This window comes from Vibrio sp. 2132-1, assembly GCF_033344315.1.
In genome coordinates this window covers 1-115,343 of the sequence record NZ_JAWPON010000010.1, presented here as the reverse complement: position 1 = coordinate 115,343, position 115,343 = coordinate 1, and the positions used below count along the sequence as shown (strand labels likewise).

At 43.5% G+C, this 115,343-nt stretch carries 99 protein-coding genes and 6 tRNA genes (1 of these 105 running past the window's edge); 40 read left to right on the top strand and 65 right to left on the bottom strand.

Going from position 1 to position 115,343, the window contains the following annotated elements:
• The 4 genes from pntB to R8N47_RS13110 all read right to left on the bottom strand — a co-directional run.
• On the bottom strand, positions 1 to 618 hold the 5' portion of the coding sequence (gene pntB, locus R8N47_RS13125) for a Re/Si-specific NAD(P)(+) transhydrogenase subunit beta (RefSeq protein ID WP_005376248.1). Its footprint begins 759 nt before the window's first position; the window shows 618 of its 1,377 coding nt (coding positions 1-618); the start codon lies at positions 616 to 618; its stop codon lies beyond the left edge, outside the window.
• An 8-nt stretch (positions 619 to 626) separates the two neighbouring features.
• The gene (locus R8N47_RS13120; protein WP_064354790.1) at positions 627 to 2,183 is read right to left on the bottom strand and encodes a Re/Si-specific NAD(P)(+) transhydrogenase subunit alpha; all 1,557 of its coding nucleotides are present in this window, start codon (positions 2,181 to 2,183) and stop codon (positions 627 to 629) included.
• Between the two features lie 434 nt (positions 2,184 to 2,617).
• Positions 2,618 to 2,899 carry an HlyU family transcriptional regulator gene (locus R8N47_RS13115; protein ID WP_005376244.1) on the bottom strand — a complete coding sequence of 94 codons (282 nt, stop codon included), beginning with the start codon at positions 2,897 to 2,899 and terminating at the stop codon, positions 2,618 to 2,620.
• A 41-nt stretch (positions 2,900 to 2,940) separates the two neighbouring features.
• Positions 2,941 to 3,309, bottom strand: a complete 369-nt coding sequence (locus R8N47_RS13110; protein WP_053303639.1) for a late competence development ComFB family protein — start codon at positions 3,307 to 3,309, stop codon at positions 2,941 to 2,943.
• Positions 3,310 to 3,562: 253 nt separating this feature from the next.
• Here R8N47_RS13110 and R8N47_RS13105 point away from each other — a divergent pair, with 253 nt between their 5' ends.
• Positions 3,563 to 4,801: a sensor domain-containing diguanylate cyclase gene (locus R8N47_RS13105; RefSeq protein WP_064354791.1), complete on the top strand. Its 1,239-nt coding sequence runs from the start codon at positions 3,563 to 3,565 to the stop codon at positions 4,799 to 4,801.
• Positions 4,802 to 5,048: 247 nt separating this feature from the next.
• Here the strand turns inward: R8N47_RS13105 and R8N47_RS13100 are convergent, their stop codons facing one another.
• On the bottom strand, positions 5,049 to 6,008 hold the full coding sequence (locus R8N47_RS13100) for a diguanylate cyclase (protein WP_017634619.1): 960 nt from the start codon (positions 6,006 to 6,008) through the stop codon (positions 5,049 to 5,051).
• A gap of 273 nt (positions 6,009 to 6,281) precedes the next feature.
• Between R8N47_RS13100 and R8N47_RS13095 the strand changes: the two genes are divergently transcribed.
• The gene (locus R8N47_RS13095) at positions 6,282 to 6,719 is read left to right on the top strand and encodes a DUF3069 domain-containing protein (RefSeq protein WP_005376232.1); all 438 of its coding nucleotides are present in this window, start codon (positions 6,282 to 6,284) and stop codon (positions 6,717 to 6,719) included.
• Positions 6,720 to 6,795: 76 nt separating this feature from the next.
• Here the strand turns inward: R8N47_RS13095 and modC are convergent, their stop codons facing one another.
• The 4 genes from modC to R8N47_RS13075 form a co-directional block, all read right to left on the bottom strand.
• Positions 6,796 to 7,902: a molybdenum ABC transporter ATP-binding protein ModC gene (gene modC, locus R8N47_RS13090; RefSeq protein ID WP_005376229.1), complete on the bottom strand. Its 1,107-nt coding sequence runs from the start codon at positions 7,900 to 7,902 to the stop codon at positions 6,796 to 6,798.
• Positions 7,899 to 8,588, bottom strand: coding sequence for a molybdate ABC transporter permease subunit (gene modB, locus R8N47_RS13085; protein ID WP_054575444.1), 690 nt, complete (start codon positions 8,586 to 8,588; stop codon positions 7,899 to 7,901). The genes modC and modB overlap by 4 nt, the downstream gene beginning before the upstream one ends.
• Before the next feature lie 27 nt (positions 8,589 to 8,615).
• Positions 8,616 to 9,371, bottom strand: a complete 756-nt coding sequence (modA, locus tag R8N47_RS13080; protein WP_017634622.1) for a molybdate ABC transporter substrate-binding protein — start codon at positions 9,369 to 9,371, stop codon at positions 8,616 to 8,618.
• 69 nt (positions 9,372 to 9,440) lie between these two features.
• Positions 9,441 to 10,892: a cobyric acid synthase gene (locus R8N47_RS13075; RefSeq protein WP_064354792.1), complete on the bottom strand. Its 1,452-nt coding sequence runs from the start codon at positions 10,890 to 10,892 to the stop codon at positions 9,441 to 9,443.
• A 155-nt stretch (positions 10,893 to 11,047) separates the two neighbouring features.
• Here R8N47_RS13075 and R8N47_RS13070 point away from each other — a divergent pair, with 155 nt between their 5' ends.
• Together R8N47_RS13070 and R8N47_RS13065 are read left to right on the top strand one after the other, a co-directional pair.
• Positions 11,048 to 11,422: a YgiW/YdeI family stress tolerance OB fold protein gene (locus R8N47_RS13070; RefSeq protein WP_005376220.1), complete on the top strand. Its 375-nt coding sequence runs from the start codon at positions 11,048 to 11,050 to the stop codon at positions 11,420 to 11,422.
• A 154-nt stretch (positions 11,423 to 11,576) separates the two neighbouring features.
• Positions 11,577 to 12,113 carry a hypothetical protein gene (locus R8N47_RS13065; RefSeq protein ID WP_017634623.1) on the top strand — a complete coding sequence of 179 codons (537 nt, stop codon included), beginning with the start codon at positions 11,577 to 11,579 and terminating at the stop codon, positions 12,111 to 12,113.
• Between the two features lie 122 nt (positions 12,114 to 12,235).
• Here the strand turns inward: R8N47_RS13065 and R8N47_RS13060 are convergent, their stop codons facing one another.
• The 3 genes from R8N47_RS13060 to R8N47_RS13050 form a co-directional block, all read right to left on the bottom strand.
• On the bottom strand, positions 12,236 to 12,919 hold the full coding sequence (locus tag R8N47_RS13060; RefSeq protein WP_064354793.1) for an ATP-dependent zinc protease: 684 nt from the start codon (positions 12,917 to 12,919) through the stop codon (positions 12,236 to 12,238).
• An 11-nt stretch (positions 12,920 to 12,930) separates the two neighbouring features.
• Positions 12,931 to 14,118, bottom strand: a complete 1,188-nt coding sequence (locus R8N47_RS13055; protein ID WP_064354794.1) for an aromatic amino acid transaminase — start codon at positions 14,116 to 14,118, stop codon at positions 12,931 to 12,933.
• A gap of 155 nt (positions 14,119 to 14,273) precedes the next feature.
• A complete protein-coding gene (locus tag R8N47_RS13050; protein WP_005388028.1) occupies positions 14,274 to 15,131 on the bottom strand; it encodes an AraC family transcriptional regulator in 858 nt (285 codons plus the stop codon).
• Between the two features lie 120 nt (positions 15,132 to 15,251).
• Between R8N47_RS13050 and R8N47_RS13045 the strand changes: the two genes are divergently transcribed.
• On the top strand, positions 15,252 to 16,637 hold the full coding sequence (locus R8N47_RS13045; protein ID WP_054575442.1) for an MATE family efflux transporter: 1,386 nt from the start codon (positions 15,252 to 15,254) through the stop codon (positions 16,635 to 16,637).
• Positions 16,638 to 16,721: 84 nt separating this feature from the next.
• Here R8N47_RS13045 and nrdG read toward each other — a convergent pair whose 3' ends face one another.
• Entirely contained in the window at positions 16,722 to 17,192 is a 471-nt protein-coding gene (gene nrdG / locus R8N47_RS13040) for an anaerobic ribonucleoside-triphosphate reductase-activating protein (RefSeq protein ID WP_005376213.1), read from the bottom strand.
• Between the two features lie 84 nt (positions 17,193 to 17,276).
• Entirely contained in the window at positions 17,277 to 19,397 is a 2,121-nt protein-coding gene (gene nrdD, locus R8N47_RS13035) for an anaerobic ribonucleoside-triphosphate reductase (RefSeq protein WP_064354795.1), read from the bottom strand.
• Positions 19,398 to 19,706: 309 nt separating this feature from the next.
• Here nrdD and R8N47_RS13030 point away from each other — a divergent pair, with 309 nt between their 5' ends.
• Positions 19,707 to 20,570 (top strand): endonuclease/exonuclease/phosphatase family protein, encoded by an 864-nt coding sequence (locus tag R8N47_RS13030; protein WP_005388025.1) that lies wholly within the window; start codon positions 19,707 to 19,709, stop codon positions 20,568 to 20,570.
• A 36-nt stretch (positions 20,571 to 20,606) separates the two neighbouring features.
• Here R8N47_RS13030 and R8N47_RS13025 read toward each other — a convergent pair whose 3' ends face one another.
• Genes R8N47_RS13025 through R8N47_RS13015 form a run of 3 tightly spaced genes read right to left on the bottom strand, consistent with a single transcriptional unit; the run spans position 20,607 to position 21,771 of the window.
• The gene (locus R8N47_RS13025) at positions 20,607 to 21,047 is read right to left on the bottom strand and encodes a YeeE/YedE family protein (protein WP_031781165.1); all 441 of its coding nucleotides are present in this window, start codon (positions 21,045 to 21,047) and stop codon (positions 20,607 to 20,609) included.
• A gap of 14 nt (positions 21,048 to 21,061) precedes the next feature.
• Positions 21,062 to 21,475 carry a YeeE/YedE family protein gene (locus R8N47_RS13020; protein WP_372058356.1) on the bottom strand — a complete coding sequence of 138 codons (414 nt, stop codon included), beginning with the start codon at positions 21,473 to 21,475 and terminating at the stop codon, positions 21,062 to 21,064.
• A 5-nt stretch (positions 21,476 to 21,480) separates the two neighbouring features.
• The gene (locus R8N47_RS13015) at positions 21,481 to 21,771 is read right to left on the bottom strand and encodes an ArsR/SmtB family transcription factor (protein ID WP_005376206.1); all 291 of its coding nucleotides are present in this window, start codon (positions 21,769 to 21,771) and stop codon (positions 21,481 to 21,483) included.
• Positions 21,772 to 21,922: 151 nt separating this feature from the next.
• On the opposite strand from R8N47_RS13015, the gene R8N47_RS13010 reads away from it, so the two are divergent.
• A complete protein-coding gene (locus R8N47_RS13010) occupies positions 21,923 to 23,626 on the top strand; it encodes an FAD-dependent oxidoreductase (protein WP_137282615.1) in 1,704 nt (567 codons plus the stop codon).
• A gap of 67 nt (positions 23,627 to 23,693) precedes the next feature.
• Here R8N47_RS13010 and R8N47_RS13005 read toward each other — a convergent pair whose 3' ends face one another.
• Both R8N47_RS13005 and R8N47_RS13000 read right to left on the bottom strand, forming a co-directional pair.
• Entirely contained in the window at positions 23,694 to 24,392 is a 699-nt protein-coding gene (locus tag R8N47_RS13005; protein ID WP_017820174.1) for an aspartate/glutamate racemase family protein, read from the bottom strand.
• Between the two features lie 136 nt (positions 24,393 to 24,528).
• Entirely contained in the window at positions 24,529 to 25,329 is an 801-nt protein-coding gene (locus R8N47_RS13000) for a PhzF family phenazine biosynthesis protein (protein WP_064354807.1), read from the bottom strand.
• A 147-nt stretch (positions 25,330 to 25,476) separates the two neighbouring features.
• Between R8N47_RS13000 and R8N47_RS12995 the strand changes: the two genes are divergently transcribed.
• Positions 25,477 to 25,926: a YkgB family protein gene (locus tag R8N47_RS12995; RefSeq protein ID WP_053303648.1), complete on the top strand. Its 450-nt coding sequence runs from the start codon at positions 25,477 to 25,479 to the stop codon at positions 25,924 to 25,926.
• A gap of 198 nt (positions 25,927 to 26,124) precedes the next feature.
• Here the strand turns inward: R8N47_RS12995 and R8N47_RS12990 are convergent, their stop codons facing one another.
• Both R8N47_RS12990 and R8N47_RS12985 read right to left on the bottom strand, forming a co-directional pair.
• Entirely contained in the window at positions 26,125 to 26,601 is a 477-nt protein-coding gene (locus R8N47_RS12990; protein ID WP_005376099.1) for a DM13 domain-containing protein, read from the bottom strand.
• Positions 26,602 to 26,796: 195 nt separating this feature from the next.
• Positions 26,797 to 29,121, bottom strand: a complete 2,325-nt coding sequence (locus R8N47_RS12985) for an FdhF/YdeP family oxidoreductase (protein WP_064354808.1) — start codon at positions 29,119 to 29,121, stop codon at positions 26,797 to 26,799.
• A gap of 667 nt (positions 29,122 to 29,788) precedes the next feature.
• Here R8N47_RS12985 and R8N47_RS12980 point away from each other — a divergent pair.
• The 10 genes from R8N47_RS12980 to R8N47_RS12935 all read left to right on the top strand — a co-directional run bounded on the left by R8N47_RS12980 (position 29,789) and on the right by R8N47_RS12935 (position 43,222).
• Positions 29,789 to 30,673: a LysR family transcriptional regulator gene (locus R8N47_RS12980; protein ID WP_005376096.1), complete on the top strand. Its 885-nt coding sequence runs from the start codon at positions 29,789 to 29,791 to the stop codon at positions 30,671 to 30,673.
• Positions 30,674 to 30,726: 53 nt separating this feature from the next.
• Complete coding sequence (gene fdhD / locus R8N47_RS12975) at positions 30,727 to 31,557, top strand: formate dehydrogenase accessory sulfurtransferase FdhD (protein WP_017634640.1); 831 nt, start codon at positions 30,727 to 30,729, stop codon at positions 31,555 to 31,557.
• 406 nt (positions 31,558 to 31,963) lie between these two features.
• Positions 31,964 to 33,358, top strand: coding sequence for a hexose-6-phosphate:phosphate antiporter (gene uhpT / locus R8N47_RS12970; RefSeq protein WP_005479317.1), 1,395 nt, complete (start codon positions 31,964 to 31,966; stop codon positions 33,356 to 33,358).
• A 138-nt stretch (positions 33,359 to 33,496) separates the two neighbouring features.
• A complete protein-coding gene (gene uhpA / locus R8N47_RS12965; protein ID WP_005376090.1) occupies positions 33,497 to 34,105 on the top strand; it encodes a transcriptional regulator UhpA in 609 nt (202 codons plus the stop codon).
• A complete protein-coding gene (uhpB, locus tag R8N47_RS12960; protein ID WP_064354809.1) occupies positions 34,105 to 35,607 on the top strand; it encodes a signal transduction histidine-protein kinase/phosphatase UhpB in 1,503 nt (500 codons plus the stop codon). Before uhpA ends, uhpB begins: the two co-directional genes overlap by 1 nt.
• Positions 35,608 to 35,613: 6 nt before the next feature.
• Positions 35,614 to 36,954 carry an MFS transporter gene (locus R8N47_RS12955; protein ID WP_005480243.1) on the top strand — a complete coding sequence of 447 codons (1,341 nt, stop codon included), beginning with the start codon at positions 35,614 to 35,616 and terminating at the stop codon, positions 36,952 to 36,954.
• 124 nt (positions 36,955 to 37,078) lie between these two features.
• On the top strand, positions 37,079 to 38,296 hold the full coding sequence (manA, locus tag R8N47_RS12950) for a mannose-6-phosphate isomerase, class I (RefSeq protein ID WP_005376084.1): 1,218 nt from the start codon (positions 37,079 to 37,081) through the stop codon (positions 38,294 to 38,296).
• A gap of 352 nt (positions 38,297 to 38,648) precedes the next feature.
• Positions 38,649 to 39,911 carry a hydroxymethylglutaryl-CoA reductase gene (locus R8N47_RS12945; RefSeq protein ID WP_005376082.1) on the top strand — a complete coding sequence of 421 codons (1,263 nt, stop codon included), beginning with the start codon at positions 38,649 to 38,651 and terminating at the stop codon, positions 39,909 to 39,911.
• Positions 39,912 to 40,318: 407 nt separating this feature from the next.
• Positions 40,319 to 41,887: a DUF1800 domain-containing protein gene (locus R8N47_RS12940; protein ID WP_137282613.1), complete on the top strand. Its 1,569-nt coding sequence runs from the start codon at positions 40,319 to 40,321 to the stop codon at positions 41,885 to 41,887.
• Positions 41,888 to 41,896: 9 nt separating this feature from the next.
• Entirely contained in the window at positions 41,897 to 43,222 is a 1,326-nt protein-coding gene (locus R8N47_RS12935; protein WP_064354811.1) for a DUF1501 domain-containing protein, read from the top strand.
• An 86-nt stretch (positions 43,223 to 43,308) separates the two neighbouring features.
• Here the strand turns inward: R8N47_RS12935 and R8N47_RS12930 are convergent, their stop codons facing one another.
• Complete coding sequence (locus R8N47_RS12930; protein ID WP_053349917.1) at positions 43,309 to 44,403, bottom strand: ketoacyl-ACP synthase III; 1,095 nt, start codon at positions 44,401 to 44,403, stop codon at positions 43,309 to 43,311.
• Positions 44,404 to 44,565: 162 nt separating this feature from the next.
• Between R8N47_RS12930 and trxC the strand changes: the two genes are divergently transcribed.
• Both trxC and R8N47_RS12920 read left to right on the top strand, forming a co-directional pair.
• On the top strand, positions 44,566 to 45,000 hold the full coding sequence (gene trxC, locus R8N47_RS12925; RefSeq protein WP_005376074.1) for a thioredoxin TrxC: 435 nt from the start codon (positions 44,566 to 44,568) through the stop codon (positions 44,998 to 45,000).
• Positions 45,001 to 45,176: 176 nt separating this feature from the next.
• On the top strand, positions 45,177 to 46,337 hold the full coding sequence (locus R8N47_RS12920; RefSeq protein ID WP_017634647.1) for an MFS transporter: 1,161 nt from the start codon (positions 45,177 to 45,179) through the stop codon (positions 46,335 to 46,337).
• Positions 46,338 to 46,386: 49 nt separating this feature from the next.
• On the opposite strand, the gene R8N47_RS12915 is transcribed toward R8N47_RS12920, so the two are convergent.
• On the bottom strand, positions 46,387 to 46,776 hold the full coding sequence (locus tag R8N47_RS12915; RefSeq protein ID WP_025767744.1) for a nitrous oxide-stimulated promoter family protein: 390 nt from the start codon (positions 46,774 to 46,776) through the stop codon (positions 46,387 to 46,389).
• A gap of 14 nt (positions 46,777 to 46,790) precedes the next feature.
• Entirely contained in the window at positions 46,791 to 47,300 is a 510-nt protein-coding gene (locus R8N47_RS12910) for a GNAT family N-acetyltransferase (RefSeq protein ID WP_047101056.1), read from the bottom strand.
• Positions 47,301 to 47,436: 136 nt separating this feature from the next.
• Between R8N47_RS12910 and R8N47_RS12905 the strand changes: the two genes are divergently transcribed.
• Complete coding sequence (locus R8N47_RS12905) at positions 47,437 to 47,628, top strand: DUF2986 domain-containing protein (protein WP_005376066.1); 192 nt, start codon at positions 47,437 to 47,439, stop codon at positions 47,626 to 47,628.
• A gap of 49 nt (positions 47,629 to 47,677) precedes the next feature.
• Here the strand turns inward: R8N47_RS12905 and R8N47_RS12900 are convergent, their stop codons facing one another.
• A complete protein-coding gene (locus R8N47_RS12900; RefSeq protein WP_318070247.1) occupies positions 47,678 to 49,849 on the bottom strand; it encodes a TonB-dependent receptor in 2,172 nt (723 codons plus the stop codon).
• Between the two features lie 89 nt (positions 49,850 to 49,938).
• Positions 49,939 to 50,676 carry a siderophore ferric iron reductase gene (locus R8N47_RS12895; protein WP_042520969.1) on the bottom strand — a complete coding sequence of 246 codons (738 nt, stop codon included), beginning with the start codon at positions 50,674 to 50,676 and terminating at the stop codon, positions 49,939 to 49,941.
• A 419-nt stretch (positions 50,677 to 51,095) separates the two neighbouring features.
• Between R8N47_RS12895 and R8N47_RS12890 the strand changes: the two genes are divergently transcribed.
• Complete coding sequence (locus R8N47_RS12890; RefSeq protein ID WP_005376060.1) at positions 51,096 to 52,427, top strand: anaerobic C4-dicarboxylate transporter; 1,332 nt, start codon at positions 51,096 to 51,098, stop codon at positions 52,425 to 52,427.
• A gap of 86 nt (positions 52,428 to 52,513) precedes the next feature.
• On the opposite strand, the gene R8N47_RS12885 is transcribed toward R8N47_RS12890, so the two are convergent.
• Entirely contained in the window at positions 52,514 to 53,002 is a 489-nt protein-coding gene (locus R8N47_RS12885; RefSeq protein ID WP_054575428.1) for an NYN domain-containing protein, read from the bottom strand.
• Between the two features lie 119 nt (positions 53,003 to 53,121).
• Here R8N47_RS12885 and R8N47_RS12880 point away from each other — a divergent pair, with 119 nt between their 5' ends.
• A complete protein-coding gene (locus R8N47_RS12880; protein WP_005440978.1) occupies positions 53,122 to 53,562 on the top strand; it encodes a DUF4174 domain-containing protein in 441 nt (146 codons plus the stop codon).
• A 21-nt stretch (positions 53,563 to 53,583) separates the two neighbouring features.
• Here R8N47_RS12880 and cobA read toward each other — a convergent pair whose 3' ends face one another.
• The 4 genes from cobA to nirB form a co-directional block, all read right to left on the bottom strand.
• Positions 53,584 to 54,342, bottom strand: coding sequence for a uroporphyrinogen-III C-methyltransferase (gene cobA, locus R8N47_RS12875; RefSeq protein ID WP_054575427.1), 759 nt, complete (start codon positions 54,340 to 54,342; stop codon positions 53,584 to 53,586).
• Between the two features lie 206 nt (positions 54,343 to 54,548).
• Positions 54,549 to 55,397, bottom strand: coding sequence for a formate/nitrite transporter family protein (locus R8N47_RS12870; protein ID WP_005387971.1), 849 nt, complete (start codon positions 55,395 to 55,397; stop codon positions 54,549 to 54,551).
• Positions 55,398 to 55,584: 187 nt separating this feature from the next.
• The gene (gene nirD / locus R8N47_RS12865; RefSeq protein ID WP_054575426.1) at positions 55,585 to 55,908 is read right to left on the bottom strand and encodes a nitrite reductase small subunit NirD; all 324 of its coding nucleotides are present in this window, start codon (positions 55,906 to 55,908) and stop codon (positions 55,585 to 55,587) included.
• A 13-nt stretch (positions 55,909 to 55,921) separates the two neighbouring features.
• Positions 55,922 to 58,486: a nitrite reductase large subunit NirB gene (gene nirB, locus R8N47_RS12860; RefSeq protein ID WP_064354813.1), complete on the bottom strand. Its 2,565-nt coding sequence runs from the start codon at positions 58,484 to 58,486 to the stop codon at positions 55,922 to 55,924.
• A gap of 527 nt (positions 58,487 to 59,013) precedes the next feature.
• Here nirB and rnk point away from each other — a divergent pair.
• The 5 genes from rnk to R8N47_RS12835 all read left to right on the top strand — a co-directional run bounded on the left by rnk (position 59,014) and on the right by R8N47_RS12835 (position 64,400).
• Positions 59,014 to 59,421: a nucleoside diphosphate kinase regulator gene (gene rnk, locus R8N47_RS12855; RefSeq protein WP_005376048.1), complete on the top strand. Its 408-nt coding sequence runs from the start codon at positions 59,014 to 59,016 to the stop codon at positions 59,419 to 59,421.
• Between the two features lie 238 nt (positions 59,422 to 59,659).
• On the top strand, positions 59,660 to 60,619 hold the full coding sequence (locus R8N47_RS12850) for a GGDEF domain-containing protein (protein WP_025767735.1): 960 nt from the start codon (positions 59,660 to 59,662) through the stop codon (positions 60,617 to 60,619).
• A gap of 227 nt (positions 60,620 to 60,846) precedes the next feature.
• Positions 60,847 to 61,833, top strand: coding sequence for an ABC transporter substrate-binding protein (locus tag R8N47_RS12845; RefSeq protein ID WP_064354814.1), 987 nt, complete (start codon positions 60,847 to 60,849; stop codon positions 61,831 to 61,833).
• A gap of 133 nt (positions 61,834 to 61,966) precedes the next feature.
• A complete protein-coding gene (locus tag R8N47_RS12840) occupies positions 61,967 to 63,172 on the top strand; it encodes a GGDEF domain-containing protein (RefSeq protein WP_226977227.1) in 1,206 nt (401 codons plus the stop codon).
• Positions 63,173 to 63,407: 235 nt separating this feature from the next.
• Positions 63,408 to 64,400, top strand: a complete 993-nt coding sequence (locus tag R8N47_RS12835; protein ID WP_064354816.1) for an LLM class flavin-dependent oxidoreductase — start codon at positions 63,408 to 63,410, stop codon at positions 64,398 to 64,400.
• A gap of 5 nt (positions 64,401 to 64,405) precedes the next feature.
• Here R8N47_RS12835 and R8N47_RS12830 read toward each other — a convergent pair.
• Together R8N47_RS12830 and R8N47_RS12825 are read right to left on the bottom strand one after the other, a co-directional pair.
• Positions 64,406 to 64,479, bottom strand: a tRNA-Cys gene (locus R8N47_RS12830).
• Between the two features lie 36 nt (positions 64,480 to 64,515).
• A tRNA-Leu gene (locus tag R8N47_RS12825) sits at positions 64,516 to 64,602 on the bottom strand.
• Positions 64,603 to 64,903: 301 nt separating this feature from the next.
• Between R8N47_RS12825 and R8N47_RS12820 the strand changes: the two genes are divergently transcribed.
• The gene (locus tag R8N47_RS12820) at positions 64,904 to 65,833 is read left to right on the top strand and encodes a CHAD domain-containing protein (RefSeq protein ID WP_064354817.1); all 930 of its coding nucleotides are present in this window, start codon (positions 64,904 to 64,906) and stop codon (positions 65,831 to 65,833) included.
• A 69-nt stretch (positions 65,834 to 65,902) separates the two neighbouring features.
• Positions 65,903 to 66,691 carry a lipase family protein gene (locus tag R8N47_RS12815; RefSeq protein WP_005375991.1) on the top strand — a complete coding sequence of 263 codons (789 nt, stop codon included), beginning with the start codon at positions 65,903 to 65,905 and terminating at the stop codon, positions 66,689 to 66,691.
• A 74-nt stretch (positions 66,692 to 66,765) separates the two neighbouring features.
• Here R8N47_RS12815 and R8N47_RS12810 read toward each other — a convergent pair whose 3' ends face one another.
• From R8N47_RS12810 to R8N47_RS12795, 4 genes are all read right to left on the bottom strand, one after another.
• Positions 66,766 to 67,020, bottom strand: coding sequence for a hypothetical protein (locus tag R8N47_RS12810; protein ID WP_005375990.1), 255 nt, complete (start codon positions 67,018 to 67,020; stop codon positions 66,766 to 66,768).
• A 130-nt stretch (positions 67,021 to 67,150) separates the two neighbouring features.
• On the bottom strand, positions 67,151 to 68,674 hold the full coding sequence (amyS, locus tag R8N47_RS12805; protein WP_064354818.1) for an alpha-amylase: 1,524 nt from the start codon (positions 68,672 to 68,674) through the stop codon (positions 67,151 to 67,153).
• Between the two features lie 307 nt (positions 68,675 to 68,981).
• A tRNA-Cys gene (locus R8N47_RS12800) sits at positions 68,982 to 69,055 on the bottom strand.
• Positions 69,056 to 69,091: 36 nt separating this feature from the next.
• A tRNA-Leu gene (locus R8N47_RS12795) sits at positions 69,092 to 69,178 on the bottom strand.
• 550 nt (positions 69,179 to 69,728) lie between these two features.
• Here R8N47_RS12795 and R8N47_RS12790 point away from each other — a divergent pair.
• The 4 genes from R8N47_RS12790 (at position 69,729) to R8N47_RS12775 (ending at position 74,139) form a co-directional block, all read left to right on the top strand.
• Positions 69,729 to 71,360: a methyl-accepting chemotaxis protein gene (locus R8N47_RS12790; RefSeq protein ID WP_017820195.1), complete on the top strand. Its 1,632-nt coding sequence runs from the start codon at positions 69,729 to 69,731 to the stop codon at positions 71,358 to 71,360.
• 201 nt (positions 71,361 to 71,561) lie between these two features.
• Positions 71,562 to 72,791, top strand: a complete 1,230-nt coding sequence (alr, locus tag R8N47_RS12785; protein WP_064354819.1) for an alanine racemase — start codon at positions 71,562 to 71,564, stop codon at positions 72,789 to 72,791.
• 311 nt (positions 72,792 to 73,102) lie between these two features.
• Complete coding sequence (locus R8N47_RS12780) at positions 73,103 to 73,834, top strand: AzlC family ABC transporter permease (RefSeq protein ID WP_017820197.1); 732 nt, start codon at positions 73,103 to 73,105, stop codon at positions 73,832 to 73,834.
• Positions 73,831 to 74,139 carry an AzlD family protein gene (locus R8N47_RS12775; RefSeq protein WP_005375985.1) on the top strand — a complete coding sequence of 103 codons (309 nt, stop codon included), beginning with the start codon at positions 73,831 to 73,833 and terminating at the stop codon, positions 74,137 to 74,139. Before R8N47_RS12780 ends, R8N47_RS12775 begins: the two co-directional genes overlap by 4 nt.
• A 140-nt stretch (positions 74,140 to 74,279) precedes the next feature.
• On the opposite strand, the gene dld is transcribed toward R8N47_RS12775, so the two are convergent.
• The 6 genes from dld to R8N47_RS12745 all read right to left on the bottom strand — a co-directional run bounded on the left by dld (position 74,280) and on the right by R8N47_RS12745 (position 81,026).
• The gene (dld, locus tag R8N47_RS12770; protein ID WP_064354820.1) at positions 74,280 to 75,986 is read right to left on the bottom strand and encodes a D-lactate dehydrogenase; all 1,707 of its coding nucleotides are present in this window, start codon (positions 75,984 to 75,986) and stop codon (positions 74,280 to 74,282) included.
• 382 nt (positions 75,987 to 76,368) lie between these two features.
• A complete protein-coding gene (locus R8N47_RS12765; protein ID WP_017633645.1) occupies positions 76,369 to 77,271 on the bottom strand; it encodes a LysR family transcriptional regulator in 903 nt (300 codons plus the stop codon).
• 239 nt (positions 77,272 to 77,510) lie between these two features.
• Positions 77,511 to 77,586, bottom strand: a tRNA-Gly gene (locus R8N47_RS12760).
• A 37-nt stretch (positions 77,587 to 77,623) separates the two neighbouring features.
• A tRNA-Cys gene (locus R8N47_RS12755) sits at positions 77,624 to 77,697 on the bottom strand.
• A gap of 203 nt (positions 77,698 to 77,900) precedes the next feature.
• Positions 77,901 to 79,355, bottom strand: a complete 1,455-nt coding sequence (viaA, locus tag R8N47_RS12750) for an ATPase RavA stimulator ViaA (protein ID WP_064354821.1) — start codon at positions 79,353 to 79,355, stop codon at positions 77,901 to 77,903.
• 9 nt (positions 79,356 to 79,364) lie between these two features.
• Positions 79,365 to 81,026 carry an ATPase RavA domain-containing protein gene (locus tag R8N47_RS12745; RefSeq protein WP_053349930.1) on the bottom strand — a complete coding sequence of 554 codons (1,662 nt, stop codon included), beginning with the start codon at positions 81,024 to 81,026 and terminating at the stop codon, positions 79,365 to 79,367.
• 269 nt (positions 81,027 to 81,295) lie between these two features.
• Here R8N47_RS12745 and R8N47_RS12740 point away from each other — a divergent pair, with 269 nt between their 5' ends.
• The 5 genes from R8N47_RS12740 to R8N47_RS12720 all read left to right on the top strand — a co-directional run bounded on the left by R8N47_RS12740 (position 81,296) and on the right by R8N47_RS12720 (position 86,088).
• A complete protein-coding gene (locus R8N47_RS12740) occupies positions 81,296 to 81,811 on the top strand; it encodes an NUDIX hydrolase (RefSeq protein ID WP_017820203.1) in 516 nt (171 codons plus the stop codon).
• A 22-nt stretch (positions 81,812 to 81,833) separates the two neighbouring features.
• Positions 81,834 to 82,838 carry a low-specificity L-threonine aldolase gene (gene ltaE / locus R8N47_RS12735; RefSeq protein WP_054578964.1) on the top strand — a complete coding sequence of 335 codons (1,005 nt, stop codon included), beginning with the start codon at positions 81,834 to 81,836 and terminating at the stop codon, positions 82,836 to 82,838.
• 78 nt (positions 82,839 to 82,916) lie between these two features.
• Positions 82,917 to 83,237 carry a c-type cytochrome gene (locus R8N47_RS12730; RefSeq protein ID WP_033907021.1) on the top strand — a complete coding sequence of 107 codons (321 nt, stop codon included), beginning with the start codon at positions 82,917 to 82,919 and terminating at the stop codon, positions 83,235 to 83,237.
• A gap of 212 nt (positions 83,238 to 83,449) precedes the next feature.
• The gene (gene yfcC, locus R8N47_RS12725) at positions 83,450 to 84,982 is read left to right on the top strand and encodes a putative basic amino acid antiporter YfcC (protein ID WP_081107488.1); all 1,533 of its coding nucleotides are present in this window, start codon (positions 83,450 to 83,452) and stop codon (positions 84,980 to 84,982) included.
• A 110-nt stretch (positions 84,983 to 85,092) separates the two neighbouring features.
• Positions 85,093 to 86,088 carry a succinylglutamate desuccinylase/aspartoacylase family protein gene (locus R8N47_RS12720; RefSeq protein WP_033907020.1) on the top strand — a complete coding sequence of 332 codons (996 nt, stop codon included), beginning with the start codon at positions 85,093 to 85,095 and terminating at the stop codon, positions 86,086 to 86,088.
• Between the two features lie 207 nt (positions 86,089 to 86,295).
• Here the strand turns inward: R8N47_RS12720 and R8N47_RS12715 are convergent, their stop codons facing one another.
• Positions 86,296 to 86,829 (bottom strand): lipocalin family protein, encoded by a 534-nt coding sequence (locus tag R8N47_RS12715; RefSeq protein ID WP_017820207.1) that lies wholly within the window; start codon positions 86,827 to 86,829, stop codon positions 86,296 to 86,298.
• Positions 86,830 to 87,136: 307 nt separating this feature from the next.
• Here R8N47_RS12715 and R8N47_RS12710 point away from each other — a divergent pair, with 307 nt between their 5' ends.
• Positions 87,137 to 87,517, top strand: coding sequence for a cystatin domain-containing protein (locus tag R8N47_RS12710; protein ID WP_005387498.1), 381 nt, complete (start codon positions 87,137 to 87,139; stop codon positions 87,515 to 87,517).
• Between the two features lie 58 nt (positions 87,518 to 87,575).
• Here the strand turns inward: R8N47_RS12710 and R8N47_RS12705 are convergent, their stop codons facing one another.
• The 21 genes from R8N47_RS12705 to tssJ form a co-directional block, all read right to left on the bottom strand.
• Positions 87,576 to 90,632: an AAA family ATPase gene (locus R8N47_RS12705; protein WP_047101029.1), complete on the bottom strand. Its 3,057-nt coding sequence runs from the start codon at positions 90,630 to 90,632 to the stop codon at positions 87,576 to 87,578.
• A 9-nt stretch (positions 90,633 to 90,641) separates the two neighbouring features.
• Positions 90,642 to 91,775 carry an exonuclease SbcCD subunit D gene (locus R8N47_RS12700; RefSeq protein ID WP_005375971.1) on the bottom strand — a complete coding sequence of 378 codons (1,134 nt, stop codon included), beginning with the start codon at positions 91,773 to 91,775 and terminating at the stop codon, positions 90,642 to 90,644.
• Positions 91,776 to 92,136: 361 nt separating this feature from the next.
• Complete coding sequence (locus R8N47_RS12695; protein ID WP_064354823.1) at positions 92,137 to 92,976, bottom strand: hypothetical protein; 840 nt, start codon at positions 92,974 to 92,976, stop codon at positions 92,137 to 92,139.
• Entirely contained in the window at positions 92,977 to 93,267 is a 291-nt protein-coding gene (locus tag R8N47_RS12690; protein ID WP_005375969.1) for a PAAR domain-containing protein, read from the bottom strand.
• A gap of 11 nt (positions 93,268 to 93,278) precedes the next feature.
• Positions 93,279 to 95,114, bottom strand: a complete 1,836-nt coding sequence (tssI, locus tag R8N47_RS12685; RefSeq protein ID WP_047101024.1) for a type VI secretion system tip protein TssI/VgrG — start codon at positions 95,112 to 95,114, stop codon at positions 93,279 to 93,281.
• Positions 95,115 to 95,163: 49 nt separating this feature from the next.
• Entirely contained in the window at positions 95,164 to 95,643 is a 480-nt protein-coding gene (locus R8N47_RS12680; protein ID WP_005375967.1) for an Hcp family type VI secretion system effector, read from the bottom strand.
• Between the two features lie 208 nt (positions 95,644 to 95,851).
• The gene (gene tssH / locus R8N47_RS12675) at positions 95,852 to 98,419 is read right to left on the bottom strand and encodes a type VI secretion system ATPase TssH (RefSeq protein ID WP_318070243.1); all 2,568 of its coding nucleotides are present in this window, start codon (positions 98,417 to 98,419) and stop codon (positions 95,852 to 95,854) included.
• A gap of 10 nt (positions 98,420 to 98,429) precedes the next feature.
• On the bottom strand, positions 98,430 to 99,395 hold the full coding sequence (tssG, locus tag R8N47_RS12670) for a type VI secretion system baseplate subunit TssG (protein WP_047100996.1): 966 nt from the start codon (positions 99,393 to 99,395) through the stop codon (positions 98,430 to 98,432).
• Positions 99,392 to 101,215, bottom strand: coding sequence for a type VI secretion system baseplate subunit TssF (gene tssF, locus R8N47_RS12665; protein WP_064354824.1), 1,824 nt, complete (start codon positions 101,213 to 101,215; stop codon positions 99,392 to 99,394). The genes tssG and tssF overlap by 4 nt, the downstream gene beginning before the upstream one ends.
• The gene (gene tssE / locus R8N47_RS12660) at positions 101,212 to 101,676 is read right to left on the bottom strand and encodes a type VI secretion system baseplate subunit TssE (RefSeq protein ID WP_017635621.1); all 465 of its coding nucleotides are present in this window, start codon (positions 101,674 to 101,676) and stop codon (positions 101,212 to 101,214) included. The genes tssF and tssE overlap by 4 nt, the downstream gene beginning before the upstream one ends.
• A gap of 7 nt (positions 101,677 to 101,683) precedes the next feature.
• Entirely contained in the window at positions 101,684 to 102,478 is a 795-nt protein-coding gene (locus R8N47_RS12655; RefSeq protein WP_064354825.1) for a type VI secretion system accessory protein TagJ, read from the bottom strand.
• Positions 102,479 to 102,488: 10 nt separating this feature from the next.
• On the bottom strand, positions 102,489 to 104,000 hold the full coding sequence (tssC, locus tag R8N47_RS12650; protein WP_025767712.1) for a type VI secretion system contractile sheath large subunit: 1,512 nt from the start codon (positions 103,998 to 104,000) through the stop codon (positions 102,489 to 102,491).
• A gap of 52 nt (positions 104,001 to 104,052) precedes the next feature.
• Positions 104,053 to 105,546: a type VI secretion system contractile sheath large subunit gene (tssC, locus tag R8N47_RS12645; RefSeq protein ID WP_005375950.1), complete on the bottom strand. Its 1,494-nt coding sequence runs from the start codon at positions 105,544 to 105,546 to the stop codon at positions 104,053 to 104,055.
• Entirely contained in the window at positions 105,546 to 106,076 is a 531-nt protein-coding gene (tssB, locus tag R8N47_RS12640) for a type VI secretion system contractile sheath small subunit (RefSeq protein WP_005375949.1), read from the bottom strand. Before tssB ends, tssC (R8N47_RS12645) begins: the two co-directional genes overlap by 1 nt.
• A gap of 15 nt (positions 106,077 to 106,091) precedes the next feature.
• The gene (tssA, locus tag R8N47_RS12635) at positions 106,092 to 107,207 is read right to left on the bottom strand and encodes a type VI secretion system protein TssA (RefSeq protein WP_054578969.1); all 1,116 of its coding nucleotides are present in this window, start codon (positions 107,205 to 107,207) and stop codon (positions 106,092 to 106,094) included.
• Positions 107,200 to 107,994: a PP2C family protein-serine/threonine phosphatase gene (locus tag R8N47_RS12630; protein WP_005375947.1), complete on the bottom strand. Its 795-nt coding sequence runs from the start codon at positions 107,992 to 107,994 to the stop codon at positions 107,200 to 107,202. The genes tssA and R8N47_RS12630 overlap by 8 nt, the downstream gene beginning before the upstream one ends.
• 9 nt (positions 107,995 to 108,003) lie before the next feature.
• The gene (gene tagF / locus R8N47_RS12625; protein WP_005375944.1) at positions 108,004 to 108,699 is read right to left on the bottom strand and encodes a type VI secretion system-associated protein TagF; all 696 of its coding nucleotides are present in this window, start codon (positions 108,697 to 108,699) and stop codon (positions 108,004 to 108,006) included.
• On the bottom strand, positions 108,681 to 112,199 hold the full coding sequence (tssM, locus tag R8N47_RS12620) for a type VI secretion system membrane subunit TssM (protein ID WP_064354826.1): 3,519 nt from the start codon (positions 112,197 to 112,199) through the stop codon (positions 108,681 to 108,683). The genes tagF and tssM overlap by 19 nt, the downstream gene beginning before the upstream one ends.
• 16 nt (positions 112,200 to 112,215) lie before the next feature.
• Positions 112,216 to 113,508, bottom strand: coding sequence for a type VI secretion system protein TssL, long form (tssL, locus tag R8N47_RS12615; protein ID WP_064354827.1), 1,293 nt, complete (start codon positions 113,506 to 113,508; stop codon positions 112,216 to 112,218).
• An 11-nt stretch (positions 113,509 to 113,519) separates the two neighbouring features.
• Complete coding sequence (gene tssK / locus R8N47_RS12610) at positions 113,520 to 114,845, bottom strand: type VI secretion system baseplate subunit TssK (protein WP_213895877.1); 1,326 nt, start codon at positions 114,843 to 114,845, stop codon at positions 113,520 to 113,522.
• A gap of 21 nt (positions 114,846 to 114,866) precedes the next feature.
• Positions 114,867 to 115,277, bottom strand: coding sequence for a type VI secretion system lipoprotein TssJ (tssJ, locus tag R8N47_RS12605; protein WP_318124385.1), 411 nt, complete (start codon positions 115,275 to 115,277; stop codon positions 114,867 to 114,869).
• Between the last annotated feature and the right edge of the window lie 66 nt (positions 115,278 to 115,343).

The following is a 115,343-nucleotide window of genomic DNA, read 5'->3' as shown; positions in this document are numbered from 1 at the left end:
GATTGAAGCGACTAAATGGTAGCCGAATGCGAACGCGATCAAAGTCATCACAATAAGAGCGAACATGCTGCCATCTGCTTTTACGAAGTAGATCATAAGAAGCGTAGAAATAACAACCGCTGCGAGGTTCATTTTGTGCTTATGAGGCAGGTTAAGTGGCGACGAAGAAATCACACCACGCAGCTTACCAAATGCGACAATTGAACCGGTGAAAGTTACGGCACCGATGAACACACCCAAGAATACTTCTACAAGGTGGATAACATGCTCAGCATGTGTTGCTGCTTCTGGCGCATCTAGGTAACTGTTGTAGCCAACTAAAACCGCAGCTAAACCTACAAAGCTGTGTAGAATCGCAACCAGTTCTGGCATCTCGGTCATTTCTACTTTCTTCGCATAGAAAATACCGATCGCACCACCTATCGCCATCGCGATAATGATCCAACCAAAACCTTGCGCATCTGGGCTAAAGATCGTCGCTATTAGCGCGATCGTCATACCAGCGATACCGTAGTAGTTACCATTACGAGCAGACTCTTGCTTTGAAAGCCCCGCCAAACTCATGATGAAAAATAATGCAGCAACAATGTAAGCTGCTTGTACTAATCCTGCAGACATTGTGACTCCTATTTATCTTTGCGGAACATTTCAAGCATACGCTTGGTGACGGTGAAACCACCGAAGATATTGATACTCGCGATCAATACGGCAATAAAAGATAGGAATGAAACGACGCCATTACCTTGTCCAATTTGCAGTAATGCACCAACGACAATAATGCCAGAGATAGCATTCGTTACTGACATTAGTGGAGTATGAAGTGCATGGGTAACATTCCATACTACGTAGTATCCGACAACACACGCTAGAACAAATACAGTAAAGTGAGAAAGAAACGCTGCTGGAGCAACCGATGCAACCCATGCAAAGGCTCCAACAGCCGCTGCCATACCAATAATTTTCTTCGTTGGAGACGTAGGTTCTTCTACTTTAGGCTCTGGCTTCACAGGCTGTTCTTGTTTCACTTGCGGCTGAGCTGAAACCTGAATTGGTGGCGCTGGCCAAGTAACTTCACCTTCTTTCACCACGGTAACGCCACGGATAACAACATCTTCAAAATCAATATTGATGTTGCCATCTTTCTCTTTACACAGCAGTTTTAGAAGATTGACAAGGTTTGTCGCGTAAAGCTGAGAAGATTGTGTTGGCAAACGACCAACCATGTCAGTGTAACCAACAATTTTTACGCCGTTATCCGTCATGATAACTTGGTCTTTCACTGTATATTCACAGTTACCACCATTAGCAGCTGCCAAGTCGACAATTACACTGCCCGCTTTCATGCTGTCGACCATTTCTTTGGTGATCAACTTCGGCGCAGGTTTACCAGGGATGAGCGCGGTCGTAATAATGATATCAACATCTTTAGCTTGCTCTGCGTATAACTCTGCCGCTTTTTTGTTGAAGTCATCAGACATTTCTTTTGCGTAGCCATCCCCAGAGCCTGACTCTTCTTGAAAGTCAACGGTCAGGAACTCAGCGCCCATCGATTCAACTTGCTCTTTTACTTCTGGGCGGACGTCAAACGCACGGACAATGGCACCTAAGCTACCTGCAGCACCGATAGCCGCCAAGCCAGCGACGCCAGCACCCGCAACCAATACTTTCGCTGGAGGTACTTTACCGGCAGCCGTAATTTGACCTGTAAAGAAACGACCAAACTCATGAGCTGCCTCAACCACTGCACGATAACCAGCGATATTAGCCATCGAAGATAGCGCGTCTAAGGCTTGTGCACGTGAGATACGAGGAACGGAATCCATGGCAAGAACGTTAATGTTCTTACTTGAAAGTTGTTCCATCAACTCAGCATTTTGAGCCGGCCAAATAAAGCTAACCAGTGTTGCTCCATCTTGCAGTAACGCAATTTCGTCAATGCCTTGCTCATCATCCACAATTGGCGCATTAACTTTTAAAATAAGGCCAGATGCCCAAACTTCTTCACTAGAAAGGATTTTCGCACCAGCTGCTTCATAAGCGGCATCATCGAAACTCGCTAGCACCCCCGCTTGGGATTCAATCGCGACATCGAATCCCAATTTTATTAACTGCTCAACCGACTTCGGCGATGCAGCCACTCGCGATTCACCCGCGAGTATCTCTTTAGGTACACCGATTTGCAAAACGCATACTCCTTGTATACATATCAATAAATTAGTCCCAAAACAGAGCGTCGCTCTACTCTAATTCTTTTTTATTTCTATCTGTTTACCACGCAAGACAATTGCAAACGAAAGATGATGTTTGGGGACACCCATTTGCACAATAACACCTTGACTAACAGCCCTGTTATTATTCTGTTTGTATCGAACGCGTCTCATTACTTCAAGTGTTTTGTAATTTAAATACTAAATTTCATTACATATAACGCTAAGTAATGAATGATTGTCGCTCTGTGCACGAAAAATAACAACGCAACACCGTACTAGACTGAGGTCTAATCAGGTAACGATTAAATACTGACTTAACAGAGATTTAAGCGTTAAAAAGAAAGAGCCACTAGCATATACACTAATGGCTCTTTTTAAGATGACTGGAATCAAATTGCAGTAAATTGCTAGTCGAAGATTTTATCGCCCATTTGATCAATAAACATTTGAGATTTCTTCAACATAAGGTCATTGGCATCTTGCTCTGAGCCAAGCAAATCGGAGCGAATAAACCGATGTGTTTTCACTTCATCATTGTCATGCTTTTCTATTCGACCAGCGATGCGATATTGTCCGCCCTCTGAAAGGCTCTCTGGGTAAATAAGGAAACCTTTATATTCAACTGGTTCGATATTTTTGGCTTCAACCGTTTTCTCACTACCACCAAACAAACGCGAAAAAAATCCCACGATTCCTCCTTGGGTCAGCTCACTAGTCAACTGAGCGACTCTTACTTAATATTAACGTTAAGGATCGGTTTTTCATACCAATCCAACTCTTTATCATCATCATAACTAGTATGGGAAAAAATTACAGGCACATCATACTCTCGGTTCTTACGCCTGTCTTCTTTCACCATTTCTGCGGCGTTTTTCACCGCTATATCCGCGCTTTGCTTAAACTGGCCTAATTTTTGTTCAGGAAGTGAAGACAAAAAATCAATATCATGACGGATATAGACAGGCTTGAGCTGGATAAGCGCAAGGCAAGCAATATCGGCTAACTGTTCGTTGTCATACTGTTCTAAAAATTCGGGCAAACTGAGAACCTGGCCTACTAAGGTTTCCATGTAATTGTGCACATCTGAGCTTATCTGCATCTGTAAATCTCCTTTTTCCTATGAAATGAGTATAGCAACGACTTGTTTATAACAACTTATTGATTGCTCTTAATTTAATCAATCTCTCTCTTTTTGCCGTAATGTCTTCCAAAATACTTGGGAAAAGGAACAAATAGACGTATTCTTGCTAGTTCTCAAAGTTCGAAATTCAATAACGGATAAATATCCATATTGATAAAACGATTTACCTAACCAATTATATAGTCAACTATTTTCAGGCAGTTTGTAATAGATGTCCTCATCGTCAATGACTTCATCAGGCTTCAGATTCTTATTCCCTTTTTTGCTACTGGGCATAGTGAGTTCGGGCATGGACAGCATTATTCAGATGACTCAGGCAAACTGGGGCATTGCCGCAAACTTGCCGTATATACTATTAGGTTGTGCGCTACTCCTTTGTTATTCATTTAAGCAAGGCAGAGAGTCCATGGTGTGCTTGGCAATGTTGCTAGCCTATTTCGTGATACAGCACCGCCTACAAGTCCCGCTTCAAAGTGGTACCGCTTTACTTGAGCTAACCATTTTAGCCACGTTACTTCCTGTCTCGTTTCTTACGGTATTTTTGTTTAGTAAAGAAGGTTTTGACTCCAGAGCCATGTTGACTTACATCTTGATGTTAGCAATGTTCGTTCTTTGGTCTTATCTAACGCTAGCATATTACGTTGAAGGAGGGTTTGAACAATGGACAAGCGGTATTTTATTTATTGTACCGACGGTCTCTAAACTGCCTTTAATTCTTGTTTTATATTGCGTGGGTATTGTCTGTTTTCTTGGAATTCTTGTTTTAAAGAAGAATGAAATTATCCATGCGATGACCTACTCTGCCATGGTATTGGCGTCTGCGACGTTCATTTTCTTTGATGTGCAGTACATATCAAGCACCATGTTTACGCTAACAGGGCTGCTTATCATTATTTATGCCGCTTCCGCTAGCCATCAACTGGCTTTCACCGATAGCCTAACGCTGATTCCGAGCAGACGTGCACTTGATCTCGATCTAAAACACATGGGTAAGAAGTTCACGATCGCAATGCTTGATGTTGACCATTTTAAAAAGTTTAACGACACCTACGGTCACGATACTGGTGATGACGTTCTAAAAATGGTCGCTTCGCGCCTCACTAAAACCCCAGGCGGCGCAAAAGTTTATCGATTTGGCGGAGAAGAATTTACCATCGTTTTCAAAGGCAAATACGCTGACGAATGTAAGAACTTTTTGGAAGAAGCTCGTAAATCGATTGCAGAATACGAGATGATATTACGCGATGAAGAATCTCGCCCTGAGAACCATAAACAAGGACAAAAACGTCGTGGTAGCAACAGTTCGAAAAGAAAGTCGGTTTTTGTTACCGCAAGTTTCGGAGTTGCTGATAGCCGGAATGGGCAAGCTCCTCTGGACGTCATTAAATTAGCGGACGAAGCACTTTACAAAGCGAAAAAGGCCGGACGTAACTGCATAAAGCTTCGTTAGACCCTCACCAATAGTGAAAGTTAACAAGCTTGTCCGGGTTTAAAACAAAACCGAACTTCCCCATCAGCATAACAACTGCACTCATCGTTGCCACTATCCCGATGTTATCTATCTAATCAAAGGTATAAGGTATACGCCCGATTGCGACATCCGTTCGTACTGTTTGCTTATCTTACTTGAGTTAACTTTAAAAGAATTACCAAAACGTGACAACGCAACAAAAAAGTGGTATTCATAAGACTTTGTTTTAAAAAGAATTAACTACAGTATGTGTGTTTCTTCCCAAAGATTTTGATGTATATAGTGCTTTATCAACGGTTGCATACAAGTCTGATTGCACTTCTTTCCCTGTTGGTTGAAAAACAAAAACACCCTGTGACACTGTCACTCTATTTGACACACTAGAATACTCATGTGGGTAATCGAGAAAATACATAGCCTCTTGTATACGCTCGGCTTCTCTTTCTGCTGTTTGAGTGTCGGTACACCCTAGCAACACAACAAACTCTTCTCCACCATATCGACCTACATATTCCCCAGAGCGACAAAACGTCGCCTTTAGTTGATTCGCAATCGCTTGCAAGCAACGGTCGCCTTCAATATGACCGTAATTATCATTAAACGGTTTAAAAAAATCGACGTCCAATAGAATCAAAGCCATTGGCATATTGTGACGGCCATGCCATGCAACCATCGATTCCAACTTATGGTCGATATAACGGCGGTTATAGAGTTTGGTTAGGCCATCTTCATTCGCTTGTTGAGTCAAAAGTTGATTAACTTGCTCTAATTGAGCTGTCGCTTGCTTAAGCTCTCGTCTCATATGAGCAATACGCTGCATTGCGATAAGTTTAGAGTTCAGTACCAGTTTATCTACCGGCTTAATTAAATAGTCATCACCGCCCGCGTCTATGGCTTTAGCAATCATTTCTGGCTCTTCGTGACTACTCAAGAAAATAATTGGGATCCAATCCGGAAACGTTTCTCTTATATGAAGAGAGACTTCAAAACCGTTCATATCTGGCATTGATATATCGAGTAACACCAGTTCCGGATCAAAACTCTCGTAGGTATTTAACGCCTCTAGTCCACTACCTACGGCTTTTACAATATGTCCAAGTTGCTTTAGACGAATAGCCAACTGCATCCTGTCTAGCTGAACATCGTCAACCAGAAGGATTCGCATCGATGTCCCTGTCGGTTGCATAACGCGTTCCATTTTTAATTATGTCTTTATTAAACATATACCATACTCATAGAGTTGTTGCATTCGACTCATAATTAAGTGCTATATTTTTGTTTGAATATCACGGAATCCATTGCATAAAGCAGTTAGACTGGACGTTACCCTATCTAATCATAGCCTGTGAGCAGAAGTTCAACAAACTCATTCACTTTGGTCATCTTGCGGACTAATGGGTATAGCTATTTGATGCATTTGGTATTAATATTCCCGCCTTTTTGTAATGAGAGACACACCATGTCAGAAGCAACTAACAGCGAAAGCAAAAAAATCGATCTAGCCAGCATTTCTCCAGAGCTACGTAAAGTTATCGAATTTGACGAAGTTCCAGAGCAAATGTTCGAAATGGTTACCTCTATCCATGAAGTGTCTGAAGAAGCGGTACGTGAATCATGGGACGAAATGCCAGCAAGTGCACAGAACATTCTAGACAACTTTGAACAGTTTCATGCTCTAGTTTCTGTAGGCCAAGCATTCGCTGGTATTAATGTGATGGAAGAGTTTCCGACTCTTAATCTGCCAGAAAACATGACAGATGAAGATAAAGAAGAATACCGTGCTCAACTACTTGATAATGTGCTTCACAACTGTGTGAAAGACATGGTTAAGCAACTTAAGAAAGCACGTCGTGACCCACTTCTTAAGCGTGAATTCAAAGAAGTATTCGCGAAGTAATTCCGACATTCTTCTAGTAACAAAGGCCGCACTTTGCGGCCTTTTTTGATCATGAAGCGTAAATCAGTCTAAACGGTTAATGAGGCGCTAGTGCCATATCTTTTTGTGTCACACTGACACCTTTAATTTGTGCAAAAACACGGCTACCAATTTTTAGGTTGAGATCGTCAAGGGCCCACGGTGTGATCGTTGCCCACAAATAACATTTCTCGTCTAGCTTGAGTGATACATTAATACTCTGTTTGTCATCGGCTGCGTTAAACACTTCGATGGAATCGACAATAGCAGGCAGAATATTTCGAATCGACGTCGCCTTGGGCTGCTCGAGCGTGATAGAAACGTCGTTGGCACGCACTTGCAAGCGTATTGGCGTGTCTGGTGTTCCGTCAATCTTTTGCACCCACAGGAATACATTAGGTGCAAGGCTGATACAAGTCAGTGCATAACGTTCATGATGTTCAGCAATCCGGCCTTCAAATAAGCTGCTTTGATCTGAGAAAGATTGCCATGGACGCATAGCATGAGAAGCCCACACTTCTTCAAGCTTACCTGAACTCGAAATTTTACCTTGGTCAATAATTGCAAGGTGCTGAGCAAGCCTTAAAATTTCCTGGAGACTGTGTGTGACATAGATAATAGGGATATTTACCTTCTCCGACAACTCCTCAAGAAAAGGCATTACCTCACGCTTTCTTGGCATATCGAGTGAGGCAAGTGGCTCATCCATCAAAAGCAAATTGGGTTTAGATAGCAATGCGCGCGCAATCGCAACACGTTGCTTTTCACCACCAGAAAGTGATACCGGAAAGCGCTTTAGTAACGGTTTGATAGACAAGAGTTCGGTGACTGCATCAAAATACTCGTCATCTTTTTCTTTAACGCCATATAACAAATTGCCTTGAACCGAATAGTGAGGAAACAGACGTGAATCCTGAAACACATAACCAATACCACGCTTGTGCGTTGGTAGGTTGATTCCCTGTTCACTGTCAAACAAAACATGCTCACCAACCGCAACATACCCTTGCCTTGGAGTGACCAATCCGCTGATGATGTTAATCAACGTCGTTTTACCTGCACCAGATCGTCCAAACAAGGCACTAATTCCATTACAGGGTAACTTAAGTTTGATGTCGAAGTCAGTCTCACCAAGCATTTGTTTAAATTGGACTTTAATCGTCATTGCTTCGCACCCAATCTGCTTGCCGCTTTACGATTTAGCCATTCAGAGATCATTAATGTAGACAAGGCTAACGCGATAGAAATGATACACAGACGAGCCGCCTGCATTTCTGCACCTGGCGTTTCAATAAAGTTGTACATTGCCAGCGGAATCGTTTGGGTCTCACCCGGAATGTTAGAGACGAAACTGATCGTCGCCCCGAATTCGCCAAGACTACGAGCAAATGACAGCATCGTGCCCGTAATAATTCCGGGAATGGTCAGTGGTAACGTGATGGTGAGAAACACTTTTAAAGGAGAAGCGCCTAACGTAGAGGCTGCGTGCTCCAATTTAGGGTCGACGCTATCTAAGCTTAAGCGTACTGAACGAACCATCAAAGGCAAAGCCACGACAATACAAGCGACTACTGCCCCTTTCCAATTAAAGCTAAATACTACCCCTAAGTTTTCATAGAGCCACTTTCCAAGGACCCCTTGTCGTCCTAAAGAAATCAACAATAAATAGCCGATTACCACTGGCGGCAATACCAGTGGTAAATGAATTAAGCTATCGAGAATCGATTTACCAAAGAACGTTTTTCGAGAAAGTAGCCAAGCAAGAAAAACGCCGAGAGGAATCAGCCAAAGTACTGCGTACGCGCCTACTTTGAGGCTTAACATTAAGGCTTGGTATTCCAGTTCTGTCACGCTTCGTTCCTATAATTGAAGGCCGGTTTATTGCTGAAAGCCATATTGAGCAAAAACGCGTGCGGCTTCGTCCGATTTTAGGTATTGGAAGAACTGCTCCGACTCAGTAGAATCATTCACAATTGCAGCCGGGTACACAATAGCCGCATGCGTATCACTCGCAAATTCGCCGACAATTTTGACTTTATCAGTTAACTGAGCATCGGTTTTGTAGACCACACCTAAAGGCGCTTCTCCACGTTCAACCAACGCCAAAGCTAAGCGCACATTCTTTGCTGGTGCGACGTGAGTTTGAACCGCTTTCCATACACCCAGTGTAGTCAATGACTCTTTCGCGTACATACCAGCAGGTACTGACGTCGGATTGCCTAAAGCAAGACGATTTCCATGCAATGCCTTCTCCCATGCCTTTGCATCAGAAAAGTTAAATGAGGTTAATTCTGAAGACTGGGGAGCAATCAACACTAAGCTATTGCGCACTAGATTTGTGACATTGTCACGAAAAATGACGTCTTTATCGACCAAATAATCCATCCATTTCGTGTTCGCAGAAATGAATACATCCGCTGGTGCGCCATTGATAATTTGTCGAGCGATAGAAGAAGAACCACCATAAACGGGAGTGATAGAAACGTCATACTTTTCTTCAAAGTTTTGCGCGATCTCGTTAATCGCATTCGTCATAGAAGAGGCTGCATACACTTTTAGGTTCGTTGCTGCGTTTGCTGAAAATGAAATGCTTAATACTGCCGCAAGGCAAGCATGCTGTTTCCATGCTTTCATAGAGATACTCCAATACAAGGCAAGCGAAAGAACAGGTTATTTGAATATAAAGTTCAATCAGTTAATGTGCTATTTAAACAAAAAATCAAGGCGCATATGTTGTTCTATCGCATCTGCGATGCGATTCATGCCTTGTTCCTTTAACTCTTCAAAGTCTTGTTGTTTGATTTGGGTGCCGTTTACCCATTCTGATACCAGGCTTAAGACATCTGCCTCGTCAAAGAACCCGTGAAGGTAGGTTCCCATGATTTGGCCACACTCGCTGATCGCCCCCTCCGCTTCACCGGAACTGAATGTAAGAGGTTGCAGGCCCCGTACTTCACTTCGCCCTACGTGGATTTCATAACCCTTTACATTGGCTGTTTTGCCGTTAAGAGAAAGCTGTGCTTGTGTGTTTGTAAGCTGTTTGCTGTTAGTTAGCGTCGTAGTGATATCAAGCAACCCAAGTCCTTCGCTTTGACCTGGTTGGCCTTCGACGCCGTTTGGATCATCAATCAAGTTTCCAAGCATCTGGTAGCCTCCACAGATACCAATCACTTTTCCACCAAGACGAATATGACGCAAGATATCGTTATCCCACCCTTGGCTTCTTAGATACTCCAGATCGTCTCTCACTGATTTGGTCCCAGGCAAAATAACCAGGTCGGCTTTATCTATTTTTTCGCCTTTACCTACATAACGTAGATTGATGTCTGGATTCAATCGCAGCACATCAAAATCAGTATGATTACTAATCCGGGTTAAAACAGGCACAACAACATTCAGTTTTACCTCAGAGTGCAACTCTTGCTGCGCAGTGATCGCGTCTTCTGCTTCTAAAGTCAAACCATGGAGAAAAGGAAGTACACCAAGTACAGGTTTACCTGTTTTTTCTTCTAGCCAATCGAGGCCCGATTGCAATAAACGAATATCACCTCGAAAACGGTTGATAACAAATCCTTTTACTCGCGCTTGTTCAGATTCAGAAAGTAGCGCAAGTGTTCCGTACAAATGTGCAAACACTCCACCACGATCAATATCAGCAACAATGATCACTGGTACATCAGCGGCCTCAGCAAAACCCATGTTTGCAATATCGCCTTCTCGTAAATTGATTTCAGCAGGACTCCCCGCGCCCTCGATAATGATCGAATCAAATTCTTGAGTCAGACGAGAGAAGGAATCTAACACCGTGTCCATCGCCACTTTCTTGTAATCATGAAAACCAGCCGCATCCATATTGGAAATCGCCTTACCCTGCAAAATGATCTGAGCACCTGTATCACTGTTAGGTTTAATCAAAACCGGATTCATATGTACGGTTGGCTCAATATTACACGCCTGTGCCTGAACGGCCTGTGCTCGACCTATTTCACCGCCATCTTTGGTTACCGCACTATTTAGTGCCATGTTTTGTGGCTTAAATGGGGCAACATTTATCCCTTTTCTTGCTAATACACGGCATAAACCTGCCACAAGGACACTTTTTCCGGCATCCGAAGTGGTGCCTTGAACCATTAAAGATGGGATCGCTGATTTCATGAACATTCGTAAGGAATAGAGGAAGATGAACAATCATAACGTCATCGTCCCCACTTACTCAAGCAAATGAATAGAATATGAATGTTGAAATCATCATTGGTTCAAACAAGCCCTGTTTTAATGACCCCATCAAAACAAACCGATGAGGATGTAACATGAAAAAGAATACAATTATCGCAACAATCGCCGCCTTAGCTATTGCTCCTTCTATCGCGTTCGCGAAAGATAACGCTCAAAACCAATCAAACTTGCAGTTTAACGGTCCTGTCACTGTGGAAAAATTGGATGCCTTGCTAAACGACTCCAATATGTTTACTGAAAAAGATGTGGTCGTTGAAGGTAACTTATTGCGTCAAGTTCGCGCGGATAAGTTTGTCTTTAGCGATGGTTCCGGTGAAGTGATGGTCGAACTCGATGACGATATTCAGCTAAATACTCCGATTGATCACACGACTAAAGTCCGTCTGTTTGGCGAATTTGAAGGCGGGAACAAACCAGAGATTGAAGTCGAACAACTCGTAGTCATGTAAAACAAACCCCGATTGCTGTGCATATCAACATGATGTAGTGACGATTACAGCTAAATAGTGACGGCAAGCACTTAAAATGATAGCTTTATCAATCTTGGTCTGCTTTTTGCAGACCATTTTTTTGTTCATTTTAATCATCTTGCCCGGAGACACCATGCTAGGTAAAGCTCTAAAGGTTGCAGCCTTTGGTTTGTGTGCTATTTTGCCACTTTCCGCACATGCAAATAATTTCAACTACAACACGATGGAATTTCGCATGGGCACTAGCCCTGGTACATTTGGTGGCGAGTTCAATACCTACTTTACAGAGAATACCCATTTCATTGCTCGCGCAGACAGTGAGTTTAGCGGAGACTGGGACATTGCTGGTGGTATAGGCTTTAATGGGCCAGCAGGCCAATTTGCAGATATTTATGGCCAAATGTTGGTACACAACATTAAAGAGAACGGCAGTGATAAAGTGGGTGACGAGTGGCGCACGGAAGTGAATATTGGCACTCGTATTTGGTTTATGCAAAATGTTGAGCTACATGGCCGTATCGGCCAAATCATAGATAATGACGATTCGAACACCATTTACAATCTGGGCGCACGATTCCACTCAACTCAACAACTATCGCTTGGTGCAGATTTCAAAAATAATGGTGTCTATGGCCAGCAAATTGTAATGTCTGCTCGTTTTGCATTTTAGTGGATATGACTACCAGGCATCACAAGCAAGCATATGATTCAATAAAAATAGCCTCCGATTTTGGAGGCCATTTTTTGCTAATCAAGAATTATTAGCTTGTAGCAGAAACTAGCTTTAATACATCAGTTTTTAGCGGTTTTTTTAGGTTTATCTTGCACATATTTTTTCGATACATCCACAACGGCAATATCTCTAAAAAAGCTTCGACCAAGCAAAATTGGAAACGTCATATGTCCGCGATCCGCTAACGTAAACTCTGTCTTTTCTTTGTGATCCCCAACGGTAATGTAGGCTTTTACCACCGCTCGTTTATCCACCTCTTCTGACGAAGACTGCTTAACTTTAGCCCAGCGCTCAACGGGTACTTTAAATTCTTTGGTGTCTTTGTCACCTAAATCTATCTTAAATTTAACCCAGTCTTTACCATCACGCTCAAACGGAACAATGTCAGTCGCACTAATTGATGATGTTGTCGCACCTGTATCGACTCTAGCCTTGAAAGTCTGGTCAATTTCAGGAACATAAACCCATTCTTCAGAACCAAGAATTAACATGCCATCGGGTGTTTTTGTGACCTTGACTGGCTTCTTAGGCTTTGGTTCCGGCTTTTTCTCAGGTTTCGCTTCTGGTTTGGGCTCCACCTCTGGCTTTGGATCTACATCAGGTTTCACTTCTGGCTCGACTTTAACGGGCGCTTCGACCTTTGGCGACTCTGGCTCAACAGGTTCCTGCGTCGTTTGAGTTGACGTACAAGCAATTAAACTGCCGCTCATCATAAGCGGCAGAATCAGTTTCCAGTTTTTCATCCACACTCCAATTAAGCTTGAGATACTTTCTTAATTGCGTCCGCTACGTATGGAATATGAGTTTCGGTAAGTCCGGCAATGTTAATTCGACCATCGCCAACACCATAAATGCCATAATCTTCACGCAGTTGCGCCATTTGGTTTCCACTAAAGCCTAGCACAGTAAACATGCCTTTGTGACCCTCAATGAAATCAAATTGATCTGTATTATGGTTGTTTCTCAACTCGTTACACAAACTTTGACGAAGGCTAACCAAACGATGTTGCATTTCAGTCAATTCTTGCTTCCAAACGGAAGTGAGATTGTCATCTTGCAGAATGGTCTTGACTAAAGCTGCACCATGGTCGGGTGGCATCGTGTAAGTCGAGCGAGCTAGAGTGAGGAGTTTACCTTTTGCATTGGTTACATCATGCATGTTCTTACCAACCACAATCGCAGCACCAGTTCGTTCACGGTACAGACCAAAGTTCTTCGAACATGAAGTAGTAATCAACATCTCTTCAACGTTATCTGCCATAAAACGAAGACCTTTTGCGTCTTCTTCTAGGCCATCACCGAAGCCTTGGTAAGCAATGTCCACAAATGGGATGAAACCGTTCTTCTGCGACAATTCTGTAATGGCTTGCCAAGCAGAGAAGTCAATATCTGCACCAGTTGGGTTGTGGCAACAACCATGAAGAAGTACCACATCTGAAGGCCCAGCTTTCGCAAGATCATCCATCATTTTTGCGGTGTCTACTTGTTTCGTTTCCGAAGAGAAATAGTGGTAGAACTTAACTTTAAGGCCTGCTGCTTCCATCACTGGCTTGTGGTTTACGTAGCTTGGGTTGGAAATCCAAACCGTCGTATCTGGCTGTGCGATCTTCATTAGATCACCGAGCATACGCAGCGCACCACTTGCACCTGGCGTTTGAATAGCTGCAACACGATCCATTGCAGACGTTCCCGTCAGCAGCAAATCGATCATGCTTTTATTAAATTCTTCGCAACCCGCAAGACCAACATAAGACTTGGTTTTTTGAGTTTCAACAACGACATCCTGCGCCATTTGAATGGCTTTCATAATCGGCGTTTCGCCTGCGCTGTTTTTGTATACGCCAATGCCAAGGTCAACCTTGTTTGGACGTTCATCGTTACGGTATGCAACGGATAGAGATAAAATAGGATCTAATACGGGAGTTGGGAGATTAGAAAACATGAAAGTCATAACCCTTTGAAATTCAAGTACCGAACCTCACGTTAACACCATCGCAAAAAATGACGAAATGATTTTTCACTTATTTCATCAATTAGAGAACAAAATTCTGGATTGCGGTGAGTTTTGTGCGCTCTATCGTTCAGAAAAAGAACGATTCACTCCTCGTCGTACCAATCCACTCTACCGTTTTTTCTAAACTCTCTTGGTGTCATGGTCGACCACGCTTTAAAACGTGTACTAAAGTTAGCGCTGGTCGGATATCCGACTATTTCTCCAATATGCTGAATTGGCCATTCTGTTGAACGAAGTAACCTAGCAGCATATTCCATGCGCATACGCGTTAAATGTGCCATTGGGCTTCGACCAAACTGCTTTTGAGTCAGTCGATGCAAATGAGGCTCCGAACATGGATATAGAGCCGCCACCTGCTCAACGCTCCAATCCTTATGGAGCTGACGTTGGACAAGGTCAAATACACGCCGAAGCCTCAATTGGCTGCGTGATATCGACTCTGAGGGCGGCATGTTTAACATCAGCTCTAACTGAGCCACACTATGCTCACCTACCGCACCACCATAATCGATTGGAAGGTGAATGCTGCGTAGTAGTGTTTGGATACATGCATACATCACTTCAGGTGTAGATGAAAGCTGATAGCGAACATCACATTCTAATATCGGCCACTCTCTATCAGGAGCAAGAAAAAGCCACGCGATCTGCCAAGGTTCTTCTTCTATACCAAAACCGTTTTCAACACCTGCGGGTACTGTAATCAACGAGCCCGGTTCCAAATCGTATCGATAAGTCCCACTCTCTAGCCACCCTTTACCACGCACCGTATAGAGCAGCATGTGTTTCTTTTGGTTTTTACGATAAACAGAGAAGAAGTCACGACAAGTGGCAATGCCGCACTGCACAATGCCTCTCTCCTCAAGTGCTAATACTCGACTGTGATCAATAAACTCTTGATAAGTTTTTTCTGAAATCGCGTAGCGTTCTTGTTTATCTTCCATGATTTATTGGCTCACATGTGCGTTAGTAGAGAGTTTTACAAAGGTTTTGGATTCCTTTGAAAAATACACTGCCAAATCATGAGGATAAACTACTCGCATTAATCTTTAAGGAGAAATGCGATGCTCTTAACACGCGAATACATCGATAAAGCATTTTGGCAAAAGCTGATTACGATTGGCCTACCTGTTTCACTTCAGTCCATGCTTTTTGCTTTGCTCGGCGTCGTGGATATTTTCATGGTAAGCCTACTCGGAGAATCTGCAACGGCAGCAGTTGGAGTTGGAAATCGTATCTTTTTCTTCAACCTAGCGGTTGTCTTTGGCCTGTGCGGTGCAGTTACCGTACTTGCTTCTCAATACTACGGCTCAGGAAACCTAGCCGGAATTCGCAGAACGTTGGCGCAATCTTGGTTTATTTCCATTTTGGTGACGCTGCCGTTTATCGTTCTTTATGCGATTTTTGATGAAGAGATCGTCTCTTTTATGTCAGACGATCCTGAATACGTCACTTATGCACGTGATTATCTTGTGGTTACGGGCTTTAGCCTCATTGCTACGGCGATAGTAGTACCGATTGAAGCGGTATTGCGCTCCGTGGGCCAAACCAAACTGGCAACCAACGTTAGTATCTCCGCCATTGTCGTTAACGTCGCGCTTAATTATGTTTTGATTTTTGGTTTATTTGGTTTCCCTCAATGGGGCGTGTTTGGTGCAGCCGTAGGTAGTTTTGTTTCTCGATTTTTCCAAACCGCCGTCTTGATTTATTTTTTCTACAAACGATATGCTTACCTAATTCCGACTAAGTTCGATTGGGTACAAGGCCGCTTAAAACAGTATCGAAAAAAGTACTTTAAGGTTTCTTTACCCATGTTGGTCCACGATGCGCTTTGGACTGGTGGATTGATCGTTTACAGCATCATCTATGGTCAATTGGGCGTTTCAGAACTGGCGATCATCTCATTCTTATCACCGATTGAAGGGGTACTGATTTCAACCTTTATGGGATTTGCGGTCGCTGCATCCGTTCTTCTTGGGAATGATATTGGTGCAACACATTATGACCGAGTCGAGAAAACGGCGTGGTGGTATGTGTTAACCAGCGCAATCTTAGCCACCTTGCTGTTTTTCCTAGTGTGGTTGAGCTCGCCCATGATTCATCACCTATTGGTACTGAGCCCGCTAACCGATGCAGATATGGCACTTAACGTATGTTTAGTCATGGCGTTAGGTATGATTTTGAGGGTGTTTAACATGGTTGGGATTGGCGGCGTACTAAAGAGTGGCGCTGATATTCGCTATAGCATTTTCATCGACACGTTCGGTCAGTGGGCTATTGGCATCCCCCTTACTTATTACACAGGCATGGTGTTAGGGCTGCCTTTGCATTTTGTCTTGATGTCTCTGCTCGCGGAAGAGTTAGTGAAAGGCGTGCTGACGACTTACCGTATTCAATCTAAACGTTGGATAAATAATATGGTTGAAGATGACCAATCGGTGACAGCGTAACCAAAAAGACATTAACGAACTCACACCAAAAGGGCTCACCCGTTATGTACGCGTGAGCCCTTTTTATGTGCGGAGAATGCTTGATTAGATGTCCGTAAAGCGATGAATGATTTGGTTTGAACTGCCACGCCATTCGAGATTGAGGTCTTTCTTATCTTGTTCAAACTTACCATCAATCAAAACATCAATGTATTGCACCACTTCCCTTTGCGCGTCATTCAGTTCCGTCAGCGTGTAGCCTGTCCAAACCCAAATGTCTTTACCTGGGCACTCCTCTCTCACCCTTTTCACTATCTTCAAAATATGAGGCACATTAGCAGGGTGAAGCGGATCTCCACCCGACAACGACAAGCCACGGCGTTTGATACGCGTGTCGTTTAAGTCAGCGATGATTTTGTCTTCCGCTTCTTGCGTGAAAAGTACACCAGAATCCAAACGTTGCGTCGACTGGTTATAACAGCCACGGCACTGATGCACACAACCCGACACAAACAGCGTGCAGCGCGTACCCGGTCCGTTAACAACGTCAATTGGATAGTATTGGTGGTAATTCATAATGCGTCTCTGTGTTATCGCGAAAGAGAAAATCAACCTGTTTAAAGTTGATTTTCAAAGTGTTAAAACGAGTGGTAGTAAACCTTACAGGTGTTTAACTCGGCGCTTCACTTCTTCTTGCTTACCGAAGTTAAACGGGCGTGCATCTGGGCTGCCTAGATAGCCACAAACTCGACGTGTTACTGATACTTTAGTTGAGTCATGGTTACCACAGCTTGGGCAAGTGAAGCCTTTACTTGTACAGTCAAACTCGCCGTTGTAGCCACACTCGTAGCACTCATCAATTGGCGTGTTTGTACCGTAGTAAGGCACTCGGGTGTAACTGTAGTCCCATACGTTTTCTAGTGCTTCAACGTTGCGTTGCATGTTCGGGAACTCGCCGTAACAGATAAAGCCGCCACTTGAGATTTCTGGGTAAGGCATCTCAAAGTCGATCTTGTCGTACGGGTTCACCTTCTTCTCAACATCTAGGTGGAAGCTGTTGGTGTAGTAACCTTTGTCTGTTACGCCTTCAATTACACCGAACTCTTTCGCATCGATTCGGCAGAAACGGCTACATAGGTTTTCACTTGGCGTTGCATATAAGCTGAAGCCATAACCTGTTTCGTCAGCCCATTGATTCACAGCATCTTTTAGATGCTTGATGATCGCGACCGCTTTTTCACGCAAAACAGCGTCATCATAAACGTGCGCTTCTGTACCGAATAGCGCGTTAATTGTCTCGTGTACACCGATGTAACCAAGAGAAATAGACGCACGACCGTTCTTGAAGATATCTGCGATTGAGTCGTCAGCTTTCAGGCGAACACCACACGCACCTTCCATGTAAAGGATTGGTGCAACGCGTGCTTTCACGTTTTCTAGACGCGTGATACGTGTTTCTAGCGCTTTACGAGCAAGACGTAGGCGATCGTTTAGAAGCTCGTAGAACTTCTCTTCGCTGCCGTTTGCACGGATTGCGATGCGAGGAAGGTTCAAGCTCACTACGCCTAGGTTGTTACGACCTTCGTGAATCAACTCGCCGTTTTCTTCGTAAGTACCAAGGAAACTACGACAGCCCATAGGTGTTTTGAATGAACCCGTTACTTCTACTACTTTGTCGTAGTTAAGAATGTCTGGGTACATACGCTTAGACGCACACTCAAGCGCAAGTTGCTTGATGTCGTAGTTTGGATCTTCTGATTTGTGGTTCAAACCATCTTTGATGCCGAATACAAGTTTAGGGAATACCGCTGTTTTACGGTTCTTGCCTAGACCTGCAATACGATTCTTCAGAATCGATTTCTGGATAAGGCGTGATGCCCAGCTTGTACCAAGACCAAAACCGAACGTAACGAATGGGGTTTGACCGTTCGCTGTGTGCAGCGTGTTTACTTCGTACTCTAGAGATTGGAATGCGTCGTAACACTCTTTCTCAGTGCGCGCTTTTGCGAACTCTTCTGGCTCAGCAATGTTCCACTCTTTTGCAATCTCTAGGTGTTTCTCGTAGCTTGTGATTACGTACGGTTCTAGAACCTCATCAATACGGTTGATGGTTGTACCGCCGTAAATGTGGCTCGCGACTTGAGCAATGATTTGCGCTGTTACCGCTGTTGCAGTCGAAATTGATTTTGGCGTATCAATCTCAGCGTTACCCATTTTAAAACCATGCGTCAGCATGCCTTTAAGATCGATAAGCATACAGTTAAACATTGGGAAGAACGGTGCGTAGTCTAAATCGTGGTAGTGAATGTCACCCACTTCGTGCGCTTGAACCACATCGCGAGGAAGAATGTGCGTCTTCGCGTAGTGTTTCGCTACGATACCAGCCAACAAGTCACGTTGAGTCGGAATTACTTTGCCGTCTTTGTTCGCGTTCTCGTTGATTAGATCCAGATTACTTTCTTCAATCAAACCTTCGATTTCGCGAGTTAGTGCACTTTGCTTCTCACGAGCGATGTCGCGATCGTGGCGATATTCAATGTAAGAACGCGCTAGGGCTTTGTAAGGACCTTGCATGAGTTCATTTTCGACTAAGTATTGAATCTCATGGATGTGAACTTCATCGTGTTCTCTTAACTGTAACTCGACAGCAAGAGCCACATTAAGAGCATAAATAGCGACATCTTTATCTTTGTTTTCCGCTGCTGCTTCAACTGCTGCTTGGATACGATCCCTGTTGAACGGAGCTCTTGATCCGTCGCGTTTGATTACGATTGGTTTCACCTTGTTCTCCTTACCCGAGCATACTCACAGAGTTATCCACAAACACACTATATGGGGTTATTTTTTATTCTAGCAACACAATATATTGTGGCGTATTTAACGAGAAGCACCACTCGAAAACATTGATTTTGATCAATAAAGATTGGCTAGCGAGCAAGAAGAAATCGATCTTATTGGCGTTGATCTCAGTTGCGAAGAAAACCATGAAAATTGCAAAATTGGTACTAAATCTACTTGCTATTTTTGGAGGTCTTGTAGGATAAAGGATGGAAAGGAATACGCTAAAAGATAGGAGTGCAACAGGCCAAAATGCGATCACTTTTTGTTACGTTAATATTACTTTTTAGTTCTCTTTCATTTGCTCAAAACTCCATCAATCTAACCAGTTGGAACATAGAATGGTTATCTATAGATGGTGGAAAAGTGTCGAGAACACCACAAGATTTTGAAAAACTGACCCACTATGTGGATAAAACACAAGCCGACATTCTTGCTTTTCAAGAAGTCGAAAGCGTCGCTGCAATGCAAAAAGCTGTTGGCAATGACTTCACTATCTATCTTTCCGATCGTTCAAACGCCTCCAACCGACACCTTCAGTTTAACGACACCAACCAATACACAGGCTTTGCCGTGCGCAATGGCGTAAGCGTATTAGACACGCCAGACTTCTCTATCACACGAGGCAACAGCAAGCTGCGCTTCGCGAGCTACCTTGTTTTAAATCCAAACCAAGAAAACGAGACTCACCTACTCTCTGTACATCTGAAAGCGGGTTGCAGTGGCGCGTATCGTAATAACCGCGATTGTAAGATAGTGAAACAACAAGGACAGGCACTAGCTAAGTGGATAAAGGCGCGCGAGGACAACAAACAACATTATGTCGTGCTTGGCGACTTTAACCACAACTTGGGTTATCAAGGAGATTGGTTGTGGGACGTGATATCGGACAATACTAGTGCAAAGCTAGTGACTAAAGACACTAAAGCGGAATGTAAAGTGCGTTCTAATCGTAATCCGAATAAAACCCACCAATTCCGCTCGGTGATAGACCACATTATTGTGAGTGGTGATTTAAAGGCGTCGTCTGGTGTTCAAACCGTTTTCAAAACACAAGATGTACTCGACTATAAACTGAGTGACCATTGCCCGGTTTCTACGACACTCACTTTTTAGCGTTTAAGTACTATTTTTAACGTTGAAGTACTTTCTTTATTGACGAACCACTCTTTTAGCGGTGAATGACCCAGCCAACATTGCCACTATAAAGAGCAGAACTTGTGTGTTGCCAGTGAAAAGGCTGGCAACCGCAGGACCAGGACACACACCCAGTAACCCCCAACCAATACCAAACAGTACAGCACCACCGACTAACTTTTTGTCTATCGCTTTAGAAGTTGGGCATACAATCTCATCACCAAACACAGATTCGCTTCTTGGCTTTATTAATAAAAGATAAGCTGGAACGAACACCGCAAGTGCTCCGCCCATTACAAAGGCTAAGCTTGGATCCCATGCTCCAGTAATATCGAGAAAGCCAATCACTTTTGCCGGTTCAGCCATACCAGAGACCACCATACCAATACCAAAGAGCACACCAGAAAATGCAACAACGGACATTTGCTTAATACTTTTCATTACATGAGTTTTCATAACGGCACTATTCCTCACGATACTAGCAAGACGGTTAACATGGCTGTGGCCATAAAAGTACACGTCGCGACCACAGAACGGATTGAGAAACGCCCTATCCCACAAATGCCATGACCACTAGTACAACCATTGCCGATACGCGTACCGACACCGACTAACAAGCCAGCAACGATAACTAAAACAACAGAACCGCTGTACTGTTCTGGTACATGCCCGCCAAGAACATAAACAGCAAACACGCCACCTAATACCATCGCAATTAAAAAAACAATGCGCCATACGCGATCTGCGTTCTCAACGGCACCGTTTAAGATCCCACTGATCCCAGCAGTCTTGCCAGTAAATAGCATCAGTGTTATCGCTGATACGCCAACTATTATGCCGCCCAACAGCGACATCCAAGGAACTTCAAACATAGCAACCGCCAAACTAATTACTTACAGAAAACTTGCTTAAACGCTTCAACCAGCGGACCAACTCTTTCATCAGAAATTGAATAAAATACCTGCTGAGAAACCTTCCTAGCTTTAATGATGTCGTGCTTTCTCAATACGGTGAGATGTTGTGAAAAAGCTGATTGGCTTAATGATGAACCTTCAAACAGTTCACCGACCCCTTTCTCGCCTTCAATCAGCTTACACATCACGATTAGGCGCTCTGGATGAGCCATAATTTTAAGCAGCTCACTCGCTTCGGTCGCACTTTGTAGCATACTGTCGCCCATTCTTATGCCTCTTCATTACTACATTACATTTTATTAGATATTACTAATTAATATTATTAAGTCAATGCTAATGTAGATTAAATAACATTAGACTCAGCTAATTTATTTAAGTAAGGTGTAGGCGTTTTCGATCATTCAGCAGGAGAAATCCATGAGCAAAATCGTGATTATTGGTGGGGTTGCTGGCGGTGCATCTGCAGCAGCTCGCGCTCGTCGTCTTAGTGAAGACGCAGAAATCATTATGTTTGAACGCGGTCCATTTGTGTCATTTGCAAACTGTGGCTTACCCTATCACATTGGTGGCGATATCCAAGAGCGCAGCAAACTGCTTCTTCAAACGCCTGAGAGCTTTCTAGCGCGTTTCAATGTTGATGTCCGTGTGATGAACGAAGTGGTTTCTATTAACCGTCAAGACAAAACGGTTACGGTTAACAATTTGCTTGATGGCTCGGAATACCAAGAGAGCTACGACTTTCTTCTACTCAGCCCTGGCGCAGGTCCAGTTGTGCCGCCTATTCCGGGTATTGATAACCCGTTAACGCACTCGCTGCGCAATATTCCAGATATGGATCGCATCATTAAAACGATCGAAACCAACAAAGTTGAACACGCTACGGTCGTTGGTGGTGGTTTTATCGGTTTGGAAATGATGGAAGCCTTCCACCAGCTAGGCATAAAAACCACATTAGTTGAAATGGCGGATCAAGTGATGACGCCCGTTGACCGTGAAATGGCTGGCTTCGCACATGCTGAAATTCGTGAGAAAGGCATCGACCTTAAACTTGGCGTCGCACTTGAGTCGGTGAAATTCGTACCTAACGAGCACGTGGCAAGTTTCGACTCTGGTGAGAGCGAAAAACACCAACATCTAGAAGGTGAATTGGAATTAACACTAAACAATGGTGAAAGACTCACCACCGATATTTTGATTATGGCAATTGGTGTTCGCCCCGAGACCAAATTAGCAAAAGAAGCTGGCTTAGAAATCGGCGCTCTTGGTGGTATTTATATCAATGAATACATGCAAACCAGCGATCCTTCGATCTACGCTGTCGGCGACGCGGTAGAAGAGAAAGACTTTGTGACTGGCGAGCAAACTCTAGTGCCACTTGCGGGCCCGGCAAACCGTCAAGGCCGAATGGCAGCAGACAACATGCTTGGCCGCCAAGAAACTTACCAAGGTACGCAAGGCACGGCGATCTGTAAGATCTTTGATTTAGCCGTCGCTTCTACTGGTAAAAACGAGAAACAGCTGAAACGTGAAAACATCGCTTATGAAAAAGTGTATGTGCATACAGCAAGTCACGCGAGTTACTACCCAGGTGCAGAAACCGTGTCATTCAAAATGCTGTTTGATCCAGTAACAGGTAAAATATTAGGTGCGCAAGCAGTAGGTAAAGACGGTGTTGATAAACGTATCGACGTAATGGCAGTTGCTCAGCGTGCTGGTATGACGGTAGAACAACTGCAACACCTTGAGCTAACTTACGCGCCACCTTATGGCTCTGCTAAAGATGTAATTAACCAAGCGGCGTTTGTGGCAAATAACATCATCAAAGGCGATGCGACCGCGATTCATTATGATGAAATGGATTCACTGACAGAAGACCAACTGTTACTTGATGTTCGTAATCCTGGTGAATTGGAGTCCGTTGGTTATCTTGAAGGTGCAATTAATATTCCTGTCGATCAACTACGTCGTCGCATGCACGAACTTCCTAAAGACAAAGAGATCGTGATTTACTGTCAAGTTGGGTTACGCGGTAACGTAGCATACCGTCAGTTGGTCAACAATGGTTACAAAGCCCGCAACTTGATTGGTGGATACAGAACTCTCAAATTTGCTCGCTTATAACTTGATAATAAAAAAGAGAAAACCACGTGCTTGGTTTTCTCTTTTTTTGCAGGAAAGAAAGCGTAGATCATTCACCTTCAATTGCCAAACGGACTGCTGCTTGAGCATGGATAGAAGTTGTATCAAGTAGTGTAACCTCGGTGTGACTTTGGTTTACAAGTAAGGCAATTTCAGTGCACCCGAGAATCACAGCTTCAGCTCCGTGCTCTTTTAGTTTTTCAATAATTTGCAAGTATATCGTCCTTGACTCCTCTTTGATTTCACCTTGGCATAACTCTTTATAAATAATGTTATGTACTTTAGAGCGGTCGTCTTGATCGGGAATGACGACATCAAGCCCATAACGGTCGGAAAGCCTTCCTTTATAAAAGTCTTGCTCCATTGTGAATTGAGTACCAAGGAGTCCGACCTTTTGAACCCCTTTCTCACGAAGTAACTCAGCAGTCGCGTCTGCGATATGTAGTATGGGGATATTAATACTGGCTTCAATTTGAGGCGCAACTTTGTGCATTGTGTTAGTACAAATAAGAATGAAGTCAGCGCCCCCTTTTTCTATTGAAGATGCAGCATCAGATAGAATGCTTGCCGTTTCTTCCCATTTACCTTGATGTTGAAGTTTCTCTATCTCCGAAAAATTCACGCTATACATACAAATTTTTGCGGAATTTAGGCCGCCTAACGCCTCTTTGACTCCTTCGTTGATCAATTTGTAATAACTAAGCGTCGACTCCCAGCTCATACCACCTAGAAGGCCGATAGTTTTCATATAACTCTCCAATCGTTATACACCACCGTGTCAGGGGGGTTACAAACAAAATTAACCACTTAAATAAGAAGCATTCAAGCTTATTCACTATTGAGCATTGGGTAACACGAAAATAAAATCATTCCCACAGGGACCGCTACGCGATTCTCATATATCCTCGCAATATAGTTACCGCACTTCCAGAAAGTTTAACGTGCTCAATGCTTAACAACTCTGTATGAACGACCCCACTTCTCTTAGAGGCTTGGAAGCCTTTCAGTTGCTTTTTGTTGAGCTTTTTAGCCCAGTAAACACATAAAGCGCAATGTGCAGAGCCTGTAACTGGGTCCTCGTTAACACCCACCCAAGGCGCGAAGTATCGAGAGACAAAATCGGCGTCAGTGCTTGATTGAGCAGTGATGACGACGCCACGGCCTTTTTGTTTAAGCAGCGCACCAAAATCAGGGTCGAGCTGTTCAAGTACAAATTCATCATTAATGACGACCAACTGCTTATTATCAAACTGACCGTAGGCGACTACATTGGCGGCATCTAACCCCAAACCATGAAGTAAGTCTTTGTTAATACTAGCTCGCATATCTAAAGTTGGAGCAGGAAACACCAAATGAATTTCTTCATGATCGAGTTGTGCAGTTAAAACCCCAGATAGCGTAACGAACTCAATCGTATCTCCAGTATTATATAACCCCTGCTCTTTCAGAACGTGCGCCGTTGCAAGTGTGCCGTGTCCACACAAAGCAACTTCCGTCCTCGGTGTAAACCAACGAAGTTGCATTGTACTGAGTGACAGAAATGCCGTTTCAGATAACGACATCTCGGCCGCGATGGCCAACATCGTTTCCTCATCAAGGCTTGACTCTGTGATACAAACACCCGCGGGATTACCTTTGAAAACCTCTGATGTAAACGAGTCAACCTGAAAAATTTTAACTTCCACGAAATATCCTTAAGTTCTATCAAACACGTAATTCTGTATCACGTGATTTTTAATATCTGTTGTTTGAGCAAAAAAAACCTATGAAATTTTCTACCAACCTTATAGGTCTTGTTGGAAGCGCTAACAAACAGGAGAATGTAGTTAATTATGCAAAACGTAAAAAGCCATCATCAATGTGACTCAATTGGATATCTTATCGGAGTTTTCGGCGTTTCTTTAGTTCTAATATGGATTGGTATTTATAAATTCACACCTACAGAGGCCAAGCTTATACAACCGCTCGTTGAAAATCATTTTCTGATGAGTTGGTTGTATGATGTGATGTCAGTTCAAACCGTATCAAACATCATTGGCGCAACAGAAATCATTGTCGCTATTGGATTAATCGTTGGCCTTAAAAACACACGAGTCGCTTATTTTTCTGGCATAGCCGCCGCAATTATTTTTCTTGCGACACTCAGCTTTCTAATTACAACACCGAATACATGGAAAGTGTCTGATGGGGTTTTGGTGACAAACTTCTTTTTAGTAAAAGATATTCTATTTTTAGCCATTGCGATTAGCGTCATCGAACGAAACAAGCCAAACAGAGAATAACTCTAAATAGTTCGAAATCTTGTTTTTCCAGAACGTAGCCTGAAAGGTGCAAACGACTTACAAGTCGAATGGTTCTGTCAATAACTCTAAACAAAGACTCTTAAATTTAGAATGTTTAAGAGTCTTTGCCTTCTAATGATGCGAAACAACATCCTAGCGTAAAGTGAAAAGAAAAGCCTTTTACTCTACTGCTAAGGTTTATTGATACTTTGCCGAAGTAATGAACTCACCGAATGTCTCGCACCATACAACAACCGTATTGTATTCAGAAATTGAAGTGCTTTGAGGAACCTCAACAACGAAGTTATCGAACGTTTTGACATCACCAATTAAGCTCATCTCAGATTTAAGGTCATTAAACTCTTGTTCCGTTTCGACAAACTTAGGAGATAGATAGAGTTTATAGTCTGGTCCGGGAGCGAGTTTTCCTACCAACGTAATGACTTCAGAACTCAAATGAATTTCTCCCTCTCCCCAATGAAAAGCGTCGCTACCTTTGAGTTCCCTCTTAAACACTGCGCTGTATTCTGCACCTTGCTTGCTCTTAGCAACTTGTTCATCGGTCGGCGCAGGTGGTGCAATAAGGATCGGTAAAGTATAGATACCTATCGCAATGCCAATAGAAACTGCCACTAAGTGACTGATTGTTAATTTAATTATATTTTTCAAGGTCATAAGCATCTTCTTATTAGTTTTACTACTTGAAATTAGATTCAAATCGGCCTTATCTGTCTATTATCGAGCAGCATAATGTCATTAACATTATACACAAGCTATGCGCACTAAATGCAGACTGAGCGCAATTAAAAACGGCTGATAATTAATATCAGCCGTTTGCTTATCGGAAATGTCGTTGTGCCGGTTTGGTCACTATTCCGCTTCCACCAAAGCGATCTTATCGGATGTCGATTTTTCCAATTTTATCGCAATAAACTTAGAGGTTGGCGTAAACGTTCTATCCCCATAACTGTCCAAAGGAACTAATGGGTTTGTTTCTGGATAGTAAGCCGCCGCCTGACCTGCTGGTACATCATAGGCAACAAGCGTAAATCCGCTCACACGGCGCTCAACGCCATCTTCCCACAATGACACCATGTCCACTTTGTCGCCCGGTTCAAAACCGAGTTTACGAATATCCGCTTCATTGATAAACAGCACTTCGCGCATACCAAATACTCCACGATAACGGTCATTCAAGCCGTAAAGTGTCGTATTGTATTGGTCGTGTGAGCGCATGGTTTGCAAGATCAAATCTGGCTTTTGGCCTTTTTCGAGTATCGCTTCGCTGATCAACTGCTTCGGCAACTCGCTAGAGCTGAACTGTGCTTTGCCGCTTGGTGTATTCCATCGACGCTCAGCAGCTGGGTTTACCAAGTGGAATCCACCCGGGTGTTTAAGCTTATGGTTAAAGTCGGTAAAGCCCGGAATCGTGTCGGCAATCAAATCGCGAATACGGTCGTAATCTTCAATCGCCCACAACCAATCAATTGGTTTTGCCCCGAGTGTAGCATTGGCAATACCGGCAATAATCGCTGGTTCTGAACGCAAATGCTCCGAACGCGGTTTTAGCTGACCAAATGAGATATGCACCATGCTGAAAGTATCTTCAACCGTCACGCCTTGTGGGCCAGTTGCTTGCTGATCAATCTCGGTACGGCCTAAGCACGGAAGAATAAGCGCATCTTTACCTGTGACAAGGTGAGAACGATTTAACTTCGTCGAAATGTGTACGGTTAAATTACAGTTTCGCATCGCGTTGTGCGTACGTTCTGTGTCTGGCGTTGCTTGTGCAAAGTTACCGCCCAAACCGATAAATACTTTCGCTTGCCCTTCTTCCATCGCTTTAATGGCTTGCACAGTGTTGTGGCCTTCACCGCGCGGGACGGCAAAGTTAAATCGACTTTCAATGCGATCCAACAACAGATCTGAAGGTTTTTCATCAATGCCCATCGTACGGTCGCCCTGAACGTTACTGTGACCACGTACTGGTGAAAGACCCGCGCCCGGCTTACCAACGTTACCTCGTAACATTTGCACGTTTGCGACTTCTTTAATGGTTGGTACAGAGTGACGATGCTGAGTCAACCCCATCGCCCAACACATGATCACACGTTCTGCACGTCGATACATGCTCGCCACCATCTCGATTTCACTTAAATCAAGACCCGATTGTTCCGCGATGTGTTCCCAAGAGGTTGCGTCCACTTCAGCCAAATACTCATCAATACCTGTTGTGTGTTGCTTGATGAATTCACGATCAAATACCGCTTTTCCACCGTTTTGCAATGCCTCGCGTTCCCATTGCAACAAGAATTTCGCGATGCCACGAAATACTGCCATGTCTCCGCCCAAAGCAGGACGCAGGTACGCCGTGTTTGTAGGCTCTGAGCCATTACTCAACATCTCAATCGGCATTTGTGGGTTTTGGAAACGCTCTAATCCGCGCTCTTTCAGCGGGTTTAGACAGATAACCTGTGCACCACGTTTCACCGCTTCGCGCAGAGGTTCAAGCATTCGTGGGTGGTTCGTGCCCGGGTTTTGACCAATCACGAAAATCGCATCAGCTTCTTCAAAATCATCAAAGATCACTGTGCCTTTACCAACGCCAATGGTGTCTTTCATCCCGATAGCACTGGCTTCGTGGCACATGTTGGAACAATCTGGAAAGTTATTGGTACCGAATGCGCGCACAAATAGCTGATACAAAAACGCCGCTTCGTTGCTTGCACGACCAGAGGTATAAAACTCAGCTTGGTGTGGTGAATCCAATTGATTGAGATGTTTCGCGACAAGTGCAAAAGCCTCATCCCAAGAGACTGGCACATAGTGATCGGATTCAGCATCGTATCGCATTGGGTGCGTGATACGGCCTTGGTATTCCAACCAGTAATCGGTTTGCGTTGAGAGAGAAGAAACGCTGTGATTGGCAAAAAACTCAGGATCAACCAGACGATTGGTCGCTTCCCAGTTTACTGCTTTCGCGCCATTCTCACAAAAATTGACTTTACCACTATCTGGCGACTCACCCCATGCACATCCCGGGCAGTCGAAACCGCCATTTTGGTTGGTTTTGAGCATGGTGCGAATGTTTTTAACTGCATTTTCACTGCCCCACCAACTTCTGGTTACGGCTTTCAGTGCACCCCAACCACCAGCTGGACCTTTGTATGTTTTTATTTGTTCTTTTTGGCTCACGACTTTACTCCTCGCAGATATACCAGCAAGCAGGGTGCCCGTGAAAACAAGCGCGTTATTTATTGAGATAATGCGGAAGTATTGAAGGGCTTAGTTTCTAATCCATGTATTTTTTAATCCAAATAAGTAACCACTCAACATGCTCTCGCTTGTCCGAGCGTTTACTTATCTAGATTCTTGATATCGGATACCCGCCTACTGTTTCTAAGACTGTTAGATTCAATTCGCATTGTTGCGCCTTGATCTAAATCAAAGATTAAGTCGTTATTCAATATGCGTCCAATTGATAATCCTGACCGAGTGATAAACAAAATCTATGACGAATTTTTCCACTGACGGTCGTCACATTTTTAATCAATACAATTTATGAGGTTAATCGTTTTCCCATCAGATTCCACCTAGTTCGCTTAACGAACTCAATAAAATCGGCCCTCTTGATAATAGATAATATCTATCACACTATAGATACTTTAAATTTGACCCTAATTAATATCAGGAATAGCCTTGATTCAGATCAATTTTGAGTGTGGTTTTATTCTTGACTTGGTTTTGGTTTTCCATTCCCCAGTTAAAACGCTCCAGCGCTTAAAAAGTACGGTAGTGCTGTGCCCTTTTTAGGGAGTTCCCCCCGTACATGTGACTCACAACGCAAGGTTAACAAGCCATTATGGATATCAAACAACTTAAATATCTCATCGCACTTGAACAGACCAAACACTTTGGTCAAGCCGCCGCATTGTGCCACATTACGCAGCCTACCTTGTCCATGAGAATCCGAAGCTTAGAGGAAGAACTCGATCTCGAATTAATCCAAAGAAGTCAACGATTTGAAGGGTTTACTGAAGCAGGAGAACGCATTTTAGCTTGGGCAAAAACCGTCTTAGCCGCTCATGATGGATTGCAAGCTGAAGCCGCCAACTGCCGTGGTCAGTTGGTCGGCTCTCTTCGGCTTGGAATGGTGCCACTCGCCAGCCAAAACCCGATGCAATTGCTCAAACCATTAGCTCACCAGTTCCCTGAGTTACGCTTTCAAATACTCTCCATGACGACCGAACAGATCATAGACCAACTCAATCGCAATCAACTAGATTTGGGGATGTGTTATGTCGATCAAGTTAACACCGCTTACTTCGATGTTATCGAGCTCGACTCGACCAAACTTGGCGTTTTATTCGATGAGCGTCATTTTGATTTTGCCGAATCTGAAGTGTTGTGGGAGTCACTCAATAACATTCCGCTAGGGCTGCTTTCGAAGGGTATGCACTATCGCCACTCAATTGATCTTAGCTTTGTGAGTAAAGGGCTAGTTCCGCAAACCGTCATTGAAAGTAACTCCACCTTTCACTTGATCCAAGCAGTAACCAGTGGCCTTTGTTGCGCCATTATGCCGCTGAACTGTGGATTAGAAGAGTTGAACGATACGCTTCGCATTATCCCTATCGAAGAAGCCGCCGTTCACGCCCCACTAGGTTTGTTAAAGCGAAAACAAGAACCCTTCTCCGCGCTAACCGATCAGTGCTTCGCAGAAGCAAAAAACATATTCAATCGATAACAACAACCCACACGTCAATGTTTGGCATACATAACGGCTTATGAGGTGATTTCATGAGATGTACTACTCAATCTTATTTTGAACTGTCCGATTTCAATCAAGCACCACCTCAACCAAGTGCGTTCAATTACCGAGAATTGATTGATGGCCGCCCAGTGCAACAAATGTCGCTGGCGAGTGAATCCGCCTTAGCTATCAGCTATAACGGCATTAGCCAAGCGGTCATGATGGTGACGCCAGGCCATCTGGAAGACTTCGTGAAAGGATTTAGCCTAAGCACAGGCATCGTCCACGATTTCAAAGAGATTAAAGACATTGAAATTGGTGGCGATCACGAATCTCACTATGCGGAAGTGGAAATCAGCAACCGCGCTTTCTGGGCGCTAAAAACACAGCGCCGAAATCTTGCCGGCACAACCGGATGCGGCATTTGTGGTGTAGAGGCTCTGGAACAAGCTTTGCCTGATTTGGCACCGCTAACACCGTCTCTTCCTCCGCGCTCCGATGTATTCGAAGGGCTGCGAGACAAAGTCGCACTGCATCAAGAAGCCGCACGTGAATCTGGCGCGTTACACGCCGCTTTATTTGCAGATTTACAAGGCAACATCAAGTTGTGCCGAGAGGACATCGGCCGTCACAACGCGCTAGATAAGTTGATTGGCGCATTGACCAACAATCACATCGAGCCTCAAAGTGGCTTCGCAATCATGACAAGCCGTTGCAGCTTGGAGTTGATCCACAAAGCCGTTCGCGCGCGTATCCCCACTCTGGTTTGCTTATCTGCGCCTACAGCGTTAACTGTCGAATGGGCAAGAAGAAACCATTTGAACCTAATTCACTTGCCAAAACACGGCTCGCCGCGTCTATACAGCCCCGCGCCTTAACACGTCAACCTAATCGAATTCCTAATATTTCTAACGGAGACCTCTGGGTCTCTGTTGTTTGCTTCTCGTTCCCAATTGATACTTAGCGACAAGACACTATTCTCTCCAACCAAACGTGCTCACCCCTTGTCAGCACTAAGCTTGCGTATATTAACCTGCTTGCATTTGAACGCTTTCCAACCCGATAAGAACCCTGTCAAAAACCCATAAATTAGTAAGGATTTTGTGTGACTCTTTTCACGCTTTTCCGCCTTCCTAGGCATTTCTAGGAATTTTTCCTAGCCGATCTAGGCAACCATCTCATGTGCCTTACAAAACCACTCTCTAGAATTCCGCTCAGTCAAAGGTAACAAGAGCGCATAACGGCCGCCGTTGTGTTTCTAAAACAATTACAAGAGAGTTCATCATGTTAAAATTCCTCGAACAGGTGCGGAAGCCGACCCTCGATCTTCCTGTCGAAGTTAGAAGAAAGATGTGGTTTAAACCGTTCATCCAATCTTACTTGGTCGTATTTATCGGCTACCTAACCATGTACTTGATTCGTAAGAACTTCAATGTCGCGCAAAACGACATGATCTCAACTTACGGTTTGAGCATGACAGACCTAGGTCTTATTGGCCTTGGCTTCTCCATCACATACGGCATCGGTAAAACCGTTGTGTCTTACTACGCTGACGGTAAGAACACCAAGCAATTCCTCCCTTTTATGCTGATCCTTTCTGGTCTTGCAATGCTTGGTTTCAGCTTCAGCATGGGCGGCGGTAGTGCAAGCCTGTTCTTGATGGTGGCTTTCTACGCTCTGAGTGGTTTCTTCCAAAGTACTGGTGGCCCTTCTAGTTACTCAACCATTACAAAATGGACACCTCGTAACAAACGCGGCTCTTACCTAGGCTTGTGGAACATGTCACACAACGTTGGTGGTGCGGGCGCAGCGGGTGTTGCTCTTTTCGGTGCCAACTACCTATTCGACGGACACGTAATCGGCATGTTCGTGTTCCCTTCTATCATCGCGATCATCGTTGGTTTTATCGGTATGCGCTTTGGTAGCGACTCACCAGAAGCTTACGGTCTAGGTAAAGTAGAAGAACTTTTCGATGAAGCAGTGAGTGAAGAAGACACCGCCGCTGAAGAAAACCAGATGACCAAAAAAGAAATCTTTGTTGAATACGTTCTTAAAAACAAAGTTATCTGGCTACTTTGCTTTGCCAACATCTTCCTTTACATCGTGCGTATTGGTATCGACCAATGGTCAACGGTATACGCGTACCAAGAGCTTGGTCTGTCAAAAGAAACGGCAATCTCTGGCTTTACTCTGTTCGAAGTCGGTGCGCTTGTGGGTACTTTGATGTGGGGTTACTTATCTGACCTAGCAAACGGTCGCCGCGCATTGGTTGCTTGTGTGTCTCTTGGTTTGATCATCGTATCGCTTGAGTTCTACCAACACGCAACAAATGAATTCATGTACTTGTCATCTCTATTCGTACTTGGTTTCTTGGTGTTTGGTCCGCAACTTCTTATCGGTGTTGCCGCGGTTGGTTTTGTTCCTAAAAAAGCAATCAGTGTGGCTGACGGTGTGAAAGGTACATTCGCTTACCTAATCGGTGACAGCTTCGCGAAACTTGGTCTCGGTATGATTGCAGACGGTACACCAATCTTCGGTTTAACAGGCTGGAAAGGTACCTTCGCAGCCCTAGATACCTCCGCCATGATTTGTATTGTTTTGCTTGCTTTCGTCGCTATCGCGGAAGAGAAGAAGATTCGACACGCGAAGAAGCTTCAACTTGCACAAAACCAAGCCTAACTTCTCTGCGCGCTTTACTTCGGTAAAGCGCGCAAGATCATTAAAAAGCATGGCTCAATTCAGTATCATTAAAGATTTTTCTATTAGCTCCTGTTGGAGCTTATTGTTGTTAGTCGTCTGCTCTATTTGGTTGTAATAATGATTCATGTTGCTCTAGTTGATGATCACGTCATCGTGCGTTCAGGTTTCGCACAATTATTAAATTTAGAAAGTGATATTACCGTTGTTGGTGAATTCGGCTCTGTCGCCGAAGCGCGAAAAGGGTTGCCTGCGGTACACCCACACGTCGTCATCCTAGATATTTCCATGCCAGATGAAAGCGGCTTAAACTTTCTCAGCGAAATACCAACTGGCATTGCCTGCGTGATGCTTAGCGTGCATGACTCCCCTGCGATGGTGGAAAAATCACTAAAGCTAGGTGCAAAAGGCTATCTTAGTAAACGCTGTAGCCCAGACGAACTTATTCAAGCTGTGAGAACCAGTGCTTCTGGCGGCTGTTACCTCACATCAGATATTGCACTTAAACTTGCAACGCCTAGCGACAACACCACCTCTCTATGCCAACTGACAAAACGTGAAAACGAGGTATGTCAGCTACTTGCCACTGGGTTGGATGTAAAGTCTGTCGCGGCAGAGCTTGGCTTGAGCCACAAGACTGTGCATGTTCATCGTGCGAATGCCATCGACAAACTCGGCGTGAAAAACAACGTTGAGCTCGCCAAACTATTTTCTCAAGAGTCCTTTTAATGCGAGCTTATGCTGTTACCACCATTTGCGGACTTTTTGTTATGGCTTGCGCCTGGTTCTGCTTATGGGTGATTGCCTATTACTTTGTCAATGATCCCGAGCTGGCGATCTTATTGTTTCCTTTCGCTTTACGATTAGGTGTCGCCCTACACACTCGCACCGCTTATTGGCCAACGATTTATCTTTCAGAGTGGGGGCTTTCCATCGCACTTGCGATCTTACTGGGTCAACCGCAGTGGCTTACCGTGCTGATTGCGAGCATTGCCAGTATCCCGGTCACTCTGATTGCGAAAAAATACTACTACGGTGACCAAAACCGCCACTTAGCCGTCATGGGCATTGTGATCATCATTACCGCCTTCATCAACGTAATGGCGGTCGGATTTCACGTGCCTTCTGTTTACATGGTATGGCTGGCTAGCATTTCTGGAGGCTTGCTCGTGGTGCCTATGTGCTACCTGTTGTGGAGCTATTTGTTCCAAAGTCGTTGGTCTCCGCTTAGCTCTCTCCTACTTAGTAATGCCGTTGTATTTCAGGTGCGTCATATCGTGCTTTATGCGCTGCTTTTGATCGGCAGTATTTTGGTGCAAACCAGTTTACCTGAAGAGCTAAAACGATTTGCGCCATTTTGTATGGCTATCCCAATCATCGTGTTGGCACTTCGTTACGGCTGGCAAGGAGCCCTGCTCGCCACCATGCTCAACAGCATTGCTCTGATTGCGGCTCGCAGCGGCGTATCAAATCTAGAAATCACCGATTTGTTATTATCTCTCTCGGCGCAAACCATCACCGGCATTATGCTCGGCTTAGGGGTTCAGAAACAAAAAGACCTCAATCACAAACTGCGCGGCGAACTTGCACGCAATCAGAATTTGTCTCGCCAGCTTATCAAAGCGGAAGAATCGGTAAGACGCGATATTGCGCGCGAGCTACATGACGAAATCGGCCAGAACATCACGGCAATCCGCACACAAGCCAACATCATTAAGCGGGTAAATAACACAGAAACACGCGTGGGTTGCGCCGACATGATCGAAGGGCTTTCCCTCAACGTGTACGACACCACTAAGCGACTGTTAAGCAAGCTAAGACCAAAAATGCTGGATGATTTGGACTTGAAAGAATCCGTCGAGCAACTGACGCGAGAGATGGAATTTGCCAATCACGGAACGACTGTTCAACTGAACTGGCAAGGCGATTACACCAACTTGAGTGACACGCTCAAAGTCACCCTATTCCGTTTATGCCAAGAGTCATTGAATAACGCAGCCAAGTACGCAGAAGCGCAGTTGATCAATATTGAACTGACAATTGGAGAAACGGCGATGTCATTGATGATTCACGATGATGGTGTCGGTTTCAAAGTTCAGGAGAGTATGAAAGGCATGGGCGTTCGCGGCATGCAAGAGCGTGTGCACGCGTTAGGTGGAAAAATGGTTATCTACTCCACCAGCGATCAAGTGACTGGCACACAAATCAGCATTACTTTACCTAAGGTGTAACTCAAGATGTTTGGATTTTTACGTTCACCTAAATTTACTCAACCGAGTCTAAGCAACGAGCAAATCGACCAGCGTTACCGCCATTGGCGTTTGCACATTATGTTGGGGATGTACATCGGCTACGCAGGTTTCTACTTTACCCGTAAGACCTTTAACTACGCCGCACCAGCGATGATTACCGATCTTGGCTTAGATAAAGGCGATTTGGGTCTTATCGGTACGCTTTTCTACATCACCTACGGCTGCTCGAAGTTTATTTCTGGCACGATTTCGGATCGCTCTAATCCTCGTTATTTCATGGGATTAGGATTGATTGCGACAGGTCTGGTCAACATCGCGTTCGGCTTTTCTAGCTCACTCGCGGCTTTCATTACTCTGTGGATCTTAAACGCGTGGTTCCAAGGCTGGGGCTGGCCTTCATGCTCCAAGCTGTTAACGACTTGGTATTCACGTTCCGAGCGTGGCTTCTTATGGGCGATTTGGAACACCGCACACAACGTTGGTGGCGCGCTGATCCCTATTTTGGTGGGCTATTTAACGTTGCACTACAGCTGGCGTGAAGGTTTTATTCTACCCGGCATCATCGGTGTATTACTCGGTCTATTCGTTTGTTGGCGATTGCGCGACAAACCCACAACAATGGGTTTACCAAGTGTCGGCCAATGGCGCAACGACGCGCTAGAACTTGCGCAAGAAAATTACGGACGTGGCCTCACCTACCGCGAAATTCTGAAATCGTACGTATTTAACAACAAATACATCTGGCTGCTCGCGTTCAGTTATGTGTTGGTTTACATCGTTCGTACCGCAATCAATGACTGGGGAAACCTGTACTTGACCGAGCAGCATCACTATAGCCTGATTAACGCCAACGCTGCTCTGTCTATGTTTGAAATCGGCGGTTTTGTTGGTTCATTGGTTGCGGGTTGGGGCTCAGACAAACTCTTTGGCGGTAACCGTGGGCCAATGAACTTGCTGTTCGCGATTGGGATTTTCTTATCTGTCTCTGCGCTTTGGCTGATGCCTCTGACCAACTTTGCATTCCAAGCGGCGGGATTGTTCTCCATCGGCTTCTTTGTTTTTGGACCACAAATGCTGATCGGTATGGCGGCGGCGGAGTGCTCTCACAAAGATTCTGCCGGCGCGGCAACAGGATTCGTGGGCTTGTTCGCCTACATGGGCGCAGCATTGTCTGGTTATCCACTGGCGTTAATTCTTGAAGAATATCATTGGACGGGTTTCTTCATCACCATTTCAGTTTGTGCAGCCGTCATTGGCCTTTTGTTGCTGCCATTTTTGCAAGCGCAGCCATCACGAAAACCACTCGAACCAAAGCCTCGGTTGTAAATCGACTTATCGCCCTTAGGGCAAATTGGCGAGTGACCTAACCGCGCTCGCCCTCCTTATTTAACGTATCTCTGCTCAATTTTTCTTCCGATTCAGTTCGGAGGGTTAACTATGGGAAAAATTCATGAATTTGAACACTATTTCATCGCATAGCTTCTTTCAAATGAACAACAAAATCCAAAACTACGCCTGGGGAAGCACCTCTTCTATTCACGATTTGTTTGGCTTTTCTAACGAAACGAATGAGCCTCAAGCAGAAGTATGGATGGGTACTCACCCAAACGGCTGCTCTGAAGTTCAGGTTGAGCAAAACACGCTGCCTTTGTCTGAACTGATCAAACAAAACCAACCCGCTTACTTATCAGCAGAAACCGCAGCGAAATTTGGCGACCTGCCCTTTCTGTTTAAGATCTTAGCGGCCGAACATGCACTGTCGATTCAAGTTCACCCAAGCAAACAAGATGCCGAAATAGGCTTCGAAAAAGAACAAAGTGCCGGGATCCCACTAAACGCAAGCCATCGTAACTACAAGGATCCAAACCATAAACCTGAGTTGGTGTACGCGCTGACAAGTTACCAAGCCATGAACGGTTTTCGTTCGTATGACGAGATTATTGAGGCATTTGGCCTTTGCGATATCAATGAGCTACGCACACCGCTAGATGCATTCAAACGCGAAATCAACTCACAAGGTTTACGCGATTTCTTTGTGCACATTCTGACCATGGAAGGCGAAACAAAAGAGCGTGCACTGAAACAGCTTCTTGCCCAAGCTTCAGACCAATCAGAGCAAGGTACTAACAACGACGTTTTCCAGCTCATCTTGGATCTATCCACTCAATACCCTGGCGATGTCGGCTTGTTTGCGCCATTACTGTTGAATGTCATCACGCTGCAACCTGGCGAAGCCATGTTCCTGAGCGCAAGAACGCCACACGCTTACATTAAAGGTACGGGATTAGAGATCATGGCGAACTCAGATAACGTTTTGCGTGCAGGACTCACGCAGAAACATATGGATGTTGAAGAACTGGTTAAATGCACAGACTTTGTGCCTAAGCCGTTTCACAGCCTTGTCCTAAAACCCAATGCCAATGGTTGCCAGAGCCTTTACCCCGTTCCAGTGGCAGACTTTAGTTTCAGCATTCTTAACCAACCGAACAATGAAGTGGTTGATGCCAATAGCGCAGAGATTTTGATGGCGATTGATGCCGACCTGACACTCATCAGTGATAACGGTGAGACGTTAACTGCCTCGAAAGGACAATCTGTATTTGTTCCTGCTTACGTTGGTCATTACCGTATTCAAAGTGCGGGACGTGTGGCTCGCGCCTTCAACTAGTTTTTGAATAACTGATTCAAACTAACGTCTGACCCAAGGGACTGGGTTAGACAATTTATTCCTTTCATAGATTGAACCATTCCGCTTTTAAGGCACTCATGCTTACACCTTGTCGAATCCAAACACCTACAGGCCAGTTTCTCTAAGAGGCATAACCTCCCGGATCTGCCATTTACTGCAACATTCATTGTCAAAACCCATTTATGTCCGGTAAATTCGTCGCTCCAATATCAAATCACTTGGATAATAAAGGCGCTTGCACAGTGGTATTTGTTGCAAAACGTATAATCAACGTTGTAATCAAAGCCTCAATCACTACAATCTCTGGTTCGATTTTTCAGTTAACGTTTGTATGCCGAAGTTAAACCAAGATAACCCTGTTCAAAGCTCCGCCCTTTCCGATATCGAAACCAGCAGTAAGATTCAATCGGCATTAGAACCGAAGTTTCACAAGCCAGAGAAACGTCTCTGCTTAAGCCCTGGCCTGTCGGATAAGCATTTGGCGCGCCGTTGGCAAGTATTGGAACACGTGACCAATAAAGATCATCTCCTTGATCCTTTCACGCAGTCACATTGCGATGCTTACTCCAACAACATCGAGCACTTCATTGGTACTGTTAATGTGCCGGTCGGCATTGCAGGCCCTTTGCGCGTCAACGGCTTGTATGCGAACGATGACTTTTTGGTTCCGCTCGCAACGACAGAAGCCGCGTTAGTCGCTTCCTACAACCGTGGCGCAAATCTTATCACCGCCGCTGGTGGCGCGAGCGCATTGTTACTAAGTGAAGGGGTGAGCCGAACACCAGTATTCGCCTTTAATCACCTTGCTGACGCCGGCCAGTTCGTCAGTTGGGTTGTGACCCAGTTTGACGTATTTCGTCAAATTGCGGAATCCACCACCTCACATGGCAAACTCAAAGACATCAATGTAAATATCGAAGGAAACCATGTTTATTTGGTCTTTGAATACGTGACTGGTGACGCTTCCGGACAAAACATGGTGACCATCGCAACAAACGAAGTGTTCCATCATATTTTGGCGACCAGCCCAATCAAACCAACTCAAGCATTCTTGGATGGCAACTTATCAGGCGACAAAAAACCAAACGCACACACACTGCGCTCGGTACGCGGTAAGAAAGTATCCGCCGAAGTGACCATTCCTGCTGAGTTGGTGGAAAAATATCTGCATACGACGCCGGAGTCTATGGTTCAATTTGGCAAAATGACCACGGTGGGTGGTTTACTCAGCGGGACAATTGGCGTCAACGCGCATTACGCAAATGCCCTTGCCGCGCTTTACATTGCTTGTGGTCAAGATGCCGCTTGCGTTGCAGAGTCTGCCATTGGTATCACTCGTATGGATGTGGACGCTCAAGGCAACTTGTACGCGTGCGTGACCTTGCCAAACATCATGGTGGGAACGGTTGGCGGTGGTACTGGCCTTCCAACGCAAAAAGCATGTTTGGATATTTTGGGTTTGCACGGCAACGGCAATGCGAAAGCGTTAGCCGAAGTCGCAGCTTCGCTTTGTCTGGCTGGCGAACTCTCGATTGTGGGCGCATTTTGTGCCGATCACTTTTCTCGTGCTCACCATAAGCTTGCCCGAAAATAACCTTTGTTGCTTTGTACAAGAGAACATCCGTGTGGTTTTCTCTTGTGCAAACCAATGGACTTTATTTATTGGCTCAATAATTTCTTGAAACTAACTTAAGCCTTAACAAACATACCAATCTCTTGTTAACCGTACTTTAGCTGTCCCCCTTCTATATCCATTGCGATATCTCTGCTTGTTACTCTTCATTGGCCATATTTAATATCAGTATCTTAGAAAAAATAGCATCAAAAACTTCTAGCACTATAGTACCAAATTCATCGTTTGAGTTTTTTGTTCACCACTTATAGCTACTATACTCGCCTATGCAGCTGCTTGATTTTCATAAATTTACTAAACAGCTCAAAAGAGCTTAATAACTCCCGTTAAATGGACTTAAATCGTTACTTCGGGTAAGCGAGTTAACTATGAGACGTCAGAAGCTAAATAAAATCTCTGCTTGGGTACTAGGATTGGCTATCTTATTGCTGAGCCATGTGTCTAATGTATCAGCACAAATACAGCAATCCCCATCCGATCAAACCGTTGCGCGTTTTCTCTATCAAACCTCTTTTGGACCAACACCTGCGTTAATTAATGAGGTTAGGGAAAACGGGTTAGAGGATTGGATACAGAAACAAATCAACCTGCCAGCAACCTACCATCAACCACTTTATCAAACGCCTTTTTCTAAAGGCCTACAGTCAAACCGAGAAAATGCTTGGTATCAAATTGTTGTTACTGCTGAAGATCAGCTTAGGCAGCGAACGGCTTATGCATTGAGTCAGATCGTAGTCGTTTCTCGTTATGGCGGCGTTCTTTCCAGCAAACCTACAGGGTTAGTGAATTACTACGATCTGTTGGTTGAGCATGCGTTTGGCAACTACCGAGACCTGTTGTATGACGTTTCCATCCATCCAGTCATGGGGAGCTATTTGTCTATGCTCGGTAGTGCAAAAGAAAATAGTGCGACAGGAACGCTTCCCGATGAGAACTTTGCTCGAGAGTTAATGCAGTTATTCACTATCGGTTTGTATGAACTCAATTTAGATGGCAGTAAAAAGCTAAACCACGCAACAGGCAAACCTATCCCCACGTACAATCAAACTGATATTCAAGAGCTCGCGCGAGCATTAACTGGATGGAAAAATTCCGACATCGCATTCGTGAAACCGATGCGAGTTATCAGTCAAAGACACGACACCGGCGAGAAGCGATTTCTAGGGAACGTGATCCCACCGGGTCTAACCGCACAAGAAGAGCTTTCAAAAGTGATTGATATGTTGATGTCTCACCCAAATGTTGCTCCATTTGTTTCAAAGTTACTTATCCAACGTTTGGTCAGTTCAAATCCAAGCCCAGAGTACGTCGCGCGTGTTGCTACGATATTTAACAACAATGGGGAAGGAGAAAAAGGCGATCTAACCGCCGTTGTTCGAGCCATATTGCTCGACCCTGAAGCATTAGGGATGACGGATACCCCGCCTATAAAAGTGAAAGAACCGATACTGGTCCTGACTAATTTTCATCGAGCATCAGGTTTTACGGTTAAAGGATCACGTTACGAAGACGCAACAACGATGATGAACATCGCTAATCAAGGGCCGCTTCGTTCTCCTTCCGTGTTTAATTTTTACTCTCCAGACTATCAGCCGTCTAACGAGTTTACGGAGTCTGGTATTAACTCTCCAGAGTATGAACTTCTCAATTGGTCTGTTTATACCGATTTGGTCAACTATATGTTAACCAGCACTCGTAGAGGAGGTGGTGATTCCTACCACTTCGATCTTAACGAGTTTTATCTTCTTCTGGACAATCACCGTGCCTTAGTCGAATTGGTTAACGAGCGTTTCTTTGCTGGAACGGCTTCTGCTGAATTGAAAGAGCTCATGCTCACCGCCCTGAATGATTATCGTGGGGACTATGTGCCAACAACAAAACTTGCTCTAGTGATATTTACCGCCATTTCTGGCGACGAATTCTATATTCAGGATTAGGAGTGAATTATGGATATTTCACGACGACATTTTATACAAAGCACGCTATCAATGGGCGCACTAGCCTCTCTTAGTCTGCCAGGTTACTCTCTCGCAGCGCCATCCAATGACTTTCGAGCATTAATATGTGTGTATTTAGCTGGCGGAAACGATGCGTTCAACACCGTACTGCCATTATCGGAGGCGCACTATCATCAATATTCCAAAGTCAGAGGGCCACTCTCTGTCGCCAAAGAAGACATACTCCCTATCAATTTGAGTGCTGTCGATAGCTCAAATCACCCAGTGAAGCTCGGCTTACACCCAAAGTTAAATGCGTTAACTTCCGTTTTCGAACAAGGCGATGCCAGCATCGTGCTCAATAGTGGCATTCTCAACCATCCCGTCACCAAACAAGCTATTGAGCAAGGTGAAGCATCACTACCCGAGCAACTGTTTTCTCATAATTCTCAAACAGACGCTTGGTTACTTGGTGGAATGAGCGAGTCTAAAAATCTTGGTTGGGCTGGCAGAATGTTGGATGTATTAAACTCTGAATCAGAAATAACACCGCTATACAGTGTGCATGGCAACTCGCTTTGGTTACGGGCAATGGAACACCGCCAAACCGTCCTGAAAAAAGATCGTGCAGTTCAGCTTACCGCGATTGATAACCCGCTATACAAGGGGATCTATGATCGCCTTCTCTCTCATCAAACTGACAATCCATTTAATGGTCATTTTAATTTGATGGTTGATGAGTCGATGGTAATGAGCAGTGTACTGAGCGAGCAACTCAACCACATTGCTGACGAGCCGCTGTTTACGTCATCGACGCTCGGCAAGCAGATGCAAACCGTGTACAAATTGATAGCAAGCCAAGATGTCCTGAAGCAGCAACGACAAGTCTTTTTCGTTAAACACTCTGGGTATGACCTGCACGATTCGCAATTGGCACGTCATCCAGTGCTACTTGAGGATCTCGCGACAAACCTTTTAGCAATGTATCGTGCGGTCGAACGGTTAGGGCTAAACAAGCAAGTCACCTCTTTCACTATGTCTGACTTCGGTCGACGGATGATGAGCAACGGAAATGGTACCGATCATGGCTGGGGTGGCCATCAACTATTAATTGGAGGCGCGGTAAATGGGAAACAACCTATCGGTACATGGCCGGAACTAATACTGGGCGGAAACGATGATTACTCTCAAGGCCGACTCATACCCAAAATTGCCGCTGATCAAGTTGGTTCAACACTAGCGCAGTGGATGGGCGTGAGTGATAACGCTGCACTGGAATATGTGTTCCCGAACATCCGTAAGTTTACTCATTCAAACCTAGGTTTTATGGCTTAAGATATTTTACAGGTTAGCTGTAGAACGCATCATCAAATAAGGGAGCCTCGCGCTCCCTTACTCATCTTATGTTTGCAGAGTGTCCGTTACACCTCGTCGCGACGGCGTTCGTTACACAGCTTAATGGCACGCTCAAGTAATTCTAACGCGGATTGCTCACATTCAGGCAGAACCGCATCACTTTCAGAAACTGGCGTTACGCGGTCACCCCATTTCAATACTGCCGCCCCCCATGTCAAACCTGCACCAAACGCAGCAAGAAGCATGTTATCACCAGGGTTAACTCGACCTTGCTCTACCGCTTCACACAATGCAATTGGCACCGTCGCAGCTGAAGTATTGCCATAGTTTTGAATGTTAACAAACGCTTTGTCGTGTGGAATTCCAGACAGGTCACACAAGGTTTGAATAATACGAATATTCGCTTGATGCGGAATCACAACATCGATTTGTTCCGTCGTTAACTGTGATGCTTTCAGTACGGTTTTCGCAGCTAGCCCCATGCCTTTTACTGCACGTTTGAAAATTTCTTGTCCTACAAAGTTGAAATCCCAGTAACCGTTGTCTTCCGCAAAGCGATCCATACAAGTACCAAACTTTGGTACGGACAGAATATCTCGGCCTTTTGCGTCACAACCGATTTGAGACTGTAGTAAACCCGTTTCTTTTTCCGTTCTTGATAACACAACGGCGCCCGCACCATCACCAAATAGAACAGCGGTATCTCGCATTGCCCAATCGATGTAGAAAGACAATCTTTCCGCACCAATAATGATCGCGTTACGATAGTTACCTGATTGAATCAAACGTGTGCCCGTTTCTAGGCCATAGACAAATCCCGTACATGCGGCATTTAAGTCAAAGGCAGCGGCTGCACGAATACCTAGGTTCTGCTGTACCTTAGACGCGATATTTGGAATCAATGAATCTGGTGAACAAGTCGCCACAATGATTAAATCCACGTCTGTTGCATCGACGCCTGCTCGAGCTAATGCATGTTTAGCAGCAACGGTCGCCATGTCTGACGTGTTTACATGACTAATACGGCGGTTTTCGATACCAGTGCGGGTACGAATCCACTCATCGGAAGTATCGAGGAAAGTGCTAAGATCATCGTTAGAGAGCACGGCTGGCGGAACACATTTCCCCCAACCTGTAATTTCAGCGTAGTAATTTGTCATCGCAGACCTATTTATTGTTGTATTTTAATAAAATTTCTTAGAACCTTAGGCTCAAATACAAACCTGCGCTGCGTTATTTCGGCAGGTTAAAAAATAAGTATACAAATAATGAGGCTGACTGGTAAGTCATGTTTTCATCAATACGTAATAAAGGAAGAAGTCATGTCATCGTTTAAAACTCGCTGCCCTTCGTGCGGCGGTCTAAATCGTGTCCCTAATGAGCGCGTTGCCGAATCTGCAACTTGCGGTAAATGTAAAAGTGCACTTTTAGACGGCTCGCCTATCGAAGGTACACAAGATAACTTTTCTGCTCTATTACAAAGTGATATGCCTGTTGTAGTAGATTTTTGGGCCCCATGGTGCAACCCGTGCGTTGGTTTTGCTCCTGTTTTCTCTGATGTTGCTCATGAGCAAGCCGGAACGGCTCGTTTTGTTAAGATTGATACCGAAGCTCAACAACAACTTGCGGCGCAATTTGGTATTCGCAGCATTCCTACCATTATGGTTTTCAAAAATGGTCAACGTGTTGATATGATCAATGGTGCGTTACCTAAAACTCAATTTGATCAATGGTTAAATCAAGCACTTACTAAATAATCTTCCACGCCAACCTTGTTTGTAGGTTGGCGTTTTTATGCAACTTATCAACCTATCTAGTTAACAAATATTATTTATCGAAACGACTTAAATTTATCATTTTACTTGCCTAACTATTAGCCTCATATTCGCGCCGAATAACCCTTAGATTTCATTTAACTTATAGGCGCAAAACAGTGGAAAACACAGTCGTTCCTGCAGCATCACCACGAGTTACAGTTCCAGTCGTCGCACTGTCTCTTTATGCGGTGGCTTCGGGCTATTTAATGAGCTTGATCCCTCTCATGCTCGGTGAATACAACATCTCAGCAGATTACGCGAGTTGGTTGGCGAGTGTGTTTTATGGCGGCTTATTAACCGGTGCTATTTTTATTGAACGTATCGTACGTCAAGTTGGTCACCGTAACGCGTTTATTGGTTGCTTGGCCGTATTTTCGCTAACTATCGTCACACTACCCGTGTTTGCTAACGGATTGATGTGGCTTGCCGCTCGCTTTATTGCGGGTATCGCGGTTGCTGGTGTTTTTGTCATTGTTGAATCTTGGCTAATGTCTGGAGACGAAGCATCGCGTGCGAGACGTTTGAGCTTGTACATGCTATCGCTTTATGGTGGTTCAGCATTAGGCCAGTTTGGTATTGGCGTGCTTGGCGTAAGTGGCGGCGTTCCGTTTATTGCGATCACGACGTTGATCTTAATGGCGATGCTGGTGCTAATGTTCATTGAGTGTGAGCAGCCAAACAGCCATGAATCAACCGCTTTATCATTTAAGCAAATTGCCAAACTAAACCATGCAGCAATTATTGGTTGTGTTGTTTCAGGTTTGACCTTAGGCGCGATCTACGGATTAATGCCAGTTGAGTTAACTAACCGTAAAATTAGCCATCAAGACATTGGTACATTGATGGCGCTAGTGATTCTAGGTGGCATGCTAGTTCAACCAATGGTGACCGCGTTAAACAAATACATGAGCCGCACAGTGCTAATGGCGTTTTTCTGTATTTTGGGTATTTTTTCGATCGGTATGACGTTTATTTCCTCGTCAGCCGTGGTATTGGCTGCTGCATTATTCTTTTTAGGTGCAGCTACTTTTGCCTTGTACCCGATTGCAATCAACTTAGGTTGCGAAGGACTTGATGAACGCTTTATTGTCTCTGCGACACAAGTCATGCTGTTTAGCTACAGCATCGGCTCTGTTGCTGGTCCTGTTGTCGCTGATAAATTTATGGGCCAAGAACACGGCTTGCTAGGCTACTTGTTTGCCGCTTTGGTTGCGACTGGCGTATACATGCTACTTGCTGCGAGCAAAACCAAGCAGCGTATGGCCGCTGGCCTCTAACCACGCCGCTTCTACTCAACGAAAACGAGGGCATGTCGCCCTCGTTTTTTTATTCTTCGCATTTTTGTTTAGATAAACGCTTGTGACGGTTTGACGCGTTCGCTGCAGGCTTTTCCGGTACCATTCGCTTTTCATGAAGCAAATGACGAACCGCCAAGATGGGATGTTTCAGTAACATTCTGGGGCCAGAGTAACGCATGACCAAACGCATTTGTTCTTTCGGCTCTGGTTTGTAGCAGTGAATCGGACATTTATTACACGTCGGTTTATTCTCTCCATAAGGACAGCGGTCGAGGCGCACTTCTGCGTATTCAAGCAGCTCATGACATTCTGAGCATAAGTCACGTTTTGTTCCATGATGGTCATGACAGTAAACCTCTACCATGGCTTTTACTGTCTTAAATTCAGTGGCGAGTTTGCCAAGTAAAATATCGCTCATGCGCTATCCAAAAATCACAACATCATTGTGTAAAGTTCTAACGTGCGGCCATTATCATATTGCTGCTCAACTCGTTCAAACTCAAAGCCCAGTTTTTTGAGCAAACTTATACTACGAATATTGTCATTGTTGGTGATGGCAACCAAATTATCGAGTTTCATTTCCTCTCTAGCGTATTCCAGCACTGCGGTTGCAGACTCCGTTCCGTAGCCGAAGCCATAAGCGGAAGGTAAAAATCCATATCCGAGATCATAGTGTTGTAATGTGTCACGTTTAACCAACCCACAAATCCCGATGGGTTGTCCATCTTCTTTCTTCTCTACAACGAGTAAACTCACGCCTCTAATTTTTTGCATGCGTAGCATGTTTTCTTTTATGTAACGCGCCGCTTCATATTCGGTACGAATTTGTTTGTCTCCGACAAAACGGTAGAAGTCTGGGTGGTTATAAAGTTCTAGTATAAATGGTGCATCATTTACACTCACAAGACGCAGTATCAAACGTTCGGTGTACAGTGTTTTCATTTGGGCTCCATTAAAACGCGATAGATGATTGGACATAGGAACGTACTTGAATTTTGCGACCGATACCGGCGCTTATTTAGTTGTAACTTGATAAAAAAGTAACTATCCTGCCTCGCTAAATTAAAGGACCACCACCATGAACCGCAAGAAGAAAATCAATCAGATCTTGAAAGCGAAGCAGAAGAAGCATAACGCTAAGCTACATAAGAGCAATAAGCCGCGTTATATCTCCAAAGCTGAACGCGCGAAAATGGAAGCTGAAGAACAAAACCAAGCTTCAGAACACACGGAAAACGTTGTAGACACAGCGCAGACAGATCAAGCCTAAAAGAAAAGCCGCTTCAAGCGGCTTTTTTGATATTTGGAGCGAGTTAGCTTTAGTATTCAACACTGTAGTTCAGTGTGAATGTGCGACCTCTTCCTTTGTAGTCGTACGCTGCTGCATCGTAGTGTGCTGCATAAAGAATCTGCGCACGTTGTCCCCAAGCGGTTGTGTAGTCTTCGTCAAATAGGTTTTGAATACCAAAACCTAACTGCCCGATAGGTAGTGTTACGTTACCAAGAAGATCAAACGTAGTGTATCCATCTAGTTTGTTGTTTGCGTCATCTTCGTAATCAAACATCGTCTGGCTTTGTAGACGTAGTGAATAGCCATCCTGATAGTAAGCCGCCCACGCGTTCGCTTTTGATGTACTTGCTTTACCCGCACTTAGATCTTCCCACTTACCGTTGGTTTTCAGCTCAGAAACCACATAGTGACCTGATGCACCTAACAAAATATCACGGTTTACCCAGTAGTTAATGTTTGCTTCGGCACCGTATACACGTTGCTCGTCATCAACATTGGTGATTAGGAGCGTCTTCTTGTCATACTTGATTGAGTTATCCGACACCGAGTAGTAACCCGCCGCTTGCAGTGCGACAGTATCCGTATCTAATCGGTAACCAATTTCATAGCTGTCCGTTTTGATGCCCGACATTTTTGAGTCAGATACGTTAATGCTATTGTTCAACGCGTAGTGACCATTTGCATCCGCGGCATCGTAGCTACCTTGGCCGTAGTACTTTGCAGGATCAGCGAGTTCGAAACCTTGAGAGAAGTTCGCCCAAAGCTGAGATTCATCGTTAAGCTGATAAATGGTGCCCAAATTAAATAAGCTCACAGAGTAGTCAGTGCTGCCACCTGGTACCGCATCCGCTGATACACCATTACCCGATGCGATCTTCTTTTGTATACTATAGGCAACAAAATCATCAATCTTATTGTCCATGTATTGGTAGCGGTAGCCTGCTTGTACTGACCAATCTTGATTGATTTGGTAATCCCCTTGGACAAACATTGCGTAAGACGCCACATCAACATCTGGGTAACGCCCCACTTCGGCATAGGTTCGATTAATTAAGTTCCCAGAGCTGTTCGCAATGGTTGAATCGAACAGAGCCTGGTTACTTTCAAAACGGTCTAAGTACGCATCGACACCATAAACAAGTTTGAATGACTCCCAGCTTTTAGCTAATGCTAAGCGCCCAGCAAAAACTTCTGTTTTTTGTTGAGAGGCACTTTGGTAATAAGGAGTAAAGGTTTGGTCTTCACTACGGTAAGATAACTCGCCTATCAGTTGATGACCGAATACGCTGTCGTGAGCGTAGTTCGCACTTAAGAGAACTCGCTCTGTACCATGTTCACGGTCGGAATCGAACCCCTCTCGTACATCAACAAATTTATTGTTAACAATGTACAAACCGTATGGCGAATCTTGCTGGCTGTCATAGTATTGTGCGACAAGGTTTAACTTGCTGGCATCGGAGATTTGAATCTCGGTCGATCCCATAACATCGAGCATTGAATTATACTGCAAAGAGCCCTGTGAAATGTCTGGGGTGACAATGTCGCCATTTGCGTCAAATGCACCTTGTGTCTCGGTGTACACAACCGAACCTCTAGCGGTAATTCGCTCATTACCACCCGAGATAGACTGAGCGAGTTTGTAATCAAAGTCATCGCTGCTATTAAAACCTGTAGTGCCACTCACGTAGGATTCAAACGACAAGTCATCCGAGTACGCTTTCTTGGTGATAATGTTAATAACACCACCAGTAGCGCCTGCCCCATAAATGGAGGTTGCACCAGATAGTACTTCAATTCGCTCGATGTTGAATGGGTCTATTGCGTCTAACTGACGACTAATCGGGCGAGAAGACTGTAACGAGACACCATCAATCATTACCAACATTGCTCTACCGCGAAGGTTCTGACCATAGTTAGTTCGACCACCGGTGCCGACGTCTAAAGAAGGGATGGTCGCAGAAAGAATACCACCCAGTGTCTTGCCCGCACGATATTGCTGAGCAATCTCTTCTTGGCCAACAAACCAAACCGTTCCTGGAATATCGGAGATCGATTTCGGCATCACACTGCCTACAACAACCAATTGCTCATCGCTCGGAGTCGATGTTTGTTGAAGATTTTCTGCTGCTATTGAGCTAACTGCGTATCCACTGCTCATCGCAAGTACGATGAGATTGAAAGAAAACGTCCTTTTCATCATTGTATTTATCTTTTTGTTGTCAACAAGAGCATGCAATGATACTTATTCTCACTCTCAAATCGAGCACTGTTACACAAGTTAAATAAATGTTAATTAAGAACCTTCTTGCTCATAAGCTGTCGATTTTCCTCTAAACGAGGACAATCTGCACAAAGCTTTCTGCCTTCACACTTATAGACTAAACAACAACTTTTTCTTACTAACTTTAGCGGCTGATCAGATTCCGTCTCATGAAGTGAGCGGCTATTATCAACATCCAAACCCATTGCGCTTAGCCACAAGACCGCATGCTCCTGAAGTGTCGAGTTAGTCATTTGCGGAAAGCGCTGTTGGAGACGAATTAAACAAGCCATGATTCCGTCCGACATCAATTGATGGGTGAAGCCAGGACGAATGCGTGTCCATTGACTCATCTCTTGTTGATAGAAGTCGAACAGTTCTCGGATTTGACGCCCCGCCTCTTTTATCAACGCTTCTGGCTCGCCATGTATATGCGCTTCGTCGGCGAATCGGTACCCAGAAACAAAACAAGGTTTGAGGTGCTGCGCTATCTCGCGAATGTTTGGCAACGTGTGGTAACCGTAAATAGAGATGAATGCGACATAAACTGGCTGCCAACAAAGTAAATCCCACGTTCTTGTCAACCAATATGCTTTTCCCGCTTCCGGATGAGCCTCCGAGATTTGCTGGTAAAGGCCTTGGATGATCGGGTTGATATCATTCTCGATATGGATAGCTTCTTGCCCTATCTCGCCGATATCACCGTGTAGGTAAGGTGTAATCTCACTCGAAGTTTGAAACAGTTGCGGGAAAAATTGCTCAGACATGATGGCTTATTGTTGGTGTAGTTATTCTGACACCTTTATACCCAAGCACCAATCGCAATGCAAACTATTATCTTTTGCGTTTTCATAACAAAGAAGCACTCTTAGGGTTAGTTATGAATGTATTTCCGAGTTCTGTGAAGCTGTAAGGTCTGGTTACGTATGCGATGAATAGCAACAAACTCTTAAACCTCTTCGCATTTGACGCTCACATGATCGCAAAAATACACAGCATAAAAACACCCTGATAAAACTGTGTTAACAGTTTCCCTGTGTAGCGTGAGTTATTGCCAATAATTGAATATTGCTGTTTCTTATCCAGCGGATTGTGAACAACATGAAGTATTTTCTTTCTGAATATCGAGACAATACAAAGAGGTAATTTGGCTATGTAGCCCTCTGTTTTGAATAAGGAAATCCACATGTTGTATCTTGAGTTTCTATTTTTGCTCGTGATGCTGTATATCGGCTCACGTTATGGTGGTATAGGCCTTGGGGTCGTATCCGGAATTGGCTTGGTGATTGAAGTATTCATCTTTAAGATGCCGCCAACCTCTCCTCCTGTCACCGTCATGTTGATCATTTTAGCGGTGGTAACATGTGCTTCCATTCTTGAAGCCGCTGGCGGTTTGAAATACATGCTGCAAGTTGCCGAGCGTGTGCTTCGTAAGAACCCAAAACGCGTCACCCTTATTGCTCCGTTCGTGACTTACTTTATGACCTTCCTACTTGGTACAGGTCACGCGGTTTACTCCATTATGCCAATCATTGGCGACGTTGCGCTTAAAAACGGCATTCGTCCAGAGCGTCCTATGGCTGCCGCTTCTGTCGCCTCTCAAATCGCAATCACAGCCTCGCCAATTTCAGCGGCCGTAGTTTACTACTTGGCGCAACTCTCTGATATTCAACACGAGATCACTCTGCTCTCAATTCTGCTCGTTACTGTACCTGCAACCTTATTCGGTACGTTGTTGATGTCACTTTACAGCCTAAAGCGTGGTAAAGAGCTAGACGACGATGAAGAATACCAAGAGCGTTTGAAAGATCCTGTGTGGCGCGAAAAGATCCTCAACACAACTGCGACGTCTCTTGATGAAGTACTACCAACAAGTGCTCGTAACTCTGTATTGCTGTTCATTGCATCGATCTTGGTTATCGTCGTTATCGCGATGTGGCCAGACATTCGTACCATCGTAGATGGCTCGAAGCCAATCAGCATGGCAGTTGTGATTCAAATGATGATGCTTTGCTTCGGCGGTATCATTTTGCTTGCGACCAAAACTGACCCGCGCGACGTACCAAATGGGGTGGTATTTAAATCTGGTATGGTGGCGGCGATTGCTATCTTCGGTATTGCATGGATGTCAGATACCTACTTCCAGTACGCTATGCCTCAATTTAAATCTGGCATCGTAGAGATGGTAACCAACTATCCTTGGACATTCGCGCTTGCATTATTCATTGTGTCGGTTGTGGTGAACTCTCAAGCTGCAACGGCTCGCATGATGCTGCCTGTTGGTCTCGGCTTAGGTTTGGAACCTGCGCTGCTTATCGGCTTGATGCCAGCGGTATACGGCTACTTCTTTATTCCCAACTACCCTTCAGATATCGCGACTGTGAACTTCGATACCTCGGGCACAACTAAGATTGGTAAGTGGTACTTCAACCACTCATTCATGTCTGTGGGCTTAATCGGCGTGATTGGTGCGTGTTGCTTGGGTTACTTGCTAGGGCAAATGATCATTCCTTCGTAACTAGCCAAATCAACGATAAATTAGAGGCGAGTCATTGTACGTTTCGTACAGCCTGAGTGACTCGCCTTTCTTTATTGCACTATTCACTACAGCAAGAAATCGTCATCAATCGCGACAAAATTGTCGGCACAATCAATCAGAGTTTGGGATGTTAGCTTAGGTACACCATAAACGGTCACCGTTTTATTGAAGCGCTGCTGAATTCTCTCTACTAGCAGACTAAAGTCTCCATCTCCCGAAACTAGAATCACTTCCTCAACTTCGGGAGCAATTTCAATTGCATCGAGAGTAACACCCACATCCCAATCGCCTTTCGAGCTGCCATCACGACGCTGGATGTAGGGTTTAAGCATCACCTCAAATCCAACACCACGAAGAATATGGTGGAACTGACGTTGCTTGGGATCATTGCTCGCAATTGCATAAGCACGAGCACTTACCACCTCTTTCCCTTGTGTGGCAACATACCAAAACTGGTTGTAATCAAAATTGCTTCGATACGCTTCGCGACAGGTGTAATACACATTCTGTACATCAACCAAAATGGCGATTTTTTGTTTGCTTTCCGAACTCATCTATTTCTACGCTCAATTTATTTGCTGCCTACCCTATGCCAGTTTTGGAAAAAGCACAATCAGCTAATTCCACTAAACTTATCGTATAACTTGATATTCGAGTTTCAAGGAGTGAAGCCATGAACAAGACGACCATTGCCCTGTTGCTTTCATGCCTCATATCAAGTGCTGCATTTGGATATCCAGCACACTCTCAGTATTGGCCGCACCGTAGCGTGCTGTATTTCGCCCCTGCAAATGACGACCACGTTAAGCAGTTTTTGCTTGAAGCACTGATGAATGAATGTGAACTAGAAGACCGTGACGTTATTACGCTCGTTATTGCCGAAGACGGTTACACGCAACCATCATGGCTCAAAGAAGAGTTTGATTTGAAAATGTTAGCCAAACTTTACGAAGTGAAACAAGGCCAACACACAGCGATTCTATTAGGTAAAGATGGTGAAGAGAAACACCGCTGGGGAGCGAAGACCGATTGGCAATTCATCAACAATCTAATTGATGAAATGCCAATGCGTAAAAGAGAGATGCAGCAGAAACGCAGTCCTTGCGCGATCTAGTGCTTAAGATTAGGTCTTCGGTTACTTGCCGAACCAATCTAATTTGTTGTGCAACTGTGTAACGCTACCAACTACAATCAATGCTGGACTCACGGCTTGCTCTGCCATGCTCGATAGCTCGTTCAACTTTCCTTGGAACACGCGCTGCTCCGGGCGCGTACCGTTTTCAATAATGGCGCAAGACATCTCAGGATCTAACCCATGAGTGATCAGCTTATCCACAATGTGGCCGCTTTGCTTCAACCCCATATAGAACACAAGTGTGTTGTTGGATTGCGCTAGTGAATGCCATTCAATCTCACGACCATCTTTTTGTACATGACCAGTGATAAATTGAACGCTTTGTGCATGGTCGCGGTGCGTTAGTGGAATACCTGCGTAAGCCGTCGCGCCCGCCGCCGCCGTAATACCCGGAACCACTTCGTATTTGATGCCAAATTCGGCTAGCTCTTCTAGCTCTTCACCACCACGGCCAAAGATAAATGAGTCCCCACCTTTTAGGCGCACAACGCGTTTACCTTCTTGCGCTTTCTGCACCAAGATTTGGTTGATTTGATCTTGAGGTACACAGTGAAAATCGAGCTTTTTCCCAACATAAATCATCTCTGCTGATGCATGGGCCAACTCAAGAATCTCTTTTGATACCAATCGGTCGTACACCACAACTTCAGCCGCTTGAATGGCTTTTAAGCCTTTTACTGTGAGCAAATCAGGATCACCTGGACCTGCACCAACAAGAGAAACAAAGCCGCTGTTTAAAGATGAGTGAGCAGTAGTCATATCAACGCCTATCGAAAAATTTAGATATAAAGAGTAACACTCGCGTTATGCACTTAGGGCTAAAACCACTCTAAGGAGTTATTACTTTTTATAGCTAAATCAATAAAATATGTCGCGAAAGTGAAAGTTAAAAATTGAAATCTAGTTAGAGAATAGTCCCGCCCATCCAGAAGCGGGACCATATTAAGCGAATTACCCGTTAATGGTTATTTAGCCATTGCAGGTTGCGCTTTTACTTCTTCTTCAGCATTGATAGAAGGCGCAGTTTTAGCGTGAGTTAGGTACAGTGGAATACAAGTCATTACGAGACCACCAACAATATTACCTAGAATGGTTGGAATAAGGTTGAAGTTCAACCAAGTCGCGATACCAAAATCCGCACCTAGAATCATACCTAGTGGGAATAGGAACATGTTTACTACGGTGTGTTCAAATACTAGCGCAAAGAAGATGAAGATTGGGAACCACATCATTGCTACGCGACCAGACACCGAACGTGCCGTCATGTTGCCTATAACGCCTAGACACACCATTAGGTTACAAAAGATGCCGCGTACGAAACACGTGATCCATCCGTCCATACCCATGTTTTCAAAACCAAGGCTACGCGCGGTAGAAACAGCCACAAATTTCTTCGCTACTGCATTCAGTTCTAGAGAGAAGTTACCTGTTAGAGAGATAGCCACTAGGTAAGCAACGATCAGAGAACCGATAAGGTTACCCAAGCCTACAAGACCCCAACAACGGAAGATACGACCCCAAGTGATACCCGGACGGTTAGCAAACTTAGCCAGAGGCGCTAGACCAAAAACACCGGTTACTAGGTCATACCCCATCACACTTAGAATTACGAAACCAACGGGGAAAACAAGTGCTCCTACAAGACCGATACCCGTTTGTACAATCGCGGTAATAGCAACCACCACCGCAAGCGAAAGAATAACGCCAGCCATCGTACCGCGAAGCAGAAGGTCTCGCGTGCTTGTATTAGTTTTCGCTTCACCAACATTGATCATGGTTTGCACGAATTCTGCAGGCTTAAAATCAGTAGACATGAATGTGTCCTTATCCAAAATTGAAAGTTAAAGATTGAATAGAGAAAGGCTTCCCGTTGACACCTGAACGCTATCTACAACACCTCGCTTCCCTGTTCCCCTGAGATGATGCTTGGAAAGCCTTTGTCTATTGAATCTAGGTTTCAGTTCATTCCCTCCCCCTAAGAGGAGGGAATGAAAACCAAGCTTACGCAGAGATTTCTACTTCGCCGTTGGTTACACGCGTTTTGTACGCTTTCACGCTAAAACGTTCGTCTTCCATGCACGCACCTGTTGTCAGGTTAAAGCGCTGCTTCTTAAGTGGGCTTGCCACCCAAAGCTCGCCTTGGTGCTCACAGATCAAACCGCGAGAAAGCACGTTTGATTGGAAGAACGGGTCTGTGTTGCTGATCGCCAGCACTTCTTCTGCTTGTGTTGGGCGAAATACCGCAACTTGCTGACCATTAACCAAAGCACAAACGCCAGTGCCCGGTACGATGTCGCTGATTTGGCAAATCTTTTCAAATGACATAATCAACCTTCCCTTATGCTTCAGTGATCGCTACGTGTAGGATGTCGCCTTTCGCTTCAGGGTGTTTTTCCGTGAAGGTTGCTGGGCGGTGCTGTTCACGCTCTTGTACAAATACAACGTTGTCATCGCGCTTGTCAGAGTTGATGAAGTGCGCGAAACGAGTCAGTTGTGATTCGTCGTTGATGGTCGCAGTCCACTCACACTCGTACTCGTCTACAAGCTTCGCTACGTCTGCTTCTAGTTGAGCGTTGATGCCAAGCTTGTCGTTAACAATCACTTCGCGTAGGTAGTCAACGCCACCTTCCATGTTTTCCATCCAAACTGATGTGCGTTGTAGTGGCGCAGCAGTACGGATGTAGAACATCATGAAGCGGTCGATGTACTTGATTAGCGTTTCTTTATCTAGATCGCTTGCTAGTAGGTCTGCGTGACGAGGTTTCATACCGCCGTTACCGCATACGTACATGTTCCAACCTGCGTCAGTCGCGATGATGCCAAGGTCTTTACCTTGTGCTTCCGCACATTCACGAGTACAGCCAGAAACACCGAACTTCATCTTATGAGGTGTACGAATGCCTTTGTAACGGTTCTCGATGTAAGAACCTAGACCAACAGAATCTTGAACACCGTAACGACACCAAGTAGAGCCCACACATGTCTTCGCCATACGAAGTGCTTTTGCGTACGCTTGACCTGTTTCGAAGCCAGCATCGATAAGCTTGCGCCAGATCTCTGGAAGATCGTCTTTTTGAGCACCGAACAGACCAATACGTTGAGCACCGGTTACTTTGGTGTATAGGTTGTATTCTGCAGCAACGTTCGCTAGCGCACCCAATGCTTGAGGTGTTACTTCACCACCCGCCATACGTGGGATAACAGAGTAAGTACCGTCTTTTTGGATGTTACCTAGGAAGTTATCGTTCGTGTCGTGCAGCTTAACCAGTTGTGGCTTAAGAATGTGCTCACCCCAGCAAGAAGCCAAGATAGAACCAGCCAGTGGTTTACAAACTTCACAGCCGTAACCTTTGCCGTATTTCTCTAGAAGCTCATCAAACGTTTTGATCTCTTCAATGCGGATTAGGTGGAACAACTCTTGGCGTGAGTATGCAAAGTGCTCACACACGTCGTTCTTCACTTCGATACCAGATTTAGCAAGCTCAGCATTTAGAACAGACGTCACTAGAGGAATACAACCACCACAGCCTGTACCTGCGCCAGTCACAGCTTTGATGTCACCCAATGTGTGGTGACCATCAGCAACCGCTTGTGCGATCTTGCCTTTTGTCACGTCGAAACATGAACAGATCACTGCGCTTTCTGGTAGAGCATCTGCACCTAGTGCTGGTTTCTCAGCACCTGCGTGTGCAGGAAGGATCAACGCATCTGGGTGTTCTGGTAGGTCGATTTCGTTCAACATAAGTTGAAGCAGATCGCCGTAGTCAGAGGTGTCACCAACCATAACTGCGCCAAGCAGTTTCTTGTTGTCTTCAGAAACGATAAGACGTTTGTAAACTTCTTGCTCTTCGTTTTGGTAAACGTAACTCTTACAGCCTTCAGTACGACCGTTCGCGTCACCGATAGAGCCTACTTTCACGCCAAGAAGTTTCAGCTTCGCAGACATGTCAGCGCCTTCGAATTTGCTTTCTGTGTTACCTAGTAGGTGATCAACAGCAACTGTCGCCATCTTGTAGCCAGGAGCAACAAGGCCGTAGAACATTTCGTTCCAAGACGCACACTCACCAATCGCGTAGATGTTCTCATCAGAAGTCTGACAATGGTCGTTGATAGCAACACCGCCACGAGGTGCCACTTCTAGCTCCATTTGGCGTGCTAGTTTGTCTTGTGGACGAATACCTGCAGAGAATACGATGAAGTCTGTTTCTAGCTCTGAGCCGTCAGCAAAACGCATAACGTTGCGTGCGTTTGTGCCTTCTGGCGCAATCTCAAGCGTGTTTTTGCTAGTGTGAACGTTCACGCCCATACGCTCGATCTTTTGTCGAAGTTGGTTACCACCAGCAAGGTCAAGTTGTTCAGCCATTAGCTTCGGTGCGAACTCAACAACATGCGTTTCTACACCCAGTGCTTTCAATGCGCCTGCTGCTTCAAGACCTAGCAGACCACCACCGACAACAACGCCTGATTTGCTCTTCTTCGCACACGCTTCGATCGCTTTAAGATCTTCGATAGTACGGTAAACAAAACAGTCTTTGCTTTCGTGACCTTTGATAGGTGGAACAAATGGGAATGAGCCAGTAGCAAGAATCAGCTTGTCGTATTGAACTTCGCGACCAGTGCTTGAGTAAACAATGCGGTTTTCACGGTTGATGTTAATCGCGCGTTCGCCGATCAGCATGTTAATACCGTGTTTCTCGTAGAAGCCTTCTTTCACTAAAGAAAGTTCATCTGCAGTATGGTGAGAAAAGTAAGAGGAAAGGTGCACACGGTCGTATGCGACACGAGGTTCTTCACAGAAAACCGTAATGTCCATATTAGACATATCAGCTTTCTCGACTAAGTCTTCAATGTAACGGTGGCCTACCATACCGTTACCGATGACTACTAGCTTCAACTTGCTCATTGTACTTCCTAAGGATTAGGTTCTTATCACTGAGCGCATTGTTAATTGTGAAAGAAAATTAATACATGATGTAAATCAATTACAATTTCAAACTACCCTAAAGGGGTAGATGAACGTATTTATCTGACTATTGCGAAATAAAAAGTAATTTATTAACGGATATTGGTAGTTTTAACAAACTGAGATAACCGAAGCCATGCTAGCAACGGACTATACCGTTTTGCTTTTATGAAGTTAGGCTGACCATCGAAACCGAGCACACCTACGATAAATCCTGTTTTGCTTCTAAACGACGCACTCACTTGACTTCACCGTTTCAAGGTGATCAGAGAACAATATCTGAAGTGATTGAAAGATTTAGAAAAATCAAGCTTCACAACAAAAATTTTTTACTAGCTAAGTCGCACTATAAAGACTAAAATCAGGTTTAGTTCATATGGAATAGCGTCCATATGATTGATACCGTAATTGACATATAGAGTGCCGTCCCATTTTTGTGAGGCGGCCTTTTATTTGGGAGTCATAAAATGTCAGAAAACAATTCTATCTACATCTCAAGCTTAGATATGAACCGAATCACAGCCTTGTTGGATAAAATGCCAAACATCGCAGCGGAGCTTGTGGAATTAGAAGCAGAGCTCGACCGAGCAACAGTTCTTGAGCCAGAACAAATGCCAGATAACGTGGTCACGATGAACTCGACTGTAGAGTTTAAATTTTCAGGTGAAGATAGAACCATGACAAAGACACTGGTTTACCCTTCTGAACTGAAAAGCAGTGATGATATCTCTATTTTTGCGCCCGTAGGCAGCGCACTGATCGGTTTGTCTGTTGGTCAAAAACTTGAATGGCCAATGCCAAATAATCAAGTGAAGACAATTGAAATTGTCGATATCACCTACCAGCCTGAGCGTTGTGGTGCACTAAACCGCTAACCCTCAGTAGTCCCGGTGCAAAGGCCTCCATTTAAGACTTTGCACCAGGAGAGCCCCTCGCTTACCCCCTATTTCCTTCTTTGTTTTCCAAGCATTTACTTTGCAGCTCTTAAGTAACATCACCGATTCTTTATTATTTACCGCATATTCAATACTTATATCTCCAAGCTCAACCATAGAAATTGCAAAGTATTTTTCGTATATTGTCGCTCCGAAAACGACGTAAATTATGCGCAAAATGGAAGAATATCTAACTCGAATTGCCTGCTTAGAAAAAGAAAATGAAGAGCTGAAGCGGAAGAATGCGCGACTACAAGAAAAGTTGAATGCTGCACTCGACAGTAATGGACTGTGTTTGTGGGAGCAGCATATTCCTTCAGGTACTTTGACGATATTCAATATGCAGTGGGGCAAAATGCTAGGTTATCAGCCCCATGAGTTAACCGCGACGGTTGAAACGTGGAAAAACAATCTCCACCCTGAAGATTACGATCTTGCGGTGGGTGCATTTGAAGATCACCTAGCAGGCAAGACCGACCTTTATGAGGTAGTGCATCGCATGATTCATAAAGACGGCAGTGATAGCTGGGTCTACGATCGAGGGCGCATCGTCGAGTATGGTTCTGATGGCGAACCACTACGGATGATGGGTACTCATATCGATATTACAAAAGAAAAGCGTTATGAGCAGCAACTGGCCAAGTTGGCTTCGAGTGATCCATTGACTGGATTGTTAAATAGAAAAGCAATTGAGGAAAACTTTAATCATCAACCTCAAACCGAACCGTCTCAGCAGTCTGCTTTAGTGTTTGTTGATATAGATAATTTTAAAGCAGTTAACGACCAGCTAGGCCATCATACTGGCGACACCCTCCTCATCAATATCGCCAATAGCTTAACAGAGCTTGCGTCAAGCAAGTCTCAAGTTGGACGCATAGGAGGCGATGAATTTGTTATCTTAAACTGGCATTCAAGTCGAGAGGAAATATCCCAACTTTGCAATCAACTTTTAGATTCAATCATTCCAGCGATAAATCAAGACTTACATAAAGTAACGATAGGAATGAGTATCGGTGTTTGTCTCTTTAACAAAGGAAAGCAACCGTTTAATGAAGTGTATCAAAAAGCCGATCACGCAATGTATGAGATAAAGAAAAATGGCAAAAATGGAGTACAATTTTTCAACTTAAAAAGTTGATATCTCTCCATAAATCATCATGTTATGAAATCAGTCATTTGCTACAACTTGAACTAACTCAAGATAAATTCTTTATATCTAAGCCAGTTACCGAAATTACCCCTAGGTACTCATAAATTTGGCACGATACAAATAAATCCCCTCCTCTCCTAGCATCAACCCAATAAGCAACTACACTCATTTAACTGATAGATTAATTACTACTATTATGAAGGGAGTTGTTTTTGATGGATACAAAACAGATTTCTACAGTTATCATAATTTTAGTTCTTTCTGTATTAGTAGTTGCTTATTTAAAATTAACAACGGTATCAAATGCTATCCACAAACCTACAACAATCGGTATATCTAAGACGCCTCTGTCAGCCCCTTTTATCATTGCAGAGCACATAGGTGCGTTTGAAGAAAACGATTTAAACGTCGAACTTATCATGTGCTTTGGAGGGGTCGAATGTTCAAACCTACTTCTAGAAAACCATGTTAATTACGCCACTTTTTCTGAAAGCGTACTGATGTTTAAAAGCTTTGAATACAAAGATTTAGCATTAATCACTTCTTTTGCATCTTCTACGAATGATATTAAGCTGCTAACTAAAAAGCGGTCTGGCATAGAAAGTATAGATAAATTACCAGGAAAAAAGGTTGGTGTAATAAAAAAGAGCGCTAGCGAATATTACTTAGACTTGTTGCTACAGGTAAATGACATTGATTTAGAAAAAGTAGAAAAAATATCATCAACAACGCAGGTTATTATAAATCATTTAATGCAAGGAAACGTCGATGCAATATCTACTTGGGAGCCATACGGATTTATGGCCAAGAATAGAATAAATGAAGAAGTAAAGAACATAGGAATTATTGGCGTGTATAAACTTTACTTTTTGCTTGTATCAAAAGAAATACACATTGAAAAATCAGATCAAGAAGTAATGAAAATAATAAAGTCACTTCATCACTCAATTAACTGGATGGATAAAAACCCTCATTTAACAATGAAAATACTATCACAAAAACTTAACATAACAGTTGAAGAAATATCTTGGAGTTGGGATGATTATAACTTTCGATTAAATTTAACGAATTCTTTATTATTTACATTACAATCAGAAGCTAATTGGGCATTAAAACAAAACTATGTAGAAGGACAGATTCCAAATTACAGAAAAATATTTAAAGAAAACTATATCAATTCATATTTTGATGGTCTAGATTAAAATGCATCGTTCGTTAAACTACTATTTAGCATCACTATTCAGTCTAAGCGTAATACTATGTATCAGCGTTATAGTATACATAAGCTTCATAAAAATAGAAGATTATAAAGCCAAGAAACAATTAAACCAAATAATGGACATACAAATATCATTAGAGTCATTAAGTAGTTATCTTTGGGCTTACACTCAAAATAGGGGAAAAAACAATTTCACACAATTCATGATTTCTCATAACAAATTAAACGAATTATTATCTCAAAATGAAGATGTTTTATACCTTACTAAAGACCTAAAAAAAATGAATCTCGAACTGTATTTTTTAGTTCAATACGAAAATAATCATTTACTAGACAAAGATCGCCATTATGATTCAGTCGTAAATTATAATAAATCAAATCCTGTCATACAATCCAGAATAAACATTGTATCCCAGGATATGAATAATGAAATAATATATATTTATAAAAAAATACTTAATAATAAGTCTACAAAACTACAAAATTTAAATTATTACACTCAAGCAGGTATTATTTTTATCTCTCTGGTTGTTATGCTATTATGCTTTTATATAAAAATAAAGTTCAAGAGAAGCTTTCAAAGGTTTATAAATGGAATAAAACAATTAAGCAGGTCAAATTTTGACTATAAAATCCCTTCAGAAAATCAATTCACGGAATTTGAAAATCTGTCTTGTTACTTCAATAAAATGGCGGCATTGTTAAACCACACAACAATATCAAAATCAAAACTTAAAGAAGAAGTAGAGAATCAAACTTCAGTTCTAAATCGTCAAAAAGAAAGTTTGGTATTTTTGTCTGAGCACGACTCCTTAACTAATATCTACAATCGTCGAGCAATAGAAAAACATTTGATCCAGCTTACGCGTAATTTCAGAGGCAGTGAGAATAGTTTTAGTTTGTTTTTTATAGATTTAAATTTATTTAAGGATATTAACGATAGCCATGGCCATGAGGCAGGTGATGCAGTGTTAAAATCTGTAGCTAGTAGATTATCAAGTATTATCGACGAATCAGACATGGTAGGCCGCTTTGGTGGAGATGAATTTATTATTATTCATCGTTCACACACAACAGGTACGTCTCTGTCTGCATGTGCACTACGCTATATCCAAGAAATAGAAAAAGTAATTCATTTTAAAGGTAAAGAGTTATGCGTCGGAGCTAGCATTGGTATTGCACTCTATCCTGAGCATGGGTCGAATGTACATGAATTATTAACAGCGGCAGACAAGTCTATGTATCAGTCAAAACGTTCTAAAGCTAGCTCGTTCACTATTGTCGACAACAGCAGTTCGCTGTTAAAGAGGCCTATGTTTTAATCTAAAGTAGCTGTGGAAACGTTCTACATGCGAATATTCAACGACATCGACCACTGTGGCCACTTACAGTAATAAAACCGCTTTTATCACATAGCAAAAGCTAAACTCGTAAGCTAAACGCTCTCCAGGCATTGAAGAAAAATAATCCATTGTGAATGGTTAATCCTCCCCTTTTAAACGTCAACTTTCACCACCATATGATAGTTAAGATTCATTAACAGGCTATAACTATCCTATGTCTTTTCCTCGTTTATCTGTTCTGGATTTGGCACCCGTGTCCGACGGAACAAACTTCACCGAAACGTTCGAACGCTCCGTTGAATTAGCTCAATCAATCGAGTCCTGGGGCTATCATCGGTTTTGGATGGCTGAACACCATAACATGCCCGACATCGCCAGTGCCGCAACCAGTGTATTACTCAGTCATATTGGAGCGCACACGAACTCGATCCGTTTAGGATCAGGTGGAATCATGTTACCTAACCATGCACCACTAGTTATTGCAGAGCAATTCGGAACGTTAGAGGCATTATACCCTGGTCGTATTGACCTCGGATTAGGACGCGCACCAGGCACCGACTACCAAACAATGCATGCATTAAGGCGGGAACCAGAGCATATGGATCCTGACTTTGAAGAGCTGTTGGAGGAACTTAATTTCTTTCTTGGTCCCGTATCTCGAAATCAACCAGTCGCGGCTTATCCAGGTAACAACACATCTCTGCCGATTTGGCTTCTGGGGTCGAGTACATACAGCGCACGTTTAGCAGCTAAGAGAGGCTTACCTTTCGCATTTGCTGCACACTTTGCTCCAGATGCAATGTCTCGTGCTCTAAACTTTTATCGAGATGAGTTTGTCCCATCCGAGCATTTAGCTCAACCCTATGTGATGATTTGTGCCAACGTTATCGTAGCGGATACTCAGTCACATGCAGATTTTCTCGCGACAACAGAGAAGCAAAAATTCTTAAAAATGATTCGCGGCAATCGCGAAAAACTTCGCGCACCAGTGAAAAGTATGGCACCACTATGGTCAACACAGGAAAAGCTTCACGTTGAAACTCAATTACGTGAATCTATCCATGGTGATCAAACATATGTAAGACAGAAAATTGAGAAACTTTTGGAACGCACTGGGGCAGATGAAATTATGGTAAACACGATGGTGTTTGAACAATCTGAGAAGTTGAGATCCTACAGGTTACTATCGGAACTCATGGACAAGTAAAAGAATGGAGGCGCCTCCCGGAGTCGAACCGAGGTCCACGGATTTGCAATCCGCTGCATAGCCACTCTGCCAAGGCGCCTTTCTGATTTTGTATCTCTGTCACCAAAGATTTTGATGGTGCCCCGGGCCGGACTTGAACCGGCACAGCGCGAACGCCGAGGGATTTTAAATCCCTTGTGTCTACCAATTCCACCACCAGGGCAACGCAATCATGCGATGGGTTAGACACCATCTGTCTCTGCGGCCTTTGCCGTGAGAACGAGGCGTACTTTAACGGATTAATTTATCTGGTCAACAAAAAATTAGTCTCTTTTATTCAAATGGTTAAAAAGCCAACTCAAACGAACAAAGGGCGATCATTTTGCTCACAAGAACATCAGCATGTTTTGCTCTCGTTTACTTTGCTTCATCACTTCATGTCAATGAGGAATCGACAAGTCGCACAAATTGGCAGTATGGGTATAAACTTAACTCGTACTGCAGGGGACAAATAAGCGCTCATCATGTTTCGAAAGTCATCATTTCAATTACCGCTACATACTGATTCCGAACTCGACTTCGTAGTGTCCCACTTCTTACTTACTGAATTTGATTATGCTCGCTCTCTGGAACAGGGGATCGTCCATGACTTGGACCCTGAATATACACACCAGTATCGCGTCACACTAAGGCGCATACGCTCACTATGCTTACTACTTCGCGAACTGATCCCTCCTTTTGAGCAGCGTATTTTGAAACCTCATTTAAAAATAATGATGAAGAAAACAAATAAGCTGCGTGATTTGGACGTATTTATCTTGGGCAAAAACCAATACATTGAAATGCTCCCAAACCACAAATCGTCTCTTGAGCAGCTTTTTGGCTTTATCGAAGCCGAACGTGCTTACGAACAGGCAAAAGTTACGCGTTGGCTAGCTACAGAAGAATACACAACGCACTGCACTTTGGTCAGGAATAGTCTGCTGCGAAGTACGCAACACGAACGAGTGGATAGCAACGTACCTGCGTTACTCTTCGCAAGCCAAAAAATCTCCGATCAATTTAAAAAAGTTGATAAAGCACGACGCAAGATCTCGGACAAAAGTCGCGACAGTGTGATTCATTCGATGCGGATAAAGTGCAAAGCGCTGCGTTATTTGTTAGAAGGATTTTCCACGCTCTATCCTTCCCAACAGCACAAAAACAACGTGAAACAACTAAAACTATTGCAAGACAAGCTCGGTGACTTTAACGACACTTCAAGTCAAATTGAATTTTTCGCACAACTCAAAGAGACAGCAAATCTCAATAAACAAGATCGTAAGGCTTTGAAAAAGCTAATTAACGTACTTAGCGAACATCATGAACTCTCTCGCCAAACCATCTTGACGCATTTAAGCCAGTTTGAGTCTTTCATTCGCGATACCAATACACAGAATCTCTACCGACCCTAAATCAAGGTTCACGTATTTTTAATATTCATTAATTACAGTCAACCGTTAGGCTCCACTAAGAAAGTTAACGTGAAACCATTAAAACGATACCAATACGAGCGCTATGCGGTGCTTTGTAATCTCGCCTACCCTCGCGTCTTCAGGCAAACTCAATACGGGTTCGATCCTAATGGGCAACGAGTCATTAGAAATGAACACGGTAAGATTATGATTCGCGTGCTCTGGAGTAAAAAACAGAGTGAAGTGGTCGTAGTGATTAAAGGCTCACACAGTATCAGTGATTGGTTGTTGAACTTCGCGATGTGGACGAGAAGCTGTCGAAGGTTGGGACTAAACTATCGCATTCACGCGGGTTTCTATCATCTGTTGTTCCAAGAAAGTTTACCGAGCCGGAATGAAGATCGGTTAGGGTTGACCGTGATCGAACGCCTCGAAGGTATCGTTGTACCACTTATTCTCAGGGGAAAAAGAATCACTATTACTGGCCACTCTTCAGGTGGCGCGATTGGCAGTGTTTTTGCTGACTATATTGAGAAAAAATACCCCAAAAGCATTAAACGCGTGGTCACTTTCGGACAGCCCGCTGTCGGGGATTGGACGTTTAAGAAACGCTACCGTTTGGGGCACAAAACATACAGGATTTGTTGCGACATCGACATCGTGACCTTTATGCCGCCCGTACCTTTTTTGTATTGGCATGTAGGCAAAATGCTATGGTTATATAACGGGAGAATATACGAGAACACCCCAACGCTCATACGGCTTGGGCGCTCCTTATTTAGTTGGCTAATGCGACCGTTCTCTTATCACTTTATGAGTAAATACATTCGCGACAAAGACTTTTTTGATGAACGCTGAGTTAAACATCCGAAAGGTATGACGTACAGACACGAAAAAGCCGGACTTCGCCGGCTTTACGATTAAGTGGTGATCTACAGAGAGGCAATTTCTTTTTCAAGTTGATATTTGTTATCTGTGACAATTCGCTCTAACACTTCAACACGTCGCTTCAAGTCACCAATTTGCTTGTTAAGGTTATCTTGTTCTTCTCGGCTCATCGTATTACGTTCAGATATCTCCAACGCTCTTACTTCTTTACGATGGTTCAAGATTAACTTTATTATCCCGCCCCCAAATATGGCACCGAACACAATAGCCACAACCAATACATCAGCAATAGATTCCATTCTTTATCTTCCTCTAGATTATGCTCAAATATAAGTTACTCATTTGTTGAATGAATATCAAATAACACATTGATTCATTGAAAAGATTTATCAAGAATTGCCTACTCTGTATCAAAATCACAGGAATGGATTATTCAACGCCAACCCAAACCGAGACAGATCCGCCGTTTACTGGGAACTCAGCCCAACCATTCGCATCAGTCCAAACTTCTTCAGTTCGGATACCCAACTTGTCTACGTAGCGAGCACTTGGTTTACCCGTATACATCCACTTCGAGCCGCCAGGTCCATCGCTCATGATCACGGCCATTGAATGTGGATGCTTTGCATCACCTTCTCGAGTCCAACCAATTACGTCCCAGTGGTCGAGATAAGAATGTTGTTTGCCATACGCATAATCTTTACGCAGTGTTACTAGCTCTTCAATGTAAGGCACTTTGACCATATTGATGTCATGCCCTTTATCACTGTACTGCGCGCCGTAGTAATCTGCATAAAACACGGATGGATAGCCTTCTTCACGCAATAAGATAAACGCGTAAGCGAGCGGCTTAAACCACCAATCAACCGTCGACTCCAAAGCCTGCAAAGGTTGAGTGTCATGGTTTTCTACTAAGGTTACCGCTTTGACTGAATTGTCCTTCATCAGCGTACCATCCATGATTTGACGCATATCGTAGCTACCACCCGATTTAGACGCATTATAAAAGTTCATATGTAACGGTGCATCAAACAAAGACATGCTGCCAGAGGTTTTGGTGATAAAGTTATGCAGCTGATTCACATCGTAGTTCCAGTACTCTCCGACCGTGAATAGTTCTTTCCCTGTTTTCCAACGTAGGTGATCAATCCATTCTTGCAGGTATTGATATTTGATGTGCTTCACCGCGTCCATTCTAAACCCATCAACACCAGTCATGTTGATATACCACTCACCCCAGTCTTTAAGTTCTTTCTTAACTTCAGGGTGATCCATGTCTAGATCAGCGTACATAAGGTAATCGTAGTTGCCTTTTTCCGAGCTCACTTCCCAATCCCATGCCTTACCCTCACCTTTGAATTTGAAGATAGCTTTTTCTTCGCCAGCATCGTCCCAGTCCACGCCATCAAAGTGGTACCACGTCCAATGAAAGTTTGAGTACTTGTCGTTGCGCCCAGGGAAATCAAACTCTACCCACGCTTCAATCCATTTACCACCAAGTTCAATATTTCGGTTGTTCCAATCGACTCGCTTGGTATCAACCCAAGACTTTCCATCCGCACCACCGCGATGGTTGAACACCACATCGCCATAAATCTGGATATTGTTTTTATGGGCAGTATTGATGGCGCTTAGGTACTGATCTTTGGTGCCATACTTGGTGCGCACCGAACCTTTTTGATCAAACTCTCCCAAATCATACATATCATAAACGCCATAACCGACGTCGTTGCTACCACCAGCACCTTTATAGGCGGGCGGTAACCATAACGCAGTAAAGCCGTTGCCAGATAGTGCCGAAGCGTTGTTTTCAACTTGTGTCCAGAGCGCACCGTCATTTGGCACATACCAATGGAAATACTGCATCATGGTGCCATTTTGTGCCGCCATTACAGGCGAACTGAGCAGCAAAGTTAAGGGTAAAAGTGTAGGTTTAAGGTTGAATGTTTTCATTATTTTTCTCTCACGTTAAGGACTAGAATCCTCCTTTCTGCATATACGCACCAAGCGATACTAACTATGACGCTAGCTAGGTTGCTGCCTGTAATACAAAAAGTTCGGATTACAATCGAAGAGAAACTATCACCAATCACACTATACAATTATTGAGTTGTCTAACATTTATAAAATCAATGATTAGCGCGTTAAAAATATTGAATGGTGATCAAAACATGGGAGACTTTAGGAAAGCGCGAAGGGTTACGAAAAGGTGGACTAAAAACGAAAAAAGCCAGTCATTTAAGACTGGCTTTCGAAATAGTGGAGGCGCCTCCCGGAGTCGAACCGAGGTCCACGGATTTGCAATCCGCTGCATAGCCACTCTGCCAAGGCGCCTTTCTGATTTTGTATCTCTGTCACCAAAGATTTTGATGGTGCCCCGGGCCGGACTTGAACCGGCACAGCGCGAACGCCGAGGGATTTTAAATCCCTTGTGTCTACCAATTCCACCACCAGGGCAACGCAATCATGCGATGGGTTAGACACCATCTGTCTCAGCGGCCTTTGCCGTGAGAACGAGCCGTACTTTAACGGATTAATTTATCTGGTCAACAATAAATTTTATCTTTTTGATTTAAGTGCTTAAAAAGCGATCTGTCTAGTATATTTGGCATTCAATTAGACCAATAAGCACCCGTTCCCTTTCATTAGCTATGAAGTCATACGCATACTAGTGTCCGTAACTGCTTCGAGGTAAACACGCGACTATCACGTTATGAACGCTGATCTTTTCATCGTTGTAACATCTGTAACAATTTGATTCCCTACTCTTGGCACGACTGCGTACAGAACATCATATTTTGTTACCGATAACTTTATATCGAATGTGGTCGTACCTTTATAAAATCATTGACTTTTTTTATTTTCAAACAAAGCTCAATTCATTATCGAAAATATCAATAAATAATGGTACGTTACACGAGTTGCAGTAATTTAATGGACATATATCACATATAAGGATGTGGTTTACTTTGGCGACACAACATAAGAAAAACAAGGTATATCACTAATGTCTATCAAGAATCTTTCTATAGCGAAAAAGATATCGCTATCGTTTTTACTCATTGCCATCGTCAACATTGCATTTGGCGTATTTTTATCTACAGAGCTCAAAAGCATCAAATCTGAGCTTTTAAACTATACCGACGATACGCTTCCTGCAATGGAAAGGGTCGATTCGATTCGAGATCATTTGTCTCGCTGGCGCCGAGCTCAATTTGCTGCGTACACTTATGAAGACGCAGACCAAGTCAAAACTAAAATTTCTAACAATATTAGAGAACGCGAAAAGATCACTAGAGAGCTCAACGCTTACGGTGAAACTATCTGGCCTGGCGAAGAGCAGCAAACTTACCAGCGTCTTATGCGTCAGTGGAAAAAGTACTTGGTTACTATGGACCAGTACAATGAAGCGATGCTAGCTAACGACAAAAGCAAGGCCCACCCTATTTTGGCGAACTCTTTGTCTGCTTTCGAAGCGGTTGACTCAGAGTTAGGCGAACTAATCCGTCTCCTTAAAGAAGCTATGGATAGCAACAAAACTCATATCCTGTCCTCTGTAAATGGATTGAGTAATTCTTCAATTGCAAGTAACGTGATTATTCTACTGATCATGGTAGGCATGACATACGTGCTGACTCGCCTAATTTGTGGCCCACTTAAACTTGTTGTTGAGCAAGCAAATGCCATCGCGACAGGTGATCTATCAAGTGACATTGACCGTAAAGCAATCGGCAATGACGAGCTTGGTGAACTGGCAGACGCGACCACTAAGATGCAAGACGACTTACGCCAAGTTATCGATAATGTGATTGCTGCAGTTACTCAGTTAAGCAGCGCTGTCGAAGAGATGAACCAAATCTCCGATATTTCTGCGTCTGGTATGAAAGATCAACAGCTGCAAATTACGCACATCGCAACAGCAATGACAGAAATGAAAGCGGCCGTAGCCGATGTTGCTCGTAACACTGAAGACTCAGCGAACCAAGCTAACGAAGCAAACCGCCGCACACAACACGGTGTTCGTGAAACCCAAGGTATGGTTGACGCGATTCAAGAAGTTTCAAACGTAATTGGCGCTGCAGGCGATACCGTAGCAGAGCTTGAACAGCAATCGAATAAAATTAACGTGATCGTGGATGTTATCCGCGACATCGCCGATCAAACCAACCTACTTGCACTTAATGCAGCCATTGAAGCGGCGCGTGCTGGTGAGTCTGGTCGTGGCTTTGCCGTCGTTGCAGACGAAGTTCGAACTCTTGCCGGCCGTACGCAAGATTCAACGAGTGAAATCACTTCGATCATTGAGCAGCTACAATCACTTGCAAAAGACGCAAAATCAGCTACTGAACTTTCTAGAACCAGCATCTCAGAATGTGCAGAACAAGGCATTCAATCAAAACAGCTGATGAGCGACATTGAGCATTCGATTTCGGACATCTCAGACATGGGTGCCCAAATCGCCACGGCTTGTAACCAGCAAGACTCTGTTGCGGAAGAGCTTAACCGCAGCATTGAAAACATACATTTGGCATCTCAAGAGGTCTCGCAAGGCTCGGAGCAAACCGCACAGGCGTGCCGCGAACTAAGCCAGCTATCCATTTCTCTTAAAGATGTAATGAGCCGCTTTAAACTGAGTTAAACTCAGTGGGTACCTTAGTAGATATCAAATCAATCCCGATTTGCTTAAATTGAATGTCATCACTGAGGTATATTTAGGTATATATTAAATCACTATCTTCATAAACGCTCCAAAGCACCACTTGGAGCGTTTTACTTCGTCAGGTACTTTCCCCAAGTACTCAATAACATAACCAATACAAAAAACGCGTACGGAGACTTTATGCGCTTAAATAAAACCTTACTATCACTGACTATCGCTGCTGCAATCGCGGCTCCTGTAATGCAAGCTACTGCTGCTCCTCTTCAAATTAGCAATACAGCAGCAAAAGCAGAGCAAGTTCAAGGTGCTAACGCTTGGCTAGAAATAAACTTAGGTCAGTTCCGCGATAATATTGAGCAGTTTAAATCGCACATGGATGGCAAAACGAAAATCTGCGCCGTGATGAAAGCCGACGCATACGGCAATGGTATCGCAGGCCTGATGCCGACTATTATCGAACAACAAATTCCTTGCGTTGCCGTTGCAAGTAACGCCGAAGCACAAACTGTTCGCGACAGTGGCTTTAAAGGCCAACTTATGCGTGTACGCTCAGCGGATATTGGCGAGATTGAAGCCGCAATCGACCTAAATGTCGAAGAGTTGATAGGCACAGCAGAGCAAGCTAAAGCACTGTCTAAACTAGCCGAGAAAGCTGGTAAAGAAATCAAAGCTCACCTTGCTCTGAACGACGGTGGTATGGGACGTAATGGTGTTGATATGACGACAGAAGCGGGCAAGAAAGAAGCGCTAGAAATCGCTCAACAAGCTGGCGTTAATATTGTTGGTATCATGACTCATTTCCCTAACTACAATGCAGACGACGTGCGCCAAAAGTTAGCTTCATTCAAAGACAGTTCTGCATGGCTGATTAAAGAAGCGAATCTAAAACGCGACAACATTTTACTGCACGTAGCAAACTCTTACACCGCGCTTAATGTTCCTGAGGCCCAGCTTGATATGGTTCGTCCTGGTGGCGTTTTATACGGAGACTTACCAACTAACCCTGAGTACCCTTCTATCGTGTCTTTCAAAACACGCGTGGCATCCGTTCACCACCTGCCAAAAAATAGCACAGTCGGTTACGACAGCAGCTACACAACAAGCAAAGAAAGCTTAATGGCGAACATTCCTGTTGGTTACTCTGATGGCTATCCACGAAAAATGGGGAATACAGCAGAAGTTCTGATCAATGGCCAACGTGCAAAAGTTGCGGGCGTTGCTTCAATGAACACCACAATGGTAGATGTTACAGGTATCAAAGATGTTGAGCCTGGTTCTGAAGTTGTTTTGTTTGGCTCCCAACAAGGCAAAACGATTTCAGCTGCTGAGATGGAAAAACACGCAGAAGTCATCTTCCCTGAACTATATACGGTTTGGGGAAGCGCGAACCCTCGTGTCTACGTAAAATAAACCTACTAAGTTATTCGTAACAGAGCGAAAAAGCGAGCCTGGTGCTCGCTTTCTTTCTTATCTACTAATTTGTACTAGCTCGTGATTCTATCAATTAAACAGAGCTTACTATTTCTGTTGTTTTACTCTTCTTTAGCACTACCAAGTGCGACTCTCTACACTCTGTTTCTTAAAGCCGCTTGGATGGCTCATTTTTATATAGCACTTAGTGTTTGAAAGCCCCTCTAATTGATGTTAAACATGAAGTTTACAAAAGAATAACAAACACACTCGTATGGCACTGCCCCTTTGCCTGCTAGCTAGGTATCTCTATGACAGAAAATACTCAACATCTTCAACGCTCCTCCACTGAGTTGCACGAATTTAATCGGCTTGACGTCTGGAACGGCTTCACCCAACTTTTACCTCTCTCTATGTTCGTGGTCATATTTGGCCTCGCTTTCGGTGTTGCTGCCGTACAGACTGGACTAGATGTATTTCCCACTATGTTGATGAGCACACTGGTCTTCGCCGGTGCTTCACAATTTGCCACGTTAGAAATGTGGGGAGCAGAAGTTCCTCTCATTCCAGTTCTTATTACTGTATTTGCTATTAATGCTCGTCACCTCTTGATGGGAGCCACACTTTATCCATGGTTACGACAACTCCCACCAACAAAACGTTACGGTGTAATGCTGGTTGCATCAGACGCCAACTGGGCAATGGCACTCAATGCATTTGGTAGAAAAGAACCAGGCTTTGGCTTGCTTGTTGGTGGCGGCTTAGCGATGTGGTCTTTTTGGATTGTGGGCACCTGGATCGGCATTTATTTTGGTAGCGCAATCAAAGATCCGGTGGGCCTCGGGCTCGATATGGTTATGGGATGCTTCCTGCTGTCTATGGTGGTGGCCGGGCCGAAAGACTTAAGAATCTTTGCGATTTGGGCCATAGCAGCAGCCTCTTCTATGTTGGCGTATTGGTATTTGCCAGAGAATAGCCACGTAGTGGTTGGCGCCATTACTGGCGGAGTATTGGGTGCTTGTTGGAAGGAGAAGAAAGCATGAACATCGAAACAACCATAGGTGGCACACTGCTTATCATCATCGCTATGGCGTTAGTCACGCTCATAACCCGCTGGGGCGGAGTGTATGTTATGTCATTCATTCCAATTAGCGAACGGGTTCAACGTTTCATTACTGCGATGTCAGGCTCCGTACTGGTTGCCCTTTTAGCTCCGCTAGCAGTAGAGGGTGATAATGGTGCTAGAGCAGCACTGTTTTCTACTGCTGTTGTCATGTTCATCGTGAAAAAGCCTCTACCAGCAATTGCAGCAGGCATCATCGCCGCCGCCGCGGTACGTGCTCTTTAGTCGCTGTTTCAACGCCGATACCAGTCATCAATAAAAGACCCAAAACACAAAGCCCTGATGTCACAAGTGTCATCAGGGCTTATCTTATGCTCATCATTTGAACGATGAACAACGATTATTAATCATAGTGAGACAGCACATTACGCACAGCAGTTACAATTGCGCTTATATTTGTCCATTTTACCAATACCAGGGTTAAAGGTATTGGTTGGGTCTAATTCGTGGTAAAACTTCTGCAACGAGTTTTCGGCTTCATACAAGTGACCCACATTATGTTCTGCTGGGTATTTGGCACCACGGCTATTGAGGTGCTCTAGCATCAGCTTTTTCATCAACTTCGTGTCAGTCCCTTTTTTGAAAATGTAATCTTGATGGAAGACGTAACACATAAAGTGACCATAATAGAGCGCTTGAACAAGGTTCTTACTCACCTCTTCAGGCAAAGTTTCTAGCCACTCTTCATCATTGCGTCGCAATGCGATATCAAGTGCAACGATGTCTTCTACGTCTTTTCGATGAATCGTCTCGTACCGAATTGCTGCACCAGCGGCTGCAAAGCGATGTAAATAAGCTTTTTTACCTTCTTCCGGCGTACACTCGAAGAAATCACAGTCGTCTTCAACAGCCCAAACTTCTTTGAGGTATTTTTGTGCTTCAGCAATACCACCATCACTCATTTTCAATACCAGGTGATGCTCATACTTGTCACGGAAATCCAGCATTCGCTCTGGTAAATGTTGTGGGAACAACTTGCTCGCGTAGTACAAAATGGTGTCTGGCAGATATTTACTGACAAACGGGATGCGCTCTAAGAAGTTTTCTACCTTAGCTTTAAGTGCGAACATTTTTGGCAGCTTATCTGTGCCTAACAAGTCGATGGATAAGAACACATCCTTGCCGTACTTCTCTGCCATGTTGAAGATATCTCGATGCAAGTATTCTCCCATCTCAGGCAAGTTATCAAACGTAGATAAGAAGTCTTTTCGCAACTTCGTTAGTTTCGCAGGGTCATTGGTGCCAAGGTAAAAAACCTGCTCTTTTTCGGGTACTGGGTAGCTGTCAACCCGAACGGCAAAAACCCCCAACTTACCAGCGCAGCCACTGGCTTCAAATAATCGGCGTTCATCGGCATTAAAGCGAGAAGGAATGTCAGAAGTCACGTCTCGAACACGTTCATCGTATTCTTTGTCTGATGCCATTCGCTCATCATGAATGATCTTCGCTGGGTCAAAGTTCCCTTCTTGCAAGTTTGTTAGAATTTCTTCTGGCGTTTCACCTAACCCTTCAATACCAAGGTGGTTCACCAAATGTAACTGGCCTTGCTTATCGACCTGCGCGTAGAGCGCCAGTTCCGTATAAGCAGGACCACGCTTAACTAGCGCACCGCCTGAGTTATTGGCGATACCACCGACCACAGTGGCACCTAGCGATGAAGAGCCGATGATAGAATGCGGTGCTCGGTTCACTGCCTTCAACTCTTTCTCCAAAGAGTGTAAGCTCGCACCAGGCAAGCAAACCGCCTGCTTACCACCATCTAATAAGTGAATCTTCTTGATTTTGGTAATATTGATCACAACCACATCGCGATCATAATCATTACCACTCGGAGCTGAGCCCTCTGTTAAACCTGTTTTAGCCGCCTGCATGATAATGATGCAGTTTGCTTCAACACACTGTTTAATAATCTTCCATTGTTCTAGAAGAGTGTTAGGAAACACGATAGCAAGCGCATTACCACTACCCGAACGAAACCCCGAGCGGTAATATTTCGTTTTAACCTCGTCGGTTAGAACATTTTCTTCCCTCACGATGGTTTTAAATTCTTCAATCAGCTGCTTTTGTTTCATATCCGTATCTCTAGTTATTGTACTTCGCTCACAACACCGCTTAGCGGCAGGCATGGCGTTTGAGCCACTATAAGCAGTCCATTTCTCTGCGTCTATGTCAGGCGGACGAACAATACGTAATCAATAAACAACAAACAAAATAATTCTTTATTTTTCTGTTACTTATCTTTCACATTTGAGAAATTTAACGTAAGAAACAGACCGTTTCTTAAAAGAAACAATAGCAAAACCATTTGTTAACAGTTGTGCGAGGTATCTTGTTATCAATATTAGTGAAGAAAACGAGGAGAAGCGTAAGCCCCTAAATTTAAGAGGATTCTTAGAAATGAAGATGGAAACATAAGCTCAACACCAATATAACGATCGGTGTTGAGTTATTGGCTTAAAATCGATGGTTTTGACTTTGAAAGCTTGTGTATAAATGATCGATAAAGATCTTAATTTTTTCTGGTTGCTGACGAGTGTAGGGATACACCGCATAAATACCCAAACATTTGGCGGTTTCGTCTTTAAATAACTGAATCAGACTGCCTTGCTTTAAGTCTTCATAAACCAATACACGCGGTACATAGATGATTCCCTGCCCTAACAGCGCCACATTTCTCAATACAGAAGAATTGTTGGTACAGAGGTTACCGTCGACGGTGATTTGATATACTTCGTCTCCATCTTTAAACGCCCACTCATGCGCTCCGGTTTCTTGGTAGGAATAGACTAAACAATTGTGTTTAGCCAAGGCTTGAGGTTGTTTAGGTATGCCATGTTTAGCTAGGTATTGGGGTGACGCGCAAATGATCCAATTCGCATCCACCAGCTTTCTTGCAATCAGACTAGAATCTGGCAACACACCCGTTCTAATTGCCAAATCAAAACGTTCATTCACGATATCGACGAAACGATTATCTAGATCCATATCGATATTGATGTCTGGGTATTTCTGATTAAATTCATTAATCACTTGAGGAAGAATTAATTCACCAGAGATAGTAGGCACCGAAATTTTAATGTTTCCAGATAAGTTTTTACCTAAACCCACAATGGATTCTTCCGCCGTTGCCACCGCTTGATAAACCGCTTTTGCATGAGTAAAAAACGCTCGTCCTGCTTCAGTCAACGTTAGCGTTCGCGTTGTTCGGTAGAGAAGCTGTACACCAAGCTCTTGTTCAAGCTTGGCAATGCGTTTACTGACGACCGATTTAGTCAGTGACATATGTCTCGCGGCAGCACTGAATGAACCTTGCTCGATCAAGTGATAAAAAATGATGTAATCGTCGGTATTTCTCATGCGTCTTCGTCAAATCCTTTGGAAGCCCGTATTGTAAACTGAAATTGGCTGAGGTGTGAAACATCGGGTCACACTTAATATCAGAAACTCGTGACAGAGGTGGGGTTGCTAAGCTCACAGGTAATGAAAAAGAGATGGTGTGAATTTATCAGTCTTCAGATACAAAAAAACCAGCTGTCGCTGGTTTTAAGTTGATGCACTTGGCATCGAGATACCGCCATGGCCATATCTGAATAATTTGGAGCGACACACGAGGTTCGAACTCGTGACCTCAACCTTGGCAAGGTTGCGCTCTACCAACTGAGCTAGTGTCGCATTTATTCTCGAAAGCCATTCGCTCTCAAAAGAATAATGGAGGCGCCTCCCGGAGTCGAACCGAGGTCCACGGATTTGCAATCCGCTGCATAGCCACTCTGCCAAGGCGCCTTTTATTACGCTTCAGGGCTCTACCCCGTTGCGTTGGTGGCTACTTTACGGATTGAGAGAAGATAGTCAAACAAAAATATTTCATTTTCTGTTCGTTTGATTTCTTTTAAGTCAATTCGACCAAAGTTCGATCTTATTGGCTTAAAACGAAGCAATATAAATCTAGCTTTCAGTTCGTTTTGTCCCATGAAACATTAAGGCGTTTAATAGTTGCTGACCCTTTTTAGCAATCTTCCCACAACATTAGGGTGATAAGACCAAGTGTGATCAAACATCGACATTAATGCAGGATTTCCGTATTTCGATAAGCTAATCGCGTGAAAACGGTTTTTCTTCGCTTTGAGCGCATCCACTTTGGCCAGTAACTCGTCTTGTTGTTTTGGCGCGATAAAGTCGGAAATGACTACCATGTCTGCGTTTTTATATTTATCACCGCTCATCAAGTCGATAGATTTAATCAAAGTTGGCTCTAAGTCTGTACCACCATGGAAGCTATAAGTTAGAAAGTCCGCCGCCTCGCGCAGACCATCTTGTTTGGTTAGTTCGTAGGTAATGTGTTCCGTAGAAAAAATAATGACATAGCAATCACGTTGCTCCGCTAGTGCGATTTGCATCAGAGCATAAGCCATGGCTTTGGCGCATTGCTCAGGAAAGCCACTCATGGAACCGGACGCGTCCACACAAACAATGAAGGGGCCTTTTTCGATATCTACCGCTTTATGGTCAGGTCGGTGAGCTTTAACTTTACGCAACGTGCGCGATTTGCCTTGTGTACGATAGTTCATGAGCCGTTTATCAACTAAGTGTTTATAGAACACAACTTCAAGTTCAGGATACGCCAAAAACATCGTTTCGTTGGGAAGTAGCTTATTTAGATCATCGCTTTCGTGAATACCGACAATATCATCCGTCGCCTCATCACTTTTCTCTTCGACCAATTGAAGTTCTTCAGTGGGCGCACGATTTAGTTCAGGATCATTTACTTGCCCCGCCATACGACCGAGTTGCTCCGCAATTTCTTGCAAGCCTTGGTGCTTCTCCAGAAACTCAGCATGGCGTTTCATCACCGTTAAGTCTGTTTTACTCAACTTGGCAGATGCCATATCCCACAGGCGCCCTACACTTTCAGCGTCACCCGACTCCGTGACTTTATCCATATTACGCATGGTTTCCATACGTTGATACAGGTCATTCAGCACCTTTTCTTTATTGGCTTCAAGCTCGCTTACTTGCGCTTGTTTTATTGCATCGGTGAGGCTTTGGTACCATTGATCACAAAAGTAATGAGGGAACATAGGGTTATTCATCCCTTTGTTCTTTTCCATCATTCGGCGAGCTTGCATGTAAAACGCAGAGTGCCATTCCAGCTTTTTAATCACATCTTCGATGTTTTCAAAAAACGCCTCCTCATCCCAGTGAATGACCTCTTGATATAAAGACAGCTCTTGTTGGAAACGCTCTGTCTCACATACCTTGGTGATCCGTTTTTTGACGCTGCCTCGCCACTTTAACAAGTGACCTTTGACCGAAGATTTAACACCTCGGTTTTCTGCCATCATCATGACTTGTGAACGCGCCATCAAATCATTAACTGCGCTATCGATGATGCCAGAGTCGGCCACCATCAGCGCGAGGTTAAGTCCGTCTGCACCTAGCATGTCGTCTCCTTATGAGAAAAACTGATTTAAGTTTTTAAAGCGTTGGATAACTTTTTCACTTTCTGCTTGGATTGATTCAAGTCTCTGACTAACCTGTTGCAGACTCGACTCCATTAGGCGGGGTAATTCAGGATCAACAAAGCTATGCGGAAGCGCATCATGAAAGTTCGCTTTCACCTTGCGCATATGGTGTTCTGCCTCACTAAGCTGATTTACGGCTTTTTCGCTCTGCGTTAACCACTTTTGGTAGAGCTCTACATCCAAGCCCTCTTGAGTCACTAGGCTAACCAAAATGCCTCGATTCGCGATATCACGGATAGCTAGGTTATTCGCCGCGTCAACGTCAAATCGTAAACGGCACATGTTGGTGTTTTGATTGACGTAACCATACACATCACCGCTTCCCTCTTTAATGACTCGATCTAACTCATCTTTGGGTACATAAACCCAGCGGCTATCACCTTTTTCTGATTCTGAAACCGACATGTTACTTTGCAAGACAACCAATTTAACTAAGTTAACGGCTGCGCCAACTTTGTACATCTTGGCTTTAGAGGTATCAAAGCGCATGGTTTCTTTACGCAAAATACCCGTTGCCGCTTCAGACGTTAACGTCATGCGGTAGGCATCTTCTAGTTCATGTTGAACATCAACCAAAGACTCACGGCAGTACTCAATTTCCTGCTCCGCGTCTTGTTGATCAAATGCATGTTTTAAGGCGAACTCTTGAACCACTTCACGTACCACATCTCGCGATTCAGGACTGTTCCATAAACAATCTTGCAACAGTAGAAGGTCAAGAGGATTGATTTCATCGCGACCATTAAAAAACGCGCTCGCTTTTAACAACTTCACGGCTTTCTTCCAGCGGCGGTCAGAGACATACATATCGGTATTGGCCACATCACCAAACTGAGCTTCAACTTTGCTTTCTAACATCGTTTTAAGCTGGAAAAGCTTTTCGAATGCATTGTCGGTTAACGTCAATTTGTCGAGCTGTTGTTGCCATTGATGATATTCTTCATCAGTTATCGCTAGGCCTTCTGGTACTTGTGCCTCTTGCGATGTGCCCACAGTCAACATCGACTTAAAGTTTTGTTTATTCTGAATTCGATTCACAAACACACGCACCAACATGCGGTCGTAGAGCGCATCCAATCCACTATCTTCATCGGGTAATTCATTGGAAGCCGATACCAACAAGCGCATTGGCACACGCTCGATATCGCTGCCATTTTTGAATGTTTTCTCATTAACCACTGTCAGCAATGTATTAAGAATTGCAGGGCCCGCCTTCCAGATTTCATCCAAAAATACGACTTGTGCAGTTGGCAAATACCCTTTAGTTAAGCGAACATAACGGCCGTTGTCTTTTAGCTCTTGGATACTCAGTGGCCCAAACACCTCTTCAGGGGTTGAGAAGCGCGTCATCAGGTATTCGAAGTAACTGCTGTTATCGAACGCTTGGATGAGTCGTTTGGCAATTAAGCTTTTTGCAATACCAGGGGGACCTAAAAGAAAAACACTTTCACCAGCAAGTGCAGCAAGAAGGCAGAGCTTGATCGTATGTTCACGCTCATAAACGCCATCCGTTAACGCTTTCGCCAATTTATTGATGCGTTCTGAGAGAAGCGCTTTTTCGGCATTTGAGGTAAATAAGGTTTGTGTCATACGTTCTCCGGCTGCTGAAGTGGTATTGCGTTAACATTTTTATACACTTGTTATAACTTTGTTACAAATGTATTTTGTCGAATTCCCCTTATAGCAGATGCTTTCCCCCTTCTTGACGAAGCAATCAAAGTTTCCATTTATGAGACATTGCTCACTTAAAGTGCAAACGCTTTCGTCGTGTTGCAGTATCTTTTGCTTTTGTTTCCCACCATTTGTGGTTAATGTCGAAAAACGTCAAAAATGCGGTAACAGCTAGGGTTCATAACTGCATGAGCAAGATAATTCATAAATGGAAGCAAATTTCTCTGATTGAAGAAGACGTTATGCTTCCTACAGGACAGGCAATTACGCACACCACAATCCATCATCCGGGCGCTGCAGTGATTCTCCCTATTACAGCGGAGGGTGAGATTGTCCTTGTCCACCAATTTCGGCCTTCACTTAATAAATGGCTATTGGAACTTCCTGCTGGTACCAGGGAAGGCAACGAAGAGCCACTCTGCTGCGCCAAAAGAGAGTTAGAGGAAGAAACTGGGTTTAGTGCAGAGAAATTCACGTCTCTCGGCCAAGTCACCCCTCTTGCCGGATTTTGTGATGAGATACAGTATCTATTTGTTGCCGAAAAGCTCAACAAAACAAACCGTTACGAGTGCGATGAAGACGAAGTGATTGAGGTCGTCACCTTGTCAATCAAGCAACTCGAAGAAAAGATTGTCGATGGCACGATCACCGATGCCAAAACGATCGCTTGCTTAAGCAAAGCGCGCCTTTGCGGATATATTTAGGACTTTGACCAAGGAGACATTCATGGATTTTCGATCAGATACCGTTACACAGCCCACCCAAGCCATGCGAGAAGCCATGTTTAAGGCCCCCGTTGGGGATGATGTTTATGGTGATGACCCTACGGTCAATGAGCTTGAAAAATTTGCTGCGCAGCTTGCTGGTTTCGAAGCAGCTTTGTTTACCACTTCAGGCACTCAAGCCAATCTGCTCGGTTTAATGGCGCATTGCGAGCGGGGAGATGAATATCTATGTGGGCAACAAGCACATAACTACAAATACGAAGCTGGTGGCGCGGCGGTTTTGGGATCAATTCAACCTCAACCAGTCGAAAATAACCCAGATGGCACGCTACCATTTGATAAACTGGCTGCTGCGATTAAACCAGATGATTGTCACTTTGCTCGCACTAAGCTTCTCAGCTTAGAAAACACAATTAATGGTAAAGTACTACCTCTGTCTTACTTAGCAGAAGCACGTGACTTCGTGAATAAACATAACTTGCAGATGCATCTAGATGGCGCTCGCGTTTTTAACGCAGCCGTTGCACTTGATGTTCCGGTAAAAGAGATCGGTCAGTACTTTGATTCAATGACGATCTGTCTGTCGAAAGGTCTGGCTGCCCCTGTTGGCTCGCTACTGCTTGGTAGCAAAGACTACATCGCAAAAGCACGTCGCTTAAGAAAGATGGTCGGCGGTGGTATGCGTCAATCGGGTATTCTTGCCGCAGCAGGCAAACTTGCCCTTACCGAACAAGTGGAACAGCTAAAACAAGATCACATCAACGCAAAAACCTTAGCGGAAGGTTTAGCAGAACTGCCTGGTTTTTCAGTCAACCCTGAATTTGTTCAAACGAACATCGTGTTCGCGAAGCTTGATCCTCAAGTGGACATAGTAAGTATCGCAGCGAAACTAAAGGAACAAAACATCACGATAACCCCTGGAAATCCAATTCGTTTTGTAACTCATAAAGATATTTCAGCGAAAGACATCGACACTTTCTTATCAAGTATAAAATCTCTACTTTAATTTGATTTTGATCATTGAGCTTCCCCTAAGGGGAAGCTTTATTGTATCGGCATGATTTTTAGCGAATAGATAACCTCCATGCTCAGATTTGTACTTCTAATCTCTTTTATTTTCTCTTCCGCTATCCATGCCGAGCCGTTTGGTGATGCTGATAAAGGTAAAATCAAATCACCTAGCTGTGTCTATTGTCACGGTGTTACAGGCATCGCAACGAACAACACCTATCCAAGCCTTGCTGGTCAAAATACTCAGTACCTTTACAATGCCATGAAATCTTACCAAGCCGGTGAGCGTAAAGGGCCACTTGCAGAAATGATGGCAGCACAGTTAAAAATGTTAAATGATGAAGACCTTCGTGATGTCGCTGCTTTTTATGCAGAACAGAAGGAAATCAAGTGATTAGATCACTTGTAGATGCACTATGAAAGCTCGTGAATCATCCAAACTCAACGCATATTGAAACATTAACCCAACATTTGGCCACAAAACAATCAAATTAACTTCACTTCAAATATTTGATGAATTTATAGTTCAACATAAGCATTAATATTGACTTTTTATTCTATTTTATCGATATTTCATGCTTTATTGAATTTGACGTGAAGTAAGTTATGTCTCACACACATGCGCAACCAGCAGACTCGGTTGCTACCCCTAAGTCGTGGCAGATGCCAGATACCCTCATTTTGATCTTCATTGTTGGTATTCTTGCTGCGATTCTTACCTACTTAATTCCTGCTGGTCATTTTGATAGCCAACAGGTGACCTACATGGTCGACGGTGCAGAAAAAACTCGCACAGTTATCGATCCTTCTTCTTTCTCTTATGCAACCGACGAAAACGGTGAATTGGTTTACAACAAGGTTGGCCTGTTTGCTTCTGGTGGTGGCATTGGTTTGATGAACTTCCCTTTCGAAGGGCTAGTTTCTGGCTCTAAATGGGGCAGCGCAATCGGCGTGATTATGTTCATGTTGGTTATAGGCGGTGCTTTCGGCGTTGTAATGCGCACAGGCACAATCGATAACGGTATCCTGCGCCTTATCGATAAGACCAAAGGTAACGAAGCACTATTCATTCCAGTGCTATTTTTGCTGTTCTCGCTAGGCGGTGCGGTATTTGGTATGGGTGAAGAAGCCGTAGCATTTGCGATTATTATCGCGCCGCTTATGGTTCGCCTTGGTTATGATGGTATCACTACGGTGATGGTTACCTATGTTGCGACTCAAATTGGCTTCGCTACTTCTTGGATGAACCCTTTTTCCGTCGCTATTGCGCAAGGCATTGCGGGTGTACCTGTTTTATCCGGCATGACAGCGCGCATGGGGTTATGGGCTGGCTTTACGTTAATCGGTATCGCTTTCACAATGATCTACGCCGCTCGTGTGAAGTCAAATCCTACACTTTCTTACAGCCATCGCACAGACCAGTATTTCCGTCAGCAAGAGCTTGGCAATCAAGATTCTCGTTGGAACCTAGGTGACACACTCGTTATCCTTACGGTTATTGCGACCACGGTGTGGGTCGTTTGGGGCGTGGTCGCTAACGCATGGTACATCCCAGAAATCGCTTCTCAATTTTTCACTATGGGCTTTGTTGTCGCGATCATCGGTACGATTTTCCGCCTGAACGGTATGACGCTGAACTGCGCAGCTGATGCATTTAAAGAAGGTGCAGCTATTATGCTTGCACCTGCCCTATTAGTGGGTTGTGCAAAAGGTGTATTGTTGATCCTTGGTGGTGGTACAACTGATGAAGCGAGTGTACTGAACTCAATTCTAAACAGTGCTGGCGGCGTGATTAGCGGGCTTCCTGACGTGGCTGCGGCATGGTTAATGTATGTATTCCAATCTATCTTCAACTTCTTCGTCACTTCGGGCTCTGGACAAGCGGCACTAACGATGCCTCTACTGGCCCCTCTGGCAGACATTGCAGGCGTTACACGCCAAGTGGCAGTTTTATCATTCCAACTTGGCGATGGCTTTACTAACGTTATCGTCCCTACTTCGGCATCTCTCATGGCAACGCTTGGTGTCTGCCGTATCGACTGGGGTGACTGGGCAAAATTCTGCTGGCGATTTATTCTATTACTCTTTACCCTATCAAGTATCGTCGTTATCGCAGCTCATATTATGGGTTTTGCGTAAAACGAAACCAATTGGTAATTAAGGCGAGACATGTTCTCGCCTTATTAACATTCATGGTATGACGACGCTAAGGTTTTAGATTAGCTTATGGTTTTGGAGTGGTAACTTTAATGGCAACACAATTTCTCGATGACGTGATTCAGGGTCATCAAGTGATTCAATCTCTCAATGTAGCAGACCTAAATTCGGGCGAGCATAAGTTTTGGTTTCGCATCGCAACGAATGCTCTCTCTCAGTGGCAACACCTACCTGTGCTAGTGTTCAAAGGTGAAAAACCTGGCAAGAAGATCATGATTACCGCAGGGGTTCATGGTGATGAGTACAATGGTGTGTTAGCAGCGCAGAAAACTGCTCGAGAGCTCATCGGCACTGAAGTCGCTGGTACTGTCACTATTGTTCCAACCATTAACATGCCAGGTATGCTAAACCACAGCCGCGATTTCTATTCCGCAGACCCTGATGCGTCTCCTGCAAACTTAAACCGCTTTTTTCCTGGTGACCAAAACGGCAATGAGGCCCAACGTTACTTATATGCATTGTGGAATGATTTGCTCAAGCCAAATGCTGATTTAGCCATTGACCTTCACACTCAAACCAGTGGTGCGGCCTATCCACTTTACGTGTTTGCAGATTTCCGAATCGAGCAATCATTAGAAATGGCTCGCCTCATTAATCCTGATGCGATTTTAAATGATCCTGGAGATGCTGGCGTCCTTGAAACGGTCTGGAATAACCATGGTGTCCCAAGTATTACTGTTGAAGTAGGTATGGGGCGATATACCGAGCAAGAACTTATCAGTCGAACTGTAACAGGCATTTTTAATGTGCTGAAAGAGCATAACATTGTTGAAGGTGATGTGGACACTATTACGTCATGCTTGGAAGGAAACGAAATCATCAGTGTGAAAGCGACACACGGCGGCTTTGTACTGCCTCATGTTAGTTTGATGGATTTTGTCGAGCAAGGTCAACTTCTTGCGATTCAATACGACAGCTTTGGCGCTGAGATTAAACGCTACACCGCCCCAACAAGCGGCACAGTACTGAGCCACAATGTTGAATCTATTCGAGCACCAGGTTCCCTGATCGTTCGTTTGATTAAGTAAACCATAACCGTTTGTTGATAGATCAACCTTTCGACGCTCACTCAAATTTATATAAGCCCCATCACGAGTAATCACAAATGATGGGGCTATATCCATTTTGACCACATTAAGTTACGCGGTAACAAATTACTGTTAAGCGAAATGACAAACTGAGCTCTTAATTAGGAAGCTTCCCCTCTGTCCGCTTTTTCAGCCACGCTGATGAACTTAAAGCTGTCTTTGTTTCTCTTGTTCAACAAAAATGAGCTCGTCTATAGCGAAACCTTTCTCTTTAGCTACGTACTTAAAGCGCTCCACTACTTTCTCATCAACGTTAGGCGTTCTAGACAGTAGCCACAAATAGTCGTGGTTGTAACCGGAAACAAACGCATAGTCATAGTTTTCACCTAGCTCAAAAACAATGTAAGAAGAGTATATTGGCCCAAAAAAGGAAACCTTTAAGTGTCCAACCGTTTTATCTTCAACAAAATAAGCTTTGCCTTCAGCTTCTGACCACTGTCGCTCTTCTTCGGAATATCCACGGTTTATCACCTTAACCCCACCATCCTCGCGAACCTGATACTCAGCGGTAACGTTGGATAAGCCTCGCTCAAATGAATGGTCTAGGCGTGCAATTTCGTACCACTTACCTAGATATGGCTCTAAATCGAAATTATTCACGGGTTCCACCCCATCCGGCTTCGAGGTACAACCAAATAAAGTTGCAAGTGACAAAAGTAAAAATATTTTTATCGATTTCATACAACACCTAAATTTTAATTAGTGATTGATTTTACTCTAGAAGATAACAAATCGATCACTAAGCCGCACCATAGCCCTAATAGGGACACATCACAATTCTTCATCATCAATAGCGCGCTGAACACCGAAACCTCGTCATCTCAGCAAATCGTTAACAAGATTGCTCTATTTTTGACTTACAAGCTGACCATGCTTGTATATTTTGTCAGCATTTAACCCTATGCATATAGAAACTTTGCACAACATAGACATTCGTAGGCATATCACCCTCCTATAATACGTTGCGTTATAGACAGAGGTTATTGTTATGAAATTAAAAACAGTGTCAGTTTGTGCACTTTTGGTGTTACTTGCAGGTTGTCAGCAGGAAAAGCCGAGCGAAACGACACAATTAACGACCTCGGCAGATGTATGTAATGCACAAGGAAACATGCCAGGTGGGTGGAATGAGTTTAACGCGACCCCTGATGCACAAAAGGCAATGGCCTTTGTTTTAAAGAAAATGGACACAATAGCGTCGTTTAAACAAATACTGAATGTTCACGCGCAAATCGTTAGTGGCGTCAACTATGCTATTGAGTTTGAATTGGATGATGGCTCTGTTTGGAACACGATTGTTTATCGCAACCTCGATGGCGAATATGCGATTACCCAATCGCCAAAAGAAGGCCACTTTTGCGAACAGTAGCGACTTAGTCAGAAAGCCCCAACATTAGGGGCTTTTTGATCTAACAGTAGTCACTGAATTAGACAGCGAAGCGACATTGAGATTTAATCGACACCGTTGAACCAAGTCTTGATGGTTCTACATCAATCCTCTGCGCCATTTGTTCTTTCAACTCAGAAACGTGAGAAATAACACCGATCATGCGCCCAGTCTGTTGCAGGTCCACTAGCGTTTGAATAGCAAGATCTAAAGACTCTGGGTCTAAACTACCGAAGCCCTCATCGATAAATAAAGTGTCTAAACGAATACCGCCACTATAGGATTGCACAACATCCGACAAACCAAGTGCCAGAGCAAGCGCTGCCATAAATGATTCACCGCCGGAAAGTGTCGCAACATCACGCGTTTTTCCTGTGTAGCCATCTTCAACCATTAAATCTAAGCCGCGACCCGCAGCACCTTTGAAGCCCTCTGTTTTTCGAGCAAGAATATAGCGCCCTTTACTCATAAGGCTTAAACGTTGAGAGGCCTGAATCAGCACATCATCCAACAGTACACCAAGAACAAAGCGATGTAGGCTAACCCTGCTGCCTGTTTTACCACTAGCAACGTCGTACAACGTACCAAAGACTTTGTATTCTTCTTCTAACTTACTATTTTTCTCATGCAACACGGCAATATCTTTACGAACCTTTTCAAGACGTTCAAATATTGAGCGTGTGGTATCAAGTTGATTCCTTACTTCAATATATTGCGCCTGCAGAGTGGTTAACCTGTCGTTAAACGACTCTAAATTAGGCCTTTCAAGATCTTTCAATGCATGATTTAAATCATGTAGTGTTTGCTCAAGCTTGGTTTGTGCCTGTTTGAAGCTGTCTATTTCTTGCTGCCAGGCTTGAAGTTCATCATCTCCCACTCGACTACTTAGATAATGGCTTTCATCCTCAAATTTACTCGCCTGTAGTGCCTCATTCCACGCTAATTCTGCTTGGCTAAGTTTTTGCTCTGACTCAGATAACCACTGCTTGTTCGTCGCTAAGTGACTTTCCGCATTTGATTTCTCCAATATCGCTTGCTGCAAAGCGGTTTGCGCCTTTTCTAAGCCTGTGTTCAAACTCAGAATTTGCTCTTTTGTCAGCAAAATTTCACGTTCAAGCAAGTCAGCGGAACTGTATTTTGGGTCAATAGAAGCTTGTAATTGAGCCAATTGTTCTTGGTTCGCTTTAACGGTTGATTCATTTGCCGCCATTTTATTCTGCAGCTCATGAATTTTATTTTCACCCACGACGCAGCGTTGATTAAGCTGTTCAACGTTCTTTTCTAGCTTTTCAATATCAATAGCTTGTAGACGTAGGAGTTGAGCATTAAGCGCTTGCAAATCATTTTGAACCGTCGAGATCTCAGATGTAGCATACTCACCCAACTCCTCTTTCAACTGGTTACACTGATTCTGATACTGACTAATGACAACGTTATGTTGTTCTAGCTGATTGCTTAGTTGGTTCAACAAGGTTTGAGCTTCTCGCTCTTTAGCTCTAGCCGCCTGAACTTGCTCTTTTGTAACGGCTTCTTCAACAAACGTTGCGGGGTTAGGATGCGTTTCGCTACCACACACCGGGCATGCTTCACCTGCTTTTAGTCGCTGCGCTAATACTGCCGCTTGAGCGTTGTGCCACTTAAGCTCTATCGTATCAGCGTCTTGTTGACACTGCATATAGCGCTGACTGGCTTCGTGTAGTGACTGCTGCTTGCCTACAGTTAGCGCATTGAGTTTAGAGAGCTCTAAAGTAAGATCATGCAGCTTTTGTAGATCCTGTAACAGCCGTTGTTTTTGTTTTATTTCCGCATCGATGCTGCCAATAAGCGCAACATCAACTCGTGCTTTCTCTAGCTCCTTCTGTCCCTGCTGGGCCTGTAACGTTAACTTATCTTTTAGTTCTATGTACTGTTTTAACGTTGCTTCAAATTGTTGTTTTTGTTGATAACCCGCCGTTATTTTACTTTCCAAATTGTCTTTCTCGACCAACTTGTTTTTCATACTTTCAAGCTGATACTGCAGTTGCGTTAACTGCGGGACCTTTGCCGCTGCCTCTTTTGCACTTTGCTGCAAGTTTTCTTGTTCTCTCGCAACGACATTAGCTTTTTCGAGACTCTCTTCCAAAGCTACGATTTTTTGCCTAAGCTCTTGCGTTTGAGCTTTTGCATTTTGTAATGAGATGTAGGGCAACTCTATCTTATTGGCATTTTTAGCGTTTTCTAATTGCTGTTGACGAGCTTTTATCGAATCTGCGTGTTCTAGATGCAGCTTGAGTGCGCTTTCTGCTTGCTCTCGTTTCGAAAACTCTCCATTCAAGGTTTCCGCTTTTTGCAATTCAGATTTAGCAGTATTGAGCTTATCTAACGCTGCTTGCTCATTCTTTTTATCAGACTCTAATTGCTTAGTTACTTGTTCCAGTTGTTGTAATAGTTCTTGTTCAGAACTCGCTTCTGCAACTTGTAAAGCACCTCGAATTTGATTATCAAATTCGCCTTTCGCTTTACTAATTGCACTCGCTTTATCTTTGAGCGCGTACTCAATTTTTTTATATATGTCAGTTTGAAAGAGCTGGCCAAAAATTTCTTCACGCTCTTTAGAGCTAGCAAGCAACAGTTCTCGGAATTTTCCTTGAGGCAACACCATAACTTGACGAAATTGAGTTTCATTCAAGCCAATAATATTGCTAACTTCAGTTTTAACCTGAGTCGTCTTGCTGGTGATAAGCGTTTCAGTCTCACCGAGTTCATAAAGAGCCGCAGTGTGCTTTTTAATCGTCATCCCTTCACCACGGGCCTTGGGCGCTTCCTGCTCAGGGGATCGAACAACTCGGTATTGTTTGCCGTGTAACGAAAATTCGAGAACTACTTCGGTTGGTAAGTCTTGCGCGGATAAGTCACACCGCATCTGAATACCTTGTCGCTCATTACCTGTGGTTTCACCATAAAGGGCGAAGCAAATGGCATCTAAGATCGACGTTTTACCGGAACCTGTAGGACCATTAATCAAAAATAGAGGGTTACTGCCAAGCTTCTCAAAATGAATGATTTCAGTTTTTGCAAACGGACCAAAGGCTTGCATGGTTAGTTTAATTGGTTTCATCTTTGGTCCCTATTGCTGTGATAATTGCTTAATAATGTCAGTAACAGCTTGCTCTTGCTCTTTAGACAACTGGCTATCTTGCGCCTCAATAAAAAAATCTCGGAACATATCAATTTCGCTTCGCGCCAACTTTGCTTGCGCCATTTCCTGCTCTACCCCAATTAACATGCCAGGTTTCTCAAGGTGTAAAACGTTTGGATACACTGAACGAAGTTTTTCCATTGGGTTTAAAATCGCATGTTTATCCATCAAACGAACTAACAAATAATCTTCATTCTTGGGGTCTGTTTTCCCTTGCTCAATAACTTTATCCAGCTCGCCCTCTACAATACGCATTTCATGAGGAGCCGTAAGATCAATATGCTTTGCAGAAACGAATCCTTTCTTGTCCAGTTCAACTAACGTGAAACCTTTTCTCTGGTTCTGTTCACCAAAGCTATACTTCATGAGAGAGCCAGAGTAACGGATATGCTCTGCGCCTTTCTTTTGAGGCTGATGCAAATGACCAAGTGCGACGTAGTCAAAATCTAAGAAGTGTTCATGACTCACGCGATCAGAACCACCAATAGATAATGGTCGTTCAGAGTCTGACTCGATAGCCCCATCAACAAAACAGTGACTCACGAGCACGCGCTTTTGCTTAGAGATAAAGCGCTCTTTAATTTGCTCAACAAGCAATTGATGAGCCTCATCATGAGTGGATACCGAGGCTTTGTAGGCAAACCTGACCTGTTCAGGGTCGTTATAAGGCATACCATAAAACGCGACCTCGTCCGCAGAGTCCGTTTTTATGATGATGGGAGTGAGCATCTCTTCAAAGTTGCTAACAATATGGAGACCTGCATTTTTCATTTGCTCTGAGCCGAAACCTAACCTTTCTGCACCATCATGGTTGCCAGATATCAATATCATTGGTGTTTCTAACTCGGTACAAATGCGTTTCACGACTCGATTTAACAGTTCTATTGCAACCGTTGGTGGCACCGAACGGTCATAGATATCTCCCGCCACTACAACTGCATCGACGGGGTTGCGTTCAATATAGTTAATCAGTTGTTCGAGTACTGCTTGTTGATCTTCGAGTAGTGATACGTTGTGGAATTGTCGACCAAGATGCCAATCTGAGGTGTGGATAAACTTCATTCGAATTCACTTTCCGCCAATTCTATGAGTAGGCTTGCTTCTGTCAGAGTCCATGTACCGTTTATAAAAAGGAATGCGTCACGGGTGGGATCTCGAACAAGCCAAAACTCAAGTTATTTTATTTCGGTAAGGATATCTTGAGTCGAACAGCTTTTCATGTGGTTTGTGTTCTATGGCTGGCTATTTAATCAGAAAGCGAGAAGAACACTGTAAAAACGCGGTGAGCAAAGCTATTTTGAAAAGCAAGCTGCGCCTAGTCATTGTCCAAACATCATTAAAGGGCCAGTTTCGAGTCAATCCCCCATAACATTTGCATCACTAAAACCTCAGCTACTACTAGAAGGAAAAGCAATAGCCAGACCTATTCACTACGCCAATTGTATATTACTCCTACCGCATAGCCATCTGACTCGATGTCCGCTTGCAACACGTGAAAGTCTGGGCAGGGGCTGCTTCTTTGAAGCTCATCAATCACTAACGCTTTTAAAACGCCGCCACATGCACCCAATCCGCCAAGTTTGATATCAACAAATTGATACTGAGTTTGATCGGTCACCCACGGAGACAAGAATTGCATTGAGTTTAACCATTGCGGTTCTTCCTTACTAACGGATAAATACAATTGACTGAGTGGATGTTCACAACTTACTCCTAATTGCTTAAACACCTTGTCCACGGCGATGCGTTGTTGTTTGGCATCTAAATCAATTCGAACAACATCAGGCACAAGACCTGAATGTCGAAAAAAACACTTGGTTAAAATGATAGAGCTTTGAGGTTTGACATGCCCTTCTACATCACTCGTAACCTCTATAGCCAGTATCCAAGTCGCTTGCGTTTCATTAACTTCACGATTTATCCGATTTAGTGCCATCAAAAATGCAGCTTGGCCATAAGGATAAAAGTAAATTTCAGTATTGACAGTTTGGCCAACGAAAATAGAAAGCTCGCTTATCAATGCTTTAAGCAAACTTTTGTCCACCGAAGATGGTAAAAGAACACAGAGATTCCCCTTGATATCAGCTTGCTCAAGACTCTCGCGCTCAGAGCGCACGAGGCTTAATATATGCTCATCTATTGATTGAGCAAAGTCAGGGGGTCGGATTTCCTCGGACAATCTAAAAGAATCATCAGCTATCTCGCGAACGGTGTGTGAACGGCCATTAAAGGATAGAAGATGCGTTTGAAATGCGAGTGGCATCTAGCCTCCGATTAAAACCGTAGGCATACCAGATAGAATTTTGCCACCATGAGACGTTGAATCGCCGACTCTCGCGGCTGGTTTACCGTTGATTGTTACGCTAGAAGAACCTGCTGAGATACTATCCGGAGGACCGATACAAATAAGCTTGTCGCCTTGTCTTGCCGCAGGTATCCCGCCAATCGTTACGTTTGGTGAACCAACAACGACGGGACCACCGACATGCGGTATCTTTCCTGTTTTTTTAGGGCAAAGATGAAAGCTGCCCAAAATTGCGGCTGGTTTACCCACTTTAAATCACCTTAGTTCAATGAAATTTGCCCAGCTTTAAGAGCAATAGCTGAGCCGTTGATGGATATTTTATTACCTTTGATATTGATTTCTCCAGAGCTAGACATCTGAATAGAAGCACCACCTACTTTGATCTCGACGCTCTTTCCTGCATTAAAAGACAGTACTTCACCCGTTTCATTCGAAAAGTTTTTACCTACTTTCAAGCTCGCGTTCTGACCAACCTCTTGATTAACATCATTGGTCACTTTTTCGGTTTTACTGTTTTCAACGGCGATATCAACACAGTCTTCAACTAGCATTTGGAACAGTTTTTCAGCATGAAGATAAATGTGCTCTTCACCAGGCTTATCATCGAAGCGCAACTCATTAAAATTGGATGTACCTTTTTGTACAGAGCGTGATTTATAACCACTCTGAGAACTTTGCTCTGGTAAAGCGTAAGGAAGGAGTTGACTACCGTTATATAGTGACCCCGTAACGATTGGTTGATCAGGGTCTCCGTTAACAAACTCGACGATGACCTCTTGTCCGACTCTAGGGTGAAACACCGACCCCCATCCGTTACCTGCAATATTTTGCGCAACACGAATCCAACATGAACTATTTACATCGTATTTACCAACACGGTCCCAGTGAAACTGAACTTTGATACGGCCATGTTTGTCTATGTAAATTTCACCATCTTTGTTCCCCGTAACTACTGCGGTTTGCAAACCTTTCATCTGAGGTTTCGGGTAGTTAACTGAAGGACGCAGGATTGTCTTTGAGTCAACACAACTAAACGAGACTTTGACACCTTGCGCACCGGTCCCACCTTGACCAGTCTGGTTATAAACAGCAGCAGACAAAAAAACAGAAGACAGTACATATTCTTTGCCGACTCGAGATTTATCTTCATGCTTTTTAAACTTGAAGCACTTGCCCACACTGAATGTTCTGCACGTAGCCTCGCCACGACACAAATATGCATTTTGCTGTAGTGCTTCTATTGCATGCGTGTTTCTCAGTGCGTATTGATCATTGCTCTCCATTTCACCCATGTATTCAAAATACTCGCTTCCAGGTACTGTAAAAAAATCACTTTCACCCTTTGCAGTATTTTTAGGATTCGAAGAAGGCTTGAGCATGTTATAGCCTGACTTTTGACTCGCTTTAGTAGTCAGAATTTGCGTTTCATGCCAAGAAGAAATGTGGCTAGATTTCGCCGTACCTGTATCAAAATCGACTAAAAACTCAGTACCCGGCTTATAAAAACTGATGTCATCAAAAATATTGAGCGTATGGGCAGACTTAGTATGTGTAAAACAAAATGATAGCCCCTCCTCCGATAACAGACGTCGAACAAATTCAAGATCTGATTCCTCATATTGTACTTTGTATGTGTATTTAGGATAGGACTTGGTTAACTCAAAACTAAAGGCAACACTATGCTCCGATAGTACTTCAGAGATAATTTCCTTTATATCTTTATGCTGAAATATTCTGCAATTTTTTCGATATTCAGCGAAACGTAATTTAGGCTCTATTAATAATTCTATGTTTTTATAATTTTCGCCTTTATGTGTATTAGAAACCCTTTTCCCTTCTAATCTTGCAGCAGAAACATAACCATGCATATAACGAGGATTTGAAGAAACATCCTCATTATTTTCAAGGGTAATGGTAACTTCCTTACCAATAATTTCGTTTAACTCACTTCGTTGATCATTAAAGTAAGCTTTAGCACGCAATGAAAAAAGTTCTGAGATCTCTTCTCTATACTCAAACGAGTTTAGTATGATGGCATCTTTACCGAATGGGGAAGAAATTCGGATGAAATTGTTATCTTGAGTTGCTCTTTTCATTAAATACTTCTTTCAAAAAAATGCGGAGGAATACTCCCCCGCATGAAAATTACATTTGTTGACCTTTAACACCGCTGTAGCCGTATACCAATGGAGCAGAAGTGTTGTTCTTATCGTCAGTAGGAGTCACTGTCATCATCATTTCTGTGTAAGAAATTGTGATAGTTTCAACTGGACGATCGTCTTGGATAGAAACTGAGTAGTTAGAAATCATCGCATCAGTCAGTTCGATCTTCATGATCTCTTCAACCTTCTCACCCTGCTTAGTAATATGGAAAACCGCTGGTTTACCTTTACCAATCGTCGCTTCTTTAAATAAGTCAGGAGAAGAACGGTCTTGAAGTTTAGTGATAGTCAAATCATATAGACGAGTAGCGCTCGCTTCACGGTCCATCGCTGTACCAGTGTATGATGAGATCTCACGACCTACACTCCAATCTACAGATAGTAGTGTAATCAAATCTTTGTATTGCTCGGCTGTTGCCTCACCCTTAATATCTGCGTATTTAAGATACGTATTAGACTGCATGCTAATCTCCTATAGCATTATTAATTGACATATATCGTAGTAATTTAATTATCTGACGTTTGGTGATAATTAGTGATTAATGTATCAAAAACTTCATTTTAAATACGCCCTGTTATATCTTTAAATAAGATTTAATTTAAGCGTTTTTTATAAAAAATAATAGTTAATATGAACCAACTCCCAATTATTATTGAGAGTGTAAAGGATGTTAAACTATTGAGACATCAAGTCCACTAGTTGTACCTTTAACAATAATTTCATCAAACGTCTTATCATTAAGAATTGCATGCAATATTTCATGAGAAATCTTCGGAAGCAATGTATTTTCTATGGTTGTTTGTACCACACGCGCACCACTGCCAGACTCATTGCTATTGTCTACAATATCATTAATTAGTTCCTCATCAAAAAACAGGTCAGCGTTATAGTGCTTACGAATACGAGTCGTAATTTTATCCAACTTTAATTTTGTTATTTCTATCAATAATTTTCTTGATAGAGGAAAATAAGGTAATACGTTCACACGCCCTAAAAATGCAGGTTTAAAGTCGACCAACAAATCATCGCGTAAAGCATCTTTTAGTGCTGACGGCTCAGGAGATAAATCAGGATCAGAATACAAAGACATCGTCGTTTCGGTCCCTGTGTTCGCGGTCATAATAATAATAGTGTTTTTAAAGTCTATATCTCGACCTTCACCGTCTTTAATTGAGCCTTTATCAAACACCTGATAAAAAATATCTTGAACACCAGGGTGCGCTTTTTCCATTTCATCGAGGAGAATTACACTATAAGGTTTACGTCTAACAGCTTCAGTCAGTACACCTCCTTCTCCATAACCGACATAACCAGGAGGAGAACCTAATAGCAATGAGACTTTATGCTCTTCCTTAAATTCCGACATATTGATAGTCGTGACATTTTCTTCACTACCATAGACTTTCTCTGCAATCGCCAAAGCCGATTCGGTTTTACCCACTCCGCTTGGTCCGGTTAGGAGAAATACACCATTTGGTCGTGTCTCATCCGTGAGCTGCGCACTCGCGGTTTTTATCACTTCAGACATGAGCTCTAAAGCGTGATCCTGCCCGACAACTCGCTTACACAAACTTTCTTTCAAACCCAATACTGCTTGGATTTCATCATCCTGAAGTTTACCTAGCGGTATACCGGTCCAATCCGAAATAACTTCTGCGATTAGCGCTTCATTTACATGCGAAAAAACTAAGGGCTGTGAGTTAGCGGAAAGGTTATTTTCAAGCTCTTGTAACTTGTCTCTAGCAGTTTCAGAACCCTCCTGGATTATTTGGGTTCTAAGTGACTTAGCTTCATTTACCCATTCTTTTTCTTTTTCCCAAAGTACTTCTAATTCAATAATGTCATTAGATAGCGCATCAATCTCTTTTCGGACACCTTGCAGCTGCACATCAAGAGATGCTCCTAGCCGACTCTCTTGGCTAAGATGCTCATACTCAGCTTGCTTTGCTTTAAGTTTGTTTCTTTTCGCATCTAGGCCTCCCGGTGTAGATGACTGACTTAACGCAACTCGAGAACAGGCCGTATCCAAAACAGAAACCGCTTTATCTGGCAGTTGACGACCATTAATGTATCGAGCTGACAGTTGGACCGCTGCATTGAGAGCTTGGTTAGTGATATGAACATCGTGGTGTTGTGCCATTACATCAAGTAAGCCTCGTAACATTTCGATCGCGAGTTCAGGGGCAGGCTCATCAACCTTTACGACTTGAAAACGCCTAGTTAAAGCTGCATCTTTTTCAAAATACTTTTTATACTCTGCCCACGTTGTTGCTGCGATCGTTCTGAGTTCACCTCTCGCTAATGCTGGCTTCAGAATATTCGCCGCATCACCTTGGCCCGCTTGCCCACCACCGCCAATTAGGCCATGAGCTTCATCAATGAACAATATAATAGGCTGTGGAGCGTCGTTTACTTCCTTCACAAGGTTCTTAAGCCTGTTTTCAAACTCACCTTTCATGCCTGCGCCGGCTTGCAGTAACGCCAAATCCAGAGACTTAATTGCCACATTTTGCAGAGCGGGAGGTACATCGCCATCAATGATCTTTTGCGCCAAACCTTCAACAACGGCTGTTTTTCCAACACCAGCTTCTCCCGTAAGAATCGGGTTGTTTTGTCGGCGTCTTAATAAAATATCGATCATTAGGCGAATTTCATTATCTCTACCAATCACCGGATCTATTTTACCTTCCCTAGCTTGCTCAGTAAGGTCTGTTGTAAATTGATTCAAGGCGGAATTCGCGTTTGACTGCGCTAAGTCATTCGATCTTGATTGAGGCGCATTACTTTCTTTAAAGTTCAATAAGCGAGATGGTTCTATCTTGTTTAGTTCAGGACTAATCGAACCAGCCATGTTGACTAACGTATCATCAGACAAGTAGGCAAATAAAAGATGGATGCACCCCAACTGTTCTTGATTGAATTCAATGGTTGCAGACAACAAGGCATTTTGCATAACAGTCACCGTATGAGCTGATAGCCCAGGCACCGACTGGCATCCTGTTTTGTATTTTTCTAATGCCTTTTGAATATCGGTTTCAACCTTGATTTTATCGACATCAAATTCGTCAAAAACTTCAGAGTAAATATCGTCAGGATGGCGGATAATCATCATTAACCAGTGAGACATTTCAATACTGTGATGAGTTCGGGAGCTTGCCATCGCAGCTGCCTGTTCAAGTGTTTCCTTAGCCTGAGGAGACAATCTTTCGACCAACGCTGAAAGTGAGAGTGAAGCCATTACATTTCCTTTAAATAGTAATTGTTATAGTTCGATCTTTTGTACGTTCGTGTTTTTTAAGCACAGAACCAATACCTAACTGCCCCTGCTGTTTCGATAAACAAGCTTGTGGTAGCAAACTATGTTTGGTGGTGAGCTGCCACTTCAGTTGTTTATGTTTTCCAATCAACTCATAAGCAGCGTTCTTAATGATTGCTATATTGGGTTGGTTAGGAAGCAATTTACTAACTAGCTGTTTATCTTTTGGCAGAAATTCTATTGTTGTCCCCGCGTTGATATTCCATGCTTTCGAACCCAAAGAAGCTCCTACACCAAGTTGAGCAAACTGCCCTTCAGGCATAGTTCGGGATGCAAGGCGTGTTTGCTCTTCTTTCGTAAGGTGTAACCATTGTCCTTGAAATTCATGAACTTTTACTTGGCATCCAGATAAACATTCAAGAATACTTTTCAGTCCACCTTTACTTCTCACTGGTGAAGCAAACACACCACCATAGTGCCGGGACAGTGAACTCCCTTTCCCAGTTAATGCCGATTTACAGCTTTCTAACGGCGAACGCGCGCCCTGCGCATGCGCACGAGACTGAACAGTCAGCTGACTCAGTTGCCAACATCGATAATAAAGAGATAATAAGCGATGATTGAAAATATCGTAGAAGTCCACCATAGCCGTATCGCCTTCTTTTTGGCGATGTAAAGCTAATTCACTATAGTGCTGGGGAAGCACACCTTGCTCACCCGTTAGGCCTATTAAATTGGTCTCAATCTCTAACTTGCTGTCATCTATATTTTTCAGTTCACAAAGCTGAGCATTTTCAAAACCTAATGATGGATTAACCTTTAAGTTTAGCTTTTCATGCTTCGGTAACGCATCTGTTCCTATTTGCGCCTCTGCTTGCAGAACTTCGTGTTCAATAAGATGAATCGCTTCAAACAATGGATGTTGCTTTAATTCTCGATAAAATTGTTCCGCGCTCATAGCAACACCTTATCGCCAGTTAATGCGGGCCATAGGTGGAAAGACTTTCCCGTGGACTTAATTCTTATTTCTAACTGCGTAAAAATGTTAATTTCAGCATATTGCGAGAAGTAAACAGATAAAACACTACCTAAGAGAAAGATCTGCTCTTTAGGTAAAATTTGATCAGAAACCGTCAAAATAATTTTTATACCGTGCGCAAATCCAACTTTGCCTTTCTGACTAATTCTTCCTGTAGTAGGCTCAAACTCTAACTTAGTTAAAGCATCGATTACCGCTTTCGTTTCTGCTGTCCCAGAAAATGCATAGAGATTAAGGGTCTGCTTCAAAGTTGCTAAACCATCTTCCTCGGTAAAATGGTTTAAAGTTAAAAGCTTAGTTAACTGCCATCGTGTGCTTTCATCCATTTCTGGCCGAATAGTTTCTGATAAAGAAACTAAACAACGAACAGATTCGAAATTGTCATTTACCTCCGGTAAAGATACTTGCGGCAGCCCACCTCCAAATGGAAGTTTCTGCGCTAAGTTGCGGTTACAGCACTCAGCTTCCACGTACATTAACCAGTTTTCCCGGCTATCCGGGCTGAACAATTGATGTTTTTTATCAACAAAAGAAATGTAAGTTTCTCTACCTGGCTCATCATACCCACCAGCCCAGTTCTTATCCTCACGTCTCATCAACCAATAAATCTCACTAGTGTTCGTATAATGCGTGTGCTCACCAGCGTGATAACATGGCAAATTGTGGTACGTTTTGTTCCAGTTTCTCAACGTTACGTCAGAAATTGAGACAACCTCATTACTTTCAGCTTCTTGGTATTGCGGAGACAAGTGGTAATCGTATTCAGTTGGTAGAATACGCTTAGGCTCCATAATACTTTTAAATAAGTTGATCACAGGCACACAGCCTACCATTAAGCTTTCTTCGTCCACTTGCTTTGGAAGCCAGTCATCGTTGGTATCAAAGTAAAAATACAGTTCGACTTGCTCTCTAAGATCTAGCTCTGATAATCCAAGTTCGGTGATATCAAAGAACATAAACTTCTCAGGAAAGTGCAAATACTCAACAAGTAATCTTGCTCCTGAAAAGCTTCTTTTACTGTATGGCACAACTTTCTCATCTTCTGAAAATCCCACTTCAGAAAGATGTCTTTTGGTTAAAGGACGAACTTCTTTGCCATCCACAACAACAGATAAACCAATTAGGTTTTGAAACAGCATTTGGTAGAGCTTAAAAGTCAATTGAGATTGACCGTTTAAATAGAAGCGCAGCCGTTCTACCCCCATTTCACCAAGAGGAGTCTCTTCATCTTGAGCCGTGAGCTGTACTTTCAAAACTGAATGAGCATTGCTTTCCCATCGTGAGCCAACTGGCTTGAAAGGCGCATTTTTAAAAACGCCATAGGTCACATCAACAGGATACATTCTGACCGGATAACAAGTTCTAAACTCGCACTCATGATATCCAGGAGCACCGATAACAACTCGCTCGCCTTCTTCTACATCAAAATAAGAGGAAGTGGAGTTAGAACAGCTCATTTTAATGACTGACATTGACGGGATTGGGGCGTGAAAATCCGGATATAACTGTCCCATCAAAGACTCTGTAAACTGAGGGTAACTATTGTCTAAGCTTTGTCTAATCCTTGCTGTTAGAAATGCGCAGCCTTCTAACAATCTTTCTACGTGTGGATCGTCAACCTGTTCCTCACTAATACGAAGTCTCGCAGCAATCTTAGGATACTGCTCCCCAAACTCTTGCCCTTTATGACGCAAATAAGCTAACTCGCGATTATAGTACTTGAGAAACTCTTCACTCATTTTGCTCTACTCAGTTTCATACCTAAATTTACCGGCTCTACTTCAGAATTGAATCGCACTTCATGAATACTGTTATCAATTAAGCAAGTGGCATTTATCTGTAACCTCAATACCCTATCAATAGCGTTTTTCTCGTCCGAAATCTGGACATGAGGGTTCCTTAACCTCGGCTCAAACTCTTTAATTGCATCATGAACGATGTCGCAAAGCTGATTCTGCCCTTCTTGGCTGCTATAGGGCATTGAGGAAAAATCTGGCAGCCCATAATTCAATATTGAATAACGAACCTCTAGAAGATCATCAGGAATGTTTTTCCATCCAATACGACTATTCAGCATCGACTCTAGATCTCTAAGTAAGCTGCTCAACATCTGTTGCTGGCTTGCAGGGAAGTCTTTCTCATCTCGAGTGAGAGGATCACTATCTATCAATTTGTCGAGCAGAGAAACGGTTAACGACATGATATTTCTACGCTATTTGTTTCTGTTCTAATAATGTAGTCAAATCACAGATTGGAAGCGCTGAGTCACCGACTAACCAACATTTTTGACCCAAGCCAACAAAAGATTCTTGCTTACCAATCTGCTTCCAATCCGTTTCTCGACCTAACTTTTGCGCATCGGTCTCTGAGTCAACATATGTCAACGGCATATGGCCTTCGCCTTCACCAAGTCCATCGATATCAAACTCGACAGGTCGCCAAATACTCTCTAACAAAGAAGTAGGTGCTTTAACTTCTAGCGTATGGATGCTCGATACGGGTACAAGAAAATAGTTACCTGCTGTAGAAAACAGTTCAATGTAACCACCTAAACGATCATCAATATCTCTAGCATCTTCGTAGTTTGTGCCGTTTACGTTAAACCCTTTAATAGTACGATGCTCTTCAATGCGATGCGATAGACGTGACGCTTCTTCGTACTCTTGATTTCCGAGAGCAAGATTAAATCGAACAAGCTCTTTAGTTAATTCCTCATCACCTAATACTTTGGCACTAGCCGCACCATTGATAAAATCCTTTCTAGCTTGAGCTGCTTTCACTAAATGTCGTAGCTGACTTGCACCAGGCAGATACTCAGGAAACAATTTAATCGATTGCATGAGCTGAGCGTCCGCACGCTCGAAGTCCCCATCAATGCAAAGAAGCTCAATGAAGGAACTTCTCAAGCTCGCATCTTTAGGGGTTGCTTTAATTTCATCAATTAATTGCTCTAGAGCGTGTTGCAATAGGCCTTGGGACAAAGCATTTTTCCATTGAGTCATTGTTATTTCCTTACACCATGTGCTCTGGTGATAATTCGGTAATTAATTTAATGCTAGATACCATTTGATCGAGTTGAAAATGCGGTCGCAAATGGATAACTGAGTAATAATGTCCAGGAGTTTCTCTTTTCTCTCGAACTGTAATTTTCGCTTCATTTAGGGGGTATTTAGCTCGAAGCTCATCAGACGCTTCATCTGATGCGGTAGTGTACTGATGTAACCAGCGTTGAAAGTCACGCTCTAGGCTTTCTGCGTCTTGATACCCACCAATTTTGTCACGCCCCATAACCTTGAGATAATGTGCGACTCGCGATACACACAATGTGTATTGCAACATCGATGTCAGTTTTGCATTCGTTGAAATATGCTTTTCTGCGTATTGTTTGGGCTTGTAGAGAGATACATTCGAGGTCATCCCCACCATATCGGTCTCAGGTATTGGAGAAATAGAAATAAAACCGCACTCAGACAATTCTTGTTCTTTTCTCTCAGAGATTTTCAAGTTTAACGGACATCTTTCACGATCATTCTTGCCATTAACACGCATCTTGCTCCTTGTAGGAGCGACGATAATACCCTGACTGTAATCGCCTTGTTTAATCCCTCGCATATGCGTGAACCAACCATGTTCCTGAAATGCTCTAATTGATACGGCAGCAAAACAGTACGCACTACTCCCCCATAGCAAATCTCGATTGGAGTCGTAGATGTGTTCTTGAAAATTGAATTTATCATTCCGCGAGCCATCACTTTTGTATGGCTGACGGAACAAGACGTTAGGTGCAGTCAAACCAATAAATTTAGCGTCATCGTTGTCTCTCAAACTACGCCACTTTGCATAATCTTCCTGTTCAAATTGGGCCGCTATATCTCTTATCGCAGAGAGTTGAGCGAAACTATCAACACCAAACATCTCTGGCGATGCAGACATGATAAATGGGCTGAATGCTGCAGCTGCAGACTGAGAGATCTTACTCAACACAGACAGATCTCTATCAAAATAATTTTTACTAGGATCACAGCGAAGCTGATAATCTCCAACCACCACACCAAAGGGTTCTCCCCCTGCCATCCCATATTCATTTTGATAGAGCAACTTAAATAGTGCTGATTGGTCAAACTCGATGGCTTTTAAAGCATCTTTACTGATTTCATTCCATGTCGCCGTTAAAACCTTAACTTTTACAGAATCCGATGAACGAGAATCAACCTGTTCACATAAATACCTAACTCCAACCCACCCCCTTTCGAGCTGTTGAAACTCAGGATGATGTAATATTTCATTTAGTTGAGATTCTAATAGCTCATCAATGCGGTTAATTGTGTTCATCACACTATGACGAAAGCTGTCCAAATCTCTTGAACGTGTACCTTCTAGCCAAATTCGCGCTGACGATACAAGATCAGAAGATTCATTGAATCGAGTCAACCACGGGCTATCAAGTTCAGCGTAGCCTCCGGTACTGAACTCATGTTTTAGCTTGCTAGGGTCGCGAAAGTTAAGTGACACTGCTAATTCCATCTAGAACATAAAGATTGGTCATGGCTGGCCTTTCGACCAGCCAATTCGTTTCTTATCCACCTGACTGAGGGATCTTGGCCACAAGTCGCAAAGATGTAGTCAGTTCTTCCATTTGCAACCAAGGTTTCAGCCATGCTACGGCATTGTAAGAACCAGGTGCGCCAGGAATTTCCTTAACCTGAACACGAGCGTCTGCTAGAGGGTATTTCGCTCTGATCTCTTGACCACCGCCTTCAGAAGCATTGACGTAACCTAGGATCCAGCGGTTCAGCCAAGACTCAACGTCTTCTGCTTCCATAAAGCTACCAATTTTATCTCGAGCCATTACTTTCAAATAATGCGCAAAACGAGATGTTGCCATCATATAAGGTAGGCGGGCAGAAATGGCCGCATTGGCCGTTGCTTCAGGGGATTCATGGTTCGCTGGTTTTTGACAGGTTTGCGCACCAAAGAACACTGCATAGTTGGTGTTTTTGTAGTGACAAAGCGGTAAGAAACCAAGCTTACCAAGCTCCGCCTCACGTCTGTCGGTAATACCAATCTCTGTTGGGCACTTCATATCAGGGTCGCCATCATCACTCATGAAGAAATGCGTTGGCAAGTTATCCACTCGACCGCCGCCTTCTGCACCACGGATGGCAGTACAAAATCCATATTTTGAAAATGCGTCGGTTAACTTAACACCAAGAACATACGAAGAGTTCATCCAACAGTAGTCGTTATGTTCAGCGTTAACAGCAATACCTGAAACAGGATCTACTTCGAACTCTTCAAACCCAAACTCTTCGACTGGAGCGGTAGCTTGTCCGTATGGCAAACGAGCAAGGACTTTTGGCATCGTCAGACTAACGAAGCGCGAATCGGCACTCTCGCGGAACGAACGCCATTGGGCGTATTCTAGTGATTCAAATACCTTATCTAGGTCGCGTGGTTTTGACAGCTCAGTCCACTCATCAAAGCCGAATAGTGCTGGTGAAGCCGCGGACAAGAATGGAGAGAAGCCAGAAGCCGCTACATTTGACATTAGGCGTAACGACTCAATATCTTCTGGGTGGTTGGTAAACTCATAGTCTCCAATCAATGCACCATACGGTTCACCACCAGCACTACCAAACTCAGACTCGTAAACCTTTTTAAAGATCTGGCTTTGATCAAACTCAACAGCTTTGCTCAAGTCTTTATGTAGCTCTTTCTTGGTCATGCTCATCATGCGAACTTTCAGAGTAGAGCTGGTCTCTGAATTCATCACTAGATAATTTAAGCCGCGCCAAGAACCTTCGAGTTTCTGTAATTCTGGGTGATGCATTACTTCAGACAACTGATCAGAAATCTGCCTATCGAGCAAATTAATCGCTTCACGAAAAGTTACTGTTAGGTTTTTGTTCCAAGTAACTGTCCCTTTCATTGCTTCTTCAGCGAGCGTTTTAATCAGCTCCTCAGCACGAGAAGCTTCGGTCTGCTTAGTCGCACCAATAGCTTGATCTAAGAATGAAGTTGTCTGTTCATTAACAGTTGGATCTAACTGTTTTTCAGCTTCAGTCGTCATTATTCCGCTCCTTCAGTACTGTCTGACTTCGCTTTCTTGCCAAGATCTAACTCGCCTGCAAGTCTTGCCAGATTGTCTGTATTGTTCAAAACATCCTCTAGGATATTTTCAAGCTCTTCTGAGCGGTCAACTTTTGTCATCAAATCACGCAGTTTATTACGCGTTTCCATCAATTGGCGTAGTGGATCAACTTGATTTACGATCGCAGCAGGCTCAAAGTCTTGCATTGATTTAAAGTTTAAATCGACCTCAAACTGTGAATCGTCATTCGCAAGCTTATTCGCAACTTTAAACTTCACCGATGGATTCATTTTTTTGAGTACATCGTCAAAGTTATCTCGATCGATCTGAATAAAACGGCGGTCTTTTAATGGCTTCAACGCTTCTGTGTTTTGACCAGCGAAATCACCCATTACACCTACAACAAAAGGCAGTTCTTTCTTAAGAGTTGTACCTTCAGTTTCAACATCATAGGTAATGTGGACACGAGGCTTCCGTACTCGTGATAGTTTCGAGTGGATACTCGTCATACCATTCTCCCTTTATTAATTTTCATTTTGTTCTGCTATGCCAACCAAACGGAAGTAGCTTTTCTTTGCATCCCCGTCGGAGATAAGTTCCGCCAGTAACTCCGGCAGAGGCATCCCACACCAACGAATGATCTGTTCGATGGAGTAAGAAACTGGTGAGTGAGGTTCACTCTCTCGGAAGAAATCAGCTACTTGCTGCAATTGTCTAATTGCCTGCTCTCGTGATTTCATGTTTGTCGCTAATAATGCATCACAACTTTGTGCACTTAACGGTTGTTCAGAAGAAGATTCATCAAGATCCTCTAGCTCTTCAATCACTGCTTGTGGTTGATTAAAACGATCTCCAAGAAGGTGCTTTAATGCCGAGTGTATTGATTCAAGTCTTTTTGATATATAAGAGCTAGGAGTCACATCACCGACCGCTTCATCTAATCGCTGACTGAATTCATTAAATGATTCTGTAGCGAACTCCAAATCCGTGATTAATTCTTGATAAAACGTATCAGAAGTCGACTTAACCGTAGTTATAATTTCAGATAACTCAACAGCCCCAAGCTCGACTCGATTTCGGCGCTTATCTTCGTCTAAGCGCTCAAGCTCTATAGCTTGCTGATATTCCCAATAGGCATAAGCTTGCTCCACGCCTAAGTCAGTCAATGGTATACAAGCAATTGGAAAAATAAGTGTTCCTTCACTATCGATACCATTGAGGCCAATAATCGCCGATATTCTTGTCTCAATACCATCTTCATCAGGCATTGGGTACAGATCATCCCAAAAGTTCTCAATTAAACTGGTTGCGAGTTTGTAGCCAACGCCCATACCACGAAAACCATACAATCGAGTTAGGGCTTCTATAAGCCAGGCAACAAATTCCAAATCTTTAGACTGATTCGTGAGTATTTCTGGGACATCTTCAATAAATACTCGCCATAAATTACTGTGGGTATAGATACTTTCTTCTTCTATAAGAGCATTACGTTCAGCGTTGCGGGCGGCCATACGCTGATCTTTCAACCGATAGTAAGCAGACTGTGGTGATACATCCTCTCTAGGATCAATACCTGTAGGATTTTCTTGAGATATAGGAGCCAACGCTTGTTCATACCAATCAAACATTTCATTACTCATAAGCTCTCCCTCTTAGAAAGACAGGTATCGTCGCGTCTTCTCTAGTTACTGTTTCGCACTCCGTTTGCGCTTGGCGAACTTTGATCAAAGCACAAGTTACGTTATCACTTGCGCCCCGAACCAAAGCCGAATGCATGAGCGCTAATCCAGCTTGGTTGACTGAGTCTGCATACAATGTCCGATGAATTTCATCACTCGTAAGTTCCTTAGAGAGTCCATCGCTACAGAGTAGAAACTGATCGCCGTCAGCCAACTGCCCTGAAACTTGATCAATAGTGACACTTTCGTCGACCCCAACAGCTCTGGTAATAACATTTGCAAGAGGGTGCGATTCGGCATCTTCAAATGCCAATAAGCCCTGATCCACTAAGTCCATGACTTGACTATGATCACGTGTTTTTTGGACAAAATTACCACTTCTAAGCTGGTAAATTCGGCTATCACCCACCCAAAGACAGTGGTAATACCCATCCTGAATAAACAACAAAACAAGTGTTGTTCCCATCGTTTTACCGTCTAAGTGATTTTGTGCGTATTGGTAAATTTCTAAGTTCGCTTCTTGAACCACTCTTCGGATATCATCGATATTAGTATTGGAGACATCCTGCATGTGGCGCGCGACTCTATCCACTAGCATCTGGCTTGCTATATCGCCAGCACTGTGTCCACCCATTCCATCGGCAACCACCCAAATATGCTGTTCTGTCATATCCAACAGAGCATCCTCGTTATAAGGGCGTACTTTTCCTGCGTGCGATTTAGCAAAGGTAAAATAGTTCCAATTCATTCTTCTATCCTACCAATTCCACTTTTTCCAGCCGCCATCAAGCATGGCTGAAAACTGACCAATTGAAGGAAATCCACTAGTAATGAACATGCATGGTTCAACCTTCGTTGAACCTTCAGTCCACCAAAAACATGGTTTACTCAATTTTTCTTTAATGAGGTAATTCAAAAGCGTGTTTTGATCAGTATTGCCGTGATCATGAAAAACTGTAGATATTTGGCTTTGATAAAGAAACTCTAGAGGCTTCACTTCACTTGTTACATTCGCAACGAGGTCATTTTTTTCTTGAGTACTCTTATGCCAAACATCAAAGACAAAGTCGTCCTCAAGTACTGAAAGAGCAAGAGCGGCACTGTCCTCGGTCCAAGCTCTGTCACCCCAATATTGCGCAGCTTCACCTTTTACGGCACGAGCTATAGTAAAGAAAAAGTATCTACCGCATGCATCAACACTAGGAATCATGCTACCAATGTAGGTTGAGTCTTCTAAATAGCTAATATCCAAAGCAAAGTGCCACACAGGAGCCGTTAAAAAGTGCTCATTCCAGCTTTCACCCAGTTGTTCCCTGCTGACTGCAATAACCGCCTGTTGCCAATCATGCCAACGCTCCGAGAAATCTTGTGATAAACCATCTTTCACAAAGTCCCCTTTTGCAGGCATTTTACCGATATAGCCCCAGCCTGATGTTATAAGGTTCGTGGACATCTGAACCTCTCCATTTCATTTGACCAAAACGGATTAATGGCACTAGAAGGAATAAGCTCTAGCTGCACCTTATTTCCCTTTAAATCAATCATAACTATATTGTCTTTACGCGATTCTGGCCTTGCTTTAAGTGATTGATCCAAAAGCTTGAATATGCCCCACTCACCTTCATAGGTATGCGCAATTTCGCGTTTAGATTCAGGTGGTGTGAACACAATTCGAGTCTGATCTTGACCGGCAGGCCAACTCAACGATTTAGCTCTTGCTGGTCCATGCTTATAAACCAAATCTTGTCCACCCAACTCTAAGACAAATCGAGTAATGTGCTGGTCTAGATAAACAGGCTTCATCCCAAACTCTACGCGTAATGAATTATCAGATTCAAAGAAAGACTGCCTGATACGTTGCGCTCTTTGAAAGACCATTAGTGTTTCTGGACGAACTCCAATTTCCTTTTCTAATCGCCAACGACTTTTCGAAGTATCCACAAACGGTTCGAGGTATTCTTGGAAGAATGCGTCAAGCGTACCTCCATAACCAAAGAATCGCTTAAAGTCTTTCAATCTAACTTCTCTGCTCGCGTTGGACTCGAATGGATATCTGCCAGCAATAGTCCGCTGATAAGGGCGGACCACCTGTGTTACCCAAAGTTGATTTAGATGATCCTTCGAACCGCTCTCCGCAAACTTAACCGACTCTTGAGAAAGCTCACCTAGCCATTGATTAAATGGTCTCGGCAAAAGTTCTTTAGCACGAGCGAAGGAAGCTGCGACATCTTGTGTAACGGTTCCATCTAAAATACTTTTGTAGGCAATTTTCTGATTGTTACCAGAGCTTGATAAGTCACTTAAATACGAACGCAAGTTAACCATTGCTTGTTGAATATCATCAAAGTCTTGCTCACCAAGGCGTAAGATCTCTGAAAAATGCGATTCGACTTCTTTACCTGGCAGAGCAACATTGAAGCCGTTTTCTTCAGGTAAATACATGTCTAGTCTATCTGCCGTATTTGAAAACTTAACTTTGGCAACTTTACCAGCAACTTCAGAAGCGGCTTTTTGATTTTCTGACAATGATACTTTTGATAGAGCAACCTCTTTTTGGATTGCTCTCAACAAAGATTCGATTGGTCTTTCAACTCCAGATAAAACCCTCGCTTGCTCTGTCGCAAGTTCTAGGCTCGGAGCCTGCTTCAATTGAATATCTTCGATCAACGTTTTCCATTCATTAACATAATCTTGATAGTATCGAGACTGAACGCCTTGGATGGCACTATCTTGATCAATTTCATGAGCCTTAAGATCGTCACCATAAACCCAGTTCTCTTCCATTAGGCTTTTTACTGTACGGTTGATCTGAATCTGAAAAATGCTATGAAAACCATTGTACGTGTAGAAACCCGAAATGCCTTGTGATAGCGGTTTTCCACTAGCTCGCTCGAACTGCTCAAGCCCTTTAGGTCCCAATACATCAGTCAAGCGAAATGAAGGTACATGACTCTTAGAAAATTGTATTTTCATTCGCTGATAAGCACGTTCAGGTAGAGACATTTGAGTCAACACTTCTCGAGCACTCGTCACGGCAGCAGTGTTGTAAGTAAAGCCTTGTCCATCGTTGCCTAATAAATATTGAGTGTGCTGTAGCAAACGTCTTCTTAAGTCTGCGTTTAGCTCACCCGGATATTGACGTTCGAAATAAAAGTTAAACCAAGCCAACACTTCATCTTGTTGATATTTGTCTGGATTGAATAACATCAAATACGTTTTTAACGTTTCGTACAAATACTCACGATGCTGTTGATTGCTCTCCATTTCTGACACCAAGCTATCAAGAAGCAGAGGGGCGTAATATTGGGTCAAAGCATCAGAATATGCATTGTTTGCCGCCTGAGACACTTTGTCTCCTTGATAGAGACCAAACCTCTTTACAGAGTCGGCATCACCGTAGTCGCTTTGCTTTCCGAGAGGAAGCGTCATCAACCTATCTAATGTTTCTACAGCTGAAACAATATCCGCTTCAAAATCTAAACTTTGAGCGCCAATCATTGCATCAATATGGCTCGCTTGTTCATTGGTATCGACAATTAACTGTGAGTTCCACTTATAACTCATAAACCAAAGCGCAGAAGCTCCTAGCAGTAGCGTTGTACATCCAATGTAAACACCTCGACGCATCCAACCTGACTGCTTTTGATAGTGACGATTAACTGTTCCTAACAGTTGCTCTTTGAAAATAACCTTGTCAAAAAGATTCTTTACGAAATAACTATGAGAGCCAGTCTGACTCTTTGCTAGAGCTAAACGATTTAACCCAAGTCCATTGGTTGATTCATTCATCAGCTTATCGACTGGTAAGCCTTCTTGAACCGAACTCAACATAAACACACCACGAATCAAGGCAGGCTCTTCAAAACTGTTTTGTGCAAAAATTTCAGCTAAAAACTCGTCAAGATTAGCTTGTAGCACTCTTAATTGCTTTGGAAATTCAAAGATAAGCGCGCGTTTATCTAAATCGTCCTCTGTTTCAAGTATTCTAAGCATACGGGCATCAAGGCGCTCCAACATGCCATGAAATTCTTTGTTGAATAGAGAAATAACGCCTCTTTCATCATCCACTTCACGAGGGAACATGAAACCAAATAATTCCTCTCGCTCTTCCTTACTTAAATCGGCAAAAAACTCATTGAAACCGGCAACTAAATCCATTTTGGTGAGCAATACGTAAATCGGAAACTGCATGCCTAACTGGTTTTTCAGTTCTTGAAGTCTCGACTTAATTGCTCGAGCATGAAGATTTCGCTCGGTTCGAGTCTGAGACATCACGCTGGCTAAACTTATCGTAACAATCGCACCATTAATTGGTCTTTGCGTTCTATACTTTTTCAACAATCCTAAGAAACCATGCCACGCTTTAGAGTCGACCTTTTCTTGACTGTCTTGTGTCGTATACCGGCCAGCCGTATCTATAAGAACTGCTTTATTTGCAAACCACCAATCACAGTGGCGAGTGCCACCTACACCGGCAATAGAGTCAGAGCCAAGGTTGTCTCCTAATGGAAACTCTAACCCCGACTGCTGTAATACGGTTGTTTTCCCCGTTCCAGGAGGGCCAATCAACACATACCACGGTAAGTCATACAAGCTTCTCTTGCCTTTGTGTGTTTTCGTCACTACTTTGACAGCTTGCTCAATACGCTCGCGCATTAAGTCAATTTCACTTGCCGCTTCTTTATCTGATAGGCTATCAACCTCAAGCAACGTTTGAATACTTTCGTCTTCTTTCACCTTTTGCTTATGCTGCTTGGTAACGTTAAATATCGCCCAAAGCAACACCAACACTAGAATAGTGACTAGCCGTTGAAAGTCACTCTTTAGGGGCTCATATCCCGCTATCGCAATAAGTGGACCAACAACCCAAATGAAAATAGAACAAGCAGCGACACCTATAAGACCGAGAAACCATCTTTGAGTAAATATTCTGCCAATTTCTTTAATACGCATCTCTATCTACCTATTATTAATTCGCGACAAGAAGGTCGATTTCAATCCGGCGGTTAATAGCTCGGTTTTCATCACTACTGTTTTCAACTAATGGTCTTGCATCCCCCAATCCCTCGGGTATCACTCGCCCTTCTAATGCACTATTCGAGATCAGTTGTTCAGACATAGCAGTGGCTCGAGCTAATGATAGGTGCCAGTTCGAGGGATATTTACTCGTGAAAATAGGCCTATCGTCGGTGTGACCAGTAACAATGATCTTGCCTTGGGTCGACTCCAATGTTCTCGCAAGCTTAGAAATAACGGGTTGGATGTAAGCGACAACATCAGCACTACCTGATTCAAATAGATCTTGAGACTTTAACGAAATTCTTACCCTGTCTTGCAGCGGCTCAACATTGATTAGCCCCTTACCGATCTCAGTTGCTAGATACATTGAAATCTTTTCTGCAATTGGCGCTGATTTTGATTCTGACGTTGCATCTTGGTTAAGTTGTTGCGGTTGAATCAAATTGACTAATTGAGAAAAGGTGCGATTGGATGCCTTATTTAGCTCATAACTAAAATACATATATATGCAGACCAATAGTGCCGCCGTTACAGAACATACAACCCAAAGAGGAGCTCTATCAGAAGCCTTTGAGCCATTCAAAATGTGTTGGTCGATACTATTGCTTAGTTCCTGAGGGACTCCTCTCCCATAAGTCTTAAGAGTAGCAATAACCTGTCTTCTCAATTTCCGGTGCGATTCCAGTCCATTTTTTTCTAAACGGTATTGACCCAGAAACCCGAGAGATAAGCACACATACATTAGTTCAAGCAAATCTAAGTTCACATCTGGTTTCGCCATGCACTTATCAAGATGCTTAAAGAACGCTTCCCCACCTTGACTGCTAGCATAGAAGGAGCTAAGTAATGAATCGTGACTCCAGAATGAATTCCCACCCCAATTGGTGTTAAGGACAACTTCATCTAGTGAACAGCATAAACAATAACGAGCTGTATCAATGGTATCCAAATCAACGTCATGCTGACGTAATCGGTTCTCATAATCTCTAAGCTTTTGTGCCAATGTCTCTTTTAGAAACAACGGATCGGAATGAGTCGCTGTCGAGCGAATTTGACCGATAATAGATAACAGGCCATTCGCCTCTGCTAGTAGAGAGTTATTCCCATAAGCGACCACTGAATCATTGTTCACCAATTCAGGACTTTTTGAGATAACTACGGTATTATCCACAGACTCTTCTGATTGTGGTTTCGATGCGGGTGCTCTTCCACCCGGTGTTGGTTTTACTATCGTTTGTTCCATACAGAGCGCGCCTATTGATTAATACTCCAAAGCTCAAGTTCAGCATTCGGAAAATGCCCTGATAGGTGAAGCGCAATACCGCCACTATCTTTTAGCCTCATCCAAAATGGCCCTTTCTTGACAACTTCGAAATAGACATAGCCCGTTTGGTAAGGAATCTGTCTCGGGACGACACTCAACGGCACTACGTTTATACCGTTGATCTGATTATTAATTAGATCGCGAATCTGTTCTGCCGGGCCAAACTTGAGTTGCGCTGGGACCAGGCGTCTTATTTCATCTGTTGTGGTATCTGCTTTAATTGCTAGCACAAATTGGCATGACTCAAGCAAGCGTTTATCTGGAAGCGGCGTCACTTGAATACCGTATTGGCGAGGCTCCAACGGAAGTTTGGTCGCAGTTTGGTCAAGAACAACACTGAGGTACTGACTGAGTATCTGATTCAACTCGCTATAAACACTTGATACATCTAAGTGATCATACGCAAGCAAACTTGGGACTCTTTTAGTTTTATTAGAAAAAGTGGCTAACTCACCAATGTAACCTTTAAGTGTCGTCGCTAATTCCAGTGGATGTAATCTATCTAACTCACTGAAATGCTTTAACTTCGCCTCATATCGGTTCAACATTTGGAGCATGATGAAATCAACAGCAGATGCCGATGCAGATTTACCCTTAATCAAGCGCTGCGCAATAACGTCAGCACGCATCTTTGTCATCGCGATAACGTTACGTAGATAAGCTGACATAACTTTATCGCTCAGGAGATTGATAAGCGGAGGAACGTACTCATCGTCTAGTATAATTTCCCCTTCAGGAGTTACCTCTTTGATCCTTAAGATAGGTAACTCCACATAACCCGCTAATTTGTCATTACCCGCTTTCAACTCAAGGTTGAGGGCTGCAACTTGGATGGTTTCTTCATCTTGTCCTGTAAGGTTATCTATCACGTCGATATCTTGAAGTACATAACGAGAGACGATCGATTCGCTTACATCCGAAACGTTTTTACCTGTAACACTTGAAAGAGGGAGAGTTATTTTTACTAACGTATTTTCAGTGTTTTTATCAATAAGTAGAGGCGAAACTGAATCGTTGGATATTAACGTATTAACCAACGTCATATCTGGCAAAACAGCTTCAAGATGCTCAAGTTCAATAAGACCATCTTTTAGCGCGTGTTTTTTTACTCGACATTTCCAAACTCCCCAATTGTAAGCCCCACCTAACTGATGTAAGCCCTTGAATTCTTGAGAGGTTGCGCGTTCTTGTTGTTGGAAGTGCTGGGGACGTAAAAACATTCCTTCGCACCAAGCCGTCTTGGAGTATTGCGTCATTTATAATTAGCCAACTAAACGTTATTTAACGACCAAAGACAGATCTTCTAACAATACTTGATATGTGTTGTAACCGGTCTTATCCACTTTAATGACTTGTCGCCAATTTGAGTTTTCAATATCTCGAAACGCGACGACAATGCCTAAATATTCTGTCTTTGGAGACATACTTGCTTGATATGTTTCTTTCTGACCTGGAGTTAATGAAACTTCATATTTATTCACTAAATCAGGTCCTAAGACTTTTTCACTTTCTTCATAAATAGAAAAAAAGTCCTGGCTTTCGAAAATGGTATTTGACGTTAATTCAAATACATACACCACTACAGGAGAAGGCCTGCCGTTTGAATCAGGATTAATGTTATGACTTGCTGCTATTTCTAAATCTGAGTATGGATCAACAACTAGGTTCGCTGCTGAGCACTGAGGAATCCCCTAATGATTTTGATAAAAATCATAAATTTAAGGTAGATGCACATCTTGTCATGTGATCAAATG

Excerpts from the sequence above, each read along its gene's own strand:
- R8N47_RS12820 (WP_064354817.1), top strand. The coding sequence starts at position 64,904 with ATGTTTCGAAAGTCATCATTTCAATTACCGCTACATACTGATTCCGAA.
- R8N47_RS12810 (WP_005375990.1), bottom strand. The coding sequence starts at position 67,020 with ATGGAATCTATTGCTGATGTATTGGTTGTGGCTATTGTGTTCGGTGCC.
- R8N47_RS12940 (WP_137282613.1), top strand. The coding sequence starts at position 40,319 with ATGAGACGTCAGAAGCTAAATAAAATCTCTGCTTGGGTACTAGGATTG.
- R8N47_RS12730 (WP_033907021.1), top strand. The coding sequence starts at position 82,917 with ATGCTCAGATTTGTACTTCTAATCTCTTTTATTTTCTCTTCCGCTATC.
- R8N47_RS12915 (WP_025767744.1), bottom strand. The coding sequence starts at position 46,776 with ATGAGCGATATTTTACTTGGCAAACTCGCCACTGAATTTAAGACAGTA.
- R8N47_RS12945 (WP_005376082.1), top strand. The coding sequence starts at position 38,649 with ATGCCGAAGTTAAACCAAGATAACCCTGTTCAAAGCTCCGCCCTTTCC.
- tssB (WP_005375949.1), bottom strand. The coding sequence starts at position 106,076 with ATGACGAGTATCCACTCGAAACTATCACGAGTACGGAAGCCTCGTGTC.
- alr (WP_064354819.1), top strand. The coding sequence starts at position 71,562 with ATGCGCTTAAATAAAACCTTACTATCACTGACTATCGCTGCTGCAATC.
- R8N47_RS12655 (WP_064354825.1), bottom strand. The coding sequence starts at position 102,478 with ATGACTCAATGGAAAAATGCTTTGTCCCAAGGCCTATTGCAACACGCT.
- R8N47_RS12910 (WP_047101056.1), bottom strand. The coding sequence starts at position 47,300 with ATGAAAACACTGTACACCGAACGTTTGATACTGCGTCTTGTGAGTGTA.
- R8N47_RS12990 (WP_005376099.1), bottom strand. The coding sequence starts at position 26,601 with ATGACCTTGAAAAATATAATTAAATTAACAATCAGTCACTTAGTGGCA.
- R8N47_RS12775 (WP_005375985.1), top strand. The coding sequence starts at position 73,831 with ATGAACATCGAAACAACCATAGGTGGCACACTGCTTATCATCATCGCT.
- modA (WP_017634622.1), bottom strand. The coding sequence starts at position 9,371 with ATGAAAGCATGGAAACAGCATGCTTGCCTTGCGGCAGTATTAAGCATT.
- R8N47_RS12845 (WP_064354814.1), top strand. The coding sequence starts at position 60,847 with ATGGATACAAAACAGATTTCTACAGTTATCATAATTTTAGTTCTTTCT.
- yfcC (WP_081107488.1), top strand. The coding sequence starts at position 83,450 with ATGTCTCACACACATGCGCAACCAGCAGACTCGGTTGCTACCCCTAAG.
- R8N47_RS12745 (WP_053349930.1), bottom strand. The coding sequence starts at position 81,026 with ATGACACAAACCTTATTTACCTCAAATGCCGAAAAAGCGCTTCTCTCA.
- viaA (WP_064354821.1), bottom strand. The coding sequence starts at position 79,355 with ATGCTAGGTGCAGACGGACTTAACCTCGCGCTGATGGTGGCCGACTCT.
- nrdG (WP_005376213.1), bottom strand. The coding sequence starts at position 17,192 with ATGAATTACCACCAATACTATCCAATTGACGTTGTTAACGGACCGGGT.
- R8N47_RS12895 (WP_042520969.1), bottom strand. The coding sequence starts at position 50,676 with ATGTCTGAGCAATTTTTCCCGCAACTGTTTCAAACTTCGAGTGAGATT.
- R8N47_RS12980 (WP_005376096.1), top strand. The coding sequence starts at position 29,789 with ATGGATATCAAACAACTTAAATATCTCATCGCACTTGAACAGACCAAA.
- R8N47_RS13015 (WP_005376206.1), bottom strand. The coding sequence starts at position 21,771 with ATGGGCGACAGTATGCTACAAAGTGCGACCGAAGCGAGTGAGCTGCTT.
- R8N47_RS13070 (WP_005376220.1), top strand. The coding sequence starts at position 11,048 with ATGAAAAAGAATACAATTATCGCAACAATCGCCGCCTTAGCTATTGCT.
- R8N47_RS13100 (WP_017634619.1), bottom strand. The coding sequence starts at position 6,008 with ATGCAACCGACAGGGACATCGATGCGAATCCTTCTGGTTGACGATGTT.
- tssF (WP_064354824.1), bottom strand. The coding sequence starts at position 101,215 with ATGAGTGAAGAGTTTCTCAAGTACTATAATCGCGAGTTAGCTTATTTG.
- tagF (WP_005375944.1), bottom strand. The coding sequence starts at position 108,699 with ATGTCCACGAACCTTATAACATCAGGCTGGGGCTATATCGGTAAAATG.
- fdhD (WP_017634640.1), top strand. The coding sequence starts at position 30,727 with ATGAGATGTACTACTCAATCTTATTTTGAACTGTCCGATTTCAATCAA.
- R8N47_RS13025 (WP_031781165.1), bottom strand. The coding sequence starts at position 21,047 with ATGAAAACTCATGTAATGAAAAGTATTAAGCAAATGTCCGTTGTTGCA.
- nirB (WP_064354813.1), bottom strand. The coding sequence starts at position 58,486 with ATGAGCAAGTTGAAGCTAGTAGTCATCGGTAACGGTATGGTAGGCCAC.
- R8N47_RS12630 (WP_005375947.1), bottom strand. The coding sequence starts at position 107,994 with ATGAATTGGAACTATTTTACCTTTGCTAAATCGCACGCAGGAAAAGTA.
- R8N47_RS13030 (WP_005388025.1), top strand. The coding sequence starts at position 19,707 with ATGCGATCACTTTTTGTTACGTTAATATTACTTTTTAGTTCTCTTTCA.
- tssM (WP_064354826.1), bottom strand. The coding sequence starts at position 112,199 with ATGCGTATTAAAGAAATTGGCAGAATATTTACTCAAAGATGGTTTCTC.
- uhpT (WP_005479317.1), top strand. The coding sequence starts at position 31,964 with ATGTTAAAATTCCTCGAACAGGTGCGGAAGCCGACCCTCGATCTTCCT.
- uhpA (WP_005376090.1), top strand. The coding sequence starts at position 33,497 with ATGATTCATGTTGCTCTAGTTGATGATCACGTCATCGTGCGTTCAGGT.
- R8N47_RS12890 (WP_005376060.1), top strand. The coding sequence starts at position 51,096 with ATGTTGTATCTTGAGTTTCTATTTTTGCTCGTGATGCTGTATATCGGC.
- tssI (WP_047101024.1), bottom strand. The coding sequence starts at position 95,114 with ATGAAAAGAGCAACTCAAGATAACAATTTCATCCGAATTTCTTCCCCA.
- R8N47_RS12955 (WP_005480243.1), top strand. The coding sequence starts at position 35,614 with ATGTTTGGATTTTTACGTTCACCTAAATTTACTCAACCGAGTCTAAGC.
- R8N47_RS12680 (WP_005375967.1), bottom strand. The coding sequence starts at position 95,643 with ATGCAGTCTAATACGTATCTTAAATACGCAGATATTAAGGGTGAGGCA.
- R8N47_RS12700 (WP_005375971.1), bottom strand. The coding sequence starts at position 91,775 with ATGAAGTTTATCCACACCTCAGATTGGCATCTTGGTCGACAATTCCAC.
- R8N47_RS12765 (WP_017633645.1), bottom strand. The coding sequence starts at position 77,271 with ATGAGAAATACCGACGATTACATCATTTTTTATCACTTGATCGAGCAA.
- R8N47_RS13105 (WP_064354791.1), top strand. The coding sequence starts at position 3,563 with ATGTCCTCATCGTCAATGACTTCATCAGGCTTCAGATTCTTATTCCCT.
- R8N47_RS12715 (WP_017820207.1), bottom strand. The coding sequence starts at position 86,829 with ATGAAATCGATAAAAATATTTTTACTTTTGTCACTTGCAACTTTATTT.
- R8N47_RS13050 (WP_005388028.1), bottom strand. The coding sequence starts at position 15,131 with ATGGAAGATAAACAAGAACGCTACGCGATTTCAGAAAAAACTTATCAA.
- R8N47_RS13095 (WP_005376232.1), top strand. The coding sequence starts at position 6,282 with ATGTCAGAAGCAACTAACAGCGAAAGCAAAAAAATCGATCTAGCCAGC.
- R8N47_RS13045 (WP_054575442.1), top strand. The coding sequence starts at position 15,252 with ATGCTCTTAACACGCGAATACATCGATAAAGCATTTTGGCAAAAGCTG.
- tssK (WP_213895877.1), bottom strand. The coding sequence starts at position 114,845 with ATGACGCAATACTCCAAGACGGCTTGGTGCGAAGGAATGTTTTTACGT.
- nirD (WP_054575426.1), bottom strand. The coding sequence starts at position 55,908 with ATGTCATTTGAAAAGATTTGCCAAATCAGCGACATCGTACCGGGCACT.
- R8N47_RS13060 (WP_064354793.1), bottom strand. The coding sequence starts at position 12,919 with ATGAAAAACTGGAAACTGATTCTGCCGCTTATGATGAGCGGCAGTTTA.
- R8N47_RS12850 (WP_025767735.1), top strand. The coding sequence starts at position 59,660 with ATGGAAGAATATCTAACTCGAATTGCCTGCTTAGAAAAAGAAAATGAA.
- tssE (WP_017635621.1), bottom strand. The coding sequence starts at position 101,676 with ATGTCGTTAACCGTTTCTCTGCTCGACAAATTGATAGATAGTGATCCT.
- tssG (WP_047100996.1), bottom strand. The coding sequence starts at position 99,395 with ATGAGCGCGGAACAATTTTATCGAGAATTAAAGCAACATCCATTGTTT.
- R8N47_RS13010 (WP_137282615.1), top strand. The coding sequence starts at position 21,923 with ATGAGCAAAATCGTGATTATTGGTGGGGTTGCTGGCGGTGCATCTGCA.
- trxC (WP_005376074.1), top strand. The coding sequence starts at position 44,566 with ATGTCATCGTTTAAAACTCGCTGCCCTTCGTGCGGCGGTCTAAATCGT.
- R8N47_RS12880 (WP_005440978.1), top strand. The coding sequence starts at position 53,122 with ATGAACAAGACGACCATTGCCCTGTTGCTTTCATGCCTCATATCAAGT.
- R8N47_RS12900 (WP_318070247.1), bottom strand. The coding sequence starts at position 49,849 with ATGATGAAAAGGACGTTTTCTTTCAATCTCATCGTACTTGCGATGAGC.
- R8N47_RS12710 (WP_005387498.1), top strand. The coding sequence starts at position 87,137 with ATGAAATTAAAAACAGTGTCAGTTTGTGCACTTTTGGTGTTACTTGCA.
- R8N47_RS12780 (WP_017820197.1), top strand. The coding sequence starts at position 73,103 with ATGACAGAAAATACTCAACATCTTCAACGCTCCTCCACTGAGTTGCAC.
- R8N47_RS12840 (WP_226977227.1), top strand. The coding sequence starts at position 61,967 with ATGGACATACAAATATCATTAGAGTCATTAAGTAGTTATCTTTGGGCT.
- R8N47_RS12835 (WP_064354816.1), top strand. The coding sequence starts at position 63,408 with ATGTCTTTTCCTCGTTTATCTGTTCTGGATTTGGCACCCGTGTCCGAC.
- R8N47_RS12705 (WP_047101029.1), bottom strand. The coding sequence starts at position 90,632 with ATGAAACCAATTAAACTAACCATGCAAGCCTTTGGTCCGTTTGCAAAA.
- R8N47_RS13005 (WP_017820174.1), bottom strand. The coding sequence starts at position 24,392 with ATGAAAACTATCGGCCTTCTAGGTGGTATGAGCTGGGAGTCGACGCTT.
- R8N47_RS12740 (WP_017820203.1), top strand. The coding sequence starts at position 81,296 with ATGAGCAAGATAATTCATAAATGGAAGCAAATTTCTCTGATTGAAGAA.
- modC (WP_005376229.1), bottom strand. The coding sequence starts at position 7,902 with ATGACGATTAAAGTCCAATTTAAACAAATGCTTGGTGAGACTGACTTC.
- manA (WP_005376084.1), top strand. The coding sequence starts at position 37,079 with ATGAATTTGAACACTATTTCATCGCATAGCTTCTTTCAAATGAACAAC.
- R8N47_RS12790 (WP_017820195.1), top strand. The coding sequence starts at position 69,729 with ATGTCTATCAAGAATCTTTCTATAGCGAAAAAGATATCGCTATCGTTT.
- cobA (WP_054575427.1), bottom strand. The coding sequence starts at position 54,342 with ATGACTACTGCTCACTCATCTTTAAACAGCGGCTTTGTTTCTCTTGTT.
- R8N47_RS12930 (WP_053349917.1), bottom strand. The coding sequence starts at position 44,403 with ATGACAAATTACTACGCTGAAATTACAGGTTGGGGGAAATGTGTTCCG.
- amyS (WP_064354818.1), bottom strand. The coding sequence starts at position 68,674 with ATGAAAACATTCAACCTTAAACCTACACTTTTACCCTTAACTTTGCTG.
- R8N47_RS13055 (WP_064354794.1), bottom strand. The coding sequence starts at position 14,118 with ATGTTTTCTAATCTCCCAACTCCCGTATTAGATCCTATTTTATCTCTA.
- R8N47_RS12720 (WP_033907020.1), top strand. The coding sequence starts at position 85,093 with ATGGCAACACAATTTCTCGATGACGTGATTCAGGGTCATCAAGTGATT.
- R8N47_RS12885 (WP_054575428.1), bottom strand. The coding sequence starts at position 53,002 with ATGAGTTCGGAAAGCAAACAAAAAATCGCCATTTTGGTTGATGTACAG.
- R8N47_RS12695 (WP_064354823.1), bottom strand. The coding sequence starts at position 92,976 with ATGCCACTCGCATTTCAAACGCATCTTCTATCCTTTAATGGCCGTTCA.
- R8N47_RS12905 (WP_005376066.1), top strand. The coding sequence starts at position 47,437 with ATGAACCGCAAGAAGAAAATCAATCAGATCTTGAAAGCGAAGCAGAAG.
- R8N47_RS12995 (WP_053303648.1), top strand. The coding sequence starts at position 25,477 with ATGCAAAACGTAAAAAGCCATCATCAATGTGACTCAATTGGATATCTT.
- rnk (WP_005376048.1), top strand. The coding sequence starts at position 59,014 with ATGTCAGAAAACAATTCTATCTACATCTCAAGCTTAGATATGAACCGA.
- R8N47_RS13110 (WP_053303639.1), bottom strand. The coding sequence starts at position 3,309 with ATGCAGATAAGCTCAGATGTGCACAATTACATGGAAACCTTAGTAGGC.
- tssH (WP_318070243.1), bottom strand. The coding sequence starts at position 98,419 with ATGGCTTCACTCTCACTTTCAGCGTTGGTCGAAAGATTGTCTCCTCAG.
- ltaE (WP_054578964.1), top strand. The coding sequence starts at position 81,834 with ATGGATTTTCGATCAGATACCGTTACACAGCCCACCCAAGCCATGCGA.
- R8N47_RS13075 (WP_064354792.1), bottom strand. The coding sequence starts at position 10,892 with ATGAAATCAGCGATCCCATCTTTAATGGTTCAAGGCACCACTTCGGAT.
- tssL (WP_064354827.1), bottom strand. The coding sequence starts at position 113,508 with ATGGAACAAACGATAGTAAAACCAACACCGGGTGGAAGAGCACCCGCA.
- tssA (WP_054578969.1), bottom strand. The coding sequence starts at position 107,207 with ATGAGTAATGAAATGTTTGATTGGTATGAACAAGCGTTGGCTCCTATA.
- uhpB (WP_064354809.1), top strand. The coding sequence starts at position 34,105 with ATGCGAGCTTATGCTGTTACCACCATTTGCGGACTTTTTGTTATGGCT.
- R8N47_RS12935 (WP_064354811.1), top strand. The coding sequence starts at position 41,897 with ATGGATATTTCACGACGACATTTTATACAAAGCACGCTATCAATGGGC.
- tssC (WP_025767712.1), bottom strand. The coding sequence starts at position 104,000 with ATGGAATTAGCAGTGTCACTTAACTTTCGCGACCCTAGCAAGCTAAAA.
- R8N47_RS12870 (WP_005387971.1), bottom strand. The coding sequence starts at position 55,397 with ATGTCTACTGATTTTAAGCCTGCAGAATTCGTGCAAACCATGATCAAT.
- R8N47_RS13065 (WP_017634623.1), top strand. The coding sequence starts at position 11,577 with ATGCTAGGTAAAGCTCTAAAGGTTGCAGCCTTTGGTTTGTGTGCTATT.
- dld (WP_064354820.1), bottom strand. The coding sequence starts at position 75,986 with ATGAAACAAAAGCAGCTGATTGAAGAATTTAAAACCATCGTGAGGGAA.
- tssC (WP_005375950.1), bottom strand. The coding sequence starts at position 105,546 with ATGACGACTGAAGCTGAAAAACAGTTAGATCCAACTGTTAATGAACAG.